Source organism: Serratia sp. 22278 (assembly GCF_052045405.1).
Taxonomy (GTDB): Bacteria; Pseudomonadota; Gammaproteobacteria; order Enterobacterales; family Enterobacteriaceae; genus Serratia; species Serratia marcescens.
The window spans coordinates 53,163-166,317 of record NZ_JBQEOW010000008.1; the positions used below are offsets into that span (position 1 = coordinate 53,163).

104 protein-coding genes and 1 riboswitch (2 of these 105 only partly in view) are annotated in these 113,155 nt (G+C 61.1%); of the genes, 77 read left to right on the plus strand and 27 right to left on the minus strand.

Going from position 1 to position 113,155, the window contains the following annotated elements; genetic code table 11:
* Both recN and nadK read right to left on the minus strand, forming a co-directional pair.
* On the minus strand, window positions 1-1,624 hold the 5' portion of the coding sequence (gene recN / locus ACTJJ6_RS15800; RefSeq protein ID WP_049300034.1) for a DNA repair protein RecN. The gene continues 38 nt to the left of window position 1, outside the view; the window shows 1,624 of its 1,662 coding nt (coding positions 1-1,624); the start codon lies at window positions 1,622-1,624; its stop codon lies beyond the left edge, outside the window.
* 86 nt (window positions 1,625-1,710) lie between these two features.
* A complete protein-coding gene (nadK, locus tag ACTJJ6_RS15805) occupies window positions 1,711-2,589 on the minus strand; it encodes an NAD(+) kinase (protein ID WP_004929107.1) in 879 nt (292 codons plus the stop codon).
* Window positions 2,590-2,714: 125 nt separating this feature from the next.
* On the opposite strand from nadK, the gene grpE reads away from it, so the two are divergent.
* The gene (gene grpE / locus ACTJJ6_RS15810) at window positions 2,715-3,299 is read left to right on the plus strand and encodes a nucleotide exchange factor GrpE (RefSeq protein ID WP_016929801.1); all 585 of its coding nucleotides are present in this window, start codon (window positions 2,715-2,717) and stop codon (window positions 3,297-3,299) included.
* Window positions 3,300-3,355: 56 nt separating this feature from the next.
* On the opposite strand, the gene ung is transcribed toward grpE, so the two are convergent.
* The gene (ung, locus tag ACTJJ6_RS15815; protein ID WP_004929112.1) at window positions 3,356-4,039 is read right to left on the minus strand and encodes a uracil-DNA glycosylase; all 684 of its coding nucleotides are present in this window, start codon (window positions 4,037-4,039) and stop codon (window positions 3,356-3,358) included.
* A gap of 346 nt (window positions 4,040-4,385) precedes the next feature.
* Between ung and grcA the strand changes: the two genes are divergently transcribed.
* From grcA to ACTJJ6_RS15830, 3 genes are all read left to right on the plus strand, one after another.
* Window positions 4,386-4,769 carry an autonomous glycyl radical cofactor GrcA gene (gene grcA, locus ACTJJ6_RS15820; RefSeq protein ID WP_004929114.1) on the plus strand — a complete coding sequence of 128 codons (384 nt, stop codon included), beginning with the start codon at window positions 4,386-4,388 and terminating at the stop codon, window positions 4,767-4,769.
* 183 nt (window positions 4,770-4,952) lie between these two features.
* Complete coding sequence (locus ACTJJ6_RS15825) at window positions 4,953-5,915, plus strand: phospholipase (RefSeq protein ID WP_440803396.1); 963 nt, start codon at window positions 4,953-4,955, stop codon at window positions 5,913-5,915.
* Window positions 5,908-6,663 (plus strand): ankyrin repeat domain-containing protein, encoded by a 756-nt coding sequence (locus ACTJJ6_RS15830; RefSeq protein WP_049300033.1) that lies wholly within the window; start codon window positions 5,908-5,910, stop codon window positions 6,661-6,663. The genes ACTJJ6_RS15825 and ACTJJ6_RS15830 overlap by 8 nt, the downstream gene beginning before the upstream one ends.
* A gap of 52 nt (window positions 6,664-6,715) precedes the next feature.
* On the opposite strand, the gene srmB is transcribed toward ACTJJ6_RS15830, so the two are convergent.
* The gene (srmB, locus tag ACTJJ6_RS15835; protein WP_016929798.1) at window positions 6,716-8,038 is read right to left on the minus strand and encodes an ATP-dependent RNA helicase SrmB; all 1,323 of its coding nucleotides are present in this window, start codon (window positions 8,036-8,038) and stop codon (window positions 6,716-6,718) included.
* A gap of 99 nt (window positions 8,039-8,137) precedes the next feature.
* Between srmB and trmN the strand changes: the two genes are divergently transcribed.
* Window positions 8,138-8,917, plus strand: coding sequence for a tRNA(1)(Val) (adenine(37)-N(6))-methyltransferase TrmN (trmN, locus tag ACTJJ6_RS15840; RefSeq protein WP_440803400.1), 780 nt, complete (start codon window positions 8,138-8,140; stop codon window positions 8,915-8,917).
* Window positions 8,918-8,955: 38 nt separating this feature from the next.
* On the opposite strand, the gene nadB is transcribed toward trmN, so the two are convergent.
* Window positions 8,956-10,557: an L-aspartate oxidase gene (gene nadB / locus ACTJJ6_RS15845; protein ID WP_016929796.1), complete on the minus strand. Its 1,602-nt coding sequence runs from the start codon at window positions 10,555-10,557 to the stop codon at window positions 8,956-8,958.
* A 214-nt stretch (window positions 10,558-10,771) separates the two neighbouring features.
* On the opposite strand from nadB, the gene rpoE reads away from it, so the two are divergent.
* The 4 genes from rpoE to rseC are packed head-to-tail and all read left to right on the plus strand — an operon-like array spanning window position 10,772 to window position 13,463.
* Window positions 10,772-11,347, plus strand: coding sequence for an RNA polymerase sigma factor RpoE (gene rpoE, locus ACTJJ6_RS15850; RefSeq protein ID WP_004929136.1), 576 nt, complete (start codon window positions 10,772-10,774; stop codon window positions 11,345-11,347).
* A gap of 30 nt (window positions 11,348-11,377) precedes the next feature.
* A complete protein-coding gene (gene rseA, locus ACTJJ6_RS15855) occupies window positions 11,378-12,031 on the plus strand; it encodes an anti-sigma-E factor RseA (protein ID WP_016929795.1) in 654 nt (217 codons plus the stop codon).
* Window positions 12,031-12,987 carry a sigma-E factor regulatory protein RseB gene (gene rseB / locus ACTJJ6_RS15860; RefSeq protein ID WP_016929794.1) on the plus strand — a complete coding sequence of 319 codons (957 nt, stop codon included), beginning with the start codon at window positions 12,031-12,033 and terminating at the stop codon, window positions 12,985-12,987. The genes rseA and rseB overlap by 1 nt, the downstream gene beginning before the upstream one ends.
* Entirely contained in the window at window positions 12,987-13,463 is a 477-nt protein-coding gene (rseC, locus tag ACTJJ6_RS15865) for a SoxR-reducing system protein RseC (RefSeq protein WP_004929144.1), read from the plus strand. Before rseB ends, rseC begins: the two co-directional genes overlap by 1 nt.
* On the opposite strand, the gene ACTJJ6_RS15870 is transcribed toward rseC, so the two are convergent.
* Entirely contained in the window at window positions 13,460-14,296 is an 837-nt protein-coding gene (locus ACTJJ6_RS15870) for a hypothetical protein (RefSeq protein ID WP_016929793.1), read from the minus strand. The genes rseC and ACTJJ6_RS15870 overlap by 4 nt on opposite strands.
* A 519-nt stretch (window positions 14,297-14,815) precedes the next feature.
* Here ACTJJ6_RS15870 and lepA point away from each other — a divergent pair.
* From lepA to acpS, 7 genes are all read left to right on the plus strand, one after another.
* Window positions 14,816-16,615, plus strand: coding sequence for a translation elongation factor 4 (lepA, locus tag ACTJJ6_RS15875; RefSeq protein ID WP_004929150.1), 1,800 nt, complete (start codon window positions 14,816-14,818; stop codon window positions 16,613-16,615).
* 32 nt (window positions 16,616-16,647) lie between these two features.
* The gene (lepB, locus tag ACTJJ6_RS15880; protein WP_016929791.1) at window positions 16,648-17,625 is read left to right on the plus strand and encodes a signal peptidase I; all 978 of its coding nucleotides are present in this window, start codon (window positions 16,648-16,650) and stop codon (window positions 17,623-17,625) included.
* A 234-nt stretch (window positions 17,626-17,859) separates the two neighbouring features.
* Window positions 17,860-18,540 carry a ribonuclease III gene (gene rnc, locus ACTJJ6_RS15885; protein WP_004929158.1) on the plus strand — a complete coding sequence of 227 codons (681 nt, stop codon included), beginning with the start codon at window positions 17,860-17,862 and terminating at the stop codon, window positions 18,538-18,540.
* Window positions 18,537-19,445, plus strand: a complete 909-nt coding sequence (era, locus tag ACTJJ6_RS15890) for a GTPase Era (protein ID WP_004929162.1) — start codon at window positions 18,537-18,539, stop codon at window positions 19,443-19,445. Before rnc ends, era begins: the two co-directional genes overlap by 4 nt.
* Window positions 19,446-19,451: 6 nt before the next feature.
* On the plus strand, window positions 19,452-20,183 hold the full coding sequence (gene recO, locus ACTJJ6_RS15895) for a DNA repair protein RecO (protein ID WP_004929165.1): 732 nt from the start codon (window positions 19,452-19,454) through the stop codon (window positions 20,181-20,183).
* Window positions 20,184-20,254: 71 nt separating this feature from the next.
* Entirely contained in the window at window positions 20,255-20,986 is a 732-nt protein-coding gene (pdxJ, locus tag ACTJJ6_RS15900) for a pyridoxine 5'-phosphate synthase (protein ID WP_016929790.1), read from the plus strand.
* Window positions 20,986-21,366, plus strand: a complete 381-nt coding sequence (gene acpS, locus ACTJJ6_RS15905; protein ID WP_004929169.1) for a holo-ACP synthase — start codon at window positions 20,986-20,988, stop codon at window positions 21,364-21,366. The genes pdxJ and acpS overlap by 1 nt, the downstream gene beginning before the upstream one ends.
* A 46-nt stretch (window positions 21,367-21,412) precedes the next feature.
* Here acpS and ACTJJ6_RS15910 read toward each other — a convergent pair whose 3' ends face one another.
* The gene (locus tag ACTJJ6_RS15910; protein ID WP_033632309.1) at window positions 21,413-21,673 is read right to left on the minus strand and encodes a YfhL family 4Fe-4S dicluster ferredoxin; all 261 of its coding nucleotides are present in this window, start codon (window positions 21,671-21,673) and stop codon (window positions 21,413-21,415) included.
* 53 nt (window positions 21,674-21,726) lie between these two features.
* Window positions 21,727-22,575, minus strand: coding sequence for a MurR/RpiR family transcriptional regulator (locus tag ACTJJ6_RS15915; RefSeq protein ID WP_274872693.1), 849 nt, complete (start codon window positions 22,573-22,575; stop codon window positions 21,727-21,729).
* Window positions 22,576-22,742: 167 nt separating this feature from the next.
* Between ACTJJ6_RS15915 and murQ the strand changes: the two genes are divergently transcribed.
* From murQ to yfhb, 3 genes are read left to right on the plus strand one after another with little or no spacing between them, the layout of a single operon-like run.
* Window positions 22,743-23,636, plus strand: coding sequence for an N-acetylmuramic acid 6-phosphate etherase (gene murQ, locus ACTJJ6_RS15920; protein ID WP_206194896.1), 894 nt, complete (start codon window positions 22,743-22,745; stop codon window positions 23,634-23,636).
* Window positions 23,637-23,654: 18 nt separating this feature from the next.
* Entirely contained in the window at window positions 23,655-25,016 is a 1,362-nt protein-coding gene (locus tag ACTJJ6_RS15925) for a PTS transporter subunit EIIC (RefSeq protein ID WP_049299989.1), read from the plus strand.
* Between the two features lie 3 nt (window positions 25,017-25,019).
* The gene (gene yfhb, locus ACTJJ6_RS15930) at window positions 25,020-25,676 is read left to right on the plus strand and encodes a phosphatidylglycerophosphatase C (RefSeq protein ID WP_115436422.1); all 657 of its coding nucleotides are present in this window, start codon (window positions 25,020-25,022) and stop codon (window positions 25,674-25,676) included.
* 45 nt (window positions 25,677-25,721) lie between these two features.
* Here the strand turns inward: yfhb and ACTJJ6_RS15935 are convergent, their stop codons facing one another.
* Entirely contained in the window at window positions 25,722-26,774 is a 1,053-nt protein-coding gene (locus ACTJJ6_RS15935) for a DUF2157 domain-containing protein (protein WP_197759160.1), read from the minus strand.
* 117 nt (window positions 26,775-26,891) lie between these two features.
* Between ACTJJ6_RS15935 and tadA the strand changes: the two genes are divergently transcribed.
* On the plus strand, window positions 26,892-27,398 hold the full coding sequence (gene tadA, locus ACTJJ6_RS15940) for a tRNA adenosine(34) deaminase TadA (protein ID WP_015378796.1): 507 nt from the start codon (window positions 26,892-26,894) through the stop codon (window positions 27,396-27,398).
* Here the strand turns inward: tadA and mltF are convergent, their stop codons facing one another.
* Complete coding sequence (mltF, locus tag ACTJJ6_RS15945; RefSeq protein WP_004941352.1) at window positions 27,399-28,859, minus strand: membrane-bound lytic murein transglycosylase MltF; 1,461 nt, start codon at window positions 28,857-28,859, stop codon at window positions 27,399-27,401.
* A 278-nt stretch (window positions 28,860-29,137) separates the two neighbouring features.
* On the opposite strand from mltF, the gene purL reads away from it, so the two are divergent.
* From purL to ACTJJ6_RS16020, 15 genes are all read left to right on the plus strand, one after another.
* The gene (gene purL, locus ACTJJ6_RS15950; RefSeq protein WP_440803417.1) at window positions 29,138-33,028 is read left to right on the plus strand and encodes a phosphoribosylformylglycinamidine synthase; all 3,891 of its coding nucleotides are present in this window, start codon (window positions 29,138-29,140) and stop codon (window positions 33,026-33,028) included.
* 887 nt (window positions 33,029-33,915) lie between these two features.
* Window positions 33,916-35,352, plus strand: a complete 1,437-nt coding sequence (locus tag ACTJJ6_RS15955; RefSeq protein WP_004941357.1) for a sensor histidine kinase — start codon at window positions 33,916-33,918, stop codon at window positions 35,350-35,352.
* 3 nt (window positions 35,353-35,355) lie between these two features.
* Entirely contained in the window at window positions 35,356-36,228 is an 873-nt protein-coding gene (gene qseG, locus ACTJJ6_RS15960; protein WP_176062769.1) for a two-component system QseEF-associated lipoprotein QseG, read from the plus strand.
* Complete coding sequence (glrR, locus tag ACTJJ6_RS15965; protein WP_004941361.1) at window positions 36,225-37,565, plus strand: two-component system response regulator GlrR; 1,341 nt, start codon at window positions 36,225-36,227, stop codon at window positions 37,563-37,565. The genes qseG and glrR overlap by 4 nt, the downstream gene beginning before the upstream one ends.
* 130 nt (window positions 37,566-37,695) lie before the next feature.
* Entirely contained in the window at window positions 37,696-39,318 is a 1,623-nt protein-coding gene (locus ACTJJ6_RS15970) for an NAD+ synthase (protein WP_016929779.1), read from the plus strand.
* Window positions 39,319-39,329: 11 nt separating this feature from the next.
* Window positions 39,330-39,668: a nitrogen regulatory protein P-II gene (gene glnB, locus ACTJJ6_RS15975; protein WP_004847623.1), complete on the plus strand. Its 339-nt coding sequence runs from the start codon at window positions 39,330-39,332 to the stop codon at window positions 39,666-39,668.
* Between the two features lie 331 nt (window positions 39,669-39,999).
* On the plus strand, window positions 40,000-40,923 hold the full coding sequence (locus ACTJJ6_RS15980; RefSeq protein WP_015378793.1) for a LysR substrate-binding domain-containing protein: 924 nt from the start codon (window positions 40,000-40,002) through the stop codon (window positions 40,921-40,923).
* Window positions 40,924-41,038: 115 nt separating this feature from the next.
* Window positions 41,039-42,502: a gamma-aminobutyraldehyde dehydrogenase gene (locus tag ACTJJ6_RS15985; RefSeq protein ID WP_033639607.1), complete on the plus strand. Its 1,464-nt coding sequence runs from the start codon at window positions 41,039-41,041 to the stop codon at window positions 42,500-42,502.
* Between the two features lie 73 nt (window positions 42,503-42,575).
* Complete coding sequence (ydcS, locus tag ACTJJ6_RS15990; RefSeq protein ID WP_019452335.1) at window positions 42,576-43,730, plus strand: putative ABC transporter substrate-binding protein YdcS; 1,155 nt, start codon at window positions 42,576-42,578, stop codon at window positions 43,728-43,730.
* A gap of 53 nt (window positions 43,731-43,783) precedes the next feature.
* On the plus strand, window positions 43,784-44,812 hold the full coding sequence (locus tag ACTJJ6_RS15995; RefSeq protein WP_016929776.1) for an ABC transporter ATP-binding protein: 1,029 nt from the start codon (window positions 43,784-43,786) through the stop codon (window positions 44,810-44,812).
* Between the two features lies 1 nt (window position 44,813).
* Window positions 44,814-45,758: an ABC transporter permease gene (locus tag ACTJJ6_RS16000; RefSeq protein WP_016929775.1), complete on the plus strand. Its 945-nt coding sequence runs from the start codon at window positions 44,814-44,816 to the stop codon at window positions 45,756-45,758.
* Window positions 45,748-46,554 (plus strand): ABC transporter permease, encoded by an 807-nt coding sequence (locus ACTJJ6_RS16005; protein WP_016929774.1) that lies wholly within the window; start codon window positions 45,748-45,750, stop codon window positions 46,552-46,554. The genes ACTJJ6_RS16000 and ACTJJ6_RS16005 overlap by 11 nt, the downstream gene beginning before the upstream one ends.
* Window positions 46,555-46,589: 35 nt before the next feature.
* The gene (gene patD / locus ACTJJ6_RS16010) at window positions 46,590-48,014 is read left to right on the plus strand and encodes an aminobutyraldehyde dehydrogenase (RefSeq protein ID WP_337061634.1); all 1,425 of its coding nucleotides are present in this window, start codon (window positions 46,590-46,592) and stop codon (window positions 48,012-48,014) included.
* An 85-nt stretch (window positions 48,015-48,099) separates the two neighbouring features.
* Window positions 48,100-50,010 carry an NAD(P)/FAD-dependent oxidoreductase gene (locus ACTJJ6_RS16015; protein WP_176062771.1) on the plus strand — a complete coding sequence of 637 codons (1,911 nt, stop codon included), beginning with the start codon at window positions 48,100-48,102 and terminating at the stop codon, window positions 50,008-50,010.
* On the plus strand, window positions 50,007-51,191 hold the full coding sequence (locus ACTJJ6_RS16020; protein WP_110147290.1) for a cytochrome c: 1,185 nt from the start codon (window positions 50,007-50,009) through the stop codon (window positions 51,189-51,191). The genes ACTJJ6_RS16015 and ACTJJ6_RS16020 overlap by 4 nt, the downstream gene beginning before the upstream one ends.
* A gap of 37 nt (window positions 51,192-51,228) precedes the next feature.
* Here the strand turns inward: ACTJJ6_RS16020 and hmpA are convergent, their stop codons facing one another.
* Window positions 51,229-52,419, minus strand: coding sequence for an NO-inducible flavohemoprotein (gene hmpA / locus ACTJJ6_RS16025; protein WP_016929770.1), 1,191 nt, complete (start codon window positions 52,417-52,419; stop codon window positions 51,229-51,231).
* 357 nt (window positions 52,420-52,776) lie between these two features.
* Here hmpA and glyA point away from each other — a divergent pair, with 357 nt between their 5' ends.
* On the plus strand, window positions 52,777-54,030 hold the full coding sequence (gene glyA, locus ACTJJ6_RS16030) for a serine hydroxymethyltransferase (protein WP_025303922.1): 1,254 nt from the start codon (window positions 52,777-52,779) through the stop codon (window positions 54,028-54,030).
* A gap of 156 nt (window positions 54,031-54,186) precedes the next feature.
* Window positions 54,187-55,332, plus strand: a complete 1,146-nt coding sequence (locus ACTJJ6_RS16035) for a 3-phenylpropionate MFS transporter (RefSeq protein ID WP_440803429.1) — start codon at window positions 54,187-54,189, stop codon at window positions 55,330-55,332.
* On the opposite strand, the gene csiE is transcribed toward ACTJJ6_RS16035, so the two are convergent.
* Window positions 55,333-56,598, minus strand: coding sequence for a stationary phase inducible protein CsiE (gene csiE / locus ACTJJ6_RS16040; RefSeq protein WP_440803432.1), 1,266 nt, complete (start codon window positions 56,596-56,598; stop codon window positions 55,333-55,335).
* 182 nt (window positions 56,599-56,780) lie between these two features.
* On the opposite strand from csiE, the gene ACTJJ6_RS16045 reads away from it, so the two are divergent.
* Together ACTJJ6_RS16045 and ACTJJ6_RS16050 are read left to right on the plus strand one after the other, a co-directional pair.
* Window positions 56,781-57,416: a DUF1007 family protein gene (locus ACTJJ6_RS16045; RefSeq protein WP_028127507.1), complete on the plus strand. Its 636-nt coding sequence runs from the start codon at window positions 56,781-56,783 to the stop codon at window positions 57,414-57,416.
* Window positions 57,407-58,429, plus strand: coding sequence for a nickel/cobalt transporter (locus tag ACTJJ6_RS16050; RefSeq protein ID WP_440803435.1), 1,023 nt, complete (start codon window positions 57,407-57,409; stop codon window positions 58,427-58,429). The genes ACTJJ6_RS16045 and ACTJJ6_RS16050 overlap by 10 nt, the downstream gene beginning before the upstream one ends.
* Before the next feature lie 56 nt (window positions 58,430-58,485).
* Here ACTJJ6_RS16050 and suhB read toward each other — a convergent pair whose 3' ends face one another.
* Window positions 58,486-59,289 (minus strand): inositol-1-monophosphatase, encoded by an 804-nt coding sequence (gene suhB / locus ACTJJ6_RS16055; protein ID WP_004941400.1) that lies wholly within the window; start codon window positions 59,287-59,289, stop codon window positions 58,486-58,488.
* 119 nt (window positions 59,290-59,408) lie between these two features.
* On the opposite strand from suhB, the gene trmJ reads away from it, so the two are divergent.
* The 22 genes from trmJ (at window position 59,409) to ACTJJ6_RS16165 (ending at window position 79,643) form a co-directional block, all read left to right on the plus strand.
* A complete protein-coding gene (trmJ, locus tag ACTJJ6_RS16060; RefSeq protein WP_440803440.1) occupies window positions 59,409-60,143 on the plus strand; it encodes a tRNA (cytosine(32)/uridine(32)-2'-O)-methyltransferase TrmJ in 735 nt (244 codons plus the stop codon).
* Between the two features lie 193 nt (window positions 60,144-60,336).
* On the plus strand, window positions 60,337-60,831 hold the full coding sequence (gene iscR / locus ACTJJ6_RS16065; RefSeq protein WP_004941404.1) for a Fe-S cluster assembly transcriptional regulator IscR: 495 nt from the start codon (window positions 60,337-60,339) through the stop codon (window positions 60,829-60,831).
* Window positions 60,832-60,885: 54 nt separating this feature from the next.
* Window positions 60,886-62,100 (plus strand): cysteine desulfurase, encoded by a 1,215-nt coding sequence (iscS, locus tag ACTJJ6_RS16070; RefSeq protein WP_016929764.1) that lies wholly within the window; start codon window positions 60,886-60,888, stop codon window positions 62,098-62,100.
* A 24-nt stretch (window positions 62,101-62,124) separates the two neighbouring features.
* Window positions 62,125-62,511 carry a Fe-S cluster assembly scaffold IscU gene (gene iscU / locus ACTJJ6_RS16075; RefSeq protein WP_004941408.1) on the plus strand — a complete coding sequence of 129 codons (387 nt, stop codon included), beginning with the start codon at window positions 62,125-62,127 and terminating at the stop codon, window positions 62,509-62,511.
* A gap of 54 nt (window positions 62,512-62,565) precedes the next feature.
* Window positions 62,566-62,889, plus strand: a complete 324-nt coding sequence (gene iscA / locus ACTJJ6_RS16080; protein ID WP_004941410.1) for an iron-sulfur cluster assembly protein IscA — start codon at window positions 62,566-62,568, stop codon at window positions 62,887-62,889.
* A gap of 62 nt (window positions 62,890-62,951) precedes the next feature.
* On the plus strand, window positions 62,952-63,473 hold the full coding sequence (hscB, locus tag ACTJJ6_RS16085; protein WP_043138098.1) for a co-chaperone HscB: 522 nt from the start codon (window positions 62,952-62,954) through the stop codon (window positions 63,471-63,473).
* Window positions 63,474-63,505: 32 nt separating this feature from the next.
* Window positions 63,506-65,356 (plus strand): Fe-S protein assembly chaperone HscA, encoded by a 1,851-nt coding sequence (gene hscA / locus ACTJJ6_RS16090; protein WP_116404013.1) that lies wholly within the window; start codon window positions 63,506-63,508, stop codon window positions 65,354-65,356.
* A gap of 2 nt (window positions 65,357-65,358) precedes the next feature.
* The gene (gene fdx / locus ACTJJ6_RS16095) at window positions 65,359-65,694 is read left to right on the plus strand and encodes an ISC system 2Fe-2S type ferredoxin (RefSeq protein WP_004941417.1); all 336 of its coding nucleotides are present in this window, start codon (window positions 65,359-65,361) and stop codon (window positions 65,692-65,694) included.
* Between the two features lie 32 nt (window positions 65,695-65,726).
* Window positions 65,727-65,927, plus strand: a complete 201-nt coding sequence (gene iscX / locus ACTJJ6_RS16100) for a Fe-S cluster assembly protein IscX (protein WP_006327336.1) — start codon at window positions 65,727-65,729, stop codon at window positions 65,925-65,927.
* Between the two features lie 222 nt (window positions 65,928-66,149).
* Complete coding sequence (pepB, locus tag ACTJJ6_RS16105; protein WP_025303913.1) at window positions 66,150-67,445, plus strand: aminopeptidase PepB; 1,296 nt, start codon at window positions 66,150-66,152, stop codon at window positions 67,443-67,445.
* An 89-nt stretch (window positions 67,446-67,534) separates the two neighbouring features.
* Window positions 67,535-68,365, plus strand: a complete 831-nt coding sequence (gene sseB / locus ACTJJ6_RS16110; RefSeq protein ID WP_142591382.1) for an enhanced serine sensitivity protein SseB — start codon at window positions 67,535-67,537, stop codon at window positions 68,363-68,365.
* 162 nt (window positions 68,366-68,527) lie between these two features.
* A complete protein-coding gene (gene ndk, locus ACTJJ6_RS16115; protein ID WP_004941424.1) occupies window positions 68,528-68,953 on the plus strand; it encodes a nucleoside-diphosphate kinase in 426 nt (141 codons plus the stop codon).
* Window positions 68,954-69,190: 237 nt separating this feature from the next.
* Window positions 69,191-70,387: a bifunctional tRNA (adenosine(37)-C2)-methyltransferase TrmG/ribosomal RNA large subunit methyltransferase RlmN gene (locus tag ACTJJ6_RS16120; protein ID WP_004941426.1), complete on the plus strand. Its 1,197-nt coding sequence runs from the start codon at window positions 69,191-69,193 to the stop codon at window positions 70,385-70,387.
* Window positions 70,388-70,485: 98 nt separating this feature from the next.
* Window positions 70,486-71,235 (plus strand): type IV pilus biogenesis/stability protein PilW, encoded by a 750-nt coding sequence (gene pilW / locus ACTJJ6_RS16125; RefSeq protein WP_049204938.1) that lies wholly within the window; start codon window positions 70,486-70,488, stop codon window positions 71,233-71,235.
* Window positions 71,225-72,199, plus strand: a complete 975-nt coding sequence (rodZ, locus tag ACTJJ6_RS16130; RefSeq protein ID WP_440803448.1) for a cytoskeleton protein RodZ — start codon at window positions 71,225-71,227, stop codon at window positions 72,197-72,199. Before pilW ends, rodZ begins: the two co-directional genes overlap by 11 nt.
* Before the next feature lie 45 nt (window positions 72,200-72,244).
* Window positions 72,245-73,366 carry a flavodoxin-dependent (E)-4-hydroxy-3-methylbut-2-enyl-diphosphate synthase gene (gene ispG / locus ACTJJ6_RS16135; RefSeq protein ID WP_016929756.1) on the plus strand — a complete coding sequence of 374 codons (1,122 nt, stop codon included), beginning with the start codon at window positions 72,245-72,247 and terminating at the stop codon, window positions 73,364-73,366.
* 139 nt (window positions 73,367-73,505) lie between these two features.
* A complete protein-coding gene (hisS, locus tag ACTJJ6_RS16140) occupies window positions 73,506-74,780 on the plus strand; it encodes a histidine--tRNA ligase (RefSeq protein ID WP_049299977.1) in 1,275 nt (424 codons plus the stop codon).
* A 13-nt stretch (window positions 74,781-74,793) separates the two neighbouring features.
* Window positions 74,794-75,414 carry a YfgM family protein gene (locus ACTJJ6_RS16145; RefSeq protein ID WP_016929754.1) on the plus strand — a complete coding sequence of 207 codons (621 nt, stop codon included), beginning with the start codon at window positions 74,794-74,796 and terminating at the stop codon, window positions 75,412-75,414.
* 11 nt (window positions 75,415-75,425) lie between these two features.
* Complete coding sequence (gene bamB, locus ACTJJ6_RS16150) at window positions 75,426-76,607, plus strand: outer membrane protein assembly factor BamB (protein ID WP_016929753.1); 1,182 nt, start codon at window positions 75,426-75,428, stop codon at window positions 76,605-76,607.
* Between the two features lie 255 nt (window positions 76,608-76,862).
* Window positions 76,863-78,353 carry a ribosome biogenesis GTPase Der gene (der, locus tag ACTJJ6_RS16155; RefSeq protein WP_015378774.1) on the plus strand — a complete coding sequence of 497 codons (1,491 nt, stop codon included), beginning with the start codon at window positions 76,863-76,865 and terminating at the stop codon, window positions 78,351-78,353.
* Window positions 78,354-78,451: 98 nt separating this feature from the next.
* On the plus strand, window positions 78,452-79,408 hold the full coding sequence (locus ACTJJ6_RS16160; protein ID WP_048795796.1) for an AEC family transporter: 957 nt from the start codon (window positions 78,452-78,454) through the stop codon (window positions 79,406-79,408).
* A gap of 13 nt (window positions 79,409-79,421) precedes the next feature.
* Entirely contained in the window at window positions 79,422-79,643 is a 222-nt protein-coding gene (locus ACTJJ6_RS16165; RefSeq protein ID WP_028127372.1) for a zinc ribbon domain-containing protein, read from the plus strand.
* A 4-nt stretch (window positions 79,644-79,647) separates the two neighbouring features.
* On the opposite strand, the gene ACTJJ6_RS16170 is transcribed toward ACTJJ6_RS16165, so the two are convergent.
* The 3 genes from ACTJJ6_RS16170 to ACTJJ6_RS16180 all read right to left on the minus strand — a co-directional run bounded on the left by ACTJJ6_RS16170 (window position 79,648) and on the right by ACTJJ6_RS16180 (window position 82,160).
* Complete coding sequence (locus ACTJJ6_RS16170) at window positions 79,648-79,989, minus strand: protealysin inhibitor emfourin (protein ID WP_016929750.1); 342 nt, start codon at window positions 79,987-79,989, stop codon at window positions 79,648-79,650.
* Window positions 79,989-81,014 (minus strand): M4 family metallopeptidase, encoded by a 1,026-nt coding sequence (locus tag ACTJJ6_RS16175; RefSeq protein ID WP_440803455.1) that lies wholly within the window; start codon window positions 81,012-81,014, stop codon window positions 79,989-79,991. The genes ACTJJ6_RS16170 and ACTJJ6_RS16175 overlap by 1 nt, the downstream gene beginning before the upstream one ends.
* A 63-nt stretch (window positions 81,015-81,077) precedes the next feature.
* Window positions 81,078-82,160 carry a LacI family DNA-binding transcriptional regulator gene (locus ACTJJ6_RS16180; RefSeq protein WP_079450436.1) on the minus strand — a complete coding sequence of 361 codons (1,083 nt, stop codon included), beginning with the start codon at window positions 82,158-82,160 and terminating at the stop codon, window positions 81,078-81,080.
* 359 nt (window positions 82,161-82,519) lie between these two features.
* Here ACTJJ6_RS16180 and ACTJJ6_RS16185 point away from each other — a divergent pair, with 359 nt between their 5' ends.
* Together ACTJJ6_RS16185 and ACTJJ6_RS16190 are read left to right on the plus strand one after the other, a co-directional pair.
* Window positions 82,520-83,830, plus strand: coding sequence for an MFS transporter (locus ACTJJ6_RS16185; RefSeq protein WP_016929747.1), 1,311 nt, complete (start codon window positions 82,520-82,522; stop codon window positions 83,828-83,830).
* Window positions 83,831-83,841: 11 nt separating this feature from the next.
* Window positions 83,842-86,208 carry a glycoside hydrolase family 31 protein gene (locus ACTJJ6_RS16190; protein WP_440803459.1) on the plus strand — a complete coding sequence of 789 codons (2,367 nt, stop codon included), beginning with the start codon at window positions 83,842-83,844 and terminating at the stop codon, window positions 86,206-86,208.
* Window positions 86,209-86,211: 3 nt separating this feature from the next.
* Here ACTJJ6_RS16190 and xseA read toward each other — a convergent pair whose 3' ends face one another.
* Window positions 86,212-87,588: an exodeoxyribonuclease VII large subunit gene (gene xseA, locus ACTJJ6_RS16195; protein WP_060445301.1), complete on the minus strand. Its 1,377-nt coding sequence runs from the start codon at window positions 87,586-87,588 to the stop codon at window positions 86,212-86,214.
* Window positions 87,589-87,758: 170 nt separating this feature from the next.
* Here xseA and guaB point away from each other — a divergent pair, with 170 nt between their 5' ends.
* The 4 genes from guaB (at window position 87,759) to ACTJJ6_RS16215 (ending at window position 93,612) form a co-directional block, all read left to right on the plus strand.
* Window positions 87,759-89,222 (plus strand): IMP dehydrogenase, encoded by a 1,464-nt coding sequence (guaB, locus tag ACTJJ6_RS16200; RefSeq protein ID WP_004941460.1) that lies wholly within the window; start codon window positions 87,759-87,761, stop codon window positions 89,220-89,222.
* 103 nt (window positions 89,223-89,325) lie between these two features.
* A complete protein-coding gene (gene guaA / locus ACTJJ6_RS16205; protein ID WP_015378768.1) occupies window positions 89,326-90,903 on the plus strand; it encodes a glutamine-hydrolyzing GMP synthase in 1,578 nt (525 codons plus the stop codon).
* 712 nt (window positions 90,904-91,615) lie between these two features.
* Complete coding sequence (locus tag ACTJJ6_RS16210) at window positions 91,616-92,683, plus strand: hypothetical protein (RefSeq protein WP_049299974.1); 1,068 nt, start codon at window positions 91,616-91,618, stop codon at window positions 92,681-92,683.
* Between the two features lie 2 nt (window positions 92,684-92,685).
* Window positions 92,686-93,612, plus strand: a complete 927-nt coding sequence (locus ACTJJ6_RS16215; protein WP_049299973.1) for a hypothetical protein — start codon at window positions 92,686-92,688, stop codon at window positions 93,610-93,612.
* Between the two features lie 333 nt (window positions 93,613-93,945).
* On the opposite strand, the gene ACTJJ6_RS16220 is transcribed toward ACTJJ6_RS16215, so the two are convergent.
* A complete protein-coding gene (locus ACTJJ6_RS16220) occupies window positions 93,946-94,320 on the minus strand; it encodes a winged helix-turn-helix transcriptional regulator (protein WP_033632353.1) in 375 nt (124 codons plus the stop codon).
* A gap of 122 nt (window positions 94,321-94,442) precedes the next feature.
* Here ACTJJ6_RS16220 and ACTJJ6_RS16225 point away from each other — a divergent pair, with 122 nt between their 5' ends.
* A complete protein-coding gene (locus tag ACTJJ6_RS16225) occupies window positions 94,443-95,276 on the plus strand; it encodes an enoyl-CoA hydratase/isomerase family protein (RefSeq protein WP_049299972.1) in 834 nt (277 codons plus the stop codon).
* Window positions 95,277-95,290: 14 nt separating this feature from the next.
* Here the strand turns inward: ACTJJ6_RS16225 and ACTJJ6_RS16230 are convergent, their stop codons facing one another.
* Together ACTJJ6_RS16230 and ACTJJ6_RS16235 are read right to left on the minus strand one after the other, a co-directional pair.
* Complete coding sequence (locus ACTJJ6_RS16230; RefSeq protein WP_440803466.1) at window positions 95,291-97,072, minus strand: ATP-binding protein; 1,782 nt, start codon at window positions 97,070-97,072, stop codon at window positions 95,291-95,293.
* Window positions 97,069-97,701, minus strand: a complete 633-nt coding sequence (locus tag ACTJJ6_RS16235) for a response regulator transcription factor (protein WP_016929736.1) — start codon at window positions 97,699-97,701, stop codon at window positions 97,069-97,071. Before ACTJJ6_RS16235 ends, ACTJJ6_RS16230 begins: the two co-directional genes overlap by 4 nt.
* A gap of 175 nt (window positions 97,702-97,876) precedes the next feature.
* Here ACTJJ6_RS16235 and ACTJJ6_RS16240 point away from each other — a divergent pair, with 175 nt between their 5' ends.
* Both ACTJJ6_RS16240 and ACTJJ6_RS16245 read left to right on the plus strand, forming a co-directional pair.
* Window positions 97,877-98,191, plus strand: coding sequence for a lipoprotein (locus ACTJJ6_RS16240; RefSeq protein ID WP_004941478.1), 315 nt, complete (start codon window positions 97,877-97,879; stop codon window positions 98,189-98,191).
* A 195-nt stretch (window positions 98,192-98,386) separates the two neighbouring features.
* A complete protein-coding gene (locus ACTJJ6_RS16245) occupies window positions 98,387-101,464 on the plus strand; it encodes an autotransporter outer membrane beta-barrel domain-containing protein (RefSeq protein WP_440803470.1) in 3,078 nt (1,025 codons plus the stop codon).
* 138 nt (window positions 101,465-101,602) lie between these two features.
* On the opposite strand, the gene rluF is transcribed toward ACTJJ6_RS16245, so the two are convergent.
* The gene (rluF, locus tag ACTJJ6_RS16250; RefSeq protein ID WP_016929734.1) at window positions 101,603-102,472 is read right to left on the minus strand and encodes a 23S rRNA pseudouridine(2604) synthase RluF; all 870 of its coding nucleotides are present in this window, start codon (window positions 102,470-102,472) and stop codon (window positions 101,603-101,605) included.
* Window positions 102,473-102,655: 183 nt separating this feature from the next.
* On the opposite strand from rluF, the gene ACTJJ6_RS16255 reads away from it, so the two are divergent.
* A complete protein-coding gene (locus ACTJJ6_RS16255) occupies window positions 102,656-103,210 on the plus strand; it encodes a DUF2778 domain-containing protein (protein ID WP_229705521.1) in 555 nt (184 codons plus the stop codon).
* Window positions 103,182-103,442 carry a DUF1158 family protein gene (locus tag ACTJJ6_RS16260; RefSeq protein ID WP_048325223.1) on the plus strand — a complete coding sequence of 87 codons (261 nt, stop codon included), beginning with the start codon at window positions 103,182-103,184 and terminating at the stop codon, window positions 103,440-103,442. The genes ACTJJ6_RS16255 and ACTJJ6_RS16260 overlap by 29 nt, the downstream gene beginning before the upstream one ends.
* 6 nt (window positions 103,443-103,448) lie before the next feature.
* Here ACTJJ6_RS16260 and ACTJJ6_RS16265 read toward each other — a convergent pair whose 3' ends face one another.
* Window positions 103,449-103,898, minus strand: a complete 450-nt coding sequence (locus tag ACTJJ6_RS16265) for a winged helix-turn-helix transcriptional regulator (protein WP_440803475.1) — start codon at window positions 103,896-103,898, stop codon at window positions 103,449-103,451.
* Between the two features lie 95 nt (window positions 103,899-103,993).
* Between ACTJJ6_RS16265 and ACTJJ6_RS16270 the strand changes: the two genes are divergently transcribed.
* On the plus strand, window positions 103,994-105,217 hold the full coding sequence (locus ACTJJ6_RS16270) for an MFS transporter (protein WP_143779324.1): 1,224 nt from the start codon (window positions 103,994-103,996) through the stop codon (window positions 105,215-105,217).
* Here ACTJJ6_RS16270 and ACTJJ6_RS16275 read toward each other — a convergent pair.
* The 4 genes from ACTJJ6_RS16275 to ACTJJ6_RS16290 all read right to left on the minus strand — a co-directional run bounded on the left by ACTJJ6_RS16275 (window position 105,214) and on the right by ACTJJ6_RS16290 (window position 108,990).
* Window positions 105,214-105,639: a GNAT family N-acetyltransferase gene (locus ACTJJ6_RS16275; protein WP_143779322.1), complete on the minus strand. Its 426-nt coding sequence runs from the start codon at window positions 105,637-105,639 to the stop codon at window positions 105,214-105,216. The two genes, ACTJJ6_RS16270 and ACTJJ6_RS16275, sit on opposite strands and share 4 nt — an antisense overlap.
* Before the next feature lie 70 nt (window positions 105,640-105,709).
* Window positions 105,710-107,674 (minus strand): FUSC family protein, encoded by a 1,965-nt coding sequence (locus ACTJJ6_RS16280; protein WP_440803480.1) that lies wholly within the window; start codon window positions 107,672-107,674, stop codon window positions 105,710-105,712.
* A 4-nt stretch (window positions 107,675-107,678) separates the two neighbouring features.
* The gene (gene mdtN, locus ACTJJ6_RS16285; RefSeq protein ID WP_049299965.1) at window positions 107,679-108,716 is read right to left on the minus strand and encodes a multidrug transporter subunit MdtN; all 1,038 of its coding nucleotides are present in this window, start codon (window positions 108,714-108,716) and stop codon (window positions 107,679-107,681) included.
* 10 nt (window positions 108,717-108,726) lie between these two features.
* A complete protein-coding gene (locus tag ACTJJ6_RS16290) occupies window positions 108,727-108,990 on the minus strand; it encodes a YtcA family lipoprotein (protein ID WP_004941494.1) in 264 nt (87 codons plus the stop codon).
* Between the two features lie 217 nt (window positions 108,991-109,207).
* On the opposite strand from ACTJJ6_RS16290, the gene ACTJJ6_RS16295 reads away from it, so the two are divergent.
* The 4 genes from ACTJJ6_RS16295 to ACTJJ6_RS16310 all read left to right on the plus strand — a co-directional run bounded on the left by ACTJJ6_RS16295 (window position 109,208) and on the right by ACTJJ6_RS16310 (window position 112,180).
* On the plus strand, window positions 109,208-109,822 hold the full coding sequence (locus ACTJJ6_RS16295) for a TetR/AcrR family transcriptional regulator (protein ID WP_033639635.1): 615 nt from the start codon (window positions 109,208-109,210) through the stop codon (window positions 109,820-109,822).
* A gap of 91 nt (window positions 109,823-109,913) precedes the next feature.
* Window positions 109,914-110,010, plus strand: a riboswitch (TPP riboswitch).
* Window positions 110,011-110,045: 35 nt separating this feature from the next.
* Window positions 110,046-110,837, plus strand: a complete 792-nt coding sequence (thiM, locus tag ACTJJ6_RS16300) for a hydroxyethylthiazole kinase (protein WP_342177780.1) — start codon at window positions 110,046-110,048, stop codon at window positions 110,835-110,837.
* On the plus strand, window positions 110,837-111,637 hold the full coding sequence (thiD, locus tag ACTJJ6_RS16305; RefSeq protein WP_033639638.1) for a bifunctional hydroxymethylpyrimidine kinase/phosphomethylpyrimidine kinase: 801 nt from the start codon (window positions 110,837-110,839) through the stop codon (window positions 111,635-111,637). The genes thiM and thiD overlap by 1 nt, the downstream gene beginning before the upstream one ends.
* 84 nt (window positions 111,638-111,721) lie before the next feature.
* Window positions 111,722-112,180, plus strand: a complete 459-nt coding sequence (locus tag ACTJJ6_RS16310; RefSeq protein ID WP_033639640.1) for an inhibitor of vertebrate lysozyme family protein — start codon at window positions 111,722-111,724, stop codon at window positions 112,178-112,180.
* Window positions 112,181-112,219: 39 nt separating this feature from the next.
* On the opposite strand, the gene gutQ is transcribed toward ACTJJ6_RS16310, so the two are convergent.
* Window positions 112,220-113,155, minus strand: the 3' portion of a protein-coding gene (gutQ, locus tag ACTJJ6_RS16315; protein ID WP_016926691.1) for an arabinose-5-phosphate isomerase GutQ. The gene runs 36 nt beyond the window's last position; only the last 936 of its 972 coding nucleotides appear in the window; its start codon lies beyond the right edge, outside the window; it ends in the stop codon at window positions 112,220-112,222.

The window sequence follows — 113,155 nt, forward strand, 5'->3', positions numbered from 1 at the left end:
TGCGGGTGACTTCGCTGCCGCCGAGCAGGCGCGCCAACTCCTGCAGCCGGGCGCGTTTATCCAGCGGCGCCATCTGGGTTTCGGTGACCGTGCCGTCGGTCTGCTTGCTGACGAACAGGTGCTGATGCCCGCATCCGGCCACCTGCGGCAGGTGAGTCACGCACATCACCTGGGTGGATTCGCCGAGCTGGCGCAGCAGACGGCCGACGATGGCGGCGGTCGGGCCGCTGATGCCCACGTCCACCTCATCGAAGATCAGCGCCGGGGTTTCCATCTTGCGGGCGGTGATCACCTGAATGGCCAGCGCGATGCGCGACAGCTCGCCGCCGGAGGCGACCTTCGCCAGCGGCTGCAGCGGCTGCCCCGGGTTGGTGGAGACGCAGAACTCGGTGCGGCTGGCCCCTTCGGCGCTCAGATGCTGCGGTTCGAAGCGCACGTCGATGTTGAATTTGCCGTGCGGCATGGAGAGGGCCTGCATGCTGTCGGTAATGAGCGTGGTCAGCTCGGCGGCGTAGTGCAGGCGTTTCTGGTGCAGCTCTTCCGCCAGCGCCAGCGCCTGCTGGTGATGCAGGGTGACCGCCTCGTTCAGGTGTTCATGATCGCTTTCCTGTTGAGACAGCAACTGCTGTTCATCCAGCAACTGCTGATGCAGCTGCGGCAGCTCCTCCGGCGCAACCTGGTGTTTGCGCGCCAGGCTGATTTGGCGCGACAGGCGTTGTTCCAGCTCGTGCAGGCGGTTGGGATCGAGATCCATGCGATCGGCGTAATGGCGCAGCTCGTCGCTGGCTTCGCTGATCTGGATAGAGGCCTCTTCCAGCATGTCCAGCAGGCCGCTGAGCTTATCGTCCAACCCGGCCAGCTCAAGCAGCAGGTGTTTGGCGCTGTAAAGCTGGCTGAGCATGTTGTTCTCGTCGCTGTCGGCCAGCAACTGCAACGCTTGCTGGCTGAGGGTCAGCAACTGGCCGCTGTTGGCCAGGCGCTTGTACTCGGCGTCGGTCTGCTCGAACTCGCCGGCCTGCGGCGCGAATTCATTCAGCTCTTTCAATTGGTATTGCAGCAGCTGCTTGCGCGCTTCGCGCTCGATGGACTGCTGTTGATGGTGCGCCAGCTCGCGGCAGCTCTGATGCCAGCGTTGGTAGGCCTGGCTCATCGCCGCCAGCAGGGCGGGTTCGTCGGCGTAGGCGTCGAGCAGCGCTTTTTGGTGCTCCGGCTTGAGCAGCAGCTGATGGGCGTGTTGACCGTGGATTTGAATCAGGCGTTGCCCCAGCTCGCGCAGCTGCGACAGCGGCACGGCGGTGCCGTTGATAAAGCCGCGCGAACGGCCGTCGGCGTTGATCACCCGCCGCAGCAGGCATTCGTTGCTGTCGTCCAGCTGGTTCTGCTCCAGCCATTCGCGCGCGGACGGAGTGTCCGCCAGCGAGAAGCGGGCGCAGATGTCGGCGCGGGCGGCTCCCAGGCGCACCACGTTGCCGTCGGCGCGGTTGCCGAGGCACAGCCCCAGCGCATCGATAGCGATGGATTTGCCGGCGCCGGTTTCACCGGTGATCGCCGTCATGCCCGGTTGAAAATCGATTTCCAACTCACGAACGATAGCAAAGTTGCTGATGGTTAATTGCGCCAGCATGGGAACCTTCCTGTGTATAAACACATAACTGTAGTTTCATACAGTATAAACTGGTTTTATATACAGTAAAGTGGCCGGCGCAGATTTTAGAACAATTTTTTAGACCAGCCCAACTTGGTGCTTAACGTGTTGAAATAGCTGTAGTCCTTCGGGTGAATCAGGTTCAGATGGAAGTTGCTGCGGCGGATCAGCACTTCTTCGCCTTCCTGGATCGGCAGCGCGATCTGGCTATCGCAGCTAATCTCCAGATCGCTGCCGATCTGCGAAAACTTCAGGCGGATGGTGCTGTCGCCGTTGATCACCAGCGGCCGGGCGGAAAGGGTGTGCGGGAACATCGGCACCAGCGCGATCGCCTCCAGCGACGGGGTGAGGATCGGCCCGCCGGCGGAGAGCGAGTAGGCGGTGGAGCCGGTCGGGGTGGCGATGATCAGGCCGTCGGAGCGCTGCGAGAAGGCGAAACGGTCGTCGATGTACACCTCGAATTCGATCATGTGCGCCACTTTACCGGGGTGCAGCACCACCTCGTTGATGGCGGTGCTGATGCGGCACTGCTGGTGCTCTTTATGCACGATGGTTTCCAACAGGAAACGCTGTTCGTCGATGTACTCGCCTTCCAGCACGTCCGCCAGCTGCTGCAGAGCGTTGTCGGGATCGAGATCGGTGAGGAAGCCGAGGTTGCCGCGGTTGACTCCGATCACCTTGATGTCATAGCGCGCCAGCACGCGCGCGGCGCCGAGCATGTTGCCGTCGCCGCCGACCACCACTGCCAGGTCGGCGCGCTGGCCGATATCCGCCAGGCTGCCGGTCACGGCGTCTTTCAGCCCCAAATCATGGGCGATTTGGCGTTCGACCATCACCGAATAGCCGCGGGCGACCAGCCAGTGGAACAGCATCTCGTGGGTTGCCAGCGCTGAAGGGTGACGCGGGTGGCCAACAATGCCAATACAGGCGAATTTTTTATTCATTTGCTGTGATTTTCCTCACCGGGACCCGTTTATGCCCCACATTGTGACCGGTTGACTTGAAACCCCGGTTTTGATCCCCATAATAAGCCAAGTTGCGAGATTAATGCTAAAACGCGGAGATATTCATGAGTAGTAAAGAACAGAAGACGCCAAACGAGCAAGTCTCGGAAGAAATGGAACAACACGCTCATCACGAGGATACGCTGCCGGAAGCGGCGGAAGGCGTCGATCTGCGCGATGCGCGTATCGCCGAACTGGAAGCCCAACTGGCGGAAGCTCAGCAGCAAGAGCGCGACAGCCTGCTGCGCGCCAAAGCGGAAGCGGAAAACATCCGTCGCCGCGCCGAACTGGACGTCGAGAAAGCGCACAAGTTCGCCCTGGAGAAATTCTCCGGCGATCTGCTGCCGGTGATCGACAACCTGGAGCGCGCGCTGGATCTGGCGGATAAAAACAATCCGGAACTGGCCGCAATGATTGAAGGCATCGAGCTGACATTGAAATCGCTGCTGGACGTGGTGCGCAAGTACGGCATCGAAATCGTCGGCGACGTCAACGTGCCGTTCAACCCGGAAGTGCATCAGGCGATGAGCATGATGGAATCCGCCGATCACCAGCCGAACCACGTGATGATGGTGATGCAGAAAGGCTATACGCTGAACGGCCGCCTGCTGCGCCCTGCGATGGTCGCGGTCTCCAAGGCCAAGGCGTAATCGCTCCGGCAACGATATAAAGAAAGGCACCCAAGGGTGCCTTTCTTGTCTCTGGGCTACGCCTGCGGCAGGCGTGGCATCCAGTCGATCGGCGTGAGCCCTTGCTGCTCCAGCAGCTGATTGGCCTGCGAGAAGTGGCGGCAGCCGAGGAAACCGCGGTGGGCGGAAAGCGGCGATGGGTGCGGCGCTTTCAGCACGTGGTGGCGGTTGCGGTCGATAAAGTTGCCTTTCTTCTGCGCGTGCGAGCCCCACAGCAGGAACACCACGCCTTCGCGGTTCTCGTTCAGGGCGGCGATCACCTTATCGGTAAAGGTTTCCCAGCCCAGATTGGCGTGCGAGTGCGCGCGGCCGCCCTCTACCGTCAGCACGGTGTTGAGCAGCAGCACCCCCTGTTCGGCCCAGCTTTGCAGGTAGCCGTGATCCGGGCGTTCGAAACCGGGAATGTCGGTCGCCAGCTCTTTATACATATTCACCAGCGACGGCGGCGCCGGCACGCCGGGGCGCACCGAGAAAGAGAGGCCATGCGCCTGATTGGGCCCGTGATACGGATCCTGGCCGAGGATGACGACCTTGACGTCCGCCAGTTCGGTAAAGCGGAACGCGTTGAACACGTCTTTCTGCGGTGGATAAATGGTCTTACCGGCCTGACGTTCAGCGGCAACAAAGGCGAGCGTTTCAACAAAATAGGGCTGCTCTTTCTCTTTGCCGATCACGTCATGCCAGGTGAGGGAGGTGGCCATAAACGCTCTCCTTTGTTTTCTTTAGCAATTCATGGGCTATAGCTTACCGTGTCGGCTCGCGCAGCGAAACCCGCTTTTCATTTCTCGTCGCCGCGTGTAATGCAATTATTTTTGAAAATTTACAAAAATAATTGTTTTTTAACGCGGCGGGAAAATTGATATAAAACATAAATTTGCCCCTTCACGCCCTACGCCTACCCGGTAAAAATTGACTTTAATCAAGGAACTGGCCCGGTCAGGCTGGTATACAGAACAACAAGACAACAATGGTTTTACCAAATGGCCGAAACCAGGATTGGGTTTTCTCACGACGTGAATTTTTACGCCCTTGTACGGAGGCAACATAATGATTACCGGTATTCAAATTACCAAAGCGAACGACCAGGCGCTGGTGAATTCTTTCTGGCTGCTGGACGATGAAAAAGCGGAAGCCCGCTGCGTGTGCGCCAAGGCCAACTACGCGGAAGATCAGGTTGTCGCAGTGAGCGACCTGGGCCAGATCGAATACCGTGAAGTGCCGCTGGAAATGCAGCCGACCGTGCGTGTGGAAGGCGGTCAGCACCTGAACGTCAACGTGCTGCGTCGCGAAACCCTGGAAGACGCGGTCAAGCACCCGGAAAAATACCCGCAGCTGACTATCCGCGTGTCCGGTTATGCGGTGCGCTTCAATTCCCTGACGCCGGAACAGCAGCGCGACGTTATCGCCCGCACCTTTACCGAAAGCCTGTAATTTGCGGCGCTGTCAATCAGGGAGCTTCGGCTCCCTTTCTTGCGTTTGACGGCCGAAAACGGAATGCGGATCACATTCTGTACAAAGATAAGCATTTCTAATACAGAACTCATCCGACCTGCCGATAGCTAAATCAGCACCTATTCAGGTGCTCAATAAAAAGTCTATCGACAAGGAGTCGGCATGAGTATGCCTTTAAGTTTTACCTCTGCAGTATCCCCGGTGGCCGCGATCCCTACACCTCGCGCCGTTGCCGAGACGGTGACGGCGGTGCGGCCCGCGGCAGCGCCGGCAAATCCGGCGCCGGTGGCCACTCCCTCTCAGAACTCGCTCAATGCGCAGGCCATGTTGAATACGCTGGTCGGCGATATCTCCGCGGCGGCGCCGACGGCGGCGGCAGCGCCGGGCGTGACCCGGGGGCAGCAATCGCAGGAGGGTGATTATGCGTTGGCGCTGTTGGCCAAGGACGTTTATTCACTGAACGGTCAGGGCGCCGCTGGGTTCAACCGCTTGAGCGACAGCGCGCTGCTCGGTTTCGGCATCGATCCCGCCAGCCTGCACGACGCAGGCAGCGGTTTCCAGGCCGGGGTTTACAGCAACGACAAGCAGTATGTGTTGGCGTTTGCCGGCACCAACGACTGGCGCGACTGGCTGAGCAACGTGCGGCAAGCGACGGGCTATGATGATGTGCAGTACAATCAGGCGGTTGCCGCCGCCAAAAGCGCCAAGGCGGCCTTCGGCGATGCGCTGGTGATCGCCGGTCATTCGCTCGGCGGCGGTCTGGCGGCCACGGCGGCGCTGGCGACCGGCACCGTCGCGGTCACCTTCAATGCGGCCGGGGTGTCAGATTACACGCTGAATCGCCTGGGTATCGATCCGGCGGCGGCGAAGAAAGACGCCGAAGCCGGCGGCATCCGTCGTTACAGCGAACAATATGACATGCTGACCAGCACCCAGGAGTCGACTTCGCTGATCCCGGACGCCATTGGCCACAACATCACCCTGGCCAACAACGATACCCTGACCGGTATCGATGACTGGCGGCCGAGCAAGCATCTGGATCGCAGCCTGACGGCGCACGGCATCGACAAGGTGATAAGCTCGATGGCGGAACAAAAGCCGTGGGAGGCGAAGGCCAATGCCTGAAGGGCGTCGCTTGCGGCGAGCGCTGGCGATAGCCTTACTGGCGCTGGTCGCGGTGACCGGTTTACTGATGATGGCTAAGGAGCAACAGATGGGGCAGGAGATTTCACCGTTTGACGGCCGCGGCAACCTGGCGCTGGCTCAGGCGGTGGCGCGCGGCGATGCGCAGAGCATCCATGCGCAGGCTACGCAGGATCGCTTGCGCGAACGAGGCGATCGGCAGGTCACGCTGTTGCAGTGGGCAGTGCTTTCGCAGCAGCCGGCCAGCGTGCAGGCGTTGCTGGATCTCGGGGCCGACCCGTCGGTAGCGGGGCTGGACGGCAACAGCGCGCTGCACACCGCGGCGATACTGCAAGACGTGCAGTATCTGCGGTTGCTGCTGGCTGAAGGGGCGCAGGTGAACGTGCGCAATGCCGTTACCGGCGCCACGCCGCTTGCGGCGGCGGTGCTGGCCGGGCGCGAGGAGCAACTGCGGTTGTTGCTGGCGGCCGGGGCGGACACCACCCTGAGCGATCGGCTGGGGGATACCCCGCTGCATCTGGCGGCGAAGATCAACGCGCCGCATCTGGCGCTGTTGCTGTTGCAGGCCGGGGCCGATGCCCAGGCGCGCAATCAGCAGGGTTATGCGTTCCAGTTTTATTTCTCGCAAACGCCGGCGCATTTGCAGAATGACGAGCTGAAGGCGCAGTTCCGCGAGCTGGATAAATGGCTGCAGGGGCGCCGCCTGGCCACGCATTACGCGCAGCAGTAAACGCCCATAAAAAAACCGCCTGTACAGGCGGTTTTTTCTTAGGCAGCGGTGGTTATTCTGCGTCGCCGGCCGGTTTGGCCTTCGCCTGACGGCGTTTTCCGACGTTTTTGGCGTCGCGATGGCGCACTTTCACCTTGGCCTTCTCTTTGTTCTTCGCTTTATCTTCCGCGCGTTTGGCCAGCACTTTCTTCGATGGCTTGCCGTTGCTCTTCTCGTTCGGCACCTTGGTTTTCGGCCGCAGTTCGTCGATCACGCGCGCTTTCAGCGGCTCGTTCAGGTAACGGCCCACTTTGCCCAGCAGCAGATGGTCGTGCGCTTCCACCAGCGAAATGGCGGTGCCTTTGCGCCCGGCACGGCCGGTACGCCCGATGCGGTGCAGGTAGGTATCCGCCGTGCGCGGCATGTCGAAGTTGAACACGTGGGTGATATCGAGGATATCCAGGCCGCGCGCGGCAACGTCGGTGGCCACCAGCACGTTAACCCGGCCATCCATCATGCGTTTGACCGCTTCGTTGCGTTTGGCCTGCACCATCTCGCCTTCGAGATAGCAGGTGTTGATGCCCGCTTCGCGCAGCCAGGTGGCCAGCTCATGCACGCGCTCGCGCTTGCGCACGAAAATCACCGATTTCTGCACGTCCGGCTGTTTCAGCAGGTGGATCAGCAGCGCGGTTTTGTGCTGCACGTCATCGGCGCGGTAGTACCACTGCAGGATCTTCTTGCGTTCGCGGCGCGACGGATCGGCTTCCACTTCCACCGGCTCTTTCAGGATGCGTTCGGCGAATTCGCGGATCGCTTCGCCTTCCAGCGTGGCGGAGAACAGCAGCGTCTGGTTGCGCCAGCGGGTTTCGGCGGAGATGGTTTCGATGTCCTGCGCGAAGCCCATGTCGAGCATGCGGTCGGCTTCGTCGAGGATCAGGGTTTCCACCGCGCGGCAGTCGAAGTTCTCTTCTTTAATGTATTGCAGCAAGCGGCCGGTGGTGGCGACCACCACGTCCTGGTTTTCGCTGAACACTTCCGCGTGGTTCATGTAAGCGACGCCGCCGGTGATGGTGGCGATATCCAGCGAGGTATGAGCAGCCAATTCACGCGCCTGGTCGGCGACCTGCATCGCCAGCTCGCGCGTTGGCGTCAGGATCAGCACGCGCGGCGGGCCGGATTTCTTGCGTGGAAAGTCCAGCAGGTGCTGCAACACGGGCAGCAGGAAGGCGGCGGTTTTGCCGGTGCCGGTCGGAGCCGAACCTAAGACGTCGCGCCCGTCCATCGCCGGCGGGATCGCAGCGGCCTGAATGGCGGTGGGGCGATCGTAGCCTTTGTCGCGCAGCGCGTCGATCAGGCGATCATCGAGTTCGAGTTCGGAAAAAGTGGTTGCTGTCATGGTCTACCTCTACTTGGGGCGCCGATTATAGACGGGTTGGCCGCGATCTTCACCTATTTAAGCGGAAAGCCGCTCTTTTCCCGCCGATCAGATTGCCTTATGCTACGCCAGTTTTATAGCCGGGTGGTGAGTGTGAGCAAGCGATCGAAAGCCGATTTTACCCCGCGCCGCGGGGGTTTTACCTTTAAACAATTCTTTGTCGCCCACGATCGTTGCGCCATGAAAGTGGGCACCGACGGGGTGCTGCTCGGCGCCTGGGCGCCGCTGGGGCAGGCGCGCCGGGTGCTGGACATCGGCAGCGGCAGCGGGCTGATCGCGCTGATGCTGGCGCAGCGCAGCGGCGACGAAGTGACCATCGACGCGGTGGAGCTGGATGAAGCCGCCGCCGGCCAGGCGCGCGAAAACGCGGCGGAATCGCCGTGGCCGCAGCGCATCCGCGTGCATGCGCAGGATATTCACCATTATGCGCAGCAGCATGCCGCTGAGTATGATCTGATCGTCAGCAATCCGCCGTATTTCGAGCCGGCGGTGGCCTGCCGCGACCAGGCGCGCCACAACGCGCGCTACACCGAAACCCTGACGCACGACGCGCTGTTGGCCTGCGCGGCGCAGCTGCTGGCCGCGCAGGGGACGTTTTGCGTGGTGCTGCCGCACGACATCGGCGCCGAATTCGAACGCCTGGCGCAGCAAAGCGGCTGGCACACGGCGGCGAAAGTGAACGTCAGCGATCGCGCCGATACGCCGCAGCACCGGATGCTGCTGGCGCTGACCCGGCGGGAAACGCCGCTGCGGGAGCAGGCGCTGGCGATCAAACAGGCCGACGGCGGCTATACCGACGATTTCCGCCGGTTGATCGCCGACTTCTATCTGTTCTACTGAAAGGAAAAGGGCGCCGATAAGGCGCCCTGTCGCTTCGTTTAAGGCTGCAAAATGGTCGGCAGCGCTTCCGGCAGCAAATCCGGGTAGTCCAGCGTGTAGTGCAGGCCGCGGCTCTCTTTGCGCGCCATGGCGCTGCGCACGATAAGCTCGGCCACCTGCACCAGATTGCGCAGCTCCAGCAGGTTGTTGGAGATGCGGAAGTGCGCGTAGTACTCGTCGATTTCCGCCTGCAGCGTGTTGATGCGGCGCAGGGCGCGCTCCAGCCGCTTGGTGGTGCGCACGATGCCGACGTAATCCCACATGAACAGCCGCAGCTCGTGCCAGTTGTGCTGGATCACCACCCGTTCGTCCGCATCATCCACCCGGCTCTCATCCCAGTGCGGCACCTGTTTGGCCTGCTGGATGAACGGCAGGCGCTGCAGAATGTCTTCCGCCGCCGACCAACCGTAAACCAGGCACTCCAGCAGCGAATTCGACGCCATGCGGTTGGCGCCGTGCAGGCCGGTGTAGCTGACCTCGCCGATGGCGTACAGCCCGTCGAGATCGGTGCGGCCATGCTGATCGACCATCACGCCGCCGCAGGTGTAGTGCGCCGCCGGAACGATGGGGATTGGTTGCCGGGTCAGATCGAAGCCCAGCGTCAGCAGCTTTTCGTGGATCATCGGGAAGTGCTGAGTGATGAATTCCGCCGGCTTGTGGCTGATGTCCAGGTACATGCAGTCGGCGCCCAGGCGCTTCATTTCATGGTCGATGGCGCGGGCGACGATATCGCGCGGGGCCAGTTCGCCACGCGGATCGAAATCCGGCATAAAGCGGCTGCCGTCCGGGCGCTTCAGGTAAGCCCCTTCGCCGCGCAGCGCTTCGGTCAGCAGAAAGTTGCGCGCCTGCGGATGGAACAGGCAGGTCGGGTGGAACTGGTTGAATTCCAGGTTGGCGACCCGGCAGCCGGCGCGCCAGGCCATGGCGATGCCGTCGCCGGAGGAGATGTCCGGGTTGGTGGTGTATTGGTACACCTTGGCCGCGCCGCCGGTGGCCAGCACCACCGTTTTGGCTCGGTAGGTTTCCACCCGTTCCAGCTCGCGGTTCCAGACGTAAGCGCCCACCACTCGGCGGGTGCCCGGCAGGCCGATTTTGTTCGAGGTGATAAGGTCAACCGCGTTGCGGCGTTCCATCACGCAAATATTGGGGTGAGCGCTTGCTTTCCCCACCAGCGTGGTCTCTACTTCCTTACCGGTAGCGTCCGCGGCGTGCAGGATGCGGCGATGGCTGTGGCCGCCTTCGCGCGTGAGGTGATAATGCGCCTCGCCCTGCGCGTTGACCTCGGTGTCGAACAGCACGCCCTGATCGATCAGCCACTGCACGCAGTGGCGCGCGTTGCCGGCGATGAATTCGACGGCCTCTTTGTCGCACAGGCCGGCGCCGGCAATCAAAGTGTCATCAACGTGTGAGGCAATGCTGTCCGTCTCATCGAACACCGCGGCGATCCCGCCCTGGGCGTAAAAGGTGGCGCCCTCGCTGAGCGGCCCCTTGCTGAGGACGGTAACCTTGCAATGCTGCGCCAGGCGCAGCGCCAGTGACAGGCCCGCAGCGCCGCTGCCGACGATCAGGACATCGCTAACATGTTCAGATGATGGTTGCATAACGTATGATGTGTGCAGAAGAAGAGTGAATTTCATGTTAGCCTAACTGTCCGGGCAAAAGCCACGGATAGGGTGACATCAACAGAAAAAACAATGGCGATATGGAACTTCGTGTTCTATATGAACTCCAAGCGAGTGCTTGCTCAGGAAAATAATGTATGGCTGGCAGTACAATTTTACGCGTGGAGACGGATTTGGGGAGAGTTTACCTCGGATGAGCGAGCAGTTAACGGATCAAGTTCTGGTCGAGCGGGTCCAAAAGGGCGACCAGAAGTCGTTTAACCTACTGGTAGTGCGCTATCAGCATAAGGTGGCGAGTCTCGTTTCCCGCTATGTGCCGCAGGGCGATGTGCCCGATGTGGTGCAGGAGTCGTTTATCAAGGCCTATCGCGCACTGGAATCGTTCCGTGGCGACAGCGCTTTTTATACCTGGTTGTATCGAATCGCCGTGAACACGGCAAAGAATTATCTGGTTGCTCAGGGGCGCCGTCCGCCATCCAGTGATGTGGACGCCAACGATGCGGAAAATTACGAAAGTGCGGGCGCACTGAAAGAAATTTCGAACCCTGAGAACTTAATGTTGTCAGAAGAGCTGAGACAGATAGTTTTCCGTACCATTGAGTCGCTCCCTGAGGATCTTCGCATGGCGATTACCCTGCGGGAGTTGGATGGTCTAAGCTACGAAGAGATAGCCGCCATCATGGATTGCCCGGTCGGAACCGTACGTTCGCGTATTTTCCGCGCCCGGGAAGCTATCGATAATAAAGTTCAACCGCTGATCCAGCGTTAGCAATGGCGGGCACAGGAAGGGTACTTAGGCATGCAGAAAGAAAAGCTTTCCGCTCTGATGGATGGTGAATCGTTCGACAGCGAGCTGTTGAGTTCTCTGTCGCAAGATCGAACGCTTCAACAAAGCTGGCAGAGCTATCACCTGATACGTGACACACTGCGAGGTGATGTCGGGCAAGTGATGCATCTCGACATCGCCGATCGCGTCGCCGCTGCACTTGAGAAAGAACCCGCCCGGCTGGTGCCTTCCGCCGTTCAGGAATCTCAGCCGCAGCCTCACACCTGGCAGAAAATGCCGTTCTGGGACAAAGTGCGTCCTTGGGCGAGCCAGATTACGCAAATCGGCATGGCGGCCTGCGTGTCGCTGGCGGTGATCGTCGGCGTGCAGCAGTACAACCAGCCTTCTGCGCCATCGAACGCGTCCGAATCGCCGGCCTTCACCACGCTGCCGATCATGGGCCAGGCCTCGCCGGTCAGCCTGGGCGTACCTGCCGACAGTTTCTCCACCGGCAGCGGCCAACAGCAGCAGGTGCAGGAACAGCGCAAGCGTATCAACGCCATGCTGCAGGACTATGAACTGCAACGTCGCCTGCATTCGGATCAGCTGCAGCTTGAGCAAGGCAACCCGCAACAGGCTGCCATTCAGGTTCCCGGAACTCAGTCTTTAGGAATGCAACAGCAGTAATGAAGCAAATCTGGTTCTCCGTTTGTTTATTGACGGGCAGCCTGCTCTATTCCAGCATCGCCCCGGCGCAGCCAACTGCGTCCGGGGCGTTATTGCAACAGATGAGCAGCGCCAGCCGTTCTCTCAATTACGAGCTCGCCTACATCAGCGTCAGCAAGCAGGGAATCGAGTCGTTGCGCTATCGCCATGCGGTGATCGGCAACGTGCCGCTCGGCCAGCTGCTACATATGGACGGCCCGCGCCGCGAAGTGTTGCAGCGCGGCGGCGGGATCAGCTACTTCGAACCCGGTCTGGAACCGTTCACGCTCACCGGCGATCACATCGTCGATGCGCTGCCGGCGATCGTCTATGCTGATTTCACTCGTCTGGCGAAGTATTACGACTTCATCTCCGTGGGCAGCACCCGCATCGCCGATCGGCCGTGTGAAGTGCTGCGCGTGGTGGCGCGCGACGGTTCCCGTTACAGCTACATCGTTTGGATGGACGAAGACACCAAGCTGCCGCTGCGGGTGGATCTGCTCGATCGCGACGGCGAAACGCTGGAGCAATATCGGGTGATCTCCTTCGCGGTCGGCGCCGACGTGCAGGGCGCGATGCAGGGGCTGCTCAAAGCCAATTTGCCGCCGCTGCTGTCGCTGCCGGCGGTGGAAAACGTCCAGCTCAGCTGGAGCACCGGCTGGCTGCCGGCCGGCGTGGACGAGGTGGCGCGCAATCGCCGCAAATTGCCGAACGTCGCCGTGCCGGTGGAGTCCCGGCTCTACAGCGACGGTCTGTTCAGCTTCTCGGTCAACGTCAGCCCGGCGGGCAGCGGCGCCGGGCAGCAGTACTACCGTCAGGGGCGCCGCACCATTCAGACCGAAGTGCGCGCGGGCAACGAAATCACGATTGTGGGCGAATTGCCGCCGGCGACGGCCAAGCGCATCGCCGACAGCATTTCTTTCAAGGTATCGCCGTAATGATGAAAGAGTGGGCCACGGTGGTATCGTGGCAACAGGGCGTAGCGCTGCTGCGCTGTGAACCCAAGGCCGGCTGCGGCAGCTGCACCGCGCGCTCCGGCTGTGGCGCGCGTGCGCTGAACGAGCTGGTGCCGGAAACCGAGCATCAGCTGCAGGTACATATCGATCAGCCGCTCGAACCGGGGCAGCGCGTCGAGGTCGGCATCGCGGAAGGCAGCCTGCTGCGCTCCGCCATGCTGGTTTACCTGACGCCGCTGCTGGGCATGATGTTGGGCGGCACATTGCTGCAATATTGTTTCGGCAGCGACGCCTCGGCGGCAGTCGGCGCCGTATTGGGCGGTGGTGCGGCCTTTATGCTGGCTCGCCGCTTGGCTCGACGTCTGGGTGAGCAGGCCGATTACCAGCCGGTGGTGCTGCAGATTGGGTTGCCGCCTACCGCGATGCGCATGCAGGCGGAAAACTCCCCGCTGATTTAAACCGATGGCCGCGTCATCGCCGGGTTGTGATAGGCGGGGATGCGGTTGTGGATCATATGCTCCAACAGCGCGATGAACAGATCGGCGCTGAGCAGCGAATCGTAGTTAATCGCGAACAGCACATTTCCCTGGCCATCGAATAAGCGGATGCCGCGCTGCGGATGATTTTCCAACGTGCGGATCTGTTCGATAGGCACGTTTCCCCGTTCCGTCGTCAGCAGGGTGGCGCTCAGCCGCAGCGTTTCGGCCGGCGTGCCTTGCCGCTTGCCGAGCAGCAACTGCCACAGCCAGCGCGCGTCGCCCTCTATGGTGTGAAACGACACCGTCCCCCCCTGATAGAGCGCATTCAGCGCCAGCGGCCCGCGCTGCTGCAGCTGTTGGTCGACGATTACGTCCGCCAATCGCCACGAGTGGGCGACGTTGCTGAAAACCGTGCACCAGGGCTGATCCGCACCGGCGCGGAACGCCGTAACGTCAAACAGCCCGCCAAAAGCCTGGCCGCCGCGAAAGCGATAGATGTCGCTGATCTTCTCAAACGGGATGAAACGCTCTTTGTGATGGTGGCTGTCAAAGACCCGCACGCCGTGCTCGTACAGACGATAAGTCAGCGCCGGACGCAGATAATGCCGCAGCGCCAGCAGCGTACAGCCGAGTAAAATCGTGCCCGCGCCGGCCTGCAACAGCGTGATGACCTGGCTCTCGTCAATGCTGCTCAGCAGCGGCAGCACCAACAGCGCCGCCCCCACACTAAACAGCAGCGCCGCCGCCGCCAGTATGCCCCAGTTGACCTTTGAAAAATCGTGCCGGCTCAGCATTTGCCCTTTATCGATCATAATGCACCTTCCAATCAACGTACGCAGATATGCTGGTGAACCCCGGTGGGCTGCCGATGTAGTGCCCTGAATAATGTTTTGTCGCGGAGCTCATGCCCTTTCTATCCGAGGGACGGTGGTGGCGTATATGGGGTTTTTCCTAAAGGAAGTGGGGCAAAATGAAATTCTAAGAGGTTGATCCAAATATTCTTTTTTTATAATTTCGGAGAGGGTTTATTGCGCTGTGGCCGGTTATGTATTAGTGCCGGAGTTTGACGGCCACGAAGCACCGGCAAGCCTTGGGTTCAGGCCGCATCGTCCGCGTTAACATCTGTTTTCACCCGCTGGGGCGCCCTGTAACATTTAGCGGCGCATAATAGAATGCCTTCACTGCACCGATCGCTAGGTTTTCAGTGGTGTGGCATGTAGAATGCAGCGATTCAGGTGCAAGACGGCCTCACCCATTCACTGTCGCTTTAGGTCCATGCGGGTTTCTATAGGCGAGTAATTCAGAAATACCAAGGCAGAAAAACTTTTATAATGAAGCATATACGAAATTTCTCCATTATTGCCCATATTGACCACGGTAAGTCGACGCTGTCTGACCGCATTATCCAAATCTGCGGTGGCTTGACCGACCGTGAAATGGCTGCGCAGGTGCTCGATTCCATGGATCTGGAGCGTGAGCGCGGTATCACCATCAAGGCGCAGAGCGTGACGCTGGATTATAAAGCGCAGGATGGGCAGACCTATCAGCTTAACTTTATCGACACTCCCGGCCACGTTGACTTCTCCTATGAAGTTTCCCGCTCGCTGGCGGCCTGCGAAGGCGCGCTGCTGGTGGTGGACGCCGGCCAGGGCGTAGAAGCCCAGACGCTGGCCAACTGCTACACCGCGATCGAAATGGATCTGGAAGTGGTGCCGGTGTTGAACAAAATCGACCTGCCGGCCGCCGATCCGGATCGCGCCGCGCAGGAAATCGAAGACATCGTCGGCATCGACGCCACCGATGCCGTGCGCTGCTCGGCCAAAACCGGCGTCGGCGTGCCCGACGTGCTGGAGCGCCTGGTGCGCGACATCCCGCCGCCGCAGGGCGATCCGGATGCGCCGCTGCAGGCACTGATCATCGACTCCTGGTTCGATAACTACCTGGGCGTCGTGTCTCTGGTGCGCGTCAAGAACGGCACCCTGCGCAAGGGCGACAAGATCAAGGTCATGAGCACCGGTCAGGTGTATAACGCCGATCGTTTGGGCATCTTCACGCCGAAGCAGGTCGATCGCGACGTGCTGAACTGCGGCGAAGTGGGTTGGCTGGTCTGCGCGATCAAAGACATCCTCGGCGCGCCGGTGGGCGATACCCTGACGCAGGCGCGTCAGCCGGCGGATAAAGCGCTGCCGGGCTTCAAGAAAGTGAAGCCGCAGGTGTACGCCGGTCTGTTCCCAATCAGCTCCGACGACTATGAATCTTTCCGTGATGCGCTGGGCAAGTTGAGCCTTAACGACGCTTCCCTGTTCTACGAGCCGGAAAGCTCCACCGCGTTGGGCTTCGGCTTCCGCTGCGGCTTCCTCGGTCTGCTGCACATGGAGATCATTCAGGAGCGTCTGGAGCGTGAATACGATCTGGATCTGATCACCACCGCGCCGACGGTAGTCTACGAAGTGGAAACCACCGGCAAAGAAGTGATCTACGTCGACAGCCCGTCCAAGCTGCCGCCGCTGAACAACATCCAGGAACTGCGCGAGCCGATCGCCGAATGTCACATGCTGATGCCGCAGGAATACCTGGGCAACGTCATCACCCTGTGCGTTGAGAAGCGCGGCGTGCAGACCAACATGGTCTACCACGGCAACCAGGTGGCGCTGACTTATGAAATCCCGATGGCGGAAGTGGTGCTCGACTTCTTCGACCGCCTGAAGTCCACGTCGCGCGGTTATGCGTCGCTGGATTACAACTTCAAGCGCTTCCAGGCCTCCGACATGGTGCGCGTGGACGTGCTGATCAACAACGAGCGCGTGGATGCGCTGGCGCTGATCACCCACCGCGACAACTCGCAGTACCGCGGCCGTGAACTGGTGGAGAAGATGAAAGATCTGATCCCGCGTCAGCAGTTCGACATCGCGATTCAGGCGGCGATCGGCACGCATATCATCGCGCGCTCCACCGTGAAGCAGCTGCGTAAAAACGTGCTGGCGAAATGCTACGGCGGTGACGTCAGCCGTAAGAAAAAGCTGCTGCAGAAACAGAAAGACGGTAAGAAACGCATGAAGCAGGTCGGCAACGTCGAGCTGCCGCAGGAAGCGTTCCTGGCCATTCTGCACGTCGGTAAAGACGGCAAGTAACCGCGACGAGTTCGCGAAACGAGGGAGTTTGCATGGCGAATATGTTTGCCCTGGTCCTGGCGTTGGCCACTCTGGTCACCGGGATCATCTGGTGCTTCGAGCGCTTTAAATGGGCGCCGGCCCGCCGCGCGAAGATCGCGGCGGTCAACGAACAGACCGCGGGCGCCGTCGACGATAAAACGCTGGCGAAAGTGGCGAAGCAGCCTGGTTGGGTAGAGACTGGCGCATCGGTGTTCCCGGTGCTGCTGCTGGTCTTTGTGGTGCGTTCGTTTATTTACGAACCATTCCAGATCCCGTCCGGATCAATGATGCCGACGCTGTTGATTGGCGATTTCATTCTGGTGGAGAAATATGCCTACGGCATTAAAGATCCGATTACCCAGACGACGCTCATTGAAACCGGCCATCCGAAGCGTGGCGATATTGCGGTATTTAAATATCCGCTGGATCCGAAGCTGGATTATATCAAGCGCGTGATTGGCCTGCCGGGCGACCGTATTACTTACGATCCGGTGAATAAGCGCGTCACGGTGCAGCCGTCCTGCAACAGCGGGCAGTCCTGCGATACCGCGCTGGCCGTGACCTACGCCGATGCGCAGCCGAGCGACTTCGTGCAGCTGTTCAGCCGCAGCGGCATGGGCGAGGCCAGCAACGGCTTCTATCAGATCCCGCTGAACGATAACGTGCCGTCGGGCGGCATTCGCATGCGTGAGCGCCAGGAAAGCCTCGGCAACGTTACGCATCGCATCCTGACCGTGCCGGACGCGCAGGATCGGGTGGGCGCTTACTATCAACAGCCGGGCAAACCGTTGGCGGAGTGGGTGGTGCCGGCCGGGCATTACTTCATGATGGGCGACAACCGTGACAACAGCGCGGACAGCCGTTACTGGGGCTTTGTGCCGGAGAAGAATCTGGTGGGCAAAGCCACGGCCATCTGGATGAGCTTTGAAAAACAGGAAGGCGAGTGGCCTACCGGCGTGCGTTTCAGCCGGATCGGCGGCATTCATTAATCGCTGATTTATTCCCTGTCAATTTCACGCCGCAGCCTACTGCGGCGTGAAAGATTAAGGGGATATAAACACAGCATTATGTTTCCACTCGTTGTAGAATACTTTCTCGAGCGATAAAAGTTGGCTCCTGCTGGGAGCCACTGCAAACGAAACAGCTTTGGATCGGCTTTCGGCGAAGCAGGCCTGTTCCGTGTGCTGCAAGTTTTTGACGCATTCTTGATCTATTGGTAACTCATGAACCCCATCGTAATAAACAGGCTGCAGCGGAAGCTGGGCTACACTTTTCAACAGCAGGAGCTTTTACTGCAGGCTTTGACTCACCGCAGCGCCAGCAGTAAACACAATGAACGTCTTGAGTTTCTGGGTGACTCGATTCTGAGCTTTGTCATCGCCAATGCGCTCTATCACCGTTTTCCTCGCGTAGACGAGGGCGACATGAGCCGCATGCGCGCCACGCTGGTGCGCGGCAACACGCTGGCGGAGATGGCGCGCGAGTTTGACCTGGGCGAATGTCTGCGGCTTGGGCCGGGCGAATTGAAAAGTGGTGGGTTCCGCCGCGAGTCAATCCTGGCGGATACGGTGGAGGCATTGATCGGCGGCGTGTTCCTGGACAGCGACATCCAGACCGTCGAGCGCCTGATTTTGGACTGGTATCGCAGCCGGTTGGACGAAATCAGCCCCGGCGATAAGCAGAAAGACCCGAAAACCCGTTTGCAGGAATTTTTGCAGGGGCGTCATCTGCCGTTGCCTTCTTATTTGGTGGTGCAGGTTCGCGGAGAAGCGCACGACCAGGAGTTTACCATCCACTGCCAGGTGAGTGGTTTGAGCGAGCCCGTGGTGGGCACCGGCTCGAGCCGCCGTAAAGCCGAGCAGGCGGCAGCGGAACAAGCGCTGAAAAAGCTGGAGCTTGAATGAGCGAAGTAAAACAACACTGCGGGTTTATCGCCATCGTCGGCCGCCCGAACGTGGGCAAATCGACGTTGCTGAACCAACTGCTGGGGCAGAAGGTTTCCATTACGTCGCGTAAGCCGCAGACGACCCGTCACCGCATCATGGGCATCGACACCGATGGCGCCTATCAGGCGATCTACGTCGATACCCCAGGGCTGCACATCGAAGAAAAACGCGCCATCAACCGTTTGATGAACCGCGCGGCCAGCAGCTCGATCGGCGACGTTGAGCTGGTGATCTTCGTGGTCGAAGGCACCAACTGGACCGCCGACGACGAAATGGTGGTCAACAAGCTGCGCAGCCTGCGTTGCCCGGTACTGCTGGCGATCAACAAGGTCGATAACGTTACCGACAAATCCAAGCTGTTGCCGCATATCGCGTTCCTCAGCCAGCAGATGAATTTCCTCGACGTGGTGCCTATCTCCGCCGAGAAAGGGATGAACGTCGACACCATCGCCGGCATCGTGCGCAAGCTGCTGCCGGAAGCGGAACACCACTTCCCGGAAGATTACATCACCGATCGTTCCCAGCGCTTTATGGCGTCTGAGATCATCCGCGAGAAGTTGATGCGTTTCCTGGGCGAAGAGCTGCCGTACTCGGTGACGGTAGAAATCGAACAATTCGTGGCCAACGATCGCGGCGGCTACGATGTGCACGGCCTGATCCTGGTTGAGCGCGAAGGCCAGAAGAAAATGGTCATCGGCAACAAGGGCGCCAAGATCAAAACCATCGGCATCGAAGCGCGCCAGGACATGGAACAGATGTTCGACGCTAAAGTGCATCTCGAGCTGTGGGTGAAAGTGAAATCCGGTTGGGCGGACGACGAACGTGCGCTGCGCAGCCTGGGCTATGTTGACGATCTGAAGTAACGATCCGTGGACGGCTGGGAGCGCGCTTTCGTCCTGCATGGGCGGCCGTACAGTGAAACCAGTCTGATGCTGGATCTGTTTACCGAAGGTCATGGGCGGGTGCGCTTGCTGGCAAAAGGCGCGCGCAGCCGCCGCTCCAATCTGAAGGGTTGCCTGCAACCCTTTACCCCCCTGCTAGTGCGCTGGGGCGGTCGCGGCGAAGTGAAAACGCTGCGCAACGCCGAAGCGGTCTCTCTCGGTTTACCCCTCAGCGGCATGATGCTTTACAGCGGCCTGTACGTGAACGAACTGCTGGCGCGCGTGCTGGAGCAGGAAACCAACTACTCGGTGCTGTTCTTCGACTACTTGCAATGCCTGCAGGCGCTGGCGGCGGAAGACAGTTCGCCGGAACAGGCGCTGCGCCAGTTCGAGCTGGCTTTGTTGCATCATCTCGGCTACGGCCTCGATTTTCTGCACTGCGCCGGCAGCGGCCTGCCGGTGGATGACGCCATGACCTACCGCTACCGCGAAGAGAAAGGCTTTATCGCCAGCCTGGTGGTGGATCATTACAGCTTCACCGGGCGCGAACTGCGCGCGCTGGCGGAACGGCAGTTTCCCGATGCCGAGACGCTGCGCGCCGCCAAGCGTTTCACCCGCATGGCGCTGAAACCCTACCTCGGCGGCAAACCGTTGAAGAGCCGCGAACTGTTTCGCCAATTCGTGCGCAAACAGCCGAATACGCCGGTTGACGACGCCTGACCTTTTCCCCTTTTTCCGCCCTGCGCCCGCGTGTAAACTGCTGGCACTGAAAATCGTATTTAGAGGTTGTCATGGCTGATTTGCTGCTGGGCGTCAATATCGATCACATCGCCACGTTACGTAACGCGCGCGGAACCCAATACCCGGATCCGGTTCAGGCGGCATTCATTGCCGAACAGGCGGGGGCCGACGGCATTACCGTGCATCTGCGCGAAGATCGCCGCCACATCACCGACCGCGACGTGCGCTTGCTGCGCCAGACCATCCAGACGCGCATGAACCTGGAGATGGCGGTGACCGACGAGATGCTGGACATCGCCATTGAGCTGCAGCCGCATTTCTGCTGCCTGGTGCCGGAAAAACGCGAGGAAGTGACCACCGAAGGCGGCCTGGACGTCGCCGGCCAACTGGACAAAATGAGCGTGGCGGTCGAGCGCCTGGCGCAGGCGGGCATTTTGGTCTCGCTGTTCATCGATCCCGATCATCGCCAGATCGACGCGGCGGTGGCGGTGGGCGCACCCTATATCGAAATCCACACCGGCGCCTACGCCGAAGCGCAGGGCGAGCTGGCGGTACAGGCCGAGCTGCGCCGCATCGCGGTCGCCGCAGCCTACGCGGCCGAGAAGGGGCTGAAGGTCAACGCCGGCCACGGCCTGACCTACCACAACGTGCAGCCGATCGCCGCGCTGCCGGAAATGCACGAGCTGAACATCGGCCATGCGATTATCGGCCAGGCGGTGATGAGCGGGCTGCCGGCCGCGGTTGCCGACATGAAAGTGCTGATGCGGGAAGCGCGCCGGTAATGGCGGTGCTCGGGCTGGGTACCGACATCGTCGAGATGGCGCGTATCGAGGCGGTGGTGGAGCGCAGCGGCGATCGTCTGGCGCGCCGCGTGCTGAGCGACGCCGAGTGGGCGCTGTATCAGCAGCACCAGCAGCCGATTCGCTTTCTGGCCAAACGTTTCGCGGTGAAAGAGGCCGCCGCCAAGGCGTTCGGCACCGGCATTCGCAACGGCCTGGCGTTCAACCAGTTCGAGGTGTTCAACGATGCGTTGGGCAAACCGAATATTCGTTTGCACGGCCGCGCCGCCGAGCTGGCGGGGGAGATGGGGGTCACCGCGATCCACGTTTCGCTGGCCGATGAAAGGCGCTATGCCTGCGCGACGGTGATCGTCGAAAGCTGAAAATAGAAAGGGCGCCCTGCGGCGCCCTTGTCAGTCCTGCGGCGGGTTAAATGCGATCGGCGTGGTGCAACACCACGAACTTATCCCACAGCTGTTCGTTGGTCTCGCGATGCTGCGGATCGGTGATAATGGTGTTGTCGATGGGGCAGACCTGCTGACAGGTTGGCGTATCGTAATGGCCAACGCACTCGGTGCAGCGATCGGTATCGATCTGGTAGATCTCATCGCCCATCGAAATCGCCTGGTTCGGGCATTCCGGCTCGCACATGTCGCAGTTGATGCATTTGCGTGTGATTAGCAGGGCCATGACGTATCTCTCATTATTAACAGGGGTATTTTTCGCAGCGGCGATTATACCGGTTAAACCAACTTTTTCATCAATTGTTCGCTGTGCCTGATACGGTCGCGGGCATGATCAAGGTCGTGCTGGATCAGCGCCATAAACAGCAGGTCGGTGAGGGCGAACTGGGCCGTGCTGGAGGAGATGGCCGCGCTGCGGGTGTGGGGTTCTTCGGCGATGGTATAGAGGCAGTGATCGGCGCGTTGCTGCAGGCCGTTGGGCGAGAAGCTGGTCAGCGCCAGCACCCTGGCGCCGGCCTGGCGCGCTTCTTCCGCCGCCAGATTGATTTCACGCCGCTCGCCGCTGAAGGAGATCGCCACCAGCAGATCGCGTTTGTCCAGCGCCTGCACCGCCGCCAGTTGAACGTGCATATCCGCTTCGGCCACCGCCATCACCCCGATTTTCAGCAGCTTGAAGGAAAAATCCTTGGCCACCAGCCCGGAGGCGCCGATGCCGATCAGCATCACCCGGCGCGCCTGGCGCAGCATGTCCAGCGCCTGATGCAGCCGTTCTTCGCTGTTGATGTCCAGCGTCGCGCGCAGCGCCGCCTGCTTTTCCGCCAGCAGCTTTTCACCGACGGTTTTCAGCGTGTCGCTGCTGAGGATGTGGTTGTGAACGGTCACTACCGGTTCGGCCTGTGGCTGAGCCAGCGTCTCGCTCAGCGCCAGCTTCAGCGCCGGGAAACCTTTATAGCCCAGTTTTTGGGCGAACTTCACCACGCTCGACTGGCTGATGCCGGCCAACTGGGCCAGCTTTTGCGAGCTGAGATGGCGCGCCTGCTCGGCGTTATTCAGCAGAAAGTCCGCCAGCTTGCGGTCGTTTTGCGCCAGTGTCGGATACATCTGGCGAATGCGCAGAAGGGTACTCATTGTTCTTTCCCTGGAAACCAGCGGCCATTTTGCCATGCAGAGGGCGAAAACGCGCGGTGAAAATTTTTGTGAGCTCACCGTTAAAATAGCAAATAGCGCTCGCTTTGTTGAATAAAATATTCAAATATTGATTAAGTTTTGTGAATTAAAAATTCAAAGGTGAACAGATGAACTTAGGCGCACTGGTATCGGAAACCCGCAACCCGGCCACCATGGGGCTGGATGAAATGTCGACGCTGGACATGGTCCGTTGCTTTAACCAGGAAGATCGCAAGGTGCCGGAGGCGATTGAACAGGTGCTGCCGGCGATTGCGCAGGCGGTCGATTTGGCCGCGGCGGCGTTGAAGGCCGGCGGCCGGTTGATTTATTTGGGCGCCGGCACCAGCGGCCGCCTGGGCGTATTGGATGCTTCCGAGTGCCCGCCGACTTTCGGCGTGCCGCACGGTGTGGTGGTGGGGCTAATCGCCGGCGGGCCGGGTGCGCTGCTCAAAGCGGTGGAGGGGGCGGAAGATGACGCAGCCCTGGGCGAGGCCGATCTCAGAGCGCTGAACCTGACCGCCGTCGATATGGTGGTGGGGTTGGCGGCCTCGGGGCGCACGCCTTACGTGATCGGCGCGCTGCGCTATGCGCGCGGGCTGGGTTGCCCGACGGCGGCCATCTCCTGCAACCCGGATTCGCCGATTGCGCACGAAGCGCAGGTGGCGATTTCGCCGGTGGTGGGGCCGGAGGCGCTGACCGGTTCGACGCGCCTGAAATCCGGCACTGCGCAGAAACTGGTGCTCAACATGCTGTCGACCGGCGCGATGGTCAAACTTGGCAAGGTCTACCAGAACCTGATGGTGGACGTGAAGGCCACCAACGTCAAACTGGTGGATCGCGCCTGCCGCATCGTGGTGGAGGCCACCGGCGCCGAACGCGCTCAGGCGGAAGCGGCGCTGGCGCAGACCGGCTTTGAGGTTAAACCGGCGATCCTGATGCTTTTGGCCGGCGTCAGCGCCGAAGAGGCGCAGCAGCGGCTGCAGCGGCACGATGGCTACCTGCGCGCGGCGCTGGCGCGTTAATTCACGGTGGGGGCGGCGATGGACAAGACAACGGCATTGGCGACACAGATCCTGGCGGGCGTGGGGGGCGAGGGCAATATCCTCAAACTGGAGAACTGCATGACGCGGGTGCGCGTCGAAGTCAGCGACGAGCAGCGTCTGGATCTGGCCGCTCTCAAGCAGTTGCCCGGCGTGAAGGGCTATATCAAACAGGGTGAGCAGCATCAGTTTATCGTCGGCCCGGGCGCCGCCGCCAAGGTGGTGGACGCCATGCGCGGGCTGTTGAGCGGCAGCGCGCAGCCCGCCGTCGGTGACGCCGCCCGCACCAAGGCGCAGGCCAAGCAAAAATACGCTGCGCCGATGAGCGGCGCGCTGAAAAAGCTGGCCGACGTTTTTATTCCGCTGATCCCGGCGTTTATCGCCTCGGGCCTGATCACCGGCATCATCAACCTGCTGAAACGGCCCGACATCGCCGGTCAACTGGCCGTGGACTACCCGAACGCGCTGGGGCTGCTGGCGATCTTCGGCAGCGCGGTGTTCGCCATCATGAACATTCTGGTCGGGGTCAACGCCGCGCGGGTATTCGGCGGCTCGCAGGCGATGGGCGGCGTGATGGCCGGCATTCTCTCCAGCCCGGCGCTGGCGCAGATCACGTTGTTCGGGGAGGCGCTGCAGCCGGGGCGCGGCGGGGTGATCGCCGTGCTGCTGGTGGTGGCGTTGATGTGCTGGGTGGAGAAACGCCTGCGCACGCTGTTGCCGGAGTCGGTCGAGCTGATCCTTAACCCGCTGCTGACCACGCTGGTCACCGCCTCATTGGCGATCCTGATCCTGCAGCCGATCGGGGGTTATATTTCCGATGCCATTGCCCACGGCGCCAATCTGGCGATCGACAAGGGCGGGCTGCTGGTGGGGGCGCTGCTCTCGGGGCTGTTCCTGCCGCTGGTGCTCTCCGGCCTGCATCAGGGGCTGGTGCCGATCCACGTCGAGCTGGTGCAGGCGCACGGTTCCAACCCGCTGTTGCCGATCCTGGCGATGGCCGGCGTCGGGCAGGTGGGGGCGGCGTTGGCGGTGCTGTTGAAAACCCGCAACGCGCGGCTGAAGCAGGTGATCAAAGGGGCATTGCCGGTCGGCATTCTCGGCATCGGCGAGCCGCTGATCTTCGGGGTGACGCTGCCGCTGGGCCGGCCGTTTATCGGCGCCTGCCTCGGCGGCGCGGTCGGCGGCGCGTTAATCAGCTACTGGAAGGTGGCGACGGTCATCACCTTCGGCATTTCGGGGCTGCCTTTGGCGTTGACCATCGTCTCAGGTAAGGTGATGCTGTATCTGGCGGGGATGTTGATTACGATTATCGCCGGTTTTCTCTTCACCTGGATGATGGGGTTCAACGATCCCGAGGAGTAGCGTTTGAGCGACAAGCAGCAACAACCGGCCGCAGAGGGGCGCCGCGTGGTCTTTTTTGATCTGGACGGCACCCTGCATCAGGAGGATATGTTCGGCAGTTTCTTGCGCTTTCTGCTGCGCCGCTTACCGCTGAACCTGTTGCTGGTGATACCGCTGCTGCCGCCGATCGGGTTGGCGCTGCTGCTGCTGGGGCGCGCCGCGCGTTGGCCGATGAGCCTGCTGCTGTGGGCGATCACTTTCGGGCGCTCCGAAGCGACGCTGAAGGCGCTGGAGCGGCAGTTTATCGAGGCTTTCCGCCAGAAGGTGACCGCGTTTCCGGTGGTGCAAATGCGGCTGCGGCAGTATTTGGATGAGCACGATGCCGAGGTGTGGCTGATTACCGGCTCGCCGGAGCAACTGGTGGCGCAGGTGTATCGGGATTCGGCGTTTCTGCCGCGGGTGCGGTTGGTCGGCAGCCGCATCGCGCGTCGCTATGGCGGCTGGGTGCTGACCTTGCGCTGTCTGGGCGTACAAAAAGTGGTGCAGCTGGAGCAACGGCTCGGCGCGCCGCTGAAGCTGTACAGCGGTTACAGCGACAGCAAGCAGGATAACCCGCTGCTGTTTTTTTGCGAGCACCGTTGGCGGGTGAGCAAGGAGGGCGAGCTGCAGCAGCTGGAATAAACAAAGGGCGGAGAATTCCGCCCTTTGCTGTTACCGCTGCCGCGATCAGTCGTCGGTTACGTCGTGCGGTTTGCGTCCGAGCTGCCAAATCTTCTCCGCATAATGCCCCAGCGCCCACAGGCTCAGGCCGAGCAGCGCGAAGAAAATCGTCTTCGGCATGCTGTCCCAGAAAAACTCGAACAGGCGGGTGTACAGGTTGATGCCGAGGAAGGTCAGCCCGAAACCGCGCAGCATGGCGTCGTCATGCTTCAACCCCAGCCAGATGGCGGCGAAGGCGGCCAGCCCGAACAGCAGGCTCCAGTGGAACAGCTCAATCTGGCGCGCGCGGTACCAGCTGTCGAGATCGCCGTAGTTGCCGAAGATGGACAGCAGCCACAGCGCGATGAACAGGTACAGCAGGCCCATCGCCAGCGACACCCGCTGCAGGCCGCGCTGCGCCAATAGCGGCCGCAGCAGCAATGCGGCGGCGATCAGCACCGCGCCGAAGGCGATAAAGCGAATCGGGTAGCTCATGCCGAGCCAGTAGGCGCCCCAGCCGGACAGGTAGCCGGTCTCTGCGCCGAAGGCATTGCCGAGCGACAGCAGGGCGAACCACCACACCAGCCCGGAGCGGCTGAACCAGCCGATAGCGCCGTACAGCAGCGCGGCGACCAGCAGCAGCATGGAAACCCGGCCGCTGCCGTTATCCAGCCAGACGCCCAGTTGCCATAAGGCGCAGGCGGTAAGCAACACGGCGACAAACAATGCCGCCTCGTTGCCGTAACGTTTTTCCGGGTGCCGTTGGCGGCGGCGCAGCGCCCAGACGTAGGCCAGTGCTGCCAACACCCCGGCGATCGCCATGCGTACCGGCGCGTCGAAGCGGAACAGTTCGCTCAGCCATTCAAGCAGTGCGCTGTCGGCGAACAGGCTGGTGACGGCGATCAGCAGCGAGGCCAGCGCGGCGAGAAACGCATAGCGCGCCAGCCGCCGCCAGTCGAAAGGTTGTACGTCCACATGCAGCAGCAACTGCTGCCGTTGTTCGGGCGTCATGGCGCCTTCCCCAACCCAGCCGTCCAGCGCCTTGCGCACCACGACGGCGTTCTTTTTACTGAGTTTCATGCTTCTTGTCCCTGAATCACATGCTGATTCGGCCAGTATAGCCATTGGCGGGCGGCTACGACAAAGGGAGGCTAGTGTGTATAATGCCCGCCGCAAAAGCGCACGAGGAATTATGCGATGACTGAATATAACGATGAGTACTGGATGCGTCAGGCATTGCAGCTGGCCCTGCGCGCGCAGGAAGAGGGCGAGGTGCCGGTGGGTGCGCTGCTGGTGCTGGACAATCAGGTCATCGGCGAGGGCTGGAACCGCCCGATCGGCCGACACGATCCTACCGCGCACGCCGAGATCATGGCGCTGCGCCAGGGCGGCGCGGTGCTGCAAAACTACCGCTTGTTGAACGCCACGCTGTACGTCACGCTGGAGCCCTGCGTGATGTGCGCCGGCGCGATGGTGCACAGCCGTATCCGCCGGTTGGTGTATGGCGCCGCCGACGAGAAAACCGGCGCGGCCGGTTCGCTGGTGGACATTCTGCGCCATCCGGGCATGAACCATCAGGTGGAGATCGTCTCGGGCGTGCTGGCGGACGAATGCGCCGCCACCCTGAGCAATTTCTTCCGCCTGCGCCGCGAACAAAAAAAAGCGCTCAGGCTGGCGCAGCGGGCGGCGGATAAGCCGGAATAATCAGTAGTTGAGCGCCAGTTCCGGCATCACCGTCGGATAGCCTTTCCCCAACGCCTCCTGCTCGGCGGCCGCTTGCGCCGCCTTTCTCTCTTTTTCCTGCAGATAGCCCACCAGGCTGACCTGATAGCGGCGGATATTTTCTACATAGTTGTAGGCTTCACGCCCGCGCGCATAGCCGTAGGTCAACTGCGGGTAGTAGCGCTTTTGGCTGAGCATCGGCAGGCGTTGTTTGACGTCGACCCAGCTGTCCGGGTTGCCTTTTTGCGTCTTGGTCAGCTTGCGCGCGTCCAGCATGTGGCCCCAGCCCATGTTGTAGGCCGCCAGCGAGAACCAGATACGCTCGTCTTCCGGCACGCTGTCCGGCACCTTGGCCATCAGCCGCTGCAGGTAGAGCGCGCCGCCCTGAATGCTCTCTTCCGGATCGAGGCGGTCGTTGACCCCCAGGCCGTCGGCGGTGGCGCGGGTCAGCATCATCAGGCCGCGCACGCCGGTGGGGGAGGTGGCCTGCGGATTCCAGTGCGATTCCTGATAGGCGATGGCCGCCAGCAGCTTCCAGTCGATCTCGTTGGCGTGCTTCTCGAACAGCGGGCGGAAGTTGGGCAGCACCGAGTCGATGGCCGACAGGAAGGTTTTGGTGTCCACATAGTCGAAGCTGCCGACGTGGCCGAGGTACTTCTCTTCCAGCCGCGCCAGGGTGCCGTCGTCCACCATCTGGCTGTAGAAATCCAGCATCGCCGCGTACAGACTGTCGTCGCCGTCGCGTTTCAGATACCAGGTGACCGGCTCTTCGTCGGTGACGTCGAACGCCACCGCCAGCTGCGGATGGATGCGCTGCAGCAGCGCGATGGTCACCGAATCGCCGAGGGTGTAGTCCAGCTTGCCGTCGGCCACCCGTTCCAGCAGCTCTTTGGAGGTGAGATCGCTGGAGGACTCCCAGGCGAGATCCGGGTATTTATCCTGCTTGAGCTGTTTTAGCGTGCTGACGTGCGCGGAACCGGAGGCGACCGCCAGCTTGCCTTTGATGTCGGCGAAGCTTTTCGGCCGCGGGGTGCCCAGCCGGTACACCAGCTGTTGGGAAACAGAATAGTAGGCCGGGCCGGTGCGCGCACGGCTGAGGCGTTCCTGGTTGTAGATAAGGCCCGCCGCCAGCAGGTCGGCGTCGTCGTCGTCCAGATCGTCGAACAGGTCATTGATGTTCTGATGGGGGATCACCACCAGCTTCACCCCGAGGTAGTTGGCGAAGCGCTTGGCCAGTTCGTAGTCGAGCCCACCCGGCCCTTGCTTGGTGTTGAAATAGGTCAGCGGTGAATTCAGCGTGCTGATGCGCAACTCGCCGCGGGAAATGATCTCCTGGAGTTGCCCGCCCTGGCCGCTGCGCCAGGTGATATTGGGCCACAGCGCGAGAGCCAGAAGCAGGGTGACAACGCCGATGAGGATGTAGTTTATTTTAAGACGTTTCAAATAGTTATCCAGTGGTGGCACAGGTACACCGGCGACGACAACCGCGACTTTTCTCATGGTTAAATCACCAGTGCGGGGGGCATTTTGCGCAACAAAACGCCAGTGTGCAACTTTATTGACACGTTATGACAATTCGACGGTGCGGCATGCTTTTATCAATAATCCCTACGCAAACGGTTTCGTCGGCGGCGAGGATTCTCTATAATGACGCGCGTTTTCCCCTGTTGCGCCCAATGAAGCGTCTTATCCGTCGCTTCGAAGACGAGAGAACTTTGATTATGGAAATTCTGCGTGGTTCGCCCGCTTTATCGGCTTTTCGCATTACCAAACTGCTGTCCCGCTGCCAGGACGCTCACCTGCCCGTCAGTGATATCTACGCCGAGTACGTCCACTTTGCCGATGTCAGCGCACCGCTAAGTGCCGAAGAACACGTCAAGCTTCAGCGTCTGCTCAAGTACGGTCCTTCTCTCGCCGAACACGCTCCCGAAGGCCGGCTGCTGCTGGTTACGCCGCGCCCGGGCACCATTTCTCCCTGGTCTTCCAAAGCCACCGACATCGCCCACAACTGCGGTTTGCAGCAGGTGCTGCGGTTGGAGCGCGGCCTGGCGTTCTACGTCAAGGCGCCCGAGCTGACGGAAACCCAATGGCGCCAACTCACCGCGCTGTTGCACGATCGCATGATGGAAACCGTCTTCAGCGAGCTGCAACAGGCCGAACAGCTGTTCGCGCACCATCAGCCGGCGCCGTATCAGTCGGTCGACGTGCTGGGCGCAGGGCGCGCTGCGCTGGAGCAGGCCAACGTCCGGCTCGGCCTGGCGCTGGCGCAGGACGAGATCGACTACCTGCTGAATGCCTTTACCGGTTTGGGGCGCAACCCGACGGATATCGAACTCTATATGTTCGCGCAGGCCAACTCCGAGCATTGCCGCCACAAGATTTTCAACGCCGACTGGATCATCGACGGCGAACAGCAGCCTAAATCGCTGTTCAAAATGATCAAGAACACCTATGAGCAGACGCCGGACTACGTGCTGTCGGCGTATAAAGACAACGCCGCCGTGATGGAAGGCTCGCAGGTCGGCCGCTTCTTCGCCGCGCCGGACAACGGCACGTACGATTACCATCAGGAAGACGCGCACATCCTGATGAAGGTGGAAACTCACAACCACCCGACGGCGATCTCGCCGTGGCCGGGCGCCGCGACCGGCTCCGGCGGCGAGATCCGCGACGAGGGCGCCACCGGCCGCGGCGCCAAGCCGAAGGCCGGCCTGGTGGGCTTCTCGGTGTCCAACCTGCGTATTCCCGGCTTTGAACAGCCGTGGGAGCAGGACTTCGGCAAACCGGAACGCATCGTCACCGCGCTGGATATCATGACCGAAGGCCCGCTGGGCGGCGCTGCGTTCAACAACGAATTCGGTCGTCCGGCGCTGCTGGGCTACTTCCGCACCTATGAAGAGCGCGTCAACAGCCATAACGGCGTCGAGCTGCGCGGCTACCACAAACCGATCATGCTGGCGGGCGGCATCGGTAACATCCGTGCCGATCACGTCCAGAAAGGGGAAATCACCGTCGGCGCCAAGCTGGTGGTGCTGGGCGGCCCGGCGATGAATATCGGCCTGGGCGGCGGCGCGGCGTCATCGATGGCGTCAGGCCAGTCCGATGCCGATCTGGACTTCGCGTCGGTGCAGCGCGACAACCCGGAAATGGAACGCCGCTGTCAGGAAGTGATCGACCGCTGCTGGCAGCTGGGCGACCAGAACCCGATCCTGTTTATCCATGACGTCGGCGCCGGCGGCCTGTCCAACGCCATGCCGGAACTGGTGAGCGACGGCGGCCGCGGCGGCCGCTTCGAGCTGCGCGACATCCTCAACGACGAGCCGGGCATGAGCCCGCTGGAAGTGTGGTGCAACGAATCGCAGGAACGTTACGTGATGGCGATCGCCCCGGCGCAGATGGCGCAGTTCGATGAGATCTGCCGCCGCGAGCGCGCGCCTTACGCGGTGATCGGCGAAGCGACCGAAGAACAGCACCTGACGCTGAACGACCGCCACTTCGACAACCAACCGATCGACATGCCGCTGGACGTGCTGCTCGGCAAAACGCCGAAGATGACCCGCGACGTGACCCGTCTGCAGGCGCAGGGCCAGGCGGTGCAGCGTGAGAACATCACGCTGGCCGACGCGGTGAAGCGCGTGCTGCATCTGCCGGCCGTCGCGGAGAAAACCTTCCTGATCACCATCGGCGACCGCACCGTCACCGGCATGGTGGCGCGCGACCAAATGGTCGGCCCGTGGCAGATCCCGGTGGCCGACTGCGCGGTCACCACCGCCAGCCTGGACAGTTATTACGGCGAGGCGATGTCGCTCGGCGAACGCGCGCCGGTGGCGCTGCTGGACTTCGCCGCTTCCGGCCGCCTGGCGGTCGGGGAAGCGCTGACCAACCTGGCCGCCACGGAAATCGGCAGCCTGAAGCGCGTGAAGCTGTCCGCCAACTGGATGGCCGCCGCAGGCCACCCGGGTGAAGACGCCGGCCTGTACGAGGCGGTAAAAGCGGTGGGTGAAGAACTGTGCCCGGCGCTGGGCATCACCATTCCGGTGGGTAAAGACTCCATGTCGATGAAAACCCGCTGGCAGGAAGGCAATGAGCAACGTGAAATGACCTCGCCGCTGTCGCTGGTTATCACCGCCTTTGCCCGTGTGGAAGACGTGCGCCATACCGTGACGCCGCAATTGCGCACCGATAAGGGCGACAGCGCGCTGCTGTTGATCGACCTGGGCAACGGGCATAACGCGCTGGGCGCCACCGCGCTGGCGCAGGTTTATCGCCAACTGGGCGATAAACCGGCCGACGTGCGCAACGTCGCGCAGCTGGCGGGCTTCTTCAACGCCATGCAGCAGTTGGTGGCCGATCGCGCCCTGCTGGCTTACCACGATCGCGCCGACGGCGGCCTGCTGGTGACGCTGGCGGAGATGGCCTTCGCCGGTCACTGCGGCGTAGAGGTTAACCTCGATGGCCTCGGCGACGATGCGCTGGCGGTGCTGTTCAACGAAGAGTTGGGCGCGGTGATCCAGGTGAGCGCCGAACGTCTTGACGACGTGAAGCGGGCGTTCGCGCAGCACGGGCTGACCGACAACGTGCATCACATCGGCAGCGCGCAGGCCGGCGATCGTTTCGTCATCAACCAACACGGCAAGGCGCTGTACAGCGAAAGCCGCAATACGCTGCGCACCTGGTGGGCGGAAACCACCTGGCAGATGCAGCGTCTGCGCGACAACCCGGCGTGCGCCGATCAGGAACATCAGGCCAAGCAGGATGAACAAGATCCCGGCCTGAACGTGAAACTGACCTTTGCGCCGCAGGAAGACATCGCCGCGCCGTACATCGCCAAGGGCGCTCGCCCGAAAGTGGCGGTGCTGCGCGAGCAGGGGGTGAACTCCCACGTTGAAATGGCGGCGGCGTTCCACCGCGCCGGCTTTGACGCGGTGGACGTGCACATGAGCGATCTGCTGGCCGGGCGCCGCGATCTGCAGGACTTCCACACGCTGGTGGCCTGCGGCGGCTTCTCTTACGGCGACGTTCTGGGCGCCGGCGAAGGCTGGGCGAAATCTATCCTGTTCAACGAGCGGGTGCGCGACGAGTTTGAAGCGTTCTTCCACCGTCCGCAGACGCTGGCGCTGGGCGTATGCAACGGTTGCCAGATGATGTCCAACCTGCGCGAGCTGATCCCGGGCGCCGAACACTGGCCGCGCTTCGTGCGTAACCTGTCGGATCGCTTCGAGGCGCGCTTCAGCCTGGTGGAAGTGGCGGCCAGCCCGTCGCTGTTCATGCAAGGTATGACCGGTTCGCGCATGCCGATCGCCGTTTCCCACGGTGAAGGGCACGTCGAAGTGCGCGATGCGGCGCATCTGGCGGCGCTGGAAAGCCATGGCCTGGTGGCGCTGCGTTTCGTCAACAACGCCGGTCAGGTCACGGAGGCTTACCCGGCTAACCCGAACGGTTCGCCGAACGGCATTACCGCCGTGACCAGCGCCAACGGGCGCGCCACGGTGATGATGCCGCACCCGGAACGCGTGTTCCGCACCGTCAGCAACTCCTGGCACCCGGAAGAGTGGGGCGAGGACAGCCCGTGGATGCGCATGTTCCGCAACGCCCGTAAGCAACTGGGTTAAAAACGGCCACCACCGTACAGAGGGCGCAAGCAATTGCGCCCTTTTTTATGGCCGGCGTTCGCCGTCTGGCGGCAGTGTCTGCATTTTGCGACAGGCGCTATTTTTCGTGTCGCTAAATGGAGACATTTAACTGTTTGATTTTATTGGCGGTAATCAGGTTTGACTTTAGTTGTCTGCATTTGGCGACAGCACGGCGTTTTTTTCATCATTCATCACCGCGTAATGGACGATGGAATTTGCTTGCTTTGTTTTATTTTCAAACAAAATCAATGTGTTATGATTTTTATTGCAAAATTGGCACGCTACGTGCATTATTCTCGGCGGCTGCTCATTCACCTTTTTATGACGGCGCCGTAATTAGACGGCAAATCGCCTCATAAGCCTCCGAATGATGCCAAAGAAATGGTGCCTATCGTCCAACCAAACCGATAACAGACCGTGCAAGCGGCTTTATCAAGCATCGGGCGACACGTGGAGTGAGGCACCGCCTGTATCCAACTGTGATGAAGGGTTCATCAATCCTGGATACTTACGGATGCTATTCGTCCTGTTCGATGCCAGCCGCTGTGCTACATCACCCTGGGGACGAGGTTTAAGGGCATCCACACTTTCCTTGCGTTGGGGCAAGTTTCTTGCCCCGATGTCAATTCTCAACGCTGCGCTTATGCCCCTTTCGTTGCCTATGTCCTCGAACGCAGACGCTATCCCCACACGCTCGTTTTCGCACCGGTTGATGTTACCGGGGCCGCATGCCGTCGGCAGGCCAGGCCTATGGGCGCGGTTCGCCGATTCTGCCGCTTTTTCCTTGTGCGTTCAGGATTCTCCCCTGCCGGGCTTTTCTCTTTCCGGCGAGTCAGTTAGCATCGTGACAGAGCTGAGAGAATGAGATGATTTCGTTGAAAAAATGGCGTTTATTCCCCCGTTCGCTGCGGCAATTGGTGCTGCTGGCCTTCCTGTTGGTGCTGCTGCCGCTGTTGGTGCTGGCCTATCAAGCCTACCAGAGCCTGGATCACCTCAGCGCGCAGGCGGCGGACATTAACCGCACCACGCTGGTGGACGCGCGGCGCAGCGAGGCGATGACCAGCGTGGCGCTGGAGATGGAGCGCAGCTATCGTCAGTACTGCGTGCTGGTCGATCCTACGCTGCAGAAGCTGTACCAGAACCAGCGCAAACAGTATTCGCAGATGCTGGACGCCCATGCGCCGATTCTGCCGGACGAGCGCTACTACCAAACGCTGCGTCAGTTGCTGACCCAGCTGGCGGCGATCAAATGCCATAACAGCGGACCGGACCAAGAGGCTTCGGCCTTGCTCGAATCGTTCTCTCGTTCCAACGCCGAAATGGTGCAGGCCACGCGTGCGGTGGTGTTCTCGCGCGGCCAGCAGCTGCAGCAAGCCATCGCCGAGCGCGGCCAGTTCTTCGGCTGGCAGGCGTTGCTGTTGTTCCTGGTTAGCGTGCTGCTGGTGGTGCTGTTTACCCGCATGATCATCGGGCCGGTCAAGGCCGTGGAACGGATGATCAACCGCCTGGGGGAGGGGCGTGCGCTGGGCAGCACCGCATCGTTCAAAGGGCCGCGCGAGCTGCGTTCGCTGGCGCAGCGCATCATTTGGCTGAGCGAGCGGTTGGCGTGGCTGGAATCGCAGCGCCACGAATTTTTGCGCCATATCTCGCACGAGTTGAAAACGCCGCTGGCCAGCATGCGCGAAGGCACCGAGCTGCTGGCCGACGAGGTGGCGGGGCCGCTGACTTCCGATCAGAAAGAGGTGGTGGCGATCCTCGACAACAGCAGTCGCCACCTGCAGCAGCTGATTGAACAGCTGCTGGATTATAACCGCAAACTGGCCGATGGCCCGGCGGAACACGAGAACGTCGAGCTGCGCGAGATGGTCGATTTGGTGGTCGCCGCGCACAGTTTGCCGGCGCGGGCGAAGATGATTTCCACCGAAATCGCGCTGGAGGCGGAAATCTGCTGGGCAGAGCCTACGCTATTAATGCGCGTGCTGGATAATCTCTACTCCAATGCGGTGCACTACGGCAAGGAATCCGGTAACATTTGGATCCGCAGCCGTCAGGTTGGACAACGGGTGCAAATCGACGTCGCCAATACCGGCACGCCGATCCCCGAGGCTGAAAGAGCCATGATTTTCGAGCCTTTTTTCCAGGGTAGTCACCAGCGAAAAGGGGCGGTAAAAGGAAGCGGACTGGGGTTGAGCATCGCTCAGGACTGTATCCGTCGCATGCGCGGTGAGCTGCAACTGGCGACGGTCGCCGGTGCAGACGTCTGCTTCCGCATTGAACTGCCGTTAACCGCCGAGAATGAATAAATAATGTACACATGGTCTAAGCGCCTTCGTCTTTCACAGACCGAACGTTCACCGCGTGCCGTGCACAGAGCGCCGCTCGGCAAACGCCCGATCAGCTGGTTGGGCGCCGTTTTCTTTATGCCGCTGTTGCTGGCGGGCTGCGTCGATCGCGCGGTCAGCGGCGGCCTGAGCGCTCAGCAGCAAGAGGCGATCCCGGATACCAAGGTGATCGATTACCGTACCGCGGCTTGCGATACCCTGTGGCAGTTGGACGACAAGGACGCGCTGGATAACGCGCTCTACTGGCTGCGTGCGATGGACTGCGCCGATCGCATCGGCTCAACCCAGGCGCGCGCGCTGGCGAAAACGGTGCCTGGCGACAGCTGGTCCGGCGTTTTCAAACAGAGCATCCTGCTGGGGAGCGCACAGCCGACCTCCGGCGAACGCCGCCAGATGATCGACAGGATCAACAGTTACCGGATGGAGTTCCCAGGCTCGCTGCGTCCACTGACGCAGCTGTGGCGCCAGCAGCAGATGCTGCAGATCACGCTGTTCGATGAGAAAGCGCGTTATCAGCATCTGCAGGAGAGCAGCGACAGCCAGATCGATTCGCTGCGCCAGAGCCAGGCGCGCTTGCAATCGCAGCTGCAGGACACCTCGCGCAAGCTGGAAAACCTGACCGACATCGAGCGCCAGCTCTCATCGCGCAAGCAGTTGCAAGGGGAAATACCGGACAGCGGCGCGGGCTCGCAAAAGGGCGACGCCGCCGGTAAAAACGGCGCGGCCGCCAAAGGGGCTGAGCCGCAGGACGAACCGGAAAAGGGCACTGCGCTGCCGGTTGAACCGGAAGACACCTATACGCCGCACCCCGCCAATAAGGAGTCCCACGCGCAATGACCGCACGCAAACCGGCCAACCTGTTATTGGTTGACGACGATCCCAGCCTGCTGAAGCTGCTGGGCATGCGCCTGACCAGCGAAGGTTTTCACGTCACCACCGCCGAAAGCGGCCAGGAAGCGCTGCGCCTGCTGGCGCGCGAACAGATCGATCTGGTGATCAGCGATCTGCGCATGGATGAGATGGACGGCATGGCGCTGTTCGCCGAGATCCAAAAACATCAGCCGGGCATGCCGGTGATCATTCTCACCGCGCACGGTTCGATTCCCGATGCGGTGGCCGCCACCCAGCAGGGGGTGTTCAGCTTTCTCACCAAACCGGTGGATCGCGATGCGCTGTACAAGGCCATCGACGAGGCGCTCGCGCTGTCGGCCAGCCCGGCCGGCGACGATGCCTGGCGGGAAGACATCGTTACCCGCAGCCCGTTGATGCTGCGCCTGCTGGAGCAGGTGAAAATGGTGGCCCAGTCAGACGTCAGCGTGTTGATCAACGGCCAGAGCGGCACCGGTAAAGAGGTGGTGGCGCAGGCGATCCACGCGGCCAGCCCGCGCGCCAGTAAGGCGTTCATCGCCATCAACTGCGGCGCGCTGCCGGAGCAACTGCTGGAGTCCGAACTGTTCGGCCACGCCAAGGGCGCCTTCACCGGCGCGGTCAGCAGCCGCGAAGGGCTGTTCCAGGCGGCGGCGGGCGGCACGCTGTTCCTCGACGAGATCGGCGATATGCCGCTGTCGCTGCAGGTGAAGCTGCTGCGCGTGCTGCAGGAACGCAAGGTGCGGCCGCTCGGCAGCAATCGCGATCTGGACATTGACGTGCGCATCATCTCCGCTACCCACCGCGATCTGCAAAAGGCGATGGCGAAGAACGAGTTTCGCGAGGATCTCTACTACCGCCTCAACGTGGTGAACCTGAAGATCCCGGCGCTCAACGAGCGCGCCGAAGATATCCCGCTGCTGGCCAATCACCTGTTGCGCGAAGCGGCGCAGCGGCACAAGCCGTTCGTGCGCAGCTTCTCGACCGACGCCATGAAGCGGCTGATGACCGCCAGTTGGCCGGGCAACGTGCGTCAGCTGGTCAACGTCATCGAGCAGTGCGTGGCGCTGACCTCGGCGCCGGTGATTAGCGAAGCGTTGGTGGAGCAGGCGCTGGAAGGGGAAAACACCGCACTGCCGACTTTCGCCGAAGCGCGCAACCAGTTCGAGTTGCATTACCTGCGCAAGCTGCTGCAGATCACCAAGGGCAACGTGACCCAGGCCGCGCGCATGGCGGGCCGCAACCGCACCGAGTTTTACAAATTGCTGTCGCGCCACGAGCTGGACGCCAACGATTTTAAAGAATGACAGTTTCCCGCCGGCGCCTGCCACGCAGGTTCTCAACAAATCCGGCGGAATGATTTACACTCCGTTCTCTTTGCCGCGGCGCGCCCCGGCGTAGAGCACCATGGAACGTATTAAGCGGGATCGTACACAAATGAGCAGATCACTTTCCATCGCCCTGGCCCAGCTGAACCTGCTGGTCGGCGACATTGAAGGCAACACCGAACGCATGTTGCAAATCGTGCAGGAGCAGCAGAAGGCGGGAGCCGATCTGGTCATGTTCAGCGAACTGGCGCTGTCCGGCTACCCGCCGGAAGATCTGCTGTATCGCAATGATTTCTATGAGCGCTGTGATGCACAGCTGCTGCGCTTGCAGCAGGCTTCCGCCGAGACGGCGATCCTGGTCGGCCACCCGTGGCGCGAAGGCGACAAGCTGTATAACGCGCTGTCGCTGTTCGCCGAAGGCCGCCTGCTGACCCGCTACTTCAAGCAGCAGCTGCCGAACTACGGCGTGTTCGATGAGAAGCGCTATTTCCACGCCGGCAACGACACCTGCGTGGTGGCGCTGAAAGGCTACCGTCTGGGGCTGCTGATTTGCGAAGATCTGTGGTTCCCTGAGCCGATCGACGCCGCCAAGGCGGCCGGCGCGGAGATTATCCTGTCGATCAACGCCTCGCCGTATAACCGCGAAAAACCGTATATCCGTAAAACGCTGATGGCCGGCCACTGCCAGCGCACCCAGCTGCCGCTGGTGTACCTCAACCAGGTCGGCGGCCAGGATGAGCTGATCTTCGACGGCTGCTCCAAGGTCTTCGACGCCGCCGGCACCATGACCCACCGTCTGGCGGCTTTCGACGAGCAGGTGACCCGCCTGGAATTCAACGAGCTGGATGTGGTGCCGATGGCCGATCCGGCCGCCGAACTGCCGCAGCTGGCGCAGGTGTATCAGGCGCTGGTGCTGGCGGTGCGCGACTACGTGACCAAAAACGGCTTTAAAGGCGCGGTGCTGGGGCTGTCCGGCGGCATCGACTCGGCGCTGACGCTGGCGATCGCCGTGGATGCGTTGGGCAAAGACAAGGTGCAGGCGCTGATGATGCCATTCCGCTACACCGCGGATATCAGCATCGCCGACGCCAAGGAAGAGGCGGAAATCCTCGGCGTGGAGTTCGATATCGTCTCCATCGAACCGATGTTCGACGCCTTTATGGGCCAGCTGTCGCCGATGTTCGCCGGCACCGAGCGCGACACCACCGAAGAGAACCTGCAGGCGCGTTGCCGCGGGGTGGTGCTGATGGCGCTGTCCAACAAGCGCCGCAGCATCGTGCTGACCACCGGCAACAAGAGCGAAATGGCGGTCGGTTACGCCACGCTGTACGGCGATATGGCCGGCGGTTTCGACGTGCTAAAGGACGTGCCGAAAACGCTGGTGTTCAAGCTGTCTGAATACCGTAACACCGTCTCCTACGTGATCCCGCAGCGGGTGATCGATCGCCCGCCGTCCGCCGAGCTGGCGCCGGATCAGGTCGATCAGGACAGCCTGCCGCCGTACGATATCCTGGATGCGATCCTGGAAGGCTACGTCGAGCGCGACAAGTCGGTCGCCGATCTGGTGGCCGAAGGGTTCGACGAAGCGATCGTGCGCAAGGTGATCCGCCTGGTGGACATCAACGAATACAAGCGGCGTCAGGCCGCCGTCGGGCCGCGCATCACCGCCCGTAACTTCGGCAAAGACCGCCGCTACCCCATCACATCCGGTTTTGGCCGCAAAAATTGGTAAAAGGAAAGAAGATGAAAAAGATCGACGCGATTATCAAGCCGTTCAAACTGGATGACGTCCGCGAAGCGCTGGCCGAAGTGGGCATCACCGGCATGACGGTCACCGAAGTCAAAGGCTTCGGCCGCCAGAAGGGCCACACCGAGCTGTACCGCGGCGCCGAATACATGGTCGATTTTCTGCCTAAGGTGAAGATCGAGATCGTGGTTGCCGACGACATCGTCGACACCTGCGTAGAAACCATTATGCAAACCGCGCAGACCGGCAAGATCGGCGACGGCAAAATCTTCGTCTTCGACGTGGCGCGCGTGGTGCGTATCCGTACCGGCGAGCAGGACGAAGAAGCGATCTGATCCTCCGCAGGATCATCGGCCATCAGGGCGCAGCGTGCTGCGCCCTTGTCATTTCTGTCCCCCGCACATCGCACTTCTTCGCCTCATTGTTCCCCCCATTTTTGCCTGTCGGCATTCTAAAAAAGCGAACGCTATCGCGTTTTTGATGCTTTTCCCGATCGCTTCTCTCGCGAGATCTACAATCAACGTAACTATTTTGATTAAGGTGATCCCCAATGAATTTCAAGTTGCGGCTAGGCGGCAAGGGCGTGCATCCCCAGGAGCTTACTCAAGTAAGTGACTGGGGTAAGCGAACGCAGACAACAACGCAGCGGCTTGAAAGGCGATGGGGATGATGACGTTACGCCAAATCCGCCACTTCATCGCCGTGGCGGAAACCGGGTCGATCTCCGCCGGCGCCCAGGCGGTGTTTGTCTCCCAGTCTTCGCTGACGCTGGCGATCCAGCAGCTGGAAACCGAGATCGGCGTGCGGCTGTTCGATCGCCACGCCAAGGGCATGACGCTGACCCATCAGGGGCACCAATTCTTGCGCCAGTCGTATCTGATCCTGGCGACGGTGGACAACGCCAAGCGCAGCCTGCAGATCGGCACCGAAAGCCTGACCGGCAAGCTGACTATCGGCGTCACCAGCCTGGTGGCCGGTTACTTCCTGGTGGAACTGCTCACGCGCTTTAAATCGGCTTATCCCAATGTCACCGTGCAGGTGGTTGAAGACGAACGCCCGTACATCGAGCATCTGCTGGTCAGCGGCGAGATCGACATCGGCGTGCTGATCTTGTCGAACATCGAGGACCGCGACGCGCTGCAGACCGAGGTGCTGATGCACTCGCCGTATCGCCTGTGGCTGCCGCCGCTGCACCCGCTGCTGGAGCACGAGAGCATCAGCCTGGCGGACGTGGCCAAACAGCCGCTGATCCAGCTCAACGCCGATGAAATGGACGTGCACGCGCGGCGCATCTGGGCGCGCGCCGGGCTGAAGCCGGAGATCGCCATGAAGACCGCCTCGACCGAGGCGGTGCGCAGCCTGGTGGCGGCGGGGATGGGAGTCTCCATCCAGCCGGATATGGCGTACCGCGCCTGGTCGCTGGAGGGCAACATGATCGAGGCGCGCAAGCTGGACGATCTGCTGGAGCCGCTGGATATCGGGTTGGCATGGCGGCGCGGCAGCGCGCGGCCGGAGCTGGTGACGCCGTTCCTCACCATCGCGCGCGAGAACGGCAGCAAACATGCCGCCGGGCTTAAGCATTCGATTTAATCGAACGCGTCGTTCAGTATTTAGAATTTGTTGCCCGCCAGAGGCTCGCTTAGGCTGATTAAAACTAACTTATTCACATTTGGTTAACGTTTTTGTCACTTAGGGGCGTCAGGCGATGGCGGATGTGCAGGTTCTCTCAGGTTTGTCCTGTCAGCAGTTCATTAACGGTCAGCTTATCGACGGCGAAGGCCAGCAGGAGTGCATCGTCAATCCGGCCAACGGCGAGACGCTGATCGCCCTGACCGAAGCCTCTGCGGCACAGGTCGGCAGCGCGGTGAAAGCCGCGCAGCAGGCGTTTGGCCATTGGTCGCGCACTACGCCGGCCCAGCGCGCCACGCTGTTGCTGCGTATCGCCGACGCCATTGAGCGGCAGGCGCCGCAGCTGGCGCAGCTGGAGGCCCTCAACTGCGGCAAACCGCTGCATCAGGCGCTCAATGACGATCTGCCGGCGGCGGTCGACGTGTTCCGCTTCTTTGCCGGCGCGGTGCGCACGCAGCAAGGGCAACTGGCCGGTGAGTATGTGCCGGGCCACACCTCGATGATCCGCCGCGATCCCATTGGCGTGGTGGCCTCGATCGCCCCCTGGAACTATCCGCTGATGATGGCGGCGTGGAAGATCGCGCCGGCGTTGGCGGCGGGCAATACCGTGGTGTTTAAACCCTCCGAACATACGCCGCTGACCATTCTGGCGTTGGTGCCTGCGCTGCAAGAGATCCTGCCGCCGGGCGTGCTGAACATCGTCTATGGCGGCGGTGAAGGGGTCGGCAGCCAGCTGGTGGGGCACCCGCAGGTGCGGCTGGTGTCGGTCACCGGCGATATCGTCACCGGGCAAAAAATCCTCCAGGCGGCGGCTAAAAGCGTCAAGCGCACCCATCTGGAGCTGGGGGGCAAGGCGCCGGTGATCGTTTGCGACGACGCCGATCTCGACGAGGTGGTCAACGGCATTCGCACCTACGGCTATTACAACGCCGGCCAGGACTGCACCGCCGCCTGCCGCATCTACGCGCAGGCCGGCATCTATCCCAAACTGGTGGACGCGCTGGGCGAAGCGGTCGCCAGCCTGCGCTTCGCCCGCAAGCGCGATCAGGACAACGAGATCGGCCCGTTGATAAGTGCCCGCCAGCGCGATCGCGTCGCCAGCTTTGTCGAGCGGGCGCTCAGCCAACCGCATATCGAATTGATCACCGGTGCCGCGGCGCACTCCGGGCCGGGGTTCTACTACCAGCCGACCTTGCTGGCGGGTTGCCTGCAAAGCGACGAGATCGTGCAGCGCGAGGTGTTCGGCCCGGTGGTCAGCGTCACGCGCTTCGAACACCTGGAGCAGGCGGTCGCGTGGGCCAATGACTCGGAATACGGGCTGGCCTCGTCGGTGTGGACGCAAAATATCGATCGGGCGCTGCACATTGCCGCCCATCTGCAGTACGGCAGCACCTGGATCAACACTCATTTCACCTTGGCGAGCGAAATGCCGCACGGCGGCCTGAAACGCTCCGGCTACGGCAAGGATCTGTCCAGCGATTCGCTGCAGGATTACAGCGTTGTCAGGCACGTTATGGCGAAGTTCAAAGCCGGCTTCTAACGGTTATATCAAGAAAAATCAGGCGGCAGCCGTTCCCTGCCGCACACCGATAAGCAACACAGGGGTAATTACGATGGGAAAAACTACCGCAGTCACCACCACCGTCTCCGCGCTCTGTCTCACCGTGCTGTGCGGCCTGGCCCAGGCGGCCGATCTGCCGCAGTCGTTGGGCAAAGGCGAAGGCCGGCTGGACATCATCGCCTGGCCCGGCTACATCGAACGTGGCCAGTCCGACAAAAACTACGACTGGGTCACCCAGTTTGAGAAGCAAACCGGCTGTGCGGTGAACGTGAAGACCGCCGCCACCTCCGATGAAATGGTCAGCCTGATGGCCAAGGGCGGCTACGATCTGGTGACCGCCTCCGGCGACGCCTCGCTGCGCCTGATCTTCGGCAAACGGGTGCAGCCGATCAACACCGCGCTGATCCCGAACTGGAAGAACATCGATCCGCGCCTGCTGAACGGCGCCTGGTACACCGTGGACGGCAAAACCTACGGCACGCCGTACCAGTGGGGGCCGAACCTGCTGATGTACAACACCAAAACCTTCCCGACGCCGCCGGACAGCTGGGCGGTGATCTTCCAGCAGCAGAACCTGCCGGACGGCAAGAGCAACCAGGGCCGGGTGCAGGCTTACGACGGCCCGATCTACATCGCCGACGCGGCGCTGTTCCTGAAGGCCACCCAGCCGCAGCTCGGCATCAGCGATCCTTACCAGCTCAACGAAGAGCAGTATCAGGCGGCGCTGAAGCTGCTGCGCAGCCAGCACGCGCTGATCCACCGCTACTGGCACGATACCTCGGTGCAGATGAGCGACTTTAAAAACGAAGGCGTGGTGGCCTCCAGCGCCTGGCCGTATCAGGCCAACGCCCTGAAGGGCGAAGGGCAGCCGATCGCCACCGTGTTCCCGAAAGAGGGCGTGACCGGCTGGGCGGACACCACCATGCTGCATGCCGACGCCAAACACCCGAGCTGCGCCTACCAGTGGATGAACTGGTCGCTGGAGCCAAAGGTGCAGGGCGATGTGGCGGCCTGGTTCGGGTCGGTGCCGGCTTCACCGGCGGGCTGCAAGGCCAGCGCGCTGCTGGGTGAGAAGGGTTGCGAAACCAACGGTTTCAACCAGTTCGACAAAATCGCCTTCTGGAAAACGCCGCAGGCGCAGGGCGGCAAGTTCGTGCCGTACAGCCGCTGGACCCAGGATTACATCGCCATCATGGGCGGCCGCTAAGCCGCGGGGCGCAGCCCGCTGCGCCCGAATTACATCAGAATGGAGCACAGAAAATGACCATTGCCGTGCAATTCATCGATGTTTCGCGGACTTTCGGCGATGTTCGCGCCGTGGATCGGGTATCCATCGACATTCAGGACGGGGAATTCTTCTCCATGCTCGGGCCGTCCGGCTCGGGCAAAACCACCTGCCTGCGCCTGATCGCCGGCTTTGAACAGCTCACTTCCGGCTCGATTCGCATTCACGGCCAGGAAGCCGCCAACCTGCCGCCGTACCAGCGCGACGTGAACACCGTGTTTCAGGATTACGCGCTGTTTCCGCACATGTCGGTGCTGGAAAACGTCGCCTACGGCCTGATGGTGAAGGGCGTCGCCAAACGCGAGCGGCTGGCGCGGGCGCAAGAGGCGCTGGAGAGCGTGGCGCTCGGTTTCGTCGCCGAACGCAAGCCGGCGCACCTGTCTGGCGGCCAGCGGCAGCGCGTGGCGCTGGCGCGCGCGCTGGTCAATCGGCCGCGGGTGCTGCTGCTGGACGAACCGCTCGGCGCGCTGGATCTCAAGCTGCGCGAGCAGATGCAGGGCGAGCTGAAGAAGCTGCAGCGCCAGCTGGGCATCACCTTTATCTTCGTCACCCACGATCAAAGCGAAGCGCTGTCGATGTCCGATCGGGTGGCGGTGTTCAATAACGGCCGCATCGAACAGGTGGATACGCCGCGCGAGCTTTACATGCGGCCGAAGACGCCGTTCGTCGCCGAGTTCGTCGGCACCTCCAACGTGGTGCGCAGCGAGCTGGCGCAGCGCCTGCTCGGCGAAAGCCGAACCTTCTCGATCCGGCCGGAACATATCCGCCTGCTGGAGCAAGGCGGCGCGGCGCAGGACGAGATCCAGGTGCAGGGCACGCTGCAGGAAATCCATTACCAGGGCGCGGCCACGCGCTATGAAATCGCGCTGAACGGCGGCGAAAAGCTGCTGGTCAGCCAGGCCAATCCGCAGTGGATCGCCGATGGGCAACAGCGGCAGATCGGCCAGCCGATCGTCGCCTGCTGGCCGCGCGCGGCGATGGTGCCGCTGCTGGAGGAGAGGTGAGATGGACATGAGCATCGATTCCCCCCCGGCGCGCGGCGGTACCGTGCGCGCGCTGTCGACCTGGCTCTATCGCCGGCCGACGCTGTATCTGCTGTTACTGCTGGTGCCGCCGCTGCTGTGGTTCGGCGCGGTGTACCTCGGTTCGCTGCTGACGCTGCTGTGGCAAGGGTTTTACACCTTCGACGATTTCACCATGGCGGTGACGCCGGATCTGACCTTCGCCAACCTGGCGGCGCTGTTCAACCCGGCCAACTACGACATCATCCTGCGCACGCTGACCATGGCGGTGCTGGTGTCGCTGGCCAGCGCGGCGCTGGCGTTCCCGATCGCCTATTACATGGCGCGTTACACCAGCGGCCGCGTCAAGGCGTTCTTTTACATCGCCGTGATGATGCCGATGTGGGCCAGCTATATCGTCAAAGCCTATGCCTGGACTTTGCTGCTGGCGAAAGATGGCGTGGCGCAGTGGTTCCTGCAGCACCTGGGGCTGGAGCCGCTGTTGGCGTCGCTGCTGACGGTGCCCGGCGTCGGTGGCAACACGCTGTCGACCTCGGGGCTGGGGCGTTTTCTGGTGTTCGTCTATATCTGGCTGCCGTTCATGATCCTGCCGATCCAGGCGGCGCTGGAGCGCCTGCCGCCCTCGCTGCTGCACGCTTCGGCGGATCTGGGCGCCCGGCCGGCGCAGACCTTCCGCCACGTCATTTTGCCGCTGGCGGTGCCGGGCATCGCCGCCGGATCGATCTTCACCTTCTCGCTGACGCTGGGCGACTTTATCGTGCCGCAGCTGGTGGGGCCGCCGGGCTATTTCATCGGCAGCATGGTGTACGCCCAGCAGGGCGCGATCGGCAATATGCCGATGGCCGCGGCCTTTACGTTGGTGCCGATCGTCCTGATCGCCATCTATCTTTCCATCGTCAAACGTCTGGGGGCTTTCGATGCACTCTGAACGCGCGCCCTTAGGGCTGAAGCTGGCCGCCTGGGGCGGACTTGTCTTCCTGCATTTCCCGTTGGCGATCATCGCCATCTACGCCTTCAACACCGAGGACGCGGCCTTCAGCTTCCCGCCGAAGGGCTTCACGCTGCACTGGTTCAATGTCGCCGCCGGGCGGCAGGACATTATCGATGCGGTGCTGCTGTCGGCGCAGATAGCCTGCCTGGCGACCGCCATCGCGCTGGTGCTCGGCACCCTGGCGGCGGCGGCGCTGTATCGGCGCGATTTCTTCGGCAAAGACAGCATTTCGCTGCTGTTGCTGCTGCCGATCGCGCTGCCGGGGATCGTCACCGGCCTGGCGCTGCTGGCGGCGTTCAAGGCGCTGAACATCGAGCCGGGCATCCTGACCATCGTCGTCGGCCATGCGACGTTCTGCGTGGTGATCGTGTTCAACAACGTCATCGCCCGATTCCGCCGCACCTCATACAGCCTGATCGAGGCTTCGATGGATCTCGGCGCCGACGGCTGGCAAACCTTCCGTTACGTGATCTTGCCGAACCTCGGCTCGGCGCTGCTGGCCGGCGGCATGCTGGCGTTTGCGCTGTCGTTCGATGAAATCATCGTGACCACCTTTACCGCCGGCCACGAGCGCACGCTGCCGCTGTGGCTGCTGAACCAGCTCGGTCGCCCGCGCGACGTGCCGATCACCAACGTGGTGGCGCTGTCGGTGATGCTGTTGACCATGCTGCCGATCCTCGGCGCTTACTACCTGACCAAAGGTGGAGAAAGCGTCGCCGGCAGCGGCAAATAATTTCCTTACCCGACCTCTGATAAAAGGATAACCCTATGCAAAGCCAACTGTTGATTGACGGCCAACTGGTGAATGGCCAGGGCGCCACCCAGCCGGTGTATAACCCGGCGACCGGCGAAGTGATCGCGCAGGTGGCGGAGGCCAGCCCGGAGCAGGTCGATCGCGCGGTGCTGGCGGCGGACGCCGCGTTCGCCGCCTGGGGGCAAACCACGCCGAAGGAGCGCGCCGAGCATCTGCTCAAGCTGGCGGATCTGATCGACGAGCATGCCGAGACCTTCGCCAGGCTGGAGTCGCTCAACTGCGGCAAGCCTTATCACTGCGTATTGAATGACGAACTGCCGGCGGTGGCCGACGTGTTTCGCTTCTTCGCCGGGGCCAGCCGCTGCCTGACCGGCATGGCCGCCGGCGAGTATCTGGCCGGGCATACCTCGATGATCCGCCGCGATCCGCTCGGCGTGGTGGCCTCGATCGCGCCGTGGAACTACCCGCTGATGATGGCGGCCTGGAAACTGGCGCCGGCCTTGGCGGCGGGCAACTGCGTGGTGATCAAGCCTTCGGAGCAGACGCCGCTGACCACCTTCAAACTGGCCGAACTGGCCGCCGGGCTGTTCCCGCCGGGCGTGCTCAACGTGCTGTTCGGGCGCGGCGTCAGCGTCGGCGATCGGCTGACCGGGCATGACAAGGTGCGCATGGTGTCGCTGACCGGGTCGATCGCCACCGGTGAGCACATCATCGCACACACCGCCGCCGGCATTAAGCGCACCCATATGGAGCTGGGCGGCAAGGCGCCGGTGCTGGTGTTCGACGACGCCGATCTGCAGCAGGTGGTGGACGGCATTCGCGGCTTCGGGTTCTACAACGCCGGCCAGGATTGCACCGCCGCCTGCCGCATCTACGCGCAGAAAAACATTTATCCCGAGCTGGTCAAGCGGCTGGGCGAGGCGGTGGCCAGCCTGAAGATCGGCGCGCCGGACGACGAGAGCACCGAGCTGGGGCCGTTGATTACCGCCCAGCATCTGGAGCGGGTGGCCGGTTTTGTCGAGCGAGCCAAAGCGTTGCCGCACGTGCAGGTGGTGGCTGGCGGCGAGAAGGTGAAGGGGCCGGGCTACTATTTCCAGCCGACGCTGCTGGCCGGCGCGCGCCAGGACGATGAGATCGTGCAGCGCGAAGTGTTCGGCCCGGTGGTGACGGTGACGCCGTTCGACGACGAAGAGCAGGTGCTGGCCTGGGCGAACGAATCCAACTACGGCCTGGCGTCGTCCGTGTGGACCCGCGACGTGGGCCGCGCGCATCGCTTAAGCGCCCGCCTGCAATACGGCTGCACCTGGGTGAACACCCACTTCATGCTGGTGAGCGAGATGCCGCACGGCGGCCAGAAACTGTCCGGCTACGGCAAGGATATGTCGATGTACGGGCTGGAGGATTACACGGCCATTCGTCATGTGATGTTCAAACATTGATTTTACAATAATTATCCGCACAATAGCGCGGCCTTTGGGCCGGCCCCGGCCGGCCGATGATAATAAAAATTGAAAGGAAGCCTATATGGGTATCACCAGACGCGATTTTCTCAACGGGGTGGCGATCACCATCGCCGCCGGGTTGACGCCGCTGCAAATCCTGCGCGCGTCACCGCAAACCGCCAATCAAACCCTGTACTACCCGCCGGCGCTGACCGGGCTGCGGGGTAACCATCCGGGCTCGTTCGAGCATGCGCACCAGCTGGGGCGCGACGGAAAAACCTTTGACTTCGGCAGCGTGCCCGCCGTTGAAGAGTTCGATCTGGTGGTGGTGGGCGCCGGCATCAGCGGGCTGGCGGCCGCCTGTTTCTGGCAGCAGCTGAAGGGCGAGCAGCAGCGCATTCTTTTGATCGACAACCACGACGACTTCGGCGGCCACGCCAAGCGCAACGAGTTCAACAGCGACGACGGCATGCTGCTCGGCTACGGCGGCAGCGAATCGCTGCAGTCGCCGCGCTCCAACTTCAGCCCGGTGGCGATGGGGCTGCTGCGCAAGCTCGGCGTCGATATCGACCAACTGGAACAGGCTTTCGACACCACCTTCTACCCGGATTTGAATTTGAGCCGCGGCGTTTACTTCGATCGCAAGAACTTCGGCGTCGACAAGGTGGTGAGCGGCGATCCGGGCCGCACGGTGGCGGACGACATTCCGCGCGATCGCCTCAACGGCCGCTCTTATGAAGCGTTCATCGGCGATTTCCCGCTGCCGGAAAGCGATCGCCAGGCGCTGATCGCGCTGCACACGGTGGAGAAAGACTATCTGCCGGAGATGACGCTGGAGCAGAAGGTCGACTGGCTCGACAGCCACAGCTACACCCAGTTCCTGCGCGAGAAGGTGGGCCTGAGCGAACTGGCGATCCGTTATTTCCAGCAGACCACCAACGATTTCCAGGCGGTGGGCATCGACGGCACGTCGTGCAGCGATGCGCGCATTTGCGATCTGCCGGGCCTGAACGGCATGAATCTGCCGCCGCTGGACGAAGAGTCGCAGGCGGATCTCGACGATCCTTACGTGTTCCACTTCCCGGACGGCAACGCCACGCTGGCGCGCCTGATGGTGCGCCAGCTGATCCCGGCGGTGGCGCCGGCCGGCAAGGACATGAACGATGTGGTGCTGGCTAAATTCGACTACAGCCAGCTCGATCGGCCGGAATCGCCGGTGAAGCTGCGTTTGAACAGCACCGGACTGCACGCGGCCAACGTCGGCGACAAGGTGGAAGTCACCTACATGACCGGCGAGAAGATGACCAAAGTGCGCGCCGGGCAGGTGGTGATGGCCGGCTACAACATGATGATCCCGTATCTGGTGCCGGAGATGGCGCACGAGCAGCAGGAGGCGCTGAAGCAGAACGTCAAGGCGCCGCTGGTGTACAGCAAGGTGGTGATCCGCAACTGGCAGCCGTTCATCAAGCTGGGCGTGCACGAGGTCTATTCGCCGGCCGCGCCGTACAGCCGCGTGAAGCTGGATTATCCGGTGAGCATGGGCGGGTATCAGCACCCGCGCGATCCGGATCGGCCGATCGGCCTGCATATGGTGTATGTGCCGACGCTGCCGGGCAGCGGCCTCAGCACGCGCGAACAGTCGCGCAAAGGGCGCGCGCTGCTGCTGGGCACGCCGTTCGAAGTGCACGAACAGATGATCCGCGAACAGCTGCAGGGCATGCTGGGCGAGGCCGGTTTCGATCATCAGCGCGACATTCAGGCGATCACCGTCAACCGCTGGTCGCACGGTTACTCTTACTTCCTCAATGGGTTGTTTGACGACGAAGACGAAGCCAAGAAAATCATCGAAACGGCGCGGCAGCCGATCGGCAAGATCGCTATCGCCAACTCCGATGCCGACTGGAGCCCGTACGCCAACTCGGCGATCGATCAGGCGTGGCGCGCGGTTAACGAACTGGCCTACGGCAAGGTTGCCGCCAAGGAGGGAGCATGAATCTGCGCTCGCTGTACCTGTTGAGCCTGCTGGCCGCCGGCGGTTCTGCCCAGGCGATGTCGGCCGGGGAATACGTCGCCAAAGCCGGTGACTGCACCGCCTGCCATACCGCGCCGGGCGGCGCAGAATTGGCGGGTGGCATGAAGTTTCCGACGCCGCTCGGGGCTATCTACGCCACCAACATCACGCCGGACAAGCTGCACGGCATCGGCGCCTATTCGTTCGAAGAGTTCGATCGCGCCATGCGTCAGGGGGTGGCCAAAGACGGCCACCGGCTCTACCCGGCGATGCCGTACACCTCGTACGCCAAAATGAGCGCGGAAGACATGCGCGCGCTGTATGACTATCTGATGAATGAGGTGCCGGCGCAGAACGTCGCCAACCGGGACAGCGACATCAGCTGGCCGCTGTCGATGCGCTGGCCGCTGGCGGTGTGGAATCAGCTGTTCCACGACGACCAGCCGTATCAGGCGGATCCGCAGCAAAGCGCCGAGTGGAACCGCGGCGCTTATCTGGTGCAGGGCGCGGGCCACTGCGGCAGCTGCCATACGCCGCGCGGCTGGGCGATGCAGGAGAAGGGGCTGGACGGCAAGGAACCGGTGTTCCTGAGCGGCGCCGAGCTGGACGGCTGGTACGCCTCCAATCTGCGCGGGCTGCCGCCGGAAGAGGTGACGGCGCTGCTGAAGACCGGCCGCAGCCGCCATGCGGCGGTCGCCGGGCCGATGAGCGATGTGGTGACCCACAGCACGCAGTACCTCAGCGACGGCGATCTGAACGCCATCGCGGTGTACCTGCGCAGCCTGGCGCCGGACACCGCCGCCAAAGCCGCTGCGCCTGTCGTGCAGGCGGATAATTCGGGCGGCAAGGCGACCTATGCGATGTACTGCTCGACCTGCCACGGCAATAAAGGTGAAGGCACCGACTTCGCCATTCCGGCGCTGGCGGGCAACGCCACGGTAACGGCGGACAATCCGCTGACCGCGCTGCGGGTGGTGCTGGAAGGGGCGCATACGCCGATCACGCAGCAGGCGATGGCGTTCGACATGCCGGCTTACGGCTGGGCGTTGAACGATCGTCAAGCGGCGGATCTGATGAGCTATCTGCGGGGAAGCTGGGGCAACCAGGCGGCGCCGGTGACGGTACAGCAGGTCCAGGACGCGCGCCAACTGCAGGCGAAATGAAGAGGGAGCGCGGTCTGACGGCCGCGCTCCGCACGCATTACAGCACTTTATGCGGGCCGAAGCATTCGTAGTGGATGCGCTCGGCCTCTACCCCCATCTCCAGCAGCTGTTTGCCCACGAACTGCATGAAGGCCACCGGGCCGCAGAAGTAATAGTGCATCTGCGGATCGGCCAGGCTGCCTTGCAGCGCGCTCAAATCCATCAATCCGCGGCTGTGGTAGTCGCGGCCTTCCACGTCATCGGCACCCGGCTCGCGGTACCACACATGGCGACTCAGATTCGGCATGCGCCCGGCAATATCCGCCACTTCATCGGCAAAGGCGTGCACGCTGCCGTTTTCCGCCGCGTGCAGCCAGTGGACCTGCGCCTGATGTTGGCTGTCGTGCAGGGTGTTGAGCATGCCGAGCATTGGGGTTTGGCCAACGCCGGCGGAGATCAGCGCCACCGGCGTAGTCGGCGTCACGTCGAGGAAGAAGTCGCCGTGCGGCGGGGCGATGTAGATCACGTCGCCTTCCTGCGCCTGCTGGTGCAGGTAGTTGGACACTTTACCCTGATCTTCACGCTTCACCGCTATGCGGTAGAACTCGCCGTTCGGCGAGGTGGTCAGCGAGTACTGGCGAATTTCCTGATGCTCCAGGCTGTCGTGCTTGATGTAAACCGCCAGGTATTGCCCCGGTTTGAAGTCCGCCACCCGGCCGCCGTCCACCGGTGCCAGCACGAAGCTGCAGATCACGTCGCTCTGCGGCTGTTTCTTCAGGATGCGGAATGCGCGCAGATCGCGCCAGCCGCCGTTGTCGGTTTCGCTCTGCTGATAAATCTGCTCTTCACGCTGGATAAATACGTTGGCCAGCACGCCGTAGGCTTTGCCCCAGGCGTCCAAGACTTCCTGGCCCGGGCTGAACATTTCGTCCAGCGTCGCCAGCAGGTGACCGCCGACGATTTGGTACTGCTCCGGCTGGATATTGAAGCTGGTGTGCTTCTGCGCGATACGCTCCACCGCCGGCAGCAGCGCCGCCAGGTTCTCGATGTTGGCGGCATAGGCGCAGATGGCGTCGAACAGCGCCTGACGCTGATCGCCGTTGCGCTGATTGCTCATATTGAAAATGTCTTTCAATTCCGGGTTGTGGGCGAACATGCGATCGTAAAAGTGGGCGGTCAGCTTCGGCCCGGTTGCTGCCAGCAGGGGAATGGTGGATTTCACGGTGGCGATGGTTTGGCTATCCAGCATGGGGGCGCTCCTTGGGTTGGGATCTTGACGACGATTGTAATGATGTATTTTAAATGCATCTTATTGGGTTCCGCGCCGCTTGTAAATACCCTTGTTTTCGTTGCGGTGTTCTTCGGGCGTCGATCGCGCTCACAGAACATGAAAAAAGCGCATTGTTCGCATGAGGAAATGTCCGTTGATAAACGGGAGCGTTTCGCGGATCAAAGCCTTGCGCCGCCTTAAGCCAATCGTTTGCGTAAAAACCTCTGTCAAGACCTATCTTCGGTAGGGCGAAACGGTTTACACTGTGACCCAGAACCCAAACGGGTAGTTATTTGGTGATTTTTTAGTTAGCTGATTTAAGTCAGGAGATGCCGGATGTTAAAGCGTGAAATGAACATTGCCGATTACGATGCGGAACTGTGGCGTGCCATGGAGCAGGAAGTGGTGCGTCAGGAAGAGCACATCGAGCTGATCGCGTCTGAGAACTACACCAGCCCGCGCGTAATGCAGGCTCAGGGTTCCCAGCTGACCAACAAATACGCTGAAGGCTATCCGGGCAAGCGTTACTACGGCGGCTGCGAATACGTGGATATCGTTGAGCAGTTGGCTATCGACCGCGCCAAAGAGTTGTTCGGCGCCGATTACGCCAACGTGCAGCCGCACTCCGGCTCCCAGGCTAACTTCGCCGTTTACACCGCGCTGCTGCAGCCGGGCGACACCATTCTGGGCATGAACCTGGCGCACGGCGGCCACCTGACCCACGGTTCCCCGGTTAACCTGTCCGGCAAACTGTATAACGTGGTGCCTTACGGCATCGACGACAAAGGTCAAATCGACTATGACGATCTGGCCAAACAGGCGCAAACCCACAAGCCGAAAATGATCATCGGCGGCTTCTCCGCCTACTCTGGCGTGGTTGACTGGGCCAAAATGCGCGAAATCGCCGACAGCATCGGCGCTTACCTGTTCGTCGACATGGCGCACGTGGCTGGCCTGATCGCCGCCGGCGTGTACCCGAACCCGGTGCCGCACGCGCACATCGTCACCACCACCACCCACAAAACCCTGGCGGGCCCGCGCGGCGGCCTGATCCTGGCGAAGGGCGGCGACGAAGAGCTGTACAAGAAGCTGAACTCCGCCGTGTTCCCTGGCGGCCAGGGCGGCCCGCTGATGCACGTGATCGCCGGCAAGGCGGTGGCGCTGAAAGAAGCGATGGAGCCTGAGTTCAAGGTTTACCAGCAGCAAGTGGCGGTCAACGCCAAGGCGATGGTGGACGTGTTCCTGCAGCGCGGCTACAAAGTGGTCTCCGGCGGCACCCATAACCACCTGTTCCTGCTGGATCTGGTCGACAAAAACCTGACCGGTAAAGAAGCTGACGCCGCCCTGGGCCGCGCCAACATCACCGTCAACAAAAACAGCGTGCCGAACGATCCGAAGAGCCCGTTCGTTACCTCCGGCGTGCGTATCGGCACCCCGGCCGTCACCCGTCGCGGCTTCAAAGAAGCCGACGTGCGCGAACTGGCCGGTTGGATCTGTGATGTGCTGGACAACATCAACGATGAAGCCACCATCGAACGCACCAAGAAGAAAGTGCTGGATATCTGCGCCCGCCTGCCGGTTTACGCCTAATCCCGCTTTCGCCTGACAAAACCCGCTGCGGCGGGTTTTTTTATGGCCGCTTGCGGCAAACTGTGAGCTGCCTGGCACTCTAACGCATTGAAGTGGAATGAGGATTGCGGGCCGGTGTGAGCTCTGTCAAAGTATTGCCCTCACACCGGAGGGATCATGGTTCTGCAATCCACGCGTTGGCTCGCGCTCAGTTATTTCACCTACTTTTTTTCCTACGGCATTTTCTTACCGTTCTGGGGCGTGTGGCTGAAAGGCGAGGGCATCGCGCCCGAAACCATCGGCATATTGCTCGGCGCCGGTTTGGTGGCCCGCTTCCTCGGCAGTTTACTGATTGCTCCCCGCGTTAAAGATCCCTCTCATCTGGTCGCCGCCCTGCGCCTGATGGCGCTGCTGACCCTGGCTTTCGCGGTTGGCTTCTGTTTCGGCAACGGTTGGGGCTGGCTGATGCTGGTGATAGCGGGGTTCAACCTGTTCTTCTCGCCGCTGGTGCCGCTGACCGACGCGCTGGCCGCCACCTGGCAAAAGCAGATCCGTATGGACTACGGCCGGGTGCGGCTGTGGGGCTCGCTGGCGTTCGTCATCGGCTCGGCGCTGACCGGGCAACTGGTGGCGGTGTGGGGCCATAACGCCATTCTCTACAGCCTGATCCTCAGCGTGCTGGCGATGCTGCTGGGCATGCTGCTGAAGCCGAGCGTGATGCCGCAGGGCGAAGCGCGCACGCACGGCGGGGCCGAGCGTTCGCTGTTGGCGCTGCTGAAAGAGGGGCCGGTGTGGCGCTTCCTGCTGTGCGTCACGCTGCTGCAGGGCGCACACGCCGGCTACTACAGCTTCGGCTCCATTTACTGGCAGGAGGCGGGCTATTCGGCCTCGACCATCGGTTATCTGTGGTCGCTGGGCGTGGTGGCGGAAGTGATTATTTTCGCCAGCAGCAACGTGCTGTTCCGCCGCTGGAATGCGCGCAACCTGCTGCTGCTTTCCGCCTGTTGCGGCGTGTTGCGCTGGAGCCTGATGGCCTACAGCACCGAGCTGGGTTGGCTGCTGCTGATCCAAATCCTGCACTGCGGCACCTTCACCGTCTGCCATCTGGCGGCGATGCGCTTTATCGCCGCGCGCCAGGGGCAAGAGGTGATCCAACTGCAGGCGGTGTATTCGGCGCTGGCGATGGGCGGCGGCATCGCCGTCATGACGGTCATTGCCGGGTTCCTGTTCGAACATTGGCAGGGCGGGGTGTTCTGGGTGATGGCGGCGGTCGCGGTGCCGGCCTTGTTCATCCGGCCGCCGGCGGTCAGCGTCAGCCGGTGATTAAGGGGCTTCCAGCAGCGCGCGGATGGCCTGGCGCTGGCGGTTTTCCAGCGGCAGTTCGGTATAGATCAGCGGCGGGTGCGGAGCGCTGTGCACCGCCGCGTAGGGGGTGATCACCAGCGTGACGCCCTGCGGCGCTCCGCCGCACAGATAGTCGCTCAGCGGCAGATATTTGATGTTCAGCGGCAGCAGCGTGAGCTCGCGGATCTGATATTCTACCTCCTCTTCCAGCTGCGGGTTGTCCAGCGTCAGCAACAGCACCTGTTTTTCCTGCAGCGCGTTGTCCTGCATCAGCCAGGCGCCGAAGCTGATGGCCACCAGGCCCGCCTCCTCGTTGGAAAAATGCACGCCGTACTCCTGTTCCAGCGGTTTCAGCGCTTCCTGCGTGGTGCGCATCAGCCGCGGGTATTTGCGCACCACGTCTTCCAGCAGCATATTGTCGATGCCGATGGCGAAACGGCAGCGCTCCAGCGCCGGCGCCAGGTGGGCGAACAGCTGGCTGACCAGCTCCGCCTTGTTGCTGAAGGCTATGTCGGAAAGCTGCTGGAAACGCTCGACCATGCTGTCGATCGCCGTCATCAACCGCTGCTCTTGCGCCGAGTCATTGCTGTGGTAGCTGTGATTTTTCAACAGGGTGAAGGTCAGCGCCAAAAAATCGCGCTCGTCTGCCTGCGGCGGCTGGTTAAACAGCCGGTTGCAGGCCTGATGCAGCCAGGCGGCGGCTTGCTGCTCCGGCTTTTGCCGCAGCCAGTCGCGTTGAACGGCGTCGAAACGCGGATGCTGCTGCAGGCGATTTTGCCAGGCGCAGTAGAGCAGGTAATGCTGCAGAAATTGGCGGTCGCGCGCGTCGAAGTGGCGGTTAAGCAGCGGCCCGCAGGCGTCGATCGCCTCCGCCAGCGCAGACGTCGGGACGGCATCGGCCGCCAGCGCTTGCCTCAGGCGCGGGGCGAAGTCGCTTTCGACAAACAGCGGGCTGCAGCGCAGCGCCCGCCGCAGCCAATGGATCAGGCACAGGCGTTGGTCAAGCGCGCTGCCCCGCAGTTGGTAGCCATGGTCGGGATCGACGGCGATCTCCAGGTGATGGAAACGCTGGATTTCACTGGCTACCTCGGCTATATCTTGCCGGGTTATCGGGGGGGCGACGCCGTTGATTCGGCTTAGGGTCTCCAGCTGTAACTCGGGCTCCGGCGTGTACAGCATCAGCAGCAGATGGCAGCGCCGTTGTTGTCCGGAGAGCGCGGGCACGGGAGAGGTGTCCAGGCTCATTATCACCTTCCGGCATAAAAGGTTGCGATTATGCCTAAGCATAGCAAAAGGCTTTGCAACGTCAGGATGACAGCGCGGCTTTTACTTCGGCTTACAACTTTCGTCACAAATATCGCCGGGAGAGGCGGGCCGTTCGGCAGTTATTTGTGTTACGTTATAACAAATGCAGGTAAGACAGGATAATGATGAAGTTACGTCGTCTTTTGGCTGCTTTCGGCGCCGTGTTCAGCGCGGGTGCGATCGCGCATCCACACAGCTTTATCGACATGAACACCACCTTTGTCGCCAAGGACCAGCGGCTGGTCGGCCTGAAAATGGTGTGGGTGATGGATGAAATCACCTCGGCGGATCTGCTCTACGATGCGAAAAACGCCAAGAGCGATTCGGAAGTATGGAAAAAGCTGGCGGCGGAAGTGATGGCCAATGTGCTGGGGCAGCACTATTTCACCGATCTTTACCGCGACGGCAAGCCGGTGAAATACCTGAACTTGCCCAGCGAATATCACCTGTCGCGCCAGGGCAACCAGGCGGTGCTGGAATTCGTGCTGCCGTTGGCCGAACCGCAGCCGCTGGCGGGCAAGCCGTTCGAACTTTCTACTTACGATCCGACTTATTTCGTGGATATGACCTATAAAGATCAAAATGCGCTGCATTTGCCGCCGGAGATGGCGCAGCAGTGCAGCTACAAGCTGATGACGCCGCAGCCGAATGCGTCGCTGCAGGCCTATGCGCTGTCGCTCGACAAGAACGACTCGCCCGGTGAAGACCTGGCGCTGGGGCAGCAGTTCGCCCAGCGGGTGACGCTGCAATGTCGCTGAATCTCTCGCAACCGACGACGAGCCGGCGCCACTGGGCCTTCGGCCTGTGGCCGCTGCTGCCGTTTACGCTGGCGCTGGCGGCCGCCGCGCTGCTGGCGTGGTACTATTGGCCGCAGCTGCTGATGCAGAGCGTGGTATGGCAAAAAGCGCTGCACCAGCAGATGGCGGGGCTATTGCAGCAGGTGAAGGCCGCGCCGCAGCAGGCCGGGCTGGCGCTGATGCTGTTCAGCCTCGGCTATGGCGTCTTGCATGCGCTCGGCCCCGGCCACGGCAAAGTGGTGATCGCCACCTATCTGGCCACCCATCCGGCGCGGCTGAAAAGCAGCCTGAAGCTGACCTTCGCCGCTTCGCTGGTGCAGGGCGGGGTGGCGATCGCGCTGGTCACGTTGATGCTGGTGGTGTTACAGCTCTCTTCGCGCCAGCTGCATCAAAGCAGTTTCTGGCTGGAGAAGGGCAGCTTTATCCTGGTGATGCTGCTTGGCGTGCTGCTGAGTTGGCGCGCGCTGAAACGCCTGTTTGCGGCGATCAAGGCGATGCGCCCGGCGCCGGCGCTGCGCATCAACAGCCTGACGCCGCTGGCGGCGGATCATGTGCACAGCGCCAATTGCGGCTGCGGCCACCGGCATCTGCCGAGCGACAGCGAGCTGCAGGCGGGAAGCGATTGGCGCACTCAGGCCGCCATCGTGCTGGCGATGGGCATGCGTCCCTGTTCGGGAGCGATTTTGGTGTTGCTGTTTTCCAAGGTGATCGGCGTGTTCGGCTGGGGAGTGATCTCCGCGCTGGCGATGGCGTTCGGCACCTCGTTGACCATCTCCATGCTGGCGCTGCTGGTGCATTACAGCCGCCGGCTGGCGGTGCGCCTCAGTCGTTCGCGCGCGCCCGCCGCCTGGAGCGCGGTGGCCTGGGGGACGCTGGCGCTGGCCGGCGGTCTGATCCTGTTGGCCGCCGGGCTGTTGCTCTACGTCAGCGCGCAGCCGGAATTCGGCGGCGGCATCCGCCCCTTCTCCCGCTAACGGGCATAAAAAAAGCGCTGCATCGGCAGCGCTTTTTTTCGATTCGCTTCTGGCGATTAACGCTTCAGCGCTTCGCTCAGTTCTTCACGCATGGTGGCCAGCATGGCTTTCACCACGCGCGGGTTGCCTGCGACCACGTTGCCGGAGCTGAAGTGATTGTGGCCGCCGACGAAGTCGGTGACCAGGCCGCCGGCTTCACGCACCAGCAGTTCGCCTGCGGCGAAGTCCCACGGCTTCAGGCCGATTTCGAAGAAACCGTCCACGCGGCCGGCGGCGACATAGGCCAGATCCAGCGCAGCGGAACCGGTGCGGCGGAAGTCTGCGCACTGGGTGAACAGCTTGCCGACGATATTGATGTAAGGCGTGGCGTGCTGTTTGACTTTAAACGGGAAGCCGGTCGCCAGGATGGTGCCATCCAGATCTTTGGCGTTGGTGCCGCGCAGACGGTAACCGTTGAGCTGTGCGCCCTGGCCGCGCGTGGCGGTGAACAGTTCGTTGCGCATCGGATCGTAAACCACGGCCACTTCGGTACGGCCTTTGATGCGTACGGCGATGGAAACGGAGAAATGAGGGAAACGTTTGATGAAGTTTGCAGTGCCATCCAGTGGATCGATCACCCATTGCACATCGCGATCTTCGCCGATCAGCTCACCGCGTTCTTCGCTCACGATACTGTGTTGCGGATAAGACTTGCGGATGACGTCGATGATCAGATGCTCTGCATCGCGATCGACGTTGGTGACGAAGTCATTGGTCCCTTTCTGGCTCGCTTCTACAGCGTCCGGGGTTTCGTAGTTTTTGGCAATCAGGTTACCGGCCTTGCGCGCAGCGCGCACGGCGATAGTCAGCATCGGATGCATGGGTATCTTCCAACTAGGATGTTAAAGAACAGGAAACGGCGCGAAGTATAGCAGCTGTTCGGCAAATTGCCTACGGCTGTGTTAAGATGCTGCGATTTTCCGCCACGCTCAGAGTTTGTATGCTGCACAATATCCGCATTGTTCTGGTAGAGACTTCACATACCGGCAACATGGGCTCGACCGCCAGAGCCATGAAAACCATGGGTTTAACCAACCTTTATCTGGTTAATCCGCTGATCAAACCCGATTCTCAGGCCATCGCCCTGGCCGCCGGCGCCAGCGACGTGATCGGCAAAGCCACTATCGTCGATACCCTCGATGACGCCATCGCCGGCTGCAGCCTGGTGGTGGGCACCAGCGCACGTTCTCGCACCTTGCCGTGGCCGATGCTGGAGCCGCGCGAATGCGGCGTGCGCGCGGTGCACGAGGGCGAGCATGCGCCGGTGGCGCTGGTGTTCGGCCGCGAACGCGTCGGGCTGACCAATGATGAATTGCAAAAGTGCCACTACCACGTCGCCATTCCGGCCAACCCGGACTACAGCTCGCTGAACCTGGCGATGGCGGTGCAGATCCTGGCGTACGAAGTGCGCGTGGCTTACCTCGATCGCCAACAGGCGGGCGCGCCGCAGTTGGAAGAGACGCCGTATCCGCTGGTGGACGACCTCGAGCGTTTCTATCAGCATCTGGAGCAGACGCTGCAGCGCACCGGTTTCATTCGCCCGTCGCATCCGGGCCAGGTGATGAACCGCCTGCGTCGGCTGTTCACCCGCGCGCGCCCGGAAGGGCAGGAGCTGAATATCCTGCGCGGCATGCTGACGTCGATCGAGAAACAGGATAAACATCAAGGTAATTAATTGATGTGGCATAACGGTGGGTGACAATAGTATTAGTTATCCAAAGGTTATAACATGTATTTTATATACCTTTGTTCTTGCTAAGTTCAAAACGTGCTAATACTTGAGTTAATTACTGGGTTAAATAGTTGACTGTTTTACTCAGGAATGTCAGACTTTCGGCCATATTTGACCAACAGGTAACCATTGAGCTATGAGACTGACATCCAAAGGCCGTTATGCCGTAACCGCTATGCTCGACGTAGCGCTGCATTCCCAGGAAGGGCCGGTACCACTGGCGGACATTTCCGAACGCCAGGGTATTTCGCTCTCTTATCTGGAACAATTATTCTCCCGTCTGCGCAAGAATGGCCTGGTGGCCAGCGTGCGTGGCCCGGGCGGTGGTTATCTGCTGGGTAAAGACGCGGGTGAGATCGCCGTTGGCGCTGTCATCACTGCCGTCGATGAATCGGTAGATGCAACCCGTTGCCAGGGCAAAGAAGGCTGTCAGGGCGGCGATCGCTGCTTGACCCACGCCCTGTGGCGCGATCTGAGCGAGCGCATCAGCGGGTTCCTGAACAACATTACGCTGGCAGAACTGGTCAACAACCAGGAAGTGCTGGTGGTGGCGGATCGTCAAAACAACGATACGCGCCGCACGGCCAACGGCCGTCCGCAAGAAACTATCAACGTTAATCTGCGCGCATAAGCAGCTGGCGAAATTATTTTAGTTTTTGGAAGTGATGTACGGAGCACAAGAGCAATGAAATTACCGATTTATCTGGATTACTCAGCAACGACGCCGGTTGACCCGCGCGTTGCTGAGAAGATGATGCAGTTTTTGACCCTGGACGGCACTTTCGGCAACCCGGCTTCCCGTTCCCACCGTTTCGGTTGGCAGGCGGAAGAGGCGGTAGACATCGCCCGTAACCAAATCGCCGAACTGGTGGGCGCCGACCCGCGCGAAATCGTCTTCACCTCCGGGGCGACCGAATCCGACAACCTGGCGATCAAAGGCGCTGCCAATTTCTACCAGAAAAAAGGCAAGCACATCATCACCAGCAAAACCGAACACAAAGCCGTGCTCGACACCTGCCGTCAGCTGGAGCGCGAAGGGTTTGAAGTGACCTACCTGGCGCCGCAGAGCAACGGCATCATCAGCCTGCAGGATCTCGAAGCGGCGCTGCGCGATGACACCATCCTGGTCTCCATCATGCACGTCAACAACGAAATCGGCGTGGTGCAGGACATCGAAGCGATCGGCGAAATGTGCCGTGCGCGCGGTATCATCTACCACGTTGACGCCACCCAGAGCGTGGGCAAACTGCCTATCGATCTGAGCAAGCTGAAAGTCGACCTGATGTCGTTCTCCGGCCACAAAATCTATGGCCCGAAAGGCATCGGCGCGCTGTACGTGCGTCGCAAGCCGCGCATCCGCATCGAAGCGCAGGTACACGGCGGCGGTCACGAGCGCGGCATGCGTTCCGGCACCCTGCCTGTCCACCAGATCGTCGGCATGGGCGAAGCTTATCGCATCGCCAAAGAAGAGATGACCGAAGAGATGGCGCGTCTGCGCACCCTGCGTGACCGTCTGTGGAACGGCGTGAAAGATATGGAAGAAGTGTATCTGAACGGCGATCTGGAGCACGGCGCACCGAACATCCTGAACGTCAGCTTCAACTACGTTGAAGGCGAGTCGCTGATCATGGCGCTGAAAGACCTGGCCGTTTCTTCCGGTTCAGCCTGTACCTCCGCCAGCCTCGAGCCGTCCTACGTGCTGCGCGCGCTGGGCATGAGCGATGAATTGGCGCACAGCTCGATCCGTTTCTCCCTGGGGCGTTTCACCACGGAAGAAGAGATCGACTACACCATTCAACTGGTGCGTAAATCCATCGGCCGTCTGCGCGATCTGTCCCCGCTGTGGGAGATGTTCAAGCAGGGCGTGGACATCAACAGCATCGAATGGGCGCATCATTAATTCTCAGGTTTCAGGAGCAAGGTCATGGCTTACAGCGAAAAAGTAATCGATCATTATGAAAACCCGCGCAACGTGGGTTCTTTCGACAACGAAGATCCTACCGTCGGCAGCGGCATGGTAGGGGCGCCGGCTTGTGGCGACGTCATGAAGCTGCAAATCAAGGTTAACGATGAAGGCATCATCGAAGACGCGCGCTTTAAAACTTACGGCTGCGGTTCCGCCATCGCCTCCAGCTCGCTGGTGACCGAATGGATGAAAGGCAAGTCGCTCGATCAGGCTGAAGCGATCAAAAACACCCAGATCGCCGAAGAGCTGGAATTGCCGCCGGTCAAAATTCACTGCTCGATCCTGGCTGAAGACGCCATCAAAGCAGCGATTGCCGACTATAAGAGCAAGCATAGCGCCAAGTAATTTGTCTGAGTCGGCCCGGCCGCGCCGGGCTTTGATGTGAAGTGTGAGGTTGTGATGTCTATTACCATGAGCGACAGCGCTGCGCAGCGTGTTCAGGCGTTTTTGACGAACCGCGGCAAGGGTCTCGGTCTGCGTCTGGGAGTGCGAACTTCCGGTTGTTCCGGGATGGCGTACGTGCTGGAATTTGTTGACGAAGCCAACGATGACGACATCGTATTTGAAGACAAAGGCATCAAGGTGATCATCGACGGCAAGAGCCTGGTCTACCTTGACGGCACCGAGCTTGATTTCGTTAAGGAAGGCCTGAACGAAGGCTTCAAGTTCAACAACCCGAACGTCTCAAGCGAGTGCGGCTGCGGCGAGAGTTTCAACGTCTGACAGTCCATCGTGCTCCCCCGTTTCGGCGGGGGAACTTCATCCGCTAACGCCCAGAGCACGCTATGGATTACTTTACTTTATTCGGGCTGCCAGTTCGCTACACCGTGGACGGCAGCCTGCTTGCGTCCCGCTTCCAGGATCTGCAGCGCCAATTTCACCCCGATCGTTTTGCCAACCAGCCGGAGCGCGAACGCCTGATGGCGTTGCAGCAGGCGGCGACCATCAACGAAGCCTACCAGGCGCTGAAGCACCCGTTAAAACGCGCGGAGTATATGCTATCTTTGCACGGCTTCGATCTGGGCAACGAACAGCATACGATGCGCGACACCGCGTTCCTGATGGAACAGCTGGAGCTGCGCGAAGAGCTCGACGCCATTGAGCGCAAGCCGGAAGCGGAAAGCCTGCTGGCCGATTTCGGCGCGCGGCTGGCCACCTCCATCAAGCAGCGCAGCGCGCTGATGCTGCAGCAGTTGGACAGTGAACAGTGGGCGGATGCCGCCGACACCGTGCGCAAGCTGCGCTTTTTGGACAAACTCCAGCAACAGGTTGAACAACTCGAAGAAAAACTGCTGGGTTTTGAGTAACACCTTCTGATTCTGATTGTGGAAGCTTCAACATGGCCTTATTACAAATTAGTGAGCCTGGCCTCAGCGCCGCGCCGCACCAGCGACGTCTGGCCGCCGGCATCGACTTAGGCACCACCAACTCGCTGGTCGCCACGGTGCGCAGCGGGCAAGCGGAAACGCTGGCCGACGATCAGGGGCGCCATTTGCTGCCTTCGGTGGTGCATTATCAGGCGGACGCGCAGCGCGTCGGCTGGGATGCGCGTCAACAGGCGGCGCAGGATCCGGCCAATACCGTCAGCTCCATCAAACGCATGATGGGCCGTTCGTTGGCGGACGTGCAGCAACGTTACCCGAACCTGCCGTATCAATTTCAGGCCAGCGACAACGGCCTGCCGCTGATCGTCACCGCCGCCGGCCCGGTTAATCCGGTCGGCGTCTCCGCCGACATCCTGCGGGCTCTGTCCGCGCGCGCGCAAGCGGCGCTGGAAGGCGAGCTGGATGGCGTCGTGATCACCGTTCCCGCTTACTTCGACGACGCGCAGCGCCAGGGCACCAAAGACGCGGCGCGTCTGGCCGGCCTGCACGTTCTGCGTCTGCTGAACGAACCGACCGCTGCGGCGATCGCCTACGGGCTGGATTCCGGCCAGGAAGGGGTGATCGCGGTTTACGATCTGGGCGGCGGCACCTTTGATATCTCCATTCTGCGCCTCAGCCGCGGCGTGTTCGAAGTGCTGGCCACCGGCGGCGATTCCGCGCTGGGCGGCGACGACTTCGATCATCTGTTGGCCGACTGGCTGCGTGAGCAGGCCGGCGTGGCCGATCGCAGCGATCACGGCGTGCAGCGCCAACTGCTGGATGCCGCCATCGCCGCCAAAATCGCATTAAGCGATGCCGACAGCGTGCGCGTTGAGGTGGCCGGTTGGCAGGGCGAAGTGACCCGCGCCCAGTTTGAAGCGCTGATCGCCCCGCTGGTGAAACGTACGCTGATGGCTTGCCGCCGCGCGCTGAAAGACGCCGGCGTCGCCGCCGACGAGGTGCTGGAAGCGGTGATGGTCGGCGGTTCCACTCGCGTGCCGTTGGTGCGTGAGCAAGTGGGCGCCTTCTTCGGCCGCACGCCGCTGACGTCGATCGATCCGGATAAAGTGGTCGCCATCGGCGCCGCGATCCAGGCCGACATTCTGGTGGGCAACAAGCCGGACAGCGACATGCTGCTGCTGGACGTGATCCCGCTGTCGCTGGGCCTCGAAACCATGGGCGGCTTGGTGGAGAAAGTGATCCCGCGCAACACCACCATTCCGGTGGCGCGCGCGCAGGAGTTCACCACCTTTAAAGACGGCCAGAGCGCAATGATGATCCACGTGCTGCAGGGCGAGCGCGAGCTGGTGCAGGATTGCCGTTCGCTGGCGCGCTTCACGCTGCGCGGCCTGCCGCCGCTGCCTGCCGGGGGGGCGCATATTCGCGTCACCTTCCAGGTGGATGCCGACGGCCTGTTGAGCGTCACCGCGATGGAGAAATCCACCGGCGTGGAAGCCTCGATTCAGGTCAAGCCGTCGTACGGTCTGTCGGACAGCGAAATCGCCGGCATGATCAAGGATTCGATGGCCAACGCGCAAAGCGACGTGGGCGCGCGCAAGCTGGCGGAGCAACGCGTGGAAGCCGCGCGGGTGCTGGAAAGCCTGCAGGGCGCGCTGGCCACCGACGCCGCGCTGCTGAGCGAGGCGGAAAGTCAGGCGATCGCCGCCGCGACCCAGGCGTTGCAGCAGGCGGCGCAGGGTGAAGACCCCGCCGCTATCGAAGACGCCATCAAAACATTAGATGCACAAACGCAAGATTTTGCCGCGCGCCGCATGGACGCTTCCATTCGCCGCGCGCTGGCTGGCCATTCTGTGGATGAGGTTTAACCATGCCTAAAATTGTTTTCCTGCCCCATCAAGATCTGTGCCCGGAAGGGGCGGTTCTGGAAGCCGAAAAAGGGGAGTCGATCCTCAACGTTGCGCTGCGCAACGGCATTGAAATCGAGCACGCCTGCGAGAAATCCTGCGCCTGCACCACCTGCCACTGCATCGTGCGTGAAGGCTTCGATTCGCTGGAAGAGAGCAGCGAGCTGGAAGACGACATGCTGGACAAAGCCTGGGGGCTGGAGCCGGAAAGCCGTCTGAGCTGCCAGGCGCTGGTCGCCGACGAAGATCTGGTGGTCGAAATGCCGCGCTACACCGTCAACCACGCGCGTGAGCATTAATTGTTAGCCGCGGCGCCAACCAGGAGATCATAATGGGACTGAAGTGGACCGACAGCCGTGAAATCGGCGAAGCCTTGTACGACCAATACCCGGACACCGATCCGAAAACCGTGCGTTTTACCGACATGCATCAGTGGATCTGCGATCTGGAAGAGTTCGATGACGATCCGCAGGCTTCCAACGAAAAAATACTGGAAGCGATCCTGCTGGTCTGGTTAGATGAAGCGGAGTAAATAGCGTAACGGGCTGCCATGGGCGGCCCGTTTATTTTGTATCCGACATACCCGTCGTCTTTCAAACCGCAGCGTTGTTACCTGCACGATCACACCCCAGTCACTTACCTGAGTAAGCTCCTGGGGATGAGATCGCTGGGCGCCTAGCTGCAATTTGAAATCCATAGGGTATGCAATAAAGCCCTATGAAATAATAAAGGGAACATCCGGAGTAAGAAGGCTATGACAACAGAATTCATGCAGGTCACGCTGTCGCAACAACCTGCCGACGCCCGCTGGGGCGAGAAAGCGCTGCTGAGCACCAACGGCGAAGGGATGACCATCCACCTGACCGGCGCCGACAAGCTGGGCGCGATCCAGCGCGCGGGCCGCAAAATTGACGGCCAGGGCATCAAAAACGTTAAGCTGGCCGGCGACGGTTGGGATTTGGAAAACAGCTGGGCGTTTTGGCAGGGCTACCGCGGGCCGAAAGGGCAGCGCAACGTCGAATGGGCCGAGCTGCCGGAAGCCGCGCGTCAGGAGCTGGATAAGCGCCTGAAGATCGTTGACTGGGTGCGCGACACCATCAATATGCCGGCGGAAGAGCTGGGGCCGGAGCAACTGGCGACCCGCGCCGTCGATCTGATGTGCGACGTCGGCTGCGATGCCGTCAGCTACCGCATCACCAAGGGCGAAGATCTGCGCGAGCAGAACTATGCCGGCATCCACACCGTCGGCCGCGGTTCCGAACGCCCGCCGGTGCTGCTGGCGCTGGACTTCAACCCGACCGGTAACCCGGACGCGCCGGTGTTCGCTTGCCTGGTCGGCAAGGGCATCACCTTCGATACCGGCGGTTATAGCCTGAAACAGAGCGCCTTTATGGATTCGATGAAGGCTGACATGGGCGGTGCGGCCACCATCACCGGCGCCCTGGCGCTGGCGGCGGCGCGCGGCCTGAAGCAGCGCGTGAAGCTGTACCTGTGCTGCGCCGACAACATGGTCAGCGGCAACGCCTTCAAACTGGGTGACATCATTCGCTACCGCAACGGCAAAACCGTTGAGGTGATGAACACCGATGCGGAAGGGCGCCTGGTGCTGGCCGACGGCCTGATCGACGCTTCTGAGCAGAATCCGCAGCTGATTATCGACTGCGCGACCCTGACCGGCGCGGCCAAAACCGCGGTGGGCAACGACTATCACGCCCTGTTCAGCTTCGACGATGCGCTGGCGCAAGAGCTGCTCAGCAGCGCCGCCGCCGAGCAAGAGCCGTTCTGGCGTCTGCCGCTGGCCGAGTTCCACCGTAGCCAGCTGCCGTCCAACTTCGCCGAGCTGAACAACGTGGCCGGCCCGGCCTACACCGCCGGCGCCAGCACCGCGGCGGCCTTCCTGTCGCACTTCGTCAAGAACTACCAACAGGGCTGGCTGCACATCGACTGTTCCGCCACCTATCGCAAAGGCGCGGTGGATCAGTGGTCGGCCGGCGCGACCGGGCTGGGCGTGCGCACCCTGGCCAATCTGTTGCTAAGCAAAGCCAAATAATTGAACGCCCGCCGCGTCGGGCGCTAGAATGCGCATTATCTTCGGGGCCCAGCATGCTGGGCCTCGCTATTTGATCCCTGGAGTTTGCCATGAGTTCCCATCATCACGATGCCGCCCCGAGCGAGAACGAGCTTGAACGCCTGCTGAAGCTGGCGGTGACGGAGCCGGCCCACCGCCCGGCGTTCTTCCGTGAACTGCTCGAGGCCACGGTGCTGATCCTCGGCGACAGCGAACAGGTGCAGCAGGACGGCGACATCACGCTGAACGCGGATACGCCGGTCAATATCCAGCATTGGGAAAAGCAGGACGGCGGCAGCATCATTCCGTTCTTCACCTCGCTGGAAGCACTGCAGAAGGCCGTTGAGGACGAACAGCCATTCATCGCCATGCCGGCGCGGGTGCTGTTCGAAATCACCCAGGGCGCGGATCTGTTCCTCAACCCGAAGGCGGAGTACGGCAAGGAGTTCTACCCGGAAGAGGTGGCGATGCTGCTGGCGACCGGCGGCGTCGTCAAACCGGTGGAGCATTACGTCGATAAAGAGACCCAAATCCTGCTGGGGCAGCCCGAGGAATATCCATCGGCGATGGTGGATGCGTTGACCACGCTGTTCAGCCAGCGCAAACCGGTGCGCCGCGCGTTTCTGGCGCTGATGCACGATCAGGCGGCGGACGAGAAGCCGAATCTGCTGATCGGGCTGGAAGTGGATGCAGAACCGGCGGAGATCGAGGCGTTGATCAACGAGGCCGGCAGCGTGGCCAGCGAAACGGCGCCGAATGACGAACCGGTCGATTTCTGCCTGGTGTCGGAGAACGAGCGCGGCATCAGCCACTATCTGATCTCCCATACGCAGCCGTTTTATCAGCGCCGCTGGGGCAGTTGGTTGCGCAATTTGATCCCGTCTACCGACAAGACCCAGTAGCGCCGCCGCGTGGTCGAAAATGCCCCATGAAGATCATATTTTTTTAATGAAATGTTGATTTTCCCGTAGGCAAGCGTTAACGGCGCACATATAATCTGCGCCACTTGAGAAGGCCGGCAACATTGCAGACCGGCCTGTTTTGGAAGTCATACAGAGGCCATCATGACCGTAGAACGTACCTTTTCCATCGTTAAACCAAACGCTGTAGCCAACAACGACATCGGCGCTATCTACGCGCGTTTCGAGCGCGCCGGTTTCAAAATCATCGCCGCTAAAATGCTGCGTCTGACTCGCGAGCAAGCTGAAGGCTTCTACGCTGAGCACAAAGGCCGCCCATTCTTCGACGGTCTGGTAGAGTTCATGACCTCCGGCCCAATCATGGTGCAGGTTCTGGAATCTGAAAACGCCGTGCAGCGCAACCGCGACATCATGGGCGCAACCAACCCGGACAACGCACTGGCCGGCACCCTGCGCGCCGACTACGCGGACAGCTTCACCGCTAACGCCGTTCACGGTTCCGACTCCGTTGAATCCGCACAGCGTGAAATCGCTTACTTCTTCAACGAAAGCGAAATCTGCGCACGTTAATCGTGCCGTTTCTGAGCTGATAGCCAGGCATTCACCGGCTGAAACAATAAAAATGCCCTGAATGCCTTTCAGCCATAGAAACCCGCTACTAAAATTTGTACAATGCCGCGCCCCTGATAAGACGACTTGTCAGGGGCGTGTTTTTAGTGCCGCCACCCGAATCTCGCGGGCTGAAATGCACAACTTACTTTCCATTCTTTAGCGCCATAACGTGTAATAACGAGGCCAGAGATCATTATGTTAGAACCCATCACGTCCGAGCACACCGTGTCTGAAAATAATTCGCTGACTACCCCCTCCGTTAACGTGGAGCAACCGGCTGCGGCCAAAATCAACCTGCTGGATCTGAACCGCCAGCAAATGCGCGAGTTCTTCGCCGAAATGGGCGAAAAACCGTTCCGCGCCGATCAGGTGATGAAGTGGATTTACCACTACTGCTGCGACGATTTCGAGCAGATGACCGACATCAACAAAGTCCTGCGCGGCAAGCTGCAGCGCGTGGCGGAAATCCGCGCGCCGGAAGTGGCGGAAGAACAGCGTTCGGCCGACGGCACCATCAAGTGGGCGATCAAGGTGGGCGATCAGCAGGTCGAAACCGTATATATCCCGGAAGCCGACCGCGCGACGCTGTGCGTCTCCTCGCAGGTAGGCTGCGCGCTGGAGTGCAAATTCTGTTCGACGGCGCAGCAGGGCTTCAACCGCAACCTGCGCGTGTCGGAAATCATCGGCCAGGTGTGGCGCGCGGCGAAGATCATCGGCGCGCTGAAGGTGACCGGCCAACGCCCGATCACCAACGTGGTGATGATGGGCATGGGCGAGCCGCTGCTCAACCTGAACAACGTGGTGCCGGCGATGGAAATCATGCTGGACGACTTCGGCTTTGGCCTGTCCAAACGCCGCGTGACCCTGTCTACCTCCGGCGTGGTGCCGGCGCTGGACAAGCTGGGCGACATGATCGACGTGGCGCTGGCCATTTCGCTGCACGCACCGAACGACACCATCCGCGATGAGATCGTGCCGATCAACCGCAAGTACAACATCGAGACCTTCCTGTCCGCGGTGCGTCGCTACCTGGAGAAATCCAACGCCAACCAGGGCCGCGTCACCGTCGAGTACGTGATGCTGGATCATATCAACGACAGCACCGACGACGCGCATCAGCTGGCGGAAGTGCTGAAAGACACGCCGTGCAAGATCAACCTGATCCCATGGAACCCGTTCCCGGGCGCTCCGTACGGCCGCAGCTCCAACAGCCGGGTGGATCGTTTCTCCAAGGTGTTGATGGAATACGGCTTTACGACTATTGTTCGTAAAACCCGTGGTGACGATATCGACGCCGCCTGCGGGCAACTGGCGGGTGAAGTGATCGACCGTACCAAGCGTACCCTGAAGAAGAAAATGGCCGGGGAACCTATCAACGTACGGGCGGTCTGAATCCTATAGCACCATTTTTTGTTATCTAACAGCCTGTTATGCGCAAGCATGTCGCTGGCGGGCGTTAGCTGACGGCCGATAAGGAAATGAATGCGGGCATGAAGCTGAAACTGTGGGGTATGTGGCTGGCGGCCGGGTTGTTGGCCGGGTGTTCCGGTTCAGCGCCGGAAAAGGAAGCACAGGTCTCTGAGGCGGGCCAGACGCGGTTGCAACTGGGCCTGGAGTACCTGCAGCAAGGCGACATGGACGCCGCGCGCCAGAACCTGGAAAAGGCGCTGGACGCAGCCCCGCAGGATTACCGCACGCAGTTGGGCATGGCGCTCTACGCGCAGCGGAACGGTGAAAACGCCGAGGCCGAACAGCGTTATCGGCAAGCGCTCAAACTTGCGCCGGGCAATGGCACCGTATTGAATAATTACGGTGCGTTTCTTTGCGGTTTAGGGCAGTATGTACCGGCGCAACAGCAGTTTAGCGCTGCGGCGCTGGTGCCCGATTATGGCCAGGTCGCCGACAGCCTGGAAAACGCAGGTTACTGTTTTCTCAAGGCCGGACAAAACGATGAGGCGCGCACGCTGTTGAGCCGCGCGCTAAAAGTCGATCCGGACAAAGGCACTCCGCTGTTGGCGGAGGCCGAAAAGCAATTTGGAGAAGGGAAGCGCGCCCAGTCGCAACTTTTATTGGATGTTTATCAGCATGTTCTGCCGGCCAGCGCCAGCAGCTTATGGTTACAGATTCGTTTCGCCGCGTCAGCCGGCCGCCAGGATAGCGTTCAACGCTATGGCAAGCAGCTAGCGCGAAGTTTTCCACAATCCAAACAGTACCAGCAGTTCTTAGCTAATGAATACTGAAGCCTCCCAAGATAAAACCGTATCCATGACGACGGGCCAGCGCCTGCGTCAGGCCCGTGAGCAACTCGGGCTGAGCCAACAGACCGTTGCAGAACGCCTGTGTCTCAAAATGTCCACCGTGCGCGATATCGAGGAAGACAGCGTGTCTGCTGACCTCGCGTCCACCTTCGTGCGCGGCTACATCCGTTCCTACGCCAAGCTGGTGCATCTGCCGGAAGACGAACTGCTGCCGATGCTGGCCAAGCAGGCGCCGTTGAAGATGGCGAAAGTGGCGCCGATGCAAAGCTTCTCGCTGGGCAAGCGCCGCAAGAAACGCGACGGCTGGCTGATGAGCTTCACCTGGCTTATCGTGTTCGTGGTGATCGGCCTGACCGGCGCTTGGTGGTGGCAAAACCACAAGGCGCAGCAGGAAGAGATCGCCACCATGGCCGATCAATCCTCGGCGCAGCTTTCACAGAATAACGAAGGGCAGTCCGTGCCGCTGACCGACGGCAAGGCCGACGCCGGCACCAACGTGCCGTTGGTCGACAACAGCGCTACGCCGGCTGATACCGGCGCAGCGGCTCAGACGCCTGCGGCGACCGCCCAGGCGCCGAGCGCGGCCCAGCAGCAGCCTGCCGTGGTGTCGCCAAGCCAGACAACCCTGCCGGAAACCGCGCCGGCGGCACAAGCGCCGTTGCCGACCGCCGATGCGGGCGTGGCTGCGCCGGCGGCCGATCCGAACGCGCTGGTGATGGATTTCTCCGCCGACTGCTGGCTGCAGGTGACCGACGCGAGCGGTAAAACGCTGTTCAGCGGCACCCAGAAGCAAGGCGGCAAGCTGAACCTGACCGGCACTGCGCCGTATAAACTGACCATCGGCGCGCCGGCGGCAGTTCAGATCCAGTATCAGGGTAAACCGGTTGATTTAAGCCGGTTCGTTAAGTCAAACCGTGTTGCTCGCCTGACCGTCGCCGCGCAGTAATCGCGCGGCTGGTCGTGATGTCAGAGCAGCAATGGAGAGTAAGTAATGCATAACCAAGCGCCCATCAACCGTCGAAAATCTACACGCATTTACGTCGGCAAGGTGCCTATTGGTGATGGCGCGCCGATTGCCGTGCAGTCGATGACCAACACCCGTACCACCGATGTTGAAGCAACGGTTAATCAGATCAAAGCGCTGGAGCGCGTGGGCGTCGACATCGTCCGCGTTTCGGTTCCTACCATGGACGCCGCCGAGGCGTTCAAACTGATCAAGCAGCAGGTCAACGTGCCGCTAGTCGCCGATATCCACTTCGATTATCGCATCGCGCTGCAGGTGGCCGAATATGGCGTAGACTGCCTGCGCATCAACCCGGGCAACATCGGCAACGAATCGCGCATTCGATCGGTGGTGGACTGCGCCCGCGACAAGAACATCCCGATTCGCATCGGCGTCAACGGCGGCTCGCTGGAGAAAGACCTGCAGGAAAAGTACGGCGAACCTACGCCGGAAGCGCTGCTGGAATCCGCCATGCGCCATGTGGACATCCTCGATCGCCTCAACTTCGACCAGTTTAAGGTCAGCGTCAAGGCGTCGGACGTGTTCCTGGCGGTGCAATCCTACCGCTTGCTGGCGTCGCGCATCGATCAGCCGCTGCACCTGGGCATCACCGAAGCCGGCGGCGCGCGCAGCGGGTCGGTCAAATCGGCCATCGGCCTGGGCATGCTGCTGTCTGAAGGCATCGGCGACACCCTGCGCATCTCGCTGGCGGCGGATCCGGTCGAAGAGGTGAAGGTCGGTTTCGACATTCTGAAGTCGCTGCGCATCCGCGCGCGCGGCATCAACTTCATCGCCTGCCCGACCTGTTCGCGTCAGGAGTTCGACGTGATCGGCACGGTGAACGCGCTGGAGCAGCGCCTGGAAGACATCATCACGCCGATGGACGTTTCGATCATCGGCTGCGTGGTGAACGGCCCGGGCGAAGCGCTGGTGTCCACCATGGGCGTAACCGGCGGCCACAAGAAGAGCGGCTTCTATGAAGACGGCGTGCGCCAGAAAGAGCGTTTCGACAACGAACAGATGATCGACCAGCTGGAAGCGAAAATTCGCGCCAAGGCCGCGATGATGGACGAAAGCAACCGCATCACGGTCAATCTGCTGGAAAAATAAGCGTTATCGCTACACGGCGGGCCTGTTGGCCCGCTTGTTTATGCACCTGAAGGGCGGAAAACCGCATCCGCGTTGAATACCGGGCGGCAAAGTCCCTATAATCGGGTTCATTTTTACAGACAACGGACAGAGAACTCACGTGGCAAAGAACATTCAAGCCATTCGCGGCATGAACGACTACCTGCCGGAAGAAACGGCATTATGGCAGCGTATTGAAGGCACCCTCAAGCAGGTGCTGGGCGGCTACGGTTACAGCGAAATCCGGTTGCCGATTGTAGAGCAGACCCCGTTATTCAAACGCGCGATCGGCGAAGTGACCGACGTCGTGGAAAAAGAGATGTATACCTTCGAAGACCGCAACGGCGAAAGCCTGACGCTGCGTCCGGAAGGGACGGCTGGCTGCGTGCGCGCCGGCATCGAACATGGTCTGCTGTACAATCAGGAACAGCGTCTGTGGTACATCGGCCCGATGTTCCGCTACGAGCGCCCGCAGAAGGGGCGTTACCGTCAGTTCCATCAGCTGGGCGCGGAAGTGTTCGGCCTGCAGGGCCCGGATATCGACGCAGAGCTGATCCTGCTGACCGCCCGCTGGTGGAAAGCGCTGGGCATCGCCGAGCACGTCAAGCTGGAGCTGAACTCCATCGGCTCGCTGGAGGCGCGCGCCAACTACCGCGACGCGCTGGTGGCGTTCCTGGAGCAGCACGTCGAGGTGCTGGACGAAGACTGTAAACGCCGCATGTATAGCAACCCGCTGCGCGTGCTGGACTCCAAGAATCCTGAGGTGCAGGCGCTGCTGAACGACGCGCCGCGCCTGTCCGAGTACCTGGATGAAGAATCCCGTGCTCACTTCGCCGGTCTGTGTGAACTTTTGGCGCAGGCAGGTATCCCATATACCGTTAACGAGCGCCTGGTGCGCGGTCTGGATTACTACAACCGCACCGTGTTTGAGTGGGTGACCACCAGCCTGGGCGCGCAGGGCACCGTCTGCGCGGGCGGCCGTTACGACGGTCTGGTCGAGCAACTGGGCGGCCGCGCCACCCCGGCGGTCGGTTTCGCCATGGGCCTGGAGCGTCTGGTGCTGCTGGTGCAGGCGGTCAACCCGGAATTCAAGGCGCCGTCGGCTATCGACGTGTACGTCATCTCTTCCGGCGCGGGCACCCAGAGCGCGGCGATGCGGCTGGCTGAGCAGGTGCGCGACGCGGCGCCGCAGCTGAAGCTGATGACCAATTACGGCGGCGGCAACTTCAAGAAGCAGATCACCCGTGCGGACAAATGGGGCGCGCGCATCGCGCTGATCCTGGGTGAGAGCGAAGTGGCGGCGCAGCAGGTGGTGGTGAAAGACCTGCGCAGTGGTGAACAAGAAACGCTGGCGCAAAGCGAAGTCGCTGCGCGTCTGGCTTTGATGTTAGGTTAAGGAGAAGGACACCGTGGAAGTCTATACCACTGAAAACGAACAAGTCGACGCACTGCGTCGGTTCTTTGCCGAGAACGGCAAAGCGCTGGCGGTGGGCGTGGTGCTCGGAATTGGTGCCCTGGTTGGCTGGCGTTACTGGCAGAGCCATGAAAACTCCAACATGATGGCGGCATCGCAATCCTATCAGGAAGCCAGCGATCGTCTGGCGGCCGGCAAGCCGGATGACGTGGCTGCCGCGGAGAAATTTGTCCAGGCCAACGGCAACAGCTACGGCGTACTGGCCGCGCTGCAGTTGGCCAAGCACTTTGTCGAACAGAATGATTTCGCCAAGGCGGAACAGCAGCTGACGTTGGCGCAGGGCCAGACCAAAGACGACAACCTGTTGGCGATGATTGACCTGCGTCTGGCGCGCGTCCAGCTGCAGGAGAAAAAGCTGGATGAAGCGCTGAAAACGCTGGATGGCGTGAAAGGCGAAGGCTGGGCGGCGATGATGCAGGATGTGCGCGGCGATGTATTGCTGGCCAAGGGCGACGCCAAGGGCGCGCGCGAAGCTTACAGCAAAGGCATTGAGTCCAATGCTTCTCAGGCGCTGCAGGTTCTGCTGCGCATGAAATTGAATAACTTGTCCAGCTAAGGGGAATTCCCATGCAATTGCGTAAAACACTCTTGGTCGGACTGGTTTCCGCTGCCTTGCTGAGTGGTTGCTCGCTGTTTAACAGCGAAGAAGACGTGGTTACCATGTCGCCGTTGCCGAAAGTTGAAAATCAGTTTACGCCGAGCAAGGCGTGGAGCACCTCGGTGGGCGACGGCATCGGTGAGTATTACTCCCACCTGCGTCCGGCCTATCAGGACAGCACCATTTACGCCGCCGATCGCTTCGGCATCGTGAAAGCGATGGATGCCGACAGCGGCAACGAGAAGTGGAAGGTCAATCTCTCCGAGAAGACCGGCTTCTTCTCCAGCAACCTGTCTGCGCTGCTGTCGGGCGGCCTGACGGTCGCGGGCGACAAGGTTTACGTCGGCAGCGAAAAAGCGGTGGTTTACGCATTGAACACCGCCGATGGCGCCATCGCCTGGCAGACCAAAGTGGCCGGCGAAGCGATCTCCCGTCCGGTTGTCAGCGACGGTATGGTGTTGGTGCACACCTCCAACGGCATGCTGCAGGCGCTGAATGAAGCCGACGGCGCGGTGAAGTGGACGGTTAACCTGGACATGCCTTCGCTGTCGCTGCGCGGTGAATCCGCGCCGGCCGTCGCCTTTGGCGCCGCCATCGTCGGCGGTGACAACGGCCGCGTCAGCGCCGTGCTGATGCAGCAGGGCCAGATTATCTGGCAACAGCGCATTTCTCAGCCGAGTGGCGCGACCGAAATCGATCGCCTGAACGACGTGGACACCACGCCGGTGATCGTTGACGGCGTGGTCTACGCGCTGGGTTACAACGGCAACCTGACGGCGCTGGATCTGCGTTCCGGCCAGATCATCTGGAAACGCGAACTGGGTTCGGTGAATGATTTCATCGTCGACGCGGGCCGCATCTACCTGATCGACCAGAACGATCGCGTGGTGGCGCTCAGCACCGAAGGCGGCGTGACCGTGTGGACGCAGAGCGATCTGCTGCACCGTAATCTGACGCCGCCGGTGATGTATAATGGTTATCTGGTGACCGGTGACGCCGAAGGCTATCTGCATTGGATCAACACCACTGATGGCCGTTTTGTCGCCCAGCAGGAAGTGGACAGCTCCGGCTTCCTGTCTGCGCCGATGGTGGCCAGCGACAAGCTGGTCATCCAGGCTCGCGGCGGGAAAGTTTACGCTTTCACCCGCTAACGCCGCTCGTCGTGATCCTTCTTGCGCCCGAAAGATTTCGGGTTGCAGCCAGGCGGCAAGCGCATGAGTCCTCGGGAGCTTAGTGAGCTAAGTGACCGAGGCGAAGGTGCGCAGACAACGCCGCTGTGGCGCGAAAGATGAAGGGGAAAACGGCTCCTGAATGTTCAGGGGCCGTTTCGTATTTTATAAGCTGCACCGCTGGTGTCTATCCACAGTGCAGTAACGCATTGATTATTAAGTAATGAGGCTTCAACAATGATACCTGTCGTCGCGCTGGTCGGGCGCCCGAATGTGGGTAAATCCACCTTGTTCAACCGTTTAACCCATACGCGTGATGCGCTGGTGGCGGATTTCCCGGGGCTGACGCGTGACCGCAAGTATGGTCGTGCTGAAATCGAAGGCAATGAATTCATCATCGTCGATACCGGCGGCATCGACGGCACCGAAGACGGCGTCGAAACGCGCATGGCCGGCCAGTCGCTGCTGGCGATCGAAGAAGCGGATATCGTGCTGTTCATGGTCGACGCCCGCGCCGGGCTGATGCCGGCGGATCAGGGCATCGCCCAGCACCTGCGCAGCCGCCAGAAGGCGACCTTCCTGGTGGCCAACAAGACCGACGGCCTGGATCCGGACACCGCCACCGCCGATTTCTACTCGCTCGGCCTGGGGGAAGTGTTTGCTATCGCCGCTTCTCACGGCCGCGGCGTGACCCAGCTGATCGAACACGTGCTGGTGCCGTTCGTGCCGGAAAAACCGGAGGACGTCGAACTGACCGAGGAAGAGGCCAACGCCGCTTACTGGGCTGAGCAAAACGGTGAAACGCTGGAAGGCGAAGAAGACGAAGAGCCGGAAGAAGCGTTCAACCCGCAGGATCTGCCGATCAAGCTGGCGATCGTCGGCCGCCCGAACGTCGGTAAGTCTACGCTCACTAACCGCATCCTGGGCGAGGAGCGCGTGGTGGTGTATGACATGCCGGGCACCACCCGCGACAGCATCTACATTCCAATGGTGCGCGACGAACGCGAATACGTGCTGATCGACACCGCCGGGGTGCGCAAACGCGGCAAGGTGACCGAAACCGTCGAGAAATTCTCGGTGATCAAGACCCTGCAGGCGATTGAAGACGCCAACGTGGTGCTGCTGGTGATCGACGCGCGTGAAGGCATCTCCGATCAGGATCTCTCGCTGCTCGGCTTTATCCTCAATAGTGGGCGCTCACTGGTGATTGCGGTCAACAAATGGGACGGCATGAGTGAAGAAGATCGCGAGCATGTGAAAGAAATGCTCGATCTGCGTCTGGGCTTCGTCGACTTCGCGCGCGTGCACTTCATTTCCGCCCTGCACGGCAGCGGCGTCGGCAACCTGTTCGAATCGGTACAGGAAGCCTACGAGTGCGCAACCCGCCGCGTAAACACCTCGATGCTGACCAAAATCATGCAGATGGCGGTGGACGATCACCAGCCGCCGTTGGTGCGCGGCCGCCGCGTGAAGCTGAAATACGCCCACGCCGGCGGTTACAACCCGCCGATCGTGGTGATCCACGGCAACCAGGTCAGCGATCTGTCCGATTCGTACAAGCGCTACCTGATGAACTACTTCCGCCGTTCGCTGAACGTGATGGGGACGCCGATCCGCATCCAGTTCAAAGAGGGTGACAACCCGTTCGCCGGTAAACGCAATCTGCTGACGCCAACCCAGATGCGTAAGCGCAAGCGCCTGATGAGCCACCTGAAAAAGAGCAAGTAATCGCTCATGAGGGGCGCGGCAGTGATGCCGCGCCCTTTTTTATTGGCCCGAAATCGTTTTATTATCTGAGGATTACCTCGCCTGCCTGAAGGAACACCATGTCCTGGGAAACCTGGAGTTTTGCGTTTAACGTCACCGTGCCGAATTTGCTGATGATGCTGCTGGGGATCCTGCTGCGCCATTGGCGCCTGATGGATGACCGTTTCGTCGACGGCGCGACCCGCCTGGTGTTCAATTTGGCGCTGCCGTGCCTGCTGTTTTTCAGCATCGCCACCAACCATCCGCAACTGCTTGGCAATCTGCCGCTGGTGCTGTTCGGCGCAGTCGGCACGCTGGCGACCTTCCTGCTCTTGGAGTTGGCGGCCAAGTGGCTGGTGAAAGAACCGCGTGAGCGCGGGGTGTTCGTACAGGGCGGCTTTCGCGCCAACACCGCCATCGTCGGTCTGGCCTACGCCATGACCGCCTACGGCAGCGAAGGCATTGCGCTCGCCTCACTGTACCTGACCGTGACGGTGATCCTGTTCAACATACTGTCGGTCATCACCCTCACGCGCAGCCTGCAGGGCGGGCAGGGCAAGAAAATCAGCCACCTGTCGCTGCTGCGCAGCATCGTCACCAATCCGCTGATCATCGGCCTGGTGTGCGGGCTGCTGTATGCGCAAACCGGGCTGGGCATTCCGACCGTGATCCGCCAGACCGGCAGCTATATCTCCGCGCTGTCGCTGCCGTTGGCGCTGCTGTGCACCGGCGCCAGCCTGGATTTCCGCGCCATGTTCCGCTCGTCCAACGTGGCGGCGCTGTCGTCGGCGGCCAAGCTGTTTCTGGTGCCGTTCCTGATGACGCTGGCCGGCTGGTTGTGCGGGTTTCACGGCGCGGCGTTGGGCATCATCTTCCTGTTTTCCGCCACGCCGACCGCTTCGGGCAGCTATGTGATGACGCGCGCCATGGGCGGCAACGCCACGCTGGCGGCCAATATTATCGCTATCACCACCGTCGGGTCGTTCTTCACCACCGCGTTGGGGATCTATTTCTTGCGCTCATGGGGCGCGATTTAACCTGGGAGCCGTTATGGATGCGCATTGTCCGCACTGTCGTCAGACCATGAATTGGGTAGCGGGTCACTACCATTGTGCCGCCTGTCAGCGTGATTATCGGCAGCAGGCGAGCTGCCCGGAGTGCGGGCAGCCGCTGCAAGAGTTGAAGGCCTGCGGGGCGGTGGATTACCTGTGCCAGAACGGGCACGGGCTGATCTCCAAAAAACGGGTGAATTTCAGCTATCAGCCGCTGTAAGCCCTCACTCATCCACCTGGCCGGTTTTCCACAGATCCACCAGCGCTTGCGGCGCGCTGCTTTCCGGGATTAATAGCACGATCTCGGTGCTTAGGGTGGGGCTGGTGTAGTTGATCTGTACGCGGTAGTAGCGCTGGTCACCGCAGCCGGGGGAGTTGGGCTGGCCTTCTTCCTGCGCATAGGGCAGCGTCTGGTTCAGCAACTGATTCAGGCGCTGCCGCTGTTCCGGCGTGATATCGGCCAGCGCGATGCGGCGCTGGCCCGCCAGTTTGGGAATGTAGGCGAAGCCTCCCTCGCGCGCCAGCTCAATGACCGTATCCTGATTGAGCGTCGGCAGCGGTTTCATTATTCCACCCCCACCTGATGCCAGGCTTGCTGCACCTTGTCCGCCACGCTCTGGTCGAAACGCGATTGCGCATGTTTCACCGTGGCGCGGGCGAAGGTGGCGAAGTCGGCATTTTGCGGCAGCGCTTTGTCGCACACCGTGTCATACCAGACGTAGCCGGCTTTCTCCCAGGCGAAGCCGCCGAGCGCCGTCGCCGCCAGGTAGAAGGCGCGGTTGGGAATGCCGGAGTTGAGGTGCACGCCGCCGTTGTCTTCCTTGGTCTGGATGTAATCCTTCATGCTGGCGGGCTGCGGATCTTTGCCCAGCAGCGGGTCATCGTAAGCGGTGCCGGGGGCCGACATCGAGCGCAGCCCTTTGCCTTTAATGCCCTTGGCGAGCAGCCCGGCGCCGATCAGCCAGTCGGCTTTATCGGCGGTTTGCTGCAGGTGGAACTGCTTGACCAACGAGCCGAATACGTCGGACAGCGACTCATTGAGCGCCCCGGACTGCTGGTAGTAGATCAGCCCGGCTTCACTCTCGGTCACGCCGTGCGCCAGCTCGTGGCCGACCACGTCGATGGCGATGGTGAAACGGTTGAAAATCTCGCCGTCGCCGTCGCCGAACACCATCTGTTGGCCGTTCCAGAAGGCATTCTGGTACTCCTTGCCGTAGTGTACGCTGCCGACCAGCGGCAGCCCCTGGTTATCCAGTGAGTTGCGGCGGTAGGCCTGCCAGAAGAAATCGTAGGTGACGCCGAGGTAGTCGTAGGCTTCGTCCACCGCCACATCGTGGTTGCTGGGCTGGCCCTCTTTGCGCACCGGTTTGCCAGGCAGTTGGGTGCCGTTCTGGGCGTCGTAGATATCGCGGAGCGCTTCGCCGGCTCGGGCGTTTTTCTCGGTCGGCGAACGCAGCGGCTTGTTGCCGAGCAGGCTTTGCACGTGGTTCAGGGTGTGCAGCGCGCAGTCGCGCTGCGGCGCGTTGCCGTGTTCAATGATGCGGCGCAGCATGTAGGGAGGAATGACGGAACGCATGCGCTGGGCTGGCATAGTGGCTCTCCTTAGGCAAAAAATTTTACCTCATCGAATGAATGCACTGTGCCTAAGTGTAGCCTACTCGTCATAAAGCCTGTGGTCATGCGTGCTCACCGCCGGCGCGGTCTTGTGCGGGCTGATGCGCCGCACCGAGGCGCGCACCGCCAGCCGGCCGTGCAGCAGCAGATTGCACGGCGGCGCGTCGGCGCGCAGCATGCGCCGCTGCAGCAGTTGGATCGCTTCGTAACCCAGTTCGTCGCGCGGCACCTGCACCGAGGTCAGCGGCACGTCATGGATTTCCGCCAGGTTGAAGCCGTCGGTGCTCATCACCGACACGTCGCCTGGCACGTTCAGCCCCCGCTTGTTGAGCGCCTTGACCGCCCCGACCGCCATGTAGTCGCCGCCGGCCAGGATCGCCGTCGGCAGCGGGGCGTGACCGTGGATGCCGTTGAGATAGGTGGTCAGCGCCTGCTCGGCCTCTTCGCCGCCGAAGCCGGAGGTGGTAATCAGATGGCGGCCGTCGTCGAACGGCAGATGATGCCGGGCGTAGGCCTGCCGGATGCCCGCCAGCCGCAGCTCCATGGTGTGGCGGCGCAGACACTGCAGGTTGAGAATATGGCTGTGCCCCTGCTGGAACAGGTAGCTGGCGGAGTAATCGCCGATCAGCTGATGATCCGGCGAGACGCTGTCCAGCCGCATCTGCCGATCGCTGCAGTTGATCAGCACGCAGGGCTTGGGCAGATCGGCGGCCAGGGTGTGGATATGCTCGTCGTCGATGCCGATGATCAGCGCCGCTTCGGTGTGCGGATCGCTCATCTTTTCCAGAAACAGCGCGCCGTCGCTGTGTTGCTCTTCCAGCCCGCAGTAGCGGATGCGCACCTCGTGCTCCATCAGCGCGGCGGCAATGCCCTGAATGACCTTGTAGTAGAAGATGTCGGTGCGCACGTCGAACGCGCGCTGCGGCGCGAACACCATCACGTTGTTCAGCATCAGCCGACCGCTGGAAATGCCCTGCAGAATGCCATTTTGTTGCGCACAGTCCAACACCTTGCGGCGCGCCTCGGCGCTGGTGTTGGCCTTGCCGGCCAGCACGCGGGAAACGGTGCTGATCGACAGCCCGGTTTGGCGGGCGATCTCCTGGATTTTCAGCTTTCCGTTCATTTTGTGATCTCCTTCAAATTCGTCCATGAGAATATTTTCACTGCGTATTTTCAGCGTCTTGACCGGATTTAACGGTCATTATGGCTATTTTTTCACCCGCCAGTGAAAATCTTTGCAAAAAACCCCGTTTCGCTGTGCGCTATCGCTGAGTAGTCTGCATTGGTACACCAATTTTAACGACCTGTCAGTCCAATTTTAACGGTGTGCGAAAAAGAAAACAAAAAATAAATCATGGGGTTGTGATTGTCTGTCGGCAAATGATACGGCGCCGATCCGTTTTCACCGTCCCGTGTTTGATAGCACAACGTACCCTACCAAAACGCGCGTCGCCGTAGCCGGCCGCCGCGGGGAGAGAACCGATGAGTGTGGAGATCAATCAGGCGGTCGCGCAGAGCGGCCGGCGCAAGTTCAAATCGCTGCGCTGGTGGATGCTGGCGCTGTTCTTGCTGGGCGTGACGGTCAACTACATCACCCGCAACTCGCTGGGCATTCTGGCGCCGGAGCTGAAATCCAGCCTGAACATGAGCACCGAGCAATATGCCTGGGTAGTGGCGTCGTTCCAGCTGGCCTACACAGTGTTCCAGCCGATCTGCGGCTGGCTGATCGACGTTATCGGCCTGAAGATGGGCTTTCTGATCTGCGCCGGCATTTGGGCGGTGGTATGCATGCTGCACGCCGGCGCCGGCAGCTGGCTGCAATTGGCCATTCTGCGCTTCTTCATGGGGGGCGCGGAGGCGGCGGCCACCCCGGCCAACGCCAAGGCGATCTCCGACTGGTTCCCGAAAAAGGAGCGGCCGATCGCCGCCGGCTGGGCGGGCGTCGGTTTCTCCATCGGCGCCATGCTGGCGCCGCCGATCATTGTCATCGCTCACGTCTCCTTCGGCTGGCAGGGGGCATTCCTGTTCTCCGGCGGGTTGGCGCTGATCTGGGTAGTGCTGTGGTGGCTGTTCTACCACTCGCCGCAGCAGCACCCGAACCTTAGCCAGCAGGAGTTGGATCTGATCCGCGAAGACAACGAGCCGGTGTTGCCGAAGCTGCCGTTCTTCACTTCGCTGGCCAGCCTGTGCAAGAACAAGAAGTTTTACGGCATCGCCATCCCGGCCTTTCTCGCCGAGCCGGCCTGGGCGGTATTCAGTTTCTGGGTGCCGCTGTACCTGGCCACCGAACGCGGCATGGATCTGAAACAGATCGCGATGTTCGCCTGGCTGCCGTTCCTGGCGGCAGATATCGGCAGCGTCGCCAGCGGCTATCTCACCACCCTGTATCGCAAATGGTTCGGCTGCAGCCGCGTCAACTCGGTGGTCGCCAGCTCGGTGACCGGCGCTTTCCTGATGGTGTCGCTGGCGTTCGTCGCGATCACCCAAAATCCCTATGTGGCGATCGCGCTGATCTCGATCGGCGGCTTCGGCCACCAGGTGATCTCCTGCATGCTCAGCGCGCTGGTGGTGGAGTCGTTCGATAAAAACCAGATGGCGACGGTCAACGGCATGCGCGGCTCCAGCGCCTGGATCGCCAGCTTCCTGTTCACGCTGCTGATCGGCGCGGTGTCCGACACCATCGGCTTCAACCCGCTGTTTATCGCCATGGGCTTCTTCGATCTGATCGGCGCTGTGTTCCTGATTGCCCTGATCGCCGAGCGCGGCGGTAAGAAAACCCCTTCACACAGCTAAGTGGGATATTTATGAAAACCTTGAAAAATTGGACGCTGGCGGCGCAGCATGCCGACCATGTCGAGCTGCTGGTCGATGAACGCCACCGTTTCTGCCTGTACGTGCTGGAAGACGGTCTGTTCCGCGTGTTGATCAAGCGCAACGGCGAGCTGGCGCTGGATCGCACCTGGAGCATCGCGCCGCAGGAGGATGTGCCTTGGGAAGGGCGCGAACGGCTCAGCGTCGCCGGCTTCAGCTTGCCGGGCTATCAGCTGCGCCAGGAGAGCGGTCGGCTGGTGGTCAGCACGCCGCTGCTGCGCGTGACGGTGCATCAGCCGCTGTGGTTGGAATGGGAGCATTGCAATGCCGCTGGCGAGTGGCGGCCGCTGGCGGCGGATCGGCCAACCAGCGCCTACCTGCTCAATGCGCACGGCGACGGCGTGGCGCACTACCAACGCCGCTTCGCCGATGAGCGCTATTACGGCCTGGGGGAGAAAACCGGCGATCTGGAGCGCACCGGCCGCCGCTTCGAGATGCGCAATCTGGACGCCATGGGGTACAACGCGGCCAGCACCGATCCGCTGTACAAACACATTCCGTTCACCATCACCCGTGGGCCGGAGGCGAGCTTTGGCCTGTTCTACGATAACCTGAGCAGCTGCTGGCTGGATCTGGGCAACGAGATAGACAACTACCATACGGCCTATCGCCGCTATCAGGCCGAAGCGGGCGATCTGGATTACTACCTGTTCCTCGGGCCGAAGGTATTGGACGTCACCAAGGCGTTCGTGCGCCTGACCGGCCGCACCCACTTCGGGCCGAAGTGGAGCCTGGGCTACAGCGGCTCGACCATGCACTACACCGACGCGCCGGACGCCCAGCAGCAGCTGCAACAGTTCATTGCGCTGTGCCGCCAGCACGCCATTCCCTGCGACTCTTTCCAGCTGTCGTCGGGCTACACCTCGATCAACAACAAGCGCTACGTGTTCAACTGGAACTACGACAAGGTGCCGCAGCCCAAGCTGCTCAGCCAGGCGTTTCACGGCGCCGGCCTCAGGCTGGCGGCCAACATCAAGCCGTGCCTGCTGCAGGATCACCCGCAGTATCAGGCGGTGGCGGCGCAGGGGTTGTTTATCCGCGATTCGCAAAGCGACGCGCCGGAACGCTCCAGCTTCTGGGACGACGAAGGATCGCACCTCGACTTCACCAATCCGGCGACGGTGCGCTGGTGGCAGCAGGGTGTCACGCAGCAGCTGCTGGAGATGGGCATCGATTCCACCTGGAATGACAACAACGAATACGAAGTGTGGGACGGCGAAGCACGCTGCCACGGCTTCGGGCGCCCGATCGCCATCAAGCATATCCGACCGGTGATGCCATTGCTGATGATGCGCGCCTCGATGGAGGCCCAGCAGCGCTTCGCGCCGCAGCGGCGGCCGTACTTGATCTCGCGCTCCGGCTGCGCCGGCATGCAGCGCTACGTGCAGACCTGGAGCGGCGACAACCGCACCAGTTGGCAGACGCTGCGCTACAACATCCGCATGGGGCTGGGCATGAGCCTGTCCGGGCTGTATAACCTCGGCCACGACGTCGGCGGCTTCTCCGGCGACAAACCGGACGCGGAGCTGCTGGTGCGCTGGGTGCAAAACGGCGTGATGCACCCGCGTTTCACCATCCACTCCTGGAACGACGATGCTACGGTCAACGAGCCCTGGATGTACCCGGGCGCCACCCCGGCGGTGCGCGAGGCGATCAACCTGCGTTACCGGCTGTTGCCGTATTTCTACACCTTGCTGTGGCAGGCCTGCGCCGACGATGAGCCGATGCTGCGCCCGACCTTCCTCGATCACGAACAGGATGCGCGCACCTTCGGCGAGAACGACGATTTTCTGATCGGCCGCGATCTGCTGGTGGCCAGCGTGGTGGAGCCGGGGCAGCGTCGCCGTTCGATGTATCTGCCGGATAACGGCGAAGGATGGTACTGCTTCTACAGCGGCCAGTGGTTCGGCGGCGGCCAGACGGTGACGCTGGCGGCGCCGCTGGAGCGTCTGCCGCTGCTGGTGCGCGCCGGGGCGGCGCTGCCGCTGTCGCAGCGGCTGGCGCATGTCGACGTGGCAGCCGACGATCGGCGCGAGCTGCGGCTGTTTCCGCTCAAGGGCGGCGGCGTGAGCAGCGGGCTGTTGTTTGAGGACGACGGCGAAAGCGAAGGTTGGCGGCAGGGCGATGCGCTGTGGCTGCGCTGGGAAATGCGCTGTGACCCTCAGCGCATCATGCTGGATATCACGACGGAAGGGCGTTTCCGCCCGGCCTGGCGCACGCTGCTACTCAGTCTGCCGGAAGGCGAAACGCGCGCGTTGTGGGTGAACGGCGAACCGGGCGAGCGTTTTACGCTGGAGTAAGGCTTACTCGGCCGCGCGTTTCTTGCGCGGCTTTTTGGCGACGGTGATGGTTTTCACCTCACTTTCCACCCAGCCGTCCTGCAGGCGGGTTTTCAGCAGTTCGCCGACCTGCGCCTGCTTGGTGGTTTTCAGCAGTTCGCCGCGCGGGGTTTGTGTCACGCTGTAGCCGCGCGCCAGCGTCGCCAGCGGGCTGACGGTCTCCAGCTGGCTGCAGGCCACGCCGAAGCGCTGGCGGTAGGCGTTGAGCTGCCGCTCCATCGCCTGCTGCAGACGGTATTCCTGCTGCTGCACGCGCTGCTGGTAGCGGTGAATGCGGCCCTGCGGCTGCACCTGCGCCAGCCGCTGCTGGGCGCGTTCGCTGCGGCGGGCGGCCTGGCGCAGCTGCTGCTGCATGCCGTCTTCCATCCGGCGTTGCAGCTTGAACAGCAGCGTCTGCTGGCGCGCCAGGCGCAGATGCGGATGCTGCTGCTGTAAACGGTGGTGAATGCGGGTGAACTGCTGCTGGCGCTGTGCCAGGTAGTAATCCATCGCCATCTCCAGCCGCTGCTGCTGCGACTGCAGCTGGCGCAACAGCTCAAGCTGATTGCGGCTGACCAGTTCGGCGGCGGCGGAAGGGGTCGGCGCGCGCAGGTCGGCGACGAAGTCGGCGATGGTGACGTCGGTTTCATGGCCGACGGCGCTGACGATCGGAATGCGGCTGGCGAAGATCGCCCGCGCCACGCGTTCGTCGTTGAAGCTCCACAGGTCTTCCAGCGAACCGCCGCCGCGGCCGACGATCAGCACATCGCATTCGTCGCGGCGGTTGGCGGCCTCGATGGCGCGCACGATCTGCATCGGCGCTTCCGCGCCCTGCACCGAGGTGGGGTAGATGACGATCGGCAGCGACGGATCGCGCCGCTGCAACACCTGCAGGATATCGTGCAGCGCCGCGCCGCTGGCGGAGGTGATCACCCCGACGCGCTTGGCCGGCGCGGGCAGCGGCTGCTTGAACTGCTGATCGAACAACCCTTCGGCGCTCAGGCGCTGTTTCAACTGCTCGAACTGTTGCTGCAGCAGGCCGTCGCCGGCGGGCTGCATGCTCTCGGCGATCAGCTGGTAGTCGCCGCGCGGTTCATACAGCGTGATGCTGGCGCGCACCAAGACCTGCTGGCCGTTTTGCGGCCGGAAGGTGACGCGGCGGTTGCTGTTGCGAAACATCGCGCAGCGCACCTGGGCGCGATCGTCTTTCAGCGTGAAATACCAGTGGCCGGAGGCGGGCTGGGAGAGGTTGGAGATCTCGGCGGAGAGCCAAATCTGCCCCATTTCCCTTTCCAGCAGTTGGCGAACCGTCTGATTGAGGCGGCTTACGGTAAAAATGGAAGGCGAAACAGGTAGCGTCATGTGACCCAGATCAAATTTCAAAACAATCACTTAATTGGTCGATACTACATGGCTGAAAAAGGTAATCAAGACTTTTTGTAAGAAAGTGCTGGAGGCAACCGATTCCGCTCTGTATAATGCCGCGGCAATATTTTATCTTTTTCACAGCCCACCCTGGTGAGATATTGCCCATGCTACGTATCGCTAAAGAAGCTCTGACGTTTGACGACGTCCTCCTGGTTCCAGCCCACTCCACGGTTCTGCCTAACACCGCAGAGCTCGGCACTCAACTGACCAAAACCATCCGCCTGAACATCCCTATGCTGTCCGCAGCCATGGATACCGTTACCGAATCCGGCCTGGCCATCGCGCTGGCGCAGGAAGGCGGCCTGGGCTTCATCCACAAAAACATGTCCATCGAGCGCCAGGCTGAAGAAGTCAGCCGCGTGAAGAAACATGAAAGCGGCGTAGTCACCGACCCGCAGACCGTTACTCCGGCCACCACGCTGCAGGAAGTGAAAGAGCTGACCGCGCGCAACGGCTTCGCCGGTTACCCGGTCGTTACCGAAGACAACGAGCTGGTCGGCATCATCACCGGCCGCGACGTGCGCTTCGTGACCGATCTGACCCAGCCGGTCACCGCGGTGATGACGCCGAAAGATCGCCTGGTCACCGTGAAAGAAGGTGAAGCGCGCGACGTGGTGCTGCAGAAGATGCACGAAAAGCGCGTAGAAAAAGCGCTGGTGGTGGACGACAGCTTCCATCTGCTGGGCATGATCACCGTTAAAGACTTCCAGAAAGCGGAACGTAAGCCGAACGCCTGTAAAGACGAGCACGGCCGTCTGCGCGTGGGCGCGGCGGTCGGCGCCGGCGCCGGCAACGAAGAGCGCGTTGACGCGCTGGTGGCGGCGGGCGTTGACGTCCTGCTGATCGACTCCTCGCACGGCCACTCCGAAGGCGTGTTGCAGCGCATCCGCGAAACCCGCGCCAAATACCCGGATCTGCAGATCGTCGGCGGCAACGTCGCGACCGCGGCGGGCGCCAAAGCGCTGGCTGAAGCCGGCGTGAGCGCGGTGAAAGTGGGTATCGGCCCTGGCTCCATCTGTACCACCCGCATCGTGACCGGTGTAGGCGTGCCGCAGATCACCGCCATCGCCGACGCGGTGGAAGCGCTGGAAGGCACCGGCATTCCGGTTATCGCCGACGGCGGCATCCGCTTCTCCGGCGATATCGCCAAAGCGATCGCCGCGGGCGCCTCTTGCGTGATGGTCGGCTCCATGCTGGCGGGCACCGAAGAATCTCCGGGCGAAATCGAGCTGTATCAGGGCCGTTCGTTCAAATCTTACCGCGGCATGGGCTCGCTGGGCGCGATGTCCAAAGGCTCTTCCGACCGTTACTTCCAAACCGATAACGCCGCCGACAAACTGGTGCCGGAGGGTATCGAAGGCCGCGTGGCCTATAAAGGCATGCTGAAAGCCATCGTGCACCAGCAGATGGGCGGCCTGCGCTCCTGCATGGGCCTGACCGGCTGCGCCACCATCGACGATCTGCGCACCAAGGCGGAGTTCGTGCGCATCAGCGGCGCCGGCATTCAGGAAAGCCACGTGCACGACGTGACCATCACCAAAGAGTCGCCGAACTACCGCATGGGCTGATGCCTTAACCTCTCCTGAGTGAGAGGCCGGGGTGGGGCGCCAAGCCCCATCCCGAAAACATACATTTTCGCTCTTTTTCTCTTGTTGCTGGAATTCGCCTCACATGACACAAAATATCCATAAGCATCGCATCCTCATACTGGACTTCGGTTCGCAATACACCCAACTGGTCGCCCGCCGCGTGCGCGAAATCGGCGTTTACTGCGAACTGTGGGCCTGGGACGTTAGCGAAGCGCAGATCCGCGAATTCAACCCAAGCGGCATCATCCTGTCCGGCGGCCCGGAAAGCACCACCGAAGCTGGCAGCCCGCGCGCCCCTGACTACGTGTTCAACGCCGGCGTGCCGGTGCTGGGCGTGTGCTACGGCATGCAGACCATGGCGATGCAGCTGGGTGGCCATGTGCAGGGCTCCAACGAACGCGAGTTCGGCTACGCGCAGGTGGAAATCGTCAACGAGAGCGCGCTGCTGCGCGACATCGAAGACGCCATCAGCCCGGCCGGCAAACCGCTGCTGGACGTGTGGATGAGCCACGGCGACAAAGTGACCGCGATCCCGTCCGACTTCGTGACCGTCGCCAGCACCGATACCTGCCCGTTCGCCATTATGGCCAACGAAGAAAAACGCTTCTACGGCGTGCAGTTCCACCCGGAAGTGACCCACACCCGTCAGGGCCAGCGCATGCTGGAGCGCTTCGTACTGGACATCTGCCAGTGTGAAGCCCTGTGGACGCCGGCCACCATTATCGAAGATGCGGTCGAGCGCATCCGCGAGCAGGTGGGTGAGGACCACGTGATCCTCGGCCTGTCCGGCGGCGTTGACTCCTCCGTGACCGCGATGCTGCTGCACCGCGCCATCGGCAAACGCCTGACCTGCGTGTTTGTCGACAACGGCCTGCTGCGCCTGAACGAAGCCAAGCAGGTGATGGAAATGTTCGGCGACCACTTCGGCCTGAACATCGTGCACGTCGAGGCGGAAAACCGCTTCCTGACGGCACTGGCGGGCGTGGACGAGCCGGAAGCCAAGCGTAAAATCATCGGCCGCGTGTTCGTTGAAGTGTTCGACGAAGAAGCCTGCAAGCAAGAGCAGGTGAAATGGCTGGCGCAGGGCACCATCTATCCGGACGTGATCGAATCCGCCGCTTCCGCCACCGGCAAAGCGCACGTGATTAAGTCGCACCACAACGTGGGCGGCCTGCCGAAGGAAATGAAGCTGGGCCTGGTCGAGCCGCTGAAAGAGCTGTTCAAAGATGAAGTGCGCAAGATCGGCCTGGAGCTGGGCCTGCCGTACGACATGCTGTACCGTCACCCGTTCCCGGGCCCAGGTCTGGGCGTGCGCGTGCTGGGCGAAGTGAAGAAAGAGTACTGCGATCTGCTGCGCCGCGCCGACGCCATCTTCATCGAAGAGCTGCACAAAGCCGACCTGTACAACAAAGTCAGCCAGGCGTTCACCGTGTTCCTGCCGGTGCGTTCGGTCGGCGTGATGGGCGACGGCCGCAAATACGACTGGGTGGTCTCCCTGCGTGCGGTAGAAACCATCGACTTCATGACCGCGCACTGGGCGCACCTGCCGTATGACTTCCTCGGCCGTGTCTCCAACCGCATCATCAACGAAGTGGACGGCATCTCCCGCGTGGTGTACGACATCAGCGGCAAGCCGCCGGCGACGATTGAGTGGGAGTGATTTGGTTGCCGGCTTAAGCTGGCACTGACAGGCAATAAACATAGCTAAACCCGCGTAATTGCGGGTTTTTTATGATTGGCAAGTTTTGGCATCGCTTATTGCGATAGACGAAAATTTTAGCTGTTAAAATTTGTATGAGTATTTATCTTTGATTATGTTGCTTTATATTTGAACGGACATCCTAGTTGGCCTATGAAACATTGGGTTTGGATGTCAGTTCAGTGCCAGAAGTGGACATTGCTACTCCTATCTGACTTTAACTTAATAATCACGGCAATAGAAGATTAGGTTCCTAAACTTTCATCTGATATCGATTTGCGATGTCAGGCTGACAATCGGGCGTGGCGGAAAGCCATATGTGACCAACGTGATGAAACGGTATCTTCTCTATTGGTCATCAGGCTTCGGCCTGTTGAAATGCGCTAAAAACTCACAGCCTGCCGGATAGGAGAAAATGGCCTGTCATATGAAGAAGTTAGAGATATCTTCTGATAACCATCCGTAACGCCTACGTACTTTATGGCGAATGCCTCTCTCTTAAACTTTGTTTAGTGCCATGCTTCCAGCGCTTTCATTATCCATAACGCATTTCTTATCTGAACAGCTAAACAATGTTTTTTAGCTAAGGATTAGCTGTTTCCTCTTTCTTATCTGTACAGATAAACTATAATTCGAAGCTAAGAAAAATACATTTTTATGAGGAGCGCTAGTAGTGATTCAATCAGAAAACAAGCTCCTACAGGATGTGGTGTCGACCCTTGAAAGCATCCTTGAAGCTAGGATTAAAAAATGGAGCGGCCTACCGGGCGACGACGGTATTGATTGTGTGCTGGAGGTCAGGGGTATTCAGGGGGTCTGGATCATGCCCGTAGAGGTAAAAAAACAGGCTTACCCAAGGGATATCAGGCAAGCAATCTGGAGAATTGAGGAGTTCTGTCAGAAAAATGCCAATGAGCCTGATATTGTCCCGATTTTTGTCGCTGAGTTGATCAGTGAGGGCGCAAGAGAAATGCTCAAAAAGCATGATGTTGGATATTATGAGATGGGTGGCACTCTCTTTATCAAGCATAAACAGTCAATTATCGATATACAAAAACCCCGCAAAAGAGCAGCGAAACGCGGGAGTGGCGATCTGTTCACTGGTGCGAGGGAAATGGTCGTTCATGCATTACTTCAGTCAAAGGGAAAATGGTTCTCAGGTGAAGAACTCAGTGAGCGTTCTGGAACTTCAGCATACACGGTTTCTGGTGTTTTAAGAGAGCTGGAAATGAGAGAGTGGCTGGACAAAACCAGTGAGGGCGGTCGTTCACAGCGCCGCAGACTGGTTAATCCCGGCGCTTTACTTAATGCCTGGTCGGAGGCCACCAGGCAACGGGAAAATCGTGCACTCTACGGGTATCTGTTTGCACCGGATGCAGTGGATTGCGTCAGAAAAATTGAACGCAAGGTTAGTCACGCAGACAGTGACATCAACTGGGTGCTGACGGGTGCCTTGCCGGCAAATCAGGCCACGCCATTACTCACGGGTGTAAATGTGGCAGAGATTATCGTCCCCCTCGGAAGTGCGGAGCTGTTTACCCAGCTGACGGGTATTAAACGTGCGGAAAAGGGCTATAACGTTGTTGTACATGAATGCGCCCCCGCTGCCCTGCAATTTATAAATTATGAAAACAACATCCCCGTCGCCAGTGACTTCATTCAGTACCTGTCTCTGCTGGACGGTAAAGGAAGAAATGCTGAACTTGCTGAACAGTTTCGCCGGGAAATTCTGGAGATATAACCATGGTAATCCACGCCAAACCGAAAGACAGATCCGGATACTCAGCCATTAACACGGAAATATGTGAACGGGTATTAGTCACTTTATTGACCACCTTCGGCACCATGAAAGGCACGCTCCGCCTGATAGGCGGACTCGTCCCGCGTTATTTGACCCCCGCGCAGGAACCTCAGGTGCCTGAACATTATGGTACATCTGATGTGGATATCGTGCTCAACCTACAAGTGATCGCTGAAGGGGAGAATTATGCCTCTCTGCACGATCAGCTGGTTGAAAGAGGCTTCAGAAAAAACTCTGATACAAACGCATGGCGCTGGGAGTTCCCCATTCCCGATGGTTCTCCCGTATTGGTAGAGTTTTTACAGGGAAGCAATGCTGACGGAAAACCCGGCAAAGAAGTCCCGATAGACGGCGAGGCGGTTTCTGCTCTCGTGATCCCCTATGCTGAAATGTCATATGAATGGTTCGCTGAGAAAGAGATCTCTGCGATGCTCTTTGGGGATAAGGGCCAGGGGGACGCGGGGATTGTATTTGAAACTATACGGTTTGCGGATGAAGTTGTGTTCATCCTACTGAAAGCGATTTCGTTTCATAACCGCAACGAACCCAAGGATGCAGCTGATTTGATCCATGTGATGCGTTACGCCGGAGAACCTGAAGACATTGCAGAGAAATTCCTTAATCGCATAAAAAGTGGAAAACATCAGACAGCGATCGAGACGGGACTGAATGCACTGCAGAAATGCTTTGCTGAAGGTAATAACAATGTTGAAGGGTACCTGCTGACGGGCCCCGTGCGTTACGGGCAGTTCATGCATGGTACCGATGAAAATTTGGAAAATGAGAGGCTGCGGGAACAGCGTTTCGCGGCTGCACTAGTAACGGAAGTTTTGCGCCTCATAGATGATGGCCGTGATGAAACTCAGTAAGGCAGATTGCTGGATCTGTTCCGCTGTTTCCCCGTTATAGACCAGGTTGAATCATTTTGGTTAATATTGACTTCAGGAAGACGTTGTGAGCGGGTGTGAAGAGATTCAGCCCGCATTTCCCGCAGACTTTTGCCATCAGACCTCAGCCACCAGCCCCGAAATACCGCTTCTGGCGGTGCGACGGATTTTACCAGCATGTCGGGGGAGTCGATGGGGGCCATACGGTAATCATTGTGTGGGAGATGAAAAGAGGCTGATGTACAAGATAAAGCCCACCCCAAAATACGATCCTTGCCTGCAATGGAGCGCATGATGCCTTATCAGTAGCCATCCTCAATTTTCAATCTGGTCGTCCTGCTCATCATACTTGCGCTGGCATTCCTGAATCGCCTCAATATTCCCTAACGTCCAGTCGAACAGTATCGAGAACGGTCCCTGCAGGGATTTGCCAAGCGGCGTCAGCGAATACTCGACGCCAAGCACCCGCCCGTCCAACACTTTGCGATGCACCATGCCGTTGCGTTCCAGTTTGCGCAGGGTCTGGGTCAGCACGCGTTGCGTAACGCCATCCAGACGGCGCTTGATGGCGTTGAAACGCTGCGGCTCGCGCAGCACTTCCAGCACCATCATGGACCATTTATCGGCAATCTGATCGAGCACGATGCGGCTTGGGCAGTCGGCGCGGTAAACAACATCGGTCTTATCCATCGGTATCCTCCTGCATCCCTGGGATGCTTAAGGTGCGTAATTGACGCCAGGTATGCAAAGTATACCATTCGAAACACGGCGCGAATAACCCGCACTTGTACCCCAGATAAAAGGATATCGAGATGACAGATACAGATTTCAGCAAACTCAGGCTGTCTCATGCGTACGGCGTGATGACGATCGCTATCGATAACCCACCGGTAAACGTACTTGATGTGGCGCTGATGTCGGAAATCAGCCGTTTATTGCTCGCGGTGCGTGACGATCCGGATACGCGGGTGTTGGTGTTCCAGAGCGCAAACCCAGAATTCTTTATTGCTCATGTCGACATGACCTTGATCGATGAGCCGCACGCTTTCGACGAACTGGCGAGCAACGCGCCGGAGGGGCTTAATCCGTTCCAGGCGTTTGGCGAACTGCTGCGCAGCCAGCCGCAGGTCACTCTCGTTAAGCTGGCCGGGCTGGCGCGCGGCGGTGGCGCCGAGTTTGTGGCGGCGGCCGATATGGCTTTCGCTGCACGGGAAGCGGCGGGGCTGGCCCAGTGCGAGGCTTTGATGGGCATTACGCCCGGCGGCGGCGCGACGCAGTATCTGACGAGCCGAATGACGCGCGGCCGCGCTCTGGAAGTGATCCTGGGCGCCGATCTCATCGATGCCGCTACCGCAGAGCGTTATGGCTGGATTAACCGCGCCTTGCCTGCTGCCGAGCTTGATGATTTCGTCGATCGGTTAGCGCGCAATATCGCGGCATTGCCTGCGGGGGTGATTGCGGCGGCCAAGCAGGCGATGCCTGCACCGGATCTGCAGGCCGGTTTTTATCGCGAGCACGACGCCTGGGCGGGATTGTTCGCACGCCCGGCCGCGGAGCAGTTGATTCGCGGCGGGCTGAAGGCCGGTGCGCAAACCCCGGAGGGGGAGCGCAACCTTGAAGGCCTGCTGCGGCATCTTGCCTGCTAAGAGGCCACATCGCGCTAGCCCGCCCCCCACTGGGTCAGCAGCGCATGCAGCCTGGCCGGTTCCAGCGGCTTGCGCAGCACCAGATAGCCTTCCTGCTCGGCCTCTTGCAATATTTGCGAATTGAACTCGCCGCTGACCATCGCGCCGCTTACGTCCGGCAGGCGTTCGAACAATGCCTGCAGGATGTCGAAGCCGCTCTCGCCGGAGCGCAGCCGCTGGTCGCACAGCACGGCGAACGGCGTGAAGCCGCCGTCGACAATGGCGAAGGCCTCCTCGGCGGAGGCTGCGCAGCGCACGGTGATGCCCCAGGTGCTCATCAGGCTCTCCCAGGCGGAGGTCACCAAGGGATCATCGTCCACCACCAGGCAGGCGCCGCGCAGTGGCGCATAGCGGGTAGGCGTGGCGGTGTTGTCGTAGGCGGCCGCGGTTTCCGGCGCTTTGTCTTCGCCGATGTATTGCGTGAAGCGCATCCAGAAACGCGATCCTTTGCCTTCGACGGAGTGCATGCCGTACTTCACCTTCATCAGCTTGGCGCAGCGCGCCACCACCGCCAGCCCCAGCCCGTGGCCGGCGCTGTCGATTTTCCACGCCAGCTCGGGGCGGTAGTAAGGGGAGAAGATTTTGCTTTTCTCTTCGTCGGCGATGCCCACGCCGGTGTCCCACACTTCCACCAGGCACTCGGCGCCGCGCGGGCGGATGGCGATAAGCACGCCGCCCCGTTGCGTGTAGCGCAGGGCGTTCTGGATCAGGTTGATCAGCGATTGCCGCACCAGCAGCGGATCGCCCATCACGCTGATACGCCGTCTGGGGCGCCAGGTGCGCAGCGTCAGGGCGCGGCTGTTGGCCTCTTCGCGGAACAGGGTGACCACCGAGTCGAGCAGGGCGCCGATATCCACATGGGTGGCGGCGGTGCGCACGTTGCCGGATTCGATTTTGCTGAGATCGAGCAGCGAATTGAACATCAAATGCACCGAACGCACGCTCTGCTGCAGATCCAGCAGCTGCGGCGTCAGGCTGTCGTCGCGGTTTTTGTGGATGATGGCCTCGATCAGAAAGCCCATGGCGTGCACCGGCTGGCGCAGATCGTGGCTGGCGGTGGTCAGGAACTGGTTCTTGTCCAACAGCGCCTGTTCCGCCTGTTCTTTAGCCTGGCGGAACTGCTCCGCCAGGCGCGAGCTTTGCTCTTCGAGCAGCGCCTGCTGAATAAAGAACGCATGCGAGGTTAATGCGTGGCGGTAAATGGCGAAGCCGTACAACAAGTTCAGCATCAGCACGATGAACATCACGTCTTCCAGCCGCCAGATGATGCCGAGGTTCAGCAGCCCCCAGGAGGCGAAGAAAAAGCGGGTAAAGGTGCTGATGACGGGCGTCAGGTGCGTTGCGTTGGCGGCGACGATCGCGGCGATGCTGATATTGAGCAGCAGGAAAAAGTCAAAGTTATGGGTCTGCGGCGTAATTAAATAGAGTGATGAGATCCCCAACCCGTGAATAAAGGCCACCTTATTAATACGCGGCAGCCAGCGGCGCAGCACGGCGTCTTCATCATTTTCTTTGGCTTCGCGCTGGTAGCGCCGATGCCCTATTCGGATCGCCACGGCGCATAGCAGGTAAACGATGATCCAGGCAATGGTTGGGCCGAGCTTGTCGCCCAGCAAATAAATCCAGATGGCGAAAGGGATGCCGACAAAAGGCACGGCGGTGAAGCTGAACACCAGCCGCATGAAGGTGTTGTCCAGCAGGCGGATCTGCGCGCTCGGGGAGATGCCATCATTTTGTAAATGCTGGAAAAACCTCATGACGACGGATCCCGTTTGCCGTGCAACAGCGTGATGGCTTCCACCCGGCTGTTGACGCCTATCTTTTTCAATATATTGCTGATATGTTCTTTGACGGTGGGTTCGGAAATAGACAGCTGCGTCGCAATTCTTTTATTTGGCAGGCCGCGCAGCATCATAGTTAATACGTCGATTTGCCTCGGCGTTAAATTGAATTTATTTAAGTGTTCATGGTGGCTTTTAACGGTGGCTTCATTACCGTCAGGGAACCATTCCTGATTATTATTCAGCGCAAAAACCGCCCTGGCGAATAATTCCGGCGGTTCGTTTTTTAACACGAATCCATGCCCGCCGGCATTGTTAACTTTCTGCCAGATATCGTTATTCTCGTCGCCGCTGACCACCAAAATCCGCACCTGCGGATAACGTTGTTTTACTTCTTTGAGTAATTTCAACGCGGTACCGGAAGATAGCCAAAAATCGATCACCAGTAAACGCGGTGGGCCATTTTCCCTAATATGGCGGTAGCAACTCTCTTCATTGGTCACCACATGCGCCTGTTTGAATCGGCAATGCGTGCTGAGAAAATTGGCGATGCCGCTTGCTACCAATGGATGGTCATCAACGACCAACGCATAATCCTGCCCCAAAGGATTCTCCTTTCGCCTTCAAATATCAGATAGGTCTGATGAATTATTATCAACCCTCCCTACTTTAGGAGGGTTTTTTCGTTTAGGAAAGGGAAATATATTATTCGAGGATTTGGATAAGAGAAAACATAAAGCCAATCGGTAATTTTAACTGATTGGTTATAAAGGATAATTTATGAAGAAACCACTTATCGCTTTAACCGTTACGATGATGCTAGCCGGTTGTTCCACCCTGAAAACCGATCAGGCCATTCCATTGCTGCAGGCGGAAACCGCCAAAATGCTGGGGCTGGGATCGTCGGACGAAATTACCGTGACCAACGTCAATGGCGCGCAGCCGGATGCGCTGGGCGGCCAAAAACTTTCTTATCGCGCCACCACGGAAAAAGGCCGCATTTTCGATTGCTCGTCGCTGATGATGCCGGGAATTTTAGGTTCATCGCCGTCGCTGAGCGCGCCGACCTGTACGCCGGTGGTCACGCATAAATAATTCGTTTTGGGGGGCGGTATTACCGCTTCCTGGTTTTTCATCGTCGGAGCGTCAGCGCCGGGGGGCAATAAGCTTTTGCTTCGACGATCACTAAACCGGCGTGCGCGAAATAACGCCTCACACCTCCTCTAGTGTATTGAGTTCCCTATAACAATAAATTTCGCGACATCACGCTAACGAGTACGGAGATAGCCCGTGAATGACAAGACATCGCACCCTTTAGCGGTTAGAACACCGCTTTCCAAACTTTACCTCGCTCTATTTTCTGCGCCGTTGTTGATGCTGGCGTCTGCCGATATCGCTCGCGCAGACGATGCCATTTTTGACGGCGACTCAAAAATTACCGAATCATTGGCCTACACCGGGGACGTTTACGTCGGCCGTAATCAAAGCGGCAACCTGCTGATCGAGAATGGCAAGATCAGCGCCTATAACATCAATATCGGCCGGATGTTCAACGGCCAAATTCATGACAGCCTGGTCACGGTCCGCGGGCCGAACGCCGAGCTGAACGCGGTGAACGATCAGTTCGTGCTGCGCGGCGGCCTGAATCTGGGGCGGGGCACTTTGCGGGTTGAAGACGGCGCGCTGGCCAGCGCGAAAGAGATCGTGGTCGGCACCACCCGCGGCTACGACAGCCACCTTATCGCCACCGGCGCCGGTTCTCGCGTCACCAGCAATTTTCTCAGCGTCGGCACCGACTTAGGGGCGCGATCCACGCTGGCGATTGAAGACGGCGCGGTGCTGAACACCGCCTTTGACGCGCGCATCGGCAATGGCAGCGGGCCGGGCGAGACCGATACGCTGAGCCCGAAAGCCACGGTCACGGGGGCCAATTCCCAATGGAACGTCGGCCGCGCGCTCACGCTTTACGGCGATCTGGACGTGCTGAACGGCGGCGCGGTCAACGTCGGTAATATTCAGGTGGCGGGCGTCTCGGGCGCGCGTAAAACCGCCGAGCTGACGATCGCCGGCAACGGCTCACGGTTTACCAGCGGCAGCAGCGTCAACGTCGGCGATTACGGCAATGGCGTGTTGGCGGTCATGGACGGCGGGACATTCTCCGCCGGCGGCAACGAAGTGGTGCTGGGCAAGGCCGGTTCCGGTTCTAACCGCGGCGCGCTGATTATCGGCAGCCGCGGCAACATGGATACCGGCACCGGGTTGACCGAGCCGACGCTCGGCGCGGCGGGCGCTGCAGGCACTATCGATGCCCAGACGGCGATCGCCCTGCGGGGCGGATTGTTCCGCAGCTATGTGTACTTCAACCATACCGACGGCAATTACGTCTTCAGCAACAAGATGAGCGGCGAAGGTGAGGTGATCAACACCGCCGGGCATACGACGCTGAACGGCGATCTCACTGGCCTGCAGGCGAACGTCACCGCGCGCGGCGGCAAGCTCATCATCGCCAGCGACATCAACACCCAGAAAGAAGACGACATCTTTGAGATCCAAACCCTCAGCGCCGAGAACGGCGGCACGCTGATCCTCAACGCGACGGCGGGCGCCGATGTCAATAATGGGCAGGGCTACAGCAGCGCAGCGTCGATCAAGGCCGGCGGCACGCTGGGCGGCAACGGCACGCTGGGCCAGACCGAGAGCCTGTCCGGCGGCCATATCTCGCCCGGCGACGGCAATATCGGCACGCTGACGCTGAAACGCTACCTGAACTTTATCGGCGAATCCTTCTATGACGTCGATATCGCCGGCGACGGACGCAGCGATCAACTGCTGGTGGCGGGCAAAACCACCATCAGCGATCAGGCCAAAGTGCAGGTGACGGCGCTGGATCCGCAAACCAGCTATAAAACTGGCCAAAGCTACCGCATTCTGACCTCGGACGGCGGCATTGAAGGCCAGTTCGCGGCGGCGGTCTCCAAGTCTGCCTTCCTCGATGTGGCGTTGAAGCACAGCGCCAACGCCGTGGATCTGACCATCGCACAGAAAGACACGGGGGGGGAAAACCCTGGCGGCGAGAATCCGGGCGGGGAAAACCCAGGCGGTGAGAATCCGGGCGGGGAAAACCCGGGCGGTGAGAATCCGGGCGGGGAAAACCCGGGCGGTGAAAATCCGGGCGGAGAAAACCCGGGCGGTGAGAATCCTGGAGGCGAGAACCCGGGGGGCGAGAACCCAGGCAGCGGCAAGCCGGGCATTTTCCAAACGGTGGCCGAAAGCGGCAACCAGTGGAATACCGCCGGCGCGCTCTCGACGCTGACGCAGAGCGGCCCTTCGCTGGCGCTGTACAACTCGCTGCTGCTGCTGAGCGCGCCGGAAGCGCGCGAGGCGTTCAATCAGCTGTCCGGCGAAGTCTATCCGTCGATGCAGTCTAACCTGATCGCCGGCAGCACCCAGCTGTTCAACGTGCTGAACCAGCGCATGCTGCGCCTGTTCGACAACGACAGCCTGCCGGTACCGCCGTTGGCGATGTCGTTGGTGCAACCGGCGCAGGCGCAAAACAGCGGCGTCTGGGGGCAGACCTTCAGTTCCTGGGGCAGAAACAGCGGCAACGGCAACGTGGGCAAGCTGGATGGCAATACCACCGGCTTCCTGTTGGGGGCTGATCGCAAACTGGCGGACCATAACGTGCGCATCGGCGGTTACTTCGGTTACAGCCGCGGCGACTACGACGTTGACAGCCGCCGCTCCAAGGCCGATACCGACAACTACCACCTCGGTCTGTATGCGGCCGGGCAGCAGGATGCGTTCTCACTGCGCGGCGCGCTGGGTTACACCTGGCACAAGATTGAAGGCAAGCGCAACGTCGATTTCAGCGGCTTCTCGGATCGGCTGAAGTCAGATTACGACGCGAACTCGCTGCTGGCGTTCACCGAAGCGGGTTACCGTTTCGGCCAGCCGGAGATGAACGTCGAACCGTTCATCAACCTGAGCTATATCCGCCTGCATACCGACAGCTTCCAGGAGTCGGGCGGCGCGGCGGCGTTGAGCGTGCGCAATGAAACGATGAATACCTTCTACTCCACGCTCGGGGTGCGCGGCGTGACCGAACTGCCGAAGAACGTCAGCCTCTACGGCTCGCTCGGATGGCAACATGCTTACGGCGATAAGAACACCTCATCGCGCATGGCGTTTGCCGGCAGCGACGCGTTCGTCACGCAGGGCCAGGCCGTGGATGACAACGTGATGGTGGGCGATATCGGCGTGAGCGTGAAACTGTCGCGCGCCGCGACGCTGGATGTCGGCTATCAGGGGCAATTCGGCGCCGATACCCGCGTTAATTCGGTCAACGCCAACCTGCGCTGGTCGTTCTGATTTTCCCTCTAGACTTCTCTGGTACCGACTGGCCCGCTTGATGCGGGCCTTTTTTATGGTGAGAACTCAGTGGCGGCCTGCGACTGACTTTTATGATAAAAAAGCCCGCGCAACGGCGGGCTGAGCGGGGGAAGGCGTTTAACGCCCTTTTTTCTTGCGCCCCGGCTGGGTAAAGCGCTTGCGGCCGGCCGGCGCAGCGGTTTTATCGGCGCTTTTCGGCCCGCCGGCGCTCGGCTTTTTCGCCGGGGCAGATTTGGCCGGGGCTTTCTTCGTCGGCTTGGCCTCTGACGAAGAGCCTTCAATCAGCTTGAACAGCTCAATCAGCTCGTCATCGGTCAGATCGCGCCATTCGCCTAGCGGCAAGCCTTTCAGGCTGACGTTCATGATGCGCGTGCGTTCCAGCTTGGTGACCTCATAGCCGAAGTGTTCGCACATGCGGCGGATCTGACGGTTCAGCCCCTGCACCAGCGTGATGCGGAACACGAACGGCGCTTCTTTCTTCACCTTGCACTTTTTGGTCACAGTGCCCAGCATCGGCACGCCGGCGCCCATGCCGCGAATAAACTCGTCGGTCACCGGCTTGTTGACCGTCACCAGATACTCTTTCTCGTGATTGTTGCCGGCGCGCAGGATCTTGTTGACCAGGTCACCGTGGTTGGTCAGAAAGATCAGCCCCTGCGAATCTTTGTCCAGGCGGCCGATCGGGAAGATGCGCTTGCTGTGGTTGACGAAGTCGGCGATGTTGTCGCGCTCGCCGTCTTCGGTAGTGGTGACGATGCCGACCGGTTTGTTCAGCGCGATCAGCACCAGATCTTCTTCATTGCGCGGTTCGATCAGCTGACCGTTAACCTTCACGACATCGCCGGCAAATACCTGGGCGCCAACGGTGGCGCGTTTACCGTTGATGAAAACGTTGCCCTGTTCGATGTATCGATCGGCGTCGCGGCGTGAGCAGATGCCGCTCTCGCTAATGTATTTGTTCAAACGAATGGATGAGTTGGTCAGCATGGGATCTCCGTAAAACGCGGACTATACATTACCCGCTGGGGGTTGCGGAAGCTGTTCGAGAATAGATGCAATAGCGGAAGGTGATGCATGCGCCATCAATGCTGATTGGGCCTTACTCATTGCTGATTCTATCATCATGAGTTAACAATATTCACAAAATCAATAAGATAGATAAAATTTTATTTGCTGGATATTATCGGTGCTCAGCCAAAGGATGGGGGAAATAAAATGCTTCGCTGCTTTTTAGTTCATAATGGAAACAAAATAAACACTCTGTTGTGTCAAGGGGTTGGGATGTTCTCTGTGTTTTCTGGTAATAAACAGTATACAAATCAACCAGGATGCACAGATGTTCCCAATCACGGGGCTATACCAGCCGGTACTTACTGGATTGTGGATCGGCCATCCGGTGGTTTAAAGTCGCAGACTATTACTTTCATAAAAGATATTGTGACCAATGTAGATCACAATAGTTGGTTTGCTTTATACAGAGATGATGGAACAGTTAACGATAGAACATGGATTAACGGCATTATGCGTGGACAATTCAGGTTGCATCCAATCGGTCCACTTGGATTATCCGAAGGATGTGTAACCTTTTATTCCCAAAACGAATTCAATCGTCTGCGAGCTGCATTGCTGAAATCGAAAACAGCCAGAGTTCCGGGAACGACATTACAGGCATATGGGACTATCGAGGTGAAAGGCTATGAAAAAATTTGCCCTGTTGCTCGCTAACGTATTGGCTGTTGTTGGGCTGGCTGTGCTGACAATAAAGCTTTTTCCTGTACCCAGGCTAAACCAGAATCAAACCGCTTGGCTGATTGACGCCAGTGGTTTTTTCCATTTTAACGATACGGAATGGTTTGGTGCGCTCGTTTTTGGCGCGGTTTATCTGCTGGCCGGGTGTCTGGAATGGCTCTTTATCCGCCAGGTTTTTCAGCGGGTGAGCTGCGGGCTCCGCCACTAACTCTCATCACCGTTCCCCCACCTTCATCACTCGGGTATTCAGCGGGGTGAGCGTCTGCCCGGCGCTGCCGATCGGTGTCAGGCGCGGCACGGGGCGGCCGTTGTCACTTTCCACCAGCGTTGAGTGCGCCTCTCCCTCGGCGAACAGATGATCTTCCCCCCACTGGCGCAGGCCAACGATCACCGGAAACAGCGCGCGGCCTTTCTCGGTCAGCACATACTCCTGATAGGCGCTGCCGTCCGCGGCGGGCACGATATCCAGCACGCCGTGCGTCACCAGGGCGCGCAGCCGGGTGGCAAGAATGTTCTTCGCCATCCCCAGCCCTTTTTGAAATTCGCTAAAGCGGGTGACGCCGTCGAAGGCGTCGCGCACGATCAGCAGCGACCACCAGTCGCCAATCACATCCAGCGTGCGCGCTACCGGGCACGGCGCGTCTTCCAGGCTTTTACGTTTCACGGCGTTTATCTCCAGCGACATATTCTGGTTGCATTATAAAACCTTCGCATCTAAAGTTCATTGGGTTTAATTATGAAACTAGGTTGAGGTGTGCGATGAGCGACAAACTGCTGGATCCCCCCTGTGCGGCGCTGGGGCGTCTGCCGGCCGCCCTGGTGCTGCTGTTGGCCGGTGCCAGCGCCTTTAGCGTGGCCAACGTTTACTATGCGCAGCCGCTGCTGGACGCCATTGCCCGTGATTTTTCCATCAGCCTGGCGGCGGTCGGCATGGTGATCACTGTGACTCAGTTGGGCTGCGCGCTGGCGTTGCTGTTGGTGGTGCCGCTGGGGGATCGGTTGAACCGGCATCGATTGCTGGCGGGGCAACAGCTGGGGCTGATCGGTGCGCTGCTGCTGGTGGGCTGGGCGCACAGCGCGCCCTGGCTGCTGGCGGGGATGTTGCTGGTGGGGCTACTGGGCACCGCCATGACGCAGGGGCTGATCGCATTTGCCGCCGCCCTGGCGGCGCCGCAGGAGCGCGGGCGGGTGGTCGGCGCGGCGCAGGGCGGGGTGGTGCTGGGGCTGTTGCTGGCGCGCACTCTCTCCGGCGCGCTGGCGGACGTCGGCGGCTGGCGCACGGTGTACTTCTTCTCAGCCGGAGTGACGCTGGTATTGCTGCCGATCCTGTCGCGCCTGCTGCCTGCGCCGCGCACCGCGCCCAGCACGCTGAGTTATCCCGCGCTGCTGCGTTCAATGCTGAGCCTGTTGCTGCGTGACCGCACGCTGCAAATTCGCGGCATGCTGGCGCTGCTGATGTTCGGCGCTTTCAGCCTCTTTTGGAGTTCGCTGGTGTTGCCGCTGAGCCGGCCGCCGTTCAACTTCACCCATGCCGCGGTGGGAGCGTTCGGCCTGGTCGGCGCGGTGGGCGCGCTGGCGGCGGTGCGCGCCGGGCATCTGGCGGATCGCGGGCTGGGGCAGGTGGCCAGCGGCGCGTGTCTGCTGCTGTTGACGCTGGCCTGGCTGCCGCTCGGTTTGCTTGGCAGCGGCCTGGTTTGGCTGGTGGCGGGCATTGTGCTGCTGGATCTGGCGGGCCAGGCGATCCACGTGCTGAACCAGAGCATGATCTTCAGCGCTCACCCGCAGTCGCATAGCCGGCTGGTGGGCTGCTACATGCTGTTTTACGCCGTCGGCAGCGGGCTGGGCGCCTTTGCCGGCACCCATATGTACGCCTGGGCGGGCTGGAGCGGCGTCTGCTGGCTGGGGGCGGGCGTCAGCCTGAGCGCACTGCTGTTTTGGCGGCTGACGCTGCGCGGCATGCCGGATGCGGCGGGTAAGAGCTAGCGTGCTGGTGAATGCATCAGGTAATAATCTTCTTCGCCGTCGTTGCCGGTGGAGATGATGCGCCAGCCGTGTTTGCGGTAGAACGTCAGCGCCTTTTCATTCTTCACCAGGCATTTCAGCGAGCCGGTGGCGGTGAAGGTGGCTTGCGCCGCTTGCAGCAGCGCACTGCCGACGCCGCGCGGCGGCTGATGGGGATCGACATACAGGTTATGAATGAAGTTGTCTTCGCGGTAGACGGAGACGAATCCCAGCAGCACGCCGCCGTCTTCCGCCACCCAAATCGCTTCGCCCAGCGTCGCGCGGTCGAAATCTTCCAACAGATAGTTCGAGGTATCGCGCCAACCGAACGCCGCCTTGCGTGACGCCAGGTACAGCGTGCGCAGGAAGGGGCGATCGGCCTCTTGGTAAGGTCTTATTTGCATGGCATCTCCCGGTGGTTTGTGCTCACTATAGCGCATTGCGCCGGGCGTGCATGGCCACAAACGGAAAATGCTAGGCGTCGCCCCAGGCGGGCAGGCGATTGACTCCGTCGCTCAGCTCCTGAACCAGGTGGCGTACGGTGTCGGCGTGCAGGGCGGCCAACGGTGGATGAAAGTCGGGCGCCCGCAACGCTTGCGGCGCACGGGAAAGCTGCGCCGCATACTCGGCGAGAATGCGCCCGCCCTGACGTTGCACCTCGATCAGCGCCTGGCGTTCCTGCGCGGACAGCGCCGCGCCGCCGCCTGCCAGATAGGTGTTGAGCTTTTCGCTGGTCAGCAACAGGCTGCGCGTCTGGTTAAAGATCAGTTGGATATGCCGGGTGAAGCTTTCATGGTTATCGTCCGCCAGCTGCCAGGTGGGCTCCAGCGTCACCCGGGCCACTACCGCTTCGCAGCCCTCGATCTTTTGCCAGATGCCGATGGCGTTTGTGTTCTCGCCGCCGAGGAAGCGCGACAGTTCCCGCAGCACGTTGGCAACCTGCTGCCGCAGTGACTCCCCTTCGTATTCCGGCCACAGCGTGGCGTGAATGAAGGTGGCGAACCCTACCCCCAGCACGATGCCGATCAGGCGATCGCGGATCTCGGTCAGCTCGGTGACCGGGCCGAAGCTTTCCAGCAGCGCCAGGGAAAAGGTGAACAGGATCTGTACCCCGGCATAGCTTATTTTCTCGGAGCCGGCGGCGATCCAGGCGGAGAGGGCGATCACCGGCAGCGTCAGCAGCAGCAAGCCGACGAGGCTGTCGAGGTGAGGCATGATCCACACCACCGAGATCAGCGCCAGCAGGCTGCCGATCGCCGCGCCGCCGAGACGCAGCCGCGCCCGCCGCTGTGTGGCGCCGAGGCTGGGCTGCGCCACGATCAGGCAGCTCAGCATGATGGTATGAATGCCGGACCAATCGACGGCGGTATAAAACACGTAGGCGACCAGCACGGTCAGCAGCGTTTTCAACGAAAACTGGATGTAAACCGGGTTGGTCAGGGCGTCGGGGGTAAAGAAAGGCACTTTCGGCGGCGGCGCGGCCTGCAGGGCGTCGGCGTAGTCGCTGCGGTTGGCGTAGACCTGCAGGAGGCCGGCCATTTCATTGAGCGGCGCCGGCACCTGCGGATCGTCGCTGCCGGCGATCGCGACGGAAAATCGCAGCGCGCTGTCGTGGCTGATCGCGGTTTGCAGCGCGCGGCAGGCGGCGTCTATCTCTTGCGCCAATTGACGCGCGGCCGCGCCGAAAGCCGGCGGCAGCTGGTAGGCCAGAATATTGAGCTGCAACACCAAGGTGATCAGCGCCAGATAACCGGGCTCGTTGGCGCGGCAGCGATCGCTGCGCATCACCGAAAAGCGCAGCAGCTTGTGCAGCTCGGTGGCGTGCTGCGAGATGGCGCTCAGATCGCGCGTCTCGCCGCCGTTGGCCAACATAGCGCGGGTTTCGTCCAACACCGCGTTCATCCGGCCCTTTAGCTGTTTCAGCGGTTCAGCCGGCAGCAGCAGGGTATTGACGATCAGGGTGAGCAGGATGGCGTAGTTGATCGCCACCCATACCCACAGCACCAGCCGTATCACCACTTCCGCCTGCGGAGTGAGATCGACAAAGCTTTGCGTGTAGATCACCACCAGCGCCATCAGGAAGAACAGCACCCCAACCTTGGTCACCCGCATCAGGAACACGCTGAGGAAAAACAGCGCGCTGGAGAGCAGGATGCGCAGCATCGGGTAGTCGTAGGTGAATTTCAGCACCAGGATAGCGGCGCCGATCGCCAGCGTGGAGCTGACGAAAAACAGGATGCCGATCGCGCGGGTGATCACGATATTGGACTGTGTGATAAAGAAGACAGCGATCAGTGACAGCGCCAGCCACGGCACCTGCAGCGTCTGCGAGATCACGATGGCGATCGCGCTGGAGAGCAGGGCGCGGATCACCAGGTTGATGCGGCTGTCCGAAGGGCGCAGCTCGTCGATCAACTGGGACAGCCAGCCGTGAGACATCGTTTTATTCTTCATGGCGCAGGTTCAGCTTGGCCACCGCCGAAGCGCCCACGCGGAACAGCGCCGGGTTGGGGGCCTCTACCGCGATCTTGACCGGGAAGCGCTGCGAAACGTGCACCCAGTTGATGTTGCGCGACACGTTGGGCAGCCCGCCCAGCACTGTGCCGCCGTCGTCAGGCTGCACGCCGTAGCTGATCGATTCCACCTTGCCGCTGAAGGTCTGGCCGGCGTCGCTCATTAAATACAGCGTGGCCGGCACGCCGGGATGCACGCCTTTCAGGTCGGTTTCGCGGAAGTTGGCGACCACGTACCAGTGGCGGGTGTCGATCAGCGTGAACACCGGTTTGGCGCTGGAGGCATATTGGCCGACGGTGGTTTTCAGGGAGGCGATGCGGCCGTCGAACGGCGCTCTCACCTCGGTGAACTCCAGGTTCAGTTTGGCGATGGCGATGTCGGCCTGCACTTCGGCACGCTGCGCGACCAGGGCTTCGACGCCGCTGACGGCGGCTTCCGCCTGTTTCGCCTGCAGCAATGCGGCCTGCAGTTCCGCCTGCGCCGAGCGCTGGGAGGTGCGGGCGGTTTCCACTTCTTCCGCCGAAACGTAGTTCTTGCCGAGCAGCTTCTGCCGGCGGTTGAGGGTGTCGGTCGCCTGTGCCACCAGCGCCTGCGAGCGTTTGACGATGGCGTTCATCGATTCGGCGTTGTACTGCTGCGCGTTGACCGAACGCTGCGTCAGCTTGATCTGTTCATTCAGCATGATCAGGCGCGCTTCGCTGGCCGCCAGCGCGTCCTGGTAAGGGCGCGGATCGATGCGGAACAGCAGATCGCCTTGCCGCACTTCCTGGTTGTCGCGGATCGGCATCTCGATGATGCGGCCGTTCACCTCCGGCACTACGTCGATGGTGTCGGCATAGGCGTAGGCATCGTCGGTAGTGGGGGCGTTTTCCACCCGCCAGACGACGGCGGCGGCCACGATGAGCGTCAACGCCAGGATGGTAAGCACCAGCAGTCTGCGCTTGTTGGAGGTTTGTGGTTGGGTCATGGCGTCAGTCTCAGTGGGGGAAAACCAGTAACCAGGTCAGCATGGCGATCAGCGCGGTCAGCGCCGGATACGTCAGCAGCTGCGGCGCCAGCCAGGCGCGTTTTTCCGGGGTGCGCAGCAGCAGGTGGATCGCCACCATGCCCGCCACGCCGCCGCACAGGCAAAACAGCCAGTCGGGGAACGAAGCGCCGAACACCACCATGGACGGTGCCGGCGAGCACCCGGTGAGCAACAGCGCGGTCAGGCAGGTGATAAGCAGTTTTTTGTCGGGCATAGGGCGTTCTCTGGCGATTGGCTTGGTCGACGGGCCGAATGAAATGACTCTTTTTCAGTGAGTGAGGTCACTGTTTGTCACCCTCATGCTTGCGCAAGGGTAAACTAGAATAAATACTCTACTCTAAACTAGAGGAGTTAATCTAGTTTTTTGTGTCACCCTGCCTTCGCGGCGGCAAATGGGTATAATGCGTTGATGACAGCGGGCAGAAACGAATATGCAAATCGACGAACACATCACCGGGCGAGAGCCGCAGCAGGAAAGAGGGCGGCAACGCGTACAAACCATTCTGGATTCAGCGGCGGCGATCGTGGCGCAGGATGGCCTGGCGGCGCTCAGCATGCAGCGGCTGGCCAAACACGCCAAAACCTCCATCGGCTCGATGTATCACTTTTTCCCCGATCGCCACGCGGTGATCAAGGCGCTGGCGGATCGGCACACTGAATCGATCGAGGCGCTGGTGCGCGACATGGCGTTGGCCAGCGACGACGAGTGGCGGCGCCTCTCCGCTGAAGCGGTGATCCAGCGGCTGTTTTCACCCTATGCGCAGTACCTGCGCGAGCACGCCGACTACCTGCCGGTGATGCGGGAAATGAACCTGCCGGACGAAAAGTCCAGCTTCCTGGCGCTGATCGCCCGAGTGCTGCAGCTGCGCCGCCCCGAGACCGCCGAAGCGGAGATCCTGCAGCAAACCCGGCTGTTGCAAAGCCTGGTGGCCGGCACCTTGCATCACATCTTCAAAACGGCGCCGCAGAGCGTGGCGTTTACGTTGGCGGAGCTGCCCGGCGTGCTGAGCCTGTATCTGGCGGGAAAAGAGGGCAACATCGCTTAGGCGCGAGCGAATTTATTCGCTTGTTTGTCCGCGCCGCCGCTGGCATGATCCCACTCAGGGATTAACGCAACGTTGATCACAACCTATTGATTTTCATGACTCGGGGTGCCCTTCTGCGTGAAGGCTGAGAAATACCCGTATTACCTGATCTGGATAATGCCAGCGTAGGGAAGTCACGGCCGCCCAACCGGCGCCGCCTTCTTGAACGCCGGTTGGGAGGAATATGATCGCTCGACCTGATGCACTACCCGGCGCTCGCGCCGCGGCCTGCCTGACTCAATTCCAACAGCGGCCTCCGCTGATCCACTGCCTGACCAACGAAGTGGTGCAATCGCTGACCGCCAACGTGCTGCTGGCGCTCGGCGCCTCCCCGGCGATGGTGGTGGAGCCGCAAGAGGCGGCGCAGTTCAGCGCGCTGGCCGACGGCCTGCTGATCAACGTCGGCACCCTCAACGCGCTGCGCGCCGAATCGATGCGCGCGGCGGTGGCCGCCGCCAATCGGGCCGGCAAGCCTTGGACGCTGGATCCGGTGGCGGTCGGCGCGCTCTCCTACCGCACCGCCTTCGCCAAACAGCTGCTGGACGAGAAACCGGCGGCGATACGCGGCAACGCCTCGGAAATCATGGCGCTCAGCGGGTTGCTGGCCAGCGGCCGCGGCGTGGACAGCGGCGACGATTCCTTGGCGGCATTGCCCGCCGCGCGTGAGCTGGCGCAGCGCAGCGGCGCGGTAGTCGCGGTCACCGGCGCGGTGGATTACGTCACCGACGGCCAACGCGATTGGGCGATCGAAGGCGGCTCCCCGCTGATGACGCGGGTGGTGGGCACCGGCTGCGCGCTGTCGGCGGTGGCGGCGGCGTTTTGCGCCCTGCCGGGCGATCGCCTGGACAATGTGGCGACCGCCTGCCGGGTGATGTCCCACTGCGGCGGCCTGGCGGCCAGGCAGGCTGGCGGGCCGGGCAGCTTTACGCCGGCGTTCCTCGATGCTCTGTATCAACTGCGCGGGGAGGATCTGTGATGAAACGCATCAACGCGCTGACCATCGCCGGCACCGATCCCAGCGGCGGCGCAGGTATTCAGGCCGATTTGAAGGCCTTCTCGGCGCTCGGCGCCTACGGCACCTCGGTGATCACTGCGCTGGTGGCGCAGAATACCCGCGGCGTGCAGTCGGTGTATTACATCGATCCGGCGTTCGTCGCCGCGCAGCTGGACTCGGTGTTCAGCGACGTGCGCATCGACAGCGTCAAGATCGGCATGCTGGCCAACGCCGACATCGTGCAGGCGGTGGCTGAACGCCTGCGCCATTATCGGCCGGAGTTCGTGGTGCTGGATACCGTGATGCTGGCGAAAAGCGGCGATCCGTTGCTGGCGCCGGAGGCGGTGGCGTCTATCCGGCGCGAGCTGTTGCCGCTGGTGTCGATCATTACGCCGAACCTGCCGGAAGCGGCGGCGCTGCTGGCGTGCGCGCCGGCGGAAGATGAAGCGCAGATGCGCGAGCAGGGGCGGGCGCTGCTGGCAATGGGCTGCCGGGCGGTGCTGATGAAGGGCGGCCACCTGAGCGAAAGCGAGAGCCCGGACTGGCTGTTTACCGCCGAAGGCGAGCAGCGCTTTACCGCGCCGCGCGTCGCTACCCGCCACACCCACGGTACCGGCTGCACGCTCTCGGCCGCGCTGGCGGCGCTGCGTCCGCGCCATGCCGACTGGGCGGCCACGGTGGCCGCCGCCAAGGGCTACCTGCAACAAGCGCTGCAACAGGCGGATACGCTGGAAGTGGGGCACGGCATCGGGCCGGTGCATCATTTTCACGCCTGGTGGTGAGTCAACTTTTTGCCGCAACCGTGGTCTGACTAGTTCAGGCCCGGTTTTATGGGCGAAACCTGATTTAACCTAGGGAGAAGGACTATGACGGGACACCAGGCGCTGCGTTGCGCCCTCTTTGGCGCACTGCTCAGCTTCAGCGCGGGCAGCTTTGCCCAACAAATCGTCACCACATCGGATTTGATTCAGCAGCCGGGGTATCAGGCCAGCTGGCAAAACATGGTGAAAGGCCAGGCGCGGATGCCGGGCTGGGCGCGCAAGGGCGTCGGCACCTCTACGCCGGCGCAGAATCTGAACTGGAAGGGCAAAGAGTATCTGGTCGGCAACCTGTGCAAGCCCCACGACTGCGGCAATAACTTTTTGATCGTGGCGTTCAGCGCGGACAAATCCCAGGCCTGGGGCGTGCGGGTGGAAGTGGAAGATCGGCCGGAAGCCGTCGATCATCCGAAGAAGTATGCCAAGTACCAGTGGCTCGGCAAGCCGAATGACGACATGAAAGCGCTGCTGAAGCAGCAGTTCGAGAACAATCCCGATTGGAAATGATCTGTCCGGGGGCGCCGGTGCCGGCGCCCCCGGCGTTGATCAGCCGATGCCGGCCTGATGCAGATCGTGCAGGTTGAGCGCCCCCACCAGCACGCCGTCCATATCGACCACCGGAGCCGCGCTGATGTGTTGTTCGTGCAGCGCTTCCAGCGCCTCCCCGGCGCGCCACTGCTCTGGCAGCCGATAGCCGGGGCGGGTGATCGCCGGGCTGAGCGGATCCTGCAGGCTGTTGCCCTTCACCAGCCAGCGGCGCAGGTCGCCGTCGGTAAATACGCCCACCACCCGCTGCTGCGCGTCGCAGACCGCCACCAACCCCAGCCCGGTGCGGCTCAGTTCCAGCATCGCCTCCATCACGTTGGCGCTTTCGCTCACGCGCGGCAGGCGATCGCCGGTGCGCATCAGGTGATGCACGCGGTTCAGCAGACGCGCGCCCAGGCTGCCGCCCGGGTGCGATCGGGCGAAGTCTTCCGCGTTGAAGCCGCGCTGGCGCATCAGCGCCATCGCCAGGGCGTCGCCCATCATCAGGGTGTTGACCGCGCTGGAGGTGGGCGCCAGCCCCATCGGGCAGGCTTCGCGCTCGACGCCGATATCCAGCACGCAGGCCGCGGCCTGCGCCAGCGGCGACTCTTTGCCGCCGGTAACGGCGATCACCGGAATGCCGTTCTCCGCCAGCAGCGGCAGGATCAGATCCAGCTCTTTGGCGCGGCCGGAGTAGGAGATGAACACCACCACGTCGTCGGCGCCGATCATGCCGAGATCGCCGTGCAGCGCCTCCGCCGGATGCACGAAGAATGACGGCGTGCCGGTGCTGGCCAGCGACGCGGCGATTTTTTTGCCGATATGGCCGGACTTGCCGATGCCGGAAATCACCGCTTTGCCGCGGCAGTTCAGCAGCAGCTCGCAGGCGCAGACGAAGTTGTCATCCAGGCGCGCCAGCAGGCGCTGCGCTTCGGTCAACTCGATCTCCAGCGTTTC

What these genes read in the sequence shown, in the direction of transcription:
- nadK (WP_004929107.1), bottom strand. Translation starts at nt 2,589, where the DNA reads ATGAATAAAAAATTCGCCTGTATTGGCATTGTTGGCCACCCGCGTCAC.
- grpE (WP_016929801.1), top strand. Translation starts at nt 2,715, where the DNA reads ATGAGTAGTAAAGAACAGAAGACGCCAAACGAGCAAGTCTCGGAAGAA.
- ung (WP_004929112.1), bottom strand. Translation starts at nt 4,039, where the DNA reads ATGGCCACCTCCCTCACCTGGCATGACGTGATCGGCAAAGAGAAAGAG.
- grcA (WP_004929114.1), top strand. Translation starts at nt 4,386, where the DNA reads ATGATTACCGGTATTCAAATTACCAAAGCGAACGACCAGGCGCTGGTG.
- ACTJJ6_RS15825 (WP_440803396.1), top strand. Translation starts at nt 4,953, where the DNA reads ATGAGTATGCCTTTAAGTTTTACCTCTGCAGTATCCCCGGTGGCCGCG.
- ACTJJ6_RS15830 (WP_049300033.1), top strand. Translation starts at nt 5,908, where the DNA reads ATGCCTGAAGGGCGTCGCTTGCGGCGAGCGCTGGCGATAGCCTTACTG.
- srmB (WP_016929798.1), bottom strand. Translation starts at nt 8,038, where the DNA reads ATGACAGCAACCACTTTTTCCGAACTCGAACTCGATGATCGCCTGATC.
- trmN (WP_440803400.1), top strand. Translation starts at nt 8,138, where the DNA reads ATGCTACGCCAGTTTTATAGCCGGGTGGTGAGTGTGAGCAAGCGATCG.
- nadB (WP_016929796.1), bottom strand. Translation starts at nt 10,557, where the DNA reads ATGCAACCATCATCTGAACATGTTAGCGATGTCCTGATCGTCGGCAGC.
- rpoE (WP_004929136.1), top strand. Translation starts at nt 10,772, where the DNA reads ATGAGCGAGCAGTTAACGGATCAAGTTCTGGTCGAGCGGGTCCAAAAG.
- rseA (WP_016929795.1), top strand. Translation starts at nt 11,378, where the DNA reads ATGCAGAAAGAAAAGCTTTCCGCTCTGATGGATGGTGAATCGTTCGAC.
- rseB (WP_016929794.1), top strand. Translation starts at nt 12,031, where the DNA reads ATGAAGCAAATCTGGTTCTCCGTTTGTTTATTGACGGGCAGCCTGCTC.
- rseC (WP_004929144.1), top strand. Translation starts at nt 12,987, where the DNA reads ATGATGAAAGAGTGGGCCACGGTGGTATCGTGGCAACAGGGCGTAGCG.
- ACTJJ6_RS15870 (WP_016929793.1), bottom strand. Translation starts at nt 14,296, where the DNA reads ATGATCGATAAAGGGCAAATGCTGAGCCGGCACGATTTTTCAAAGGTC.
- lepA (WP_004929150.1), top strand. Translation starts at nt 14,816, where the DNA reads ATGAAGCATATACGAAATTTCTCCATTATTGCCCATATTGACCACGGT.
- lepB (WP_016929791.1), top strand. Translation starts at nt 16,648, where the DNA reads ATGGCGAATATGTTTGCCCTGGTCCTGGCGTTGGCCACTCTGGTCACC.
- rnc (WP_004929158.1), top strand. Translation starts at nt 17,860, where the DNA reads ATGAACCCCATCGTAATAAACAGGCTGCAGCGGAAGCTGGGCTACACT.
- era (WP_004929162.1), top strand. Translation starts at nt 18,537, where the DNA reads ATGAGCGAAGTAAAACAACACTGCGGGTTTATCGCCATCGTCGGCCGC.
- pdxJ (WP_016929790.1), top strand. Translation starts at nt 20,255, where the DNA reads ATGGCTGATTTGCTGCTGGGCGTCAATATCGATCACATCGCCACGTTA.
- acpS (WP_004929169.1), top strand. Translation starts at nt 20,986, where the DNA reads ATGGCGGTGCTCGGGCTGGGTACCGACATCGTCGAGATGGCGCGTATC.
- ACTJJ6_RS15910 (WP_033632309.1), bottom strand. Translation starts at nt 21,673, where the DNA reads ATGGCCCTGCTAATCACACGCAAATGCATCAACTGCGACATGTGCGAG.
- ACTJJ6_RS15915 (WP_274872693.1), bottom strand. Translation starts at nt 22,575, where the DNA reads ATGAGTACCCTTCTGCGCATTCGCCAGATGTATCCGACACTGGCGCAA.
- murQ (WP_206194896.1), top strand. Translation starts at nt 22,743, where the DNA reads ATGAACTTAGGCGCACTGGTATCGGAAACCCGCAACCCGGCCACCATG.
- ACTJJ6_RS15925 (WP_049299989.1), top strand. Translation starts at nt 23,655, where the DNA reads ATGGACAAGACAACGGCATTGGCGACACAGATCCTGGCGGGCGTGGGG.
- ACTJJ6_RS15935 (WP_197759160.1), bottom strand. Translation starts at nt 26,774, where the DNA reads ATGAAACTCAGTAAAAAGAACGCCGTCGTGGTGCGCAAGGCGCTGGAC.
- tadA (WP_015378796.1), top strand. Translation starts at nt 26,892, where the DNA reads ATGACTGAATATAACGATGAGTACTGGATGCGTCAGGCATTGCAGCTG.
- purL (WP_440803417.1), top strand. Translation starts at nt 29,138, where the DNA reads ATGGAAATTCTGCGTGGTTCGCCCGCTTTATCGGCTTTTCGCATTACC.
- ACTJJ6_RS15955 (WP_004941357.1), top strand. Translation starts at nt 33,916, where the DNA reads ATGATTTCGTTGAAAAAATGGCGTTTATTCCCCCGTTCGCTGCGGCAA.
- qseG (WP_176062769.1), top strand. Translation starts at nt 35,356, where the DNA reads ATGTACACATGGTCTAAGCGCCTTCGTCTTTCACAGACCGAACGTTCA.
- glrR (WP_004941361.1), top strand. Translation starts at nt 36,225, where the DNA reads ATGACCGCACGCAAACCGGCCAACCTGTTATTGGTTGACGACGATCCC.
- ACTJJ6_RS15970 (WP_016929779.1), top strand. Translation starts at nt 37,696, where the DNA reads ATGAGCAGATCACTTTCCATCGCCCTGGCCCAGCTGAACCTGCTGGTC.
- glnB (WP_004847623.1), top strand. Translation starts at nt 39,330, where the DNA reads ATGAAAAAGATCGACGCGATTATCAAGCCGTTCAAACTGGATGACGTC.
- ACTJJ6_RS15980 (WP_015378793.1), top strand. Translation starts at nt 40,000, where the DNA reads ATGATGACGTTACGCCAAATCCGCCACTTCATCGCCGTGGCGGAAACC.
- ACTJJ6_RS15985 (WP_033639607.1), top strand. Translation starts at nt 41,039, where the DNA reads ATGGCGGATGTGCAGGTTCTCTCAGGTTTGTCCTGTCAGCAGTTCATT.
- ydcS (WP_019452335.1), top strand. Translation starts at nt 42,576, where the DNA reads ATGGGAAAAACTACCGCAGTCACCACCACCGTCTCCGCGCTCTGTCTC.
- ACTJJ6_RS15995 (WP_016929776.1), top strand. Translation starts at nt 43,784, where the DNA reads ATGACCATTGCCGTGCAATTCATCGATGTTTCGCGGACTTTCGGCGAT.
- ACTJJ6_RS16000 (WP_016929775.1), top strand. Translation starts at nt 44,814, where the DNA reads ATGGACATGAGCATCGATTCCCCCCCGGCGCGCGGCGGTACCGTGCGC.
- ACTJJ6_RS16005 (WP_016929774.1), top strand. Translation starts at nt 45,748, where the DNA reads ATGCACTCTGAACGCGCGCCCTTAGGGCTGAAGCTGGCCGCCTGGGGC.
- patD (WP_337061634.1), top strand. Translation starts at nt 46,590, where the DNA reads ATGCAAAGCCAACTGTTGATTGACGGCCAACTGGTGAATGGCCAGGGC.
- ACTJJ6_RS16015 (WP_176062771.1), top strand. Translation starts at nt 48,100, where the DNA reads ATGGGTATCACCAGACGCGATTTTCTCAACGGGGTGGCGATCACCATC.
- ACTJJ6_RS16020 (WP_110147290.1), top strand. Translation starts at nt 50,007, where the DNA reads ATGAATCTGCGCTCGCTGTACCTGTTGAGCCTGCTGGCCGCCGGCGGT.
- hmpA (WP_016929770.1), bottom strand. Translation starts at nt 52,419, where the DNA reads ATGCTGGATAGCCAAACCATCGCCACCGTGAAATCCACCATTCCCCTG.
- glyA (WP_025303922.1), top strand. Translation starts at nt 52,777, where the DNA reads ATGTTAAAGCGTGAAATGAACATTGCCGATTACGATGCGGAACTGTGG.
- ACTJJ6_RS16035 (WP_440803429.1), top strand. Translation starts at nt 54,187, where the DNA reads ATGGTTCTGCAATCCACGCGTTGGCTCGCGCTCAGTTATTTCACCTAC.
- csiE (WP_440803432.1), bottom strand. Translation starts at nt 56,598, where the DNA reads ATGAGCCTGGACACCTCTCCCGTGCCCGCGCTCTCCGGACAACAACGG.
- ACTJJ6_RS16045 (WP_028127507.1), top strand. Translation starts at nt 56,781, where the DNA reads ATGATGAAGTTACGTCGTCTTTTGGCTGCTTTCGGCGCCGTGTTCAGC.
- ACTJJ6_RS16050 (WP_440803435.1), top strand. Translation starts at nt 57,407, where the DNA reads ATGTCGCTGAATCTCTCGCAACCGACGACGAGCCGGCGCCACTGGGCC.
- suhB (WP_004941400.1), bottom strand. Translation starts at nt 59,289, where the DNA reads ATGCATCCGATGCTGACTATCGCCGTGCGCGCTGCGCGCAAGGCCGGT.
- trmJ (WP_440803440.1), top strand. Translation starts at nt 59,409, where the DNA reads ATGCTGCACAATATCCGCATTGTTCTGGTAGAGACTTCACATACCGGC.
- iscR (WP_004941404.1), top strand. Translation starts at nt 60,337, where the DNA reads ATGAGACTGACATCCAAAGGCCGTTATGCCGTAACCGCTATGCTCGAC.
- iscS (WP_016929764.1), top strand. Translation starts at nt 60,886, where the DNA reads ATGAAATTACCGATTTATCTGGATTACTCAGCAACGACGCCGGTTGAC.
- iscU (WP_004941408.1), top strand. Translation starts at nt 62,125, where the DNA reads ATGGCTTACAGCGAAAAAGTAATCGATCATTATGAAAACCCGCGCAAC.
- iscA (WP_004941410.1), top strand. Translation starts at nt 62,566, where the DNA reads ATGTCTATTACCATGAGCGACAGCGCTGCGCAGCGTGTTCAGGCGTTT.
- hscB (WP_043138098.1), top strand. Translation starts at nt 62,952, where the DNA reads ATGGATTACTTTACTTTATTCGGGCTGCCAGTTCGCTACACCGTGGAC.
- hscA (WP_116404013.1), top strand. Translation starts at nt 63,506, where the DNA reads ATGGCCTTATTACAAATTAGTGAGCCTGGCCTCAGCGCCGCGCCGCAC.
- fdx (WP_004941417.1), top strand. Translation starts at nt 65,359, where the DNA reads ATGCCTAAAATTGTTTTCCTGCCCCATCAAGATCTGTGCCCGGAAGGG.
- iscX (WP_006327336.1), top strand. Translation starts at nt 65,727, where the DNA reads ATGGGACTGAAGTGGACCGACAGCCGTGAAATCGGCGAAGCCTTGTAC.
- pepB (WP_025303913.1), top strand. Translation starts at nt 66,150, where the DNA reads ATGACAACAGAATTCATGCAGGTCACGCTGTCGCAACAACCTGCCGAC.
- sseB (WP_142591382.1), top strand. Translation starts at nt 67,535, where the DNA reads ATGAGTTCCCATCATCACGATGCCGCCCCGAGCGAGAACGAGCTTGAA.
- ndk (WP_004941424.1), top strand. Translation starts at nt 68,528, where the DNA reads ATGACCGTAGAACGTACCTTTTCCATCGTTAAACCAAACGCTGTAGCC.
- ACTJJ6_RS16120 (WP_004941426.1), top strand. Translation starts at nt 69,191, where the DNA reads ATGTTAGAACCCATCACGTCCGAGCACACCGTGTCTGAAAATAATTCG.
- pilW (WP_049204938.1), top strand. Translation starts at nt 70,486, where the DNA reads ATGAAGCTGAAACTGTGGGGTATGTGGCTGGCGGCCGGGTTGTTGGCC.
- rodZ (WP_440803448.1), top strand. Translation starts at nt 71,225, where the DNA reads ATGAATACTGAAGCCTCCCAAGATAAAACCGTATCCATGACGACGGGC.
- ispG (WP_016929756.1), top strand. Translation starts at nt 72,245, where the DNA reads ATGCATAACCAAGCGCCCATCAACCGTCGAAAATCTACACGCATTTAC.
- bamB (WP_016929753.1), top strand. Translation starts at nt 75,426, where the DNA reads ATGCAATTGCGTAAAACACTCTTGGTCGGACTGGTTTCCGCTGCCTTG.
- der (WP_015378774.1), top strand. Translation starts at nt 76,863, where the DNA reads ATGATACCTGTCGTCGCGCTGGTCGGGCGCCCGAATGTGGGTAAATCC.
- ACTJJ6_RS16160 (WP_048795796.1), top strand. Translation starts at nt 78,452, where the DNA reads ATGTCCTGGGAAACCTGGAGTTTTGCGTTTAACGTCACCGTGCCGAAT.
- ACTJJ6_RS16165 (WP_028127372.1), top strand. Translation starts at nt 79,422, where the DNA reads ATGGATGCGCATTGTCCGCACTGTCGTCAGACCATGAATTGGGTAGCG.
- ACTJJ6_RS16170 (WP_016929750.1), bottom strand. Translation starts at nt 79,989, where the DNA reads ATGAAACCGCTGCCGACGCTCAATCAGGATACGGTCATTGAGCTGGCG.
- ACTJJ6_RS16175 (WP_440803455.1), bottom strand. Translation starts at nt 81,014, where the DNA reads ATGCCAGCCCAGCGCATGCGTTCCGTCATTCCTCCCTACATGCTGCGC.
- ACTJJ6_RS16180 (WP_079450436.1), bottom strand. Translation starts at nt 82,160, where the DNA reads ATGAACGGAAAGCTGAAAATCCAGGAGATCGCCCGCCAAACCGGGCTG.
- ACTJJ6_RS16185 (WP_016929747.1), top strand. Translation starts at nt 82,520, where the DNA reads ATGAGTGTGGAGATCAATCAGGCGGTCGCGCAGAGCGGCCGGCGCAAG.
- ACTJJ6_RS16190 (WP_440803459.1), top strand. Translation starts at nt 83,842, where the DNA reads ATGAAAACCTTGAAAAATTGGACGCTGGCGGCGCAGCATGCCGACCAT.
- xseA (WP_060445301.1), bottom strand. Translation starts at nt 87,588, where the DNA reads ATGACGCTACCTGTTTCGCCTTCCATTTTTACCGTAAGCCGCCTCAAT.
- guaB (WP_004941460.1), top strand. Translation starts at nt 87,759, where the DNA reads ATGCTACGTATCGCTAAAGAAGCTCTGACGTTTGACGACGTCCTCCTG.
- guaA (WP_015378768.1), top strand. Translation starts at nt 89,326, where the DNA reads ATGACACAAAATATCCATAAGCATCGCATCCTCATACTGGACTTCGGT.
- ACTJJ6_RS16215 (WP_049299973.1), top strand. Translation starts at nt 92,686, where the DNA reads ATGGTAATCCACGCCAAACCGAAAGACAGATCCGGATACTCAGCCATT.
- ACTJJ6_RS16220 (WP_033632353.1), bottom strand. Translation starts at nt 94,320, where the DNA reads ATGGATAAGACCGATGTTGTTTACCGCGCCGACTGCCCAAGCCGCATC.
- ACTJJ6_RS16225 (WP_049299972.1), top strand. Translation starts at nt 94,443, where the DNA reads ATGACAGATACAGATTTCAGCAAACTCAGGCTGTCTCATGCGTACGGC.
- ACTJJ6_RS16230 (WP_440803466.1), bottom strand. Translation starts at nt 97,072, where the DNA reads ATGAGGTTTTTCCAGCATTTACAAAATGATGGCATCTCCCCGAGCGCG.
- ACTJJ6_RS16240 (WP_004941478.1), top strand. Translation starts at nt 97,877, where the DNA reads ATGAAGAAACCACTTATCGCTTTAACCGTTACGATGATGCTAGCCGGT.
- rluF (WP_016929734.1), bottom strand. Translation starts at nt 102,472, where the DNA reads ATGCTGACCAACTCATCCATTCGTTTGAACAAATACATTAGCGAGAGC.
- ACTJJ6_RS16260 (WP_048325223.1), top strand. Translation starts at nt 103,182, where the DNA reads ATGAAAAAATTTGCCCTGTTGCTCGCTAACGTATTGGCTGTTGTTGGG.
- ACTJJ6_RS16270 (WP_143779324.1), top strand. Translation starts at nt 103,994, where the DNA reads ATGAGCGACAAACTGCTGGATCCCCCCTGTGCGGCGCTGGGGCGTCTG.
- ACTJJ6_RS16275 (WP_143779322.1), bottom strand. Translation starts at nt 105,639, where the DNA reads ATGCAAATAAGACCTTACCAAGAGGCCGATCGCCCCTTCCTGCGCACG.
- ACTJJ6_RS16280 (WP_440803480.1), bottom strand. Translation starts at nt 107,674, where the DNA reads ATGTCTCACGGCTGGCTGTCCCAGTTGATCGACGAGCTGCGCCCTTCG.
- mdtN (WP_049299965.1), bottom strand. Translation starts at nt 108,716, where the DNA reads ATGACCCAACCACAAACCTCCAACAAGCGCAGACTGCTGGTGCTTACC.
- ACTJJ6_RS16290 (WP_004941494.1), bottom strand. Translation starts at nt 108,990, where the DNA reads ATGCCCGACAAAAAACTGCTTATCACCTGCCTGACCGCGCTGTTGCTC.
- ACTJJ6_RS16295 (WP_033639635.1), top strand. Translation starts at nt 109,208, where the DNA reads ATGCAAATCGACGAACACATCACCGGGCGAGAGCCGCAGCAGGAAAGA.
- thiM (WP_342177780.1), top strand. Translation starts at nt 110,046, where the DNA reads ATGATCGCTCGACCTGATGCACTACCCGGCGCTCGCGCCGCGGCCTGC.
- thiD (WP_033639638.1), top strand. Translation starts at nt 110,837, where the DNA reads ATGAAACGCATCAACGCGCTGACCATCGCCGGCACCGATCCCAGCGGC.
- ACTJJ6_RS16310 (WP_033639640.1), top strand. Translation starts at nt 111,722, where the DNA reads ATGACGGGACACCAGGCGCTGCGTTGCGCCCTCTTTGGCGCACTGCTC.